The 115,343-nt window shown below is 69.8% G+C and carries 88 protein-coding genes and 4 tRNA genes; 73 read left to right on the top strand and 19 right to left on the bottom strand.

Annotation, left to right across the window (positions count from 1 at the left end; all coding sequences use genetic code 11):
- The first annotated feature begins 489 nt into the window (after positions 1–489).
- Positions 490–1,218, top strand: coding sequence for a hypothetical protein (locus FNV62_RS19635; RefSeq protein WP_164657571.1), 729 nt, complete (start codon positions 490–492; stop codon positions 1,216–1,218).
- A gap of 76 nt (positions 1,219–1,294) precedes the next feature.
- Here FNV62_RS19635 and FNV62_RS19630 read toward each other — a convergent pair whose 3' ends face one another.
- Positions 1,295–2,788: an amino acid permease gene (locus tag FNV62_RS19630; protein WP_225900301.1), complete on the bottom strand. Its 1,494-nt coding sequence runs from the start codon at positions 2,786–2,788 to the stop codon at positions 1,295–1,297.
- Positions 2,789–3,026: 238 nt separating this feature from the next.
- Between FNV62_RS19630 and FNV62_RS19625 the strand changes: the two genes are divergently transcribed.
- Together FNV62_RS19625 and FNV62_RS19620 are read left to right on the top strand one after the other, a co-directional pair.
- Positions 3,027–3,515, top strand: coding sequence for a ribose-5-phosphate isomerase (locus FNV62_RS19625; protein WP_097284726.1), 489 nt, complete (start codon positions 3,027–3,029; stop codon positions 3,513–3,515).
- Between the two features lie 669 nt (positions 3,516–4,184).
- On the top strand, positions 4,185–4,994 hold the full coding sequence (locus FNV62_RS19620) for an Fpg/Nei family DNA glycosylase (RefSeq protein ID WP_143655011.1): 810 nt from the start codon (positions 4,185–4,187) through the stop codon (positions 4,992–4,994).
- A 26-nt stretch (positions 4,995–5,020) separates the two neighbouring features.
- On the opposite strand, the gene FNV62_RS19615 is transcribed toward FNV62_RS19620, so the two are convergent.
- Entirely contained in the window at positions 5,021–6,250 is a 1,230-nt protein-coding gene (locus FNV62_RS19615; RefSeq protein ID WP_143601636.1) for a GNAT family N-acetyltransferase, read from the bottom strand.
- Between the two features lie 150 nt (positions 6,251–6,400).
- On the opposite strand from FNV62_RS19615, the gene FNV62_RS19610 reads away from it, so the two are divergent.
- Positions 6,401–7,573, top strand: coding sequence for a PP2C family protein-serine/threonine phosphatase (locus FNV62_RS19610; protein ID WP_097284723.1), 1,173 nt, complete (start codon positions 6,401–6,403; stop codon positions 7,571–7,573).
- Between the two features lie 270 nt (positions 7,574–7,843).
- A complete protein-coding gene (locus tag FNV62_RS19605) occupies positions 7,844–8,299 on the top strand; it encodes an HD domain-containing protein (RefSeq protein ID WP_225900300.1) in 456 nt (151 codons plus the stop codon).
- A gap of 26 nt (positions 8,300–8,325) precedes the next feature.
- Here FNV62_RS19605 and FNV62_RS19600 read toward each other — a convergent pair whose 3' ends face one another.
- The gene (locus FNV62_RS19600) at positions 8,326–9,540 is read right to left on the bottom strand and encodes an acyltransferase family protein (protein ID WP_143655010.1); all 1,215 of its coding nucleotides are present in this window, start codon (positions 9,538–9,540) and stop codon (positions 8,326–8,328) included.
- 652 nt (positions 9,541–10,192) lie between these two features.
- Between FNV62_RS19600 and FNV62_RS19595 the strand changes: the two genes are divergently transcribed.
- The 3 genes from FNV62_RS19595 to FNV62_RS54625 all read left to right on the top strand — a co-directional run bounded on the left by FNV62_RS19595 (position 10,193) and on the right by FNV62_RS54625 (position 11,372).
- Positions 10,193–10,387 (top strand): hypothetical protein, encoded by a 195-nt coding sequence (locus tag FNV62_RS19595; protein WP_054231893.1) that lies wholly within the window; start codon positions 10,193–10,195, stop codon positions 10,385–10,387.
- Between the two features lie 366 nt (positions 10,388–10,753).
- On the top strand, positions 10,754–11,071 hold the full coding sequence (locus tag FNV62_RS19590; protein ID WP_225900299.1) for a TMEM175 family protein: 318 nt from the start codon (positions 10,754–10,756) through the stop codon (positions 11,069–11,071).
- 127 nt (positions 11,072–11,198) lie between these two features.
- A complete protein-coding gene (locus FNV62_RS54625; protein WP_169081042.1) occupies positions 11,199–11,372 on the top strand; it encodes a hypothetical protein in 174 nt (57 codons plus the stop codon).
- A gap of 320 nt (positions 11,373–11,692) precedes the next feature.
- Here the strand turns inward: FNV62_RS54625 and FNV62_RS19585 are convergent.
- Positions 11,693–11,766: transfer RNA gene (locus FNV62_RS19585), tRNA-Gly, on the bottom strand.
- 152 nt (positions 11,767–11,918) lie between these two features.
- Here FNV62_RS19585 and FNV62_RS19580 point away from each other — a divergent pair.
- The 5 genes from FNV62_RS19580 to clpX all read left to right on the top strand — a co-directional run bounded on the left by FNV62_RS19580 (position 11,919) and on the right by clpX (position 16,973).
- Positions 11,919–11,995: transfer RNA gene (locus tag FNV62_RS19580), tRNA-Pro, on the top strand.
- Positions 11,996–12,255: 260 nt separating this feature from the next.
- Entirely contained in the window at positions 12,256–13,662 is a 1,407-nt protein-coding gene (gene tig / locus FNV62_RS19575) for a trigger factor (protein WP_060897740.1), read from the top strand.
- A gap of 429 nt (positions 13,663–14,091) precedes the next feature.
- Entirely contained in the window at positions 14,092–14,697 is a 606-nt protein-coding gene (locus FNV62_RS19570; protein ID WP_060897745.1) for an ATP-dependent Clp protease proteolytic subunit, read from the top strand.
- A 137-nt stretch (positions 14,698–14,834) separates the two neighbouring features.
- Complete coding sequence (locus tag FNV62_RS19565; protein WP_060897739.1) at positions 14,835–15,515, top strand: ATP-dependent Clp protease proteolytic subunit; 681 nt, start codon at positions 14,835–14,837, stop codon at positions 15,513–15,515.
- Between the two features lie 171 nt (positions 15,516–15,686).
- The gene (gene clpX, locus FNV62_RS19560; RefSeq protein ID WP_054231969.1) at positions 15,687–16,973 is read left to right on the top strand and encodes an ATP-dependent Clp protease ATP-binding subunit ClpX; all 1,287 of its coding nucleotides are present in this window, start codon (positions 15,687–15,689) and stop codon (positions 16,971–16,973) included.
- A gap of 93 nt (positions 16,974–17,066) precedes the next feature.
- Here clpX and FNV62_RS19555 read toward each other — a convergent pair whose 3' ends face one another.
- Entirely contained in the window at positions 17,067–18,065 is a 999-nt protein-coding gene (locus tag FNV62_RS19555) for a hypothetical protein (RefSeq protein ID WP_054231897.1), read from the bottom strand.
- Between the two features lie 136 nt (positions 18,066–18,201).
- Between FNV62_RS19555 and FNV62_RS19550 the strand changes: the two genes are divergently transcribed.
- The 14 genes from FNV62_RS19550 to FNV62_RS19485 all read left to right on the top strand — a co-directional run bounded on the left by FNV62_RS19550 (position 18,202) and on the right by FNV62_RS19485 (position 38,169).
- Positions 18,202–20,826 (top strand): valine--tRNA ligase, encoded by a 2,625-nt coding sequence (locus tag FNV62_RS19550; protein WP_060897737.1) that lies wholly within the window; start codon positions 18,202–18,204, stop codon positions 20,824–20,826.
- Positions 20,827–21,344: 518 nt separating this feature from the next.
- Positions 21,345–22,886, top strand: a complete 1,542-nt coding sequence (gene folC, locus FNV62_RS19545) for a bifunctional tetrahydrofolate synthase/dihydrofolate synthase (protein ID WP_143655009.1) — start codon at positions 21,345–21,347, stop codon at positions 22,884–22,886.
- A 5-nt stretch (positions 22,887–22,891) separates the two neighbouring features.
- Positions 22,892–23,245, top strand: coding sequence for a DUF4233 domain-containing protein (locus FNV62_RS19540; protein ID WP_054231900.1), 354 nt, complete (start codon positions 22,892–22,894; stop codon positions 23,243–23,245).
- A gap of 213 nt (positions 23,246–23,458) precedes the next feature.
- Positions 23,459–23,872, top strand: a complete 414-nt coding sequence (gene ndk / locus FNV62_RS19535) for a nucleoside-diphosphate kinase (protein ID WP_054231901.1) — start codon at positions 23,459–23,461, stop codon at positions 23,870–23,872.
- A 450-nt stretch (positions 23,873–24,322) separates the two neighbouring features.
- Positions 24,323–25,342: a rod shape-determining protein gene (locus FNV62_RS19530; RefSeq protein WP_037747701.1), complete on the top strand. Its 1,020-nt coding sequence runs from the start codon at positions 24,323–24,325 to the stop codon at positions 25,340–25,342.
- A gap of 155 nt (positions 25,343–25,497) precedes the next feature.
- Entirely contained in the window at positions 25,498–26,436 is a 939-nt protein-coding gene (gene mreC, locus FNV62_RS19525; RefSeq protein ID WP_054231902.1) for a rod shape-determining protein MreC, read from the top strand.
- Between the two features lie 13 nt (positions 26,437–26,449).
- Positions 26,450–27,115 (top strand): rod shape-determining protein MreD, encoded by a 666-nt coding sequence (mreD, locus tag FNV62_RS19520; RefSeq protein ID WP_097284717.1) that lies wholly within the window; start codon positions 26,450–26,452, stop codon positions 27,113–27,115.
- 152 nt (positions 27,116–27,267) lie between these two features.
- A complete protein-coding gene (gene mrdA / locus FNV62_RS19515) occupies positions 27,268–29,529 on the top strand; it encodes a penicillin-binding protein 2 (RefSeq protein ID WP_144315456.1) in 2,262 nt (753 codons plus the stop codon).
- On the top strand, positions 29,526–30,722 hold the full coding sequence (rodA, locus tag FNV62_RS19510; protein ID WP_060901955.1) for a rod shape-determining protein RodA: 1,197 nt from the start codon (positions 29,526–29,528) through the stop codon (positions 30,720–30,722). Before mrdA ends, rodA begins: the two co-directional genes overlap by 4 nt.
- Before the next feature lie 700 nt (positions 30,723–31,422).
- Positions 31,423–33,060, top strand: a complete 1,638-nt coding sequence (locus tag FNV62_RS19505; RefSeq protein ID WP_143601630.1) for a CYTH and CHAD domain-containing protein — start codon at positions 31,423–31,425, stop codon at positions 33,058–33,060.
- An 81-nt stretch (positions 33,061–33,141) separates the two neighbouring features.
- The gene (locus FNV62_RS19500) at positions 33,142–35,112 is read left to right on the top strand and encodes a TIGR03960 family B12-binding radical SAM protein (RefSeq protein WP_143601629.1); all 1,971 of its coding nucleotides are present in this window, start codon (positions 33,142–33,144) and stop codon (positions 35,110–35,112) included.
- Position 35,113: 1 nt separating this feature from the next.
- Complete coding sequence (locus tag FNV62_RS19495) at positions 35,114–35,299, top strand: hypothetical protein (RefSeq protein ID WP_143613374.1); 186 nt, start codon at positions 35,114–35,116, stop codon at positions 35,297–35,299.
- Positions 35,300–35,994: 695 nt separating this feature from the next.
- On the top strand, positions 35,995–37,221 hold the full coding sequence (locus FNV62_RS19490) for a PP2C family protein-serine/threonine phosphatase (RefSeq protein WP_143613373.1): 1,227 nt from the start codon (positions 35,995–35,997) through the stop codon (positions 37,219–37,221).
- 414 nt (positions 37,222–37,635) lie between these two features.
- A complete protein-coding gene (locus FNV62_RS19485; RefSeq protein ID WP_144315455.1) occupies positions 37,636–38,169 on the top strand; it encodes a hypothetical protein in 534 nt (177 codons plus the stop codon).
- 178 nt (positions 38,170–38,347) lie between these two features.
- Here the strand turns inward: FNV62_RS19485 and FNV62_RS19480 are convergent, their stop codons facing one another.
- Both FNV62_RS19480 and FNV62_RS19475 read right to left on the bottom strand, forming a co-directional pair.
- Positions 38,348–39,250: an NmrA family NAD(P)-binding protein gene (locus FNV62_RS19480; RefSeq protein WP_143601626.1), complete on the bottom strand. Its 903-nt coding sequence runs from the start codon at positions 39,248–39,250 to the stop codon at positions 38,348–38,350.
- Positions 39,251–39,444: 194 nt separating this feature from the next.
- A complete protein-coding gene (locus tag FNV62_RS19475; protein ID WP_143655004.1) occupies positions 39,445–41,091 on the bottom strand; it encodes an MFS transporter in 1,647 nt (548 codons plus the stop codon).
- Between the two features lie 191 nt (positions 41,092–41,282).
- On the opposite strand from FNV62_RS19475, the gene FNV62_RS19470 reads away from it, so the two are divergent.
- Positions 41,283–41,912 (top strand): TetR/AcrR family transcriptional regulator, encoded by a 630-nt coding sequence (locus tag FNV62_RS19470; RefSeq protein ID WP_063818417.1) that lies wholly within the window; start codon positions 41,283–41,285, stop codon positions 41,910–41,912.
- Positions 41,913–42,128: 216 nt separating this feature from the next.
- Here FNV62_RS19470 and arsM read toward each other — a convergent pair whose 3' ends face one another.
- Positions 42,129–43,022, bottom strand: coding sequence for an arsenite methyltransferase (gene arsM, locus FNV62_RS19465; protein WP_144315454.1), 894 nt, complete (start codon positions 43,020–43,022; stop codon positions 42,129–42,131).
- Positions 43,023–43,126: 104 nt separating this feature from the next.
- Between arsM and FNV62_RS19460 the strand changes: the two genes are divergently transcribed.
- From FNV62_RS19460 to FNV62_RS19440, 5 genes are all read left to right on the top strand, one after another.
- The gene (locus tag FNV62_RS19460) at positions 43,127–43,504 is read left to right on the top strand and encodes an ArsR/SmtB family transcription factor (RefSeq protein ID WP_097284706.1); all 378 of its coding nucleotides are present in this window, start codon (positions 43,127–43,129) and stop codon (positions 43,502–43,504) included.
- Positions 43,501–44,241 carry an aquaporin gene (locus FNV62_RS19455; protein WP_143655002.1) on the top strand — a complete coding sequence of 247 codons (741 nt, stop codon included), beginning with the start codon at positions 43,501–43,503 and terminating at the stop codon, positions 44,239–44,241. Before FNV62_RS19460 ends, FNV62_RS19455 begins: the two co-directional genes overlap by 4 nt.
- A 30-nt stretch (positions 44,242–44,271) precedes the next feature.
- Positions 44,272–44,682: an arsenate reductase ArsC gene (locus FNV62_RS19450; RefSeq protein ID WP_060898519.1), complete on the top strand. Its 411-nt coding sequence runs from the start codon at positions 44,272–44,274 to the stop codon at positions 44,680–44,682.
- 123 nt (positions 44,683–44,805) lie between these two features.
- Positions 44,806–46,077 (top strand): hypothetical protein, encoded by a 1,272-nt coding sequence (locus FNV62_RS19445; protein ID WP_143655001.1) that lies wholly within the window; start codon positions 44,806–44,808, stop codon positions 46,075–46,077.
- Positions 46,078–46,127: 50 nt separating this feature from the next.
- Complete coding sequence (locus tag FNV62_RS19440) at positions 46,128–46,661, top strand: GNAT family N-acetyltransferase (RefSeq protein WP_225900298.1); 534 nt, start codon at positions 46,128–46,130, stop codon at positions 46,659–46,661.
- Between the two features lie 328 nt (positions 46,662–46,989).
- Here FNV62_RS19440 and FNV62_RS19435 read toward each other — a convergent pair whose 3' ends face one another.
- Entirely contained in the window at positions 46,990–47,751 is a 762-nt protein-coding gene (locus tag FNV62_RS19435) for an SDR family NAD(P)-dependent oxidoreductase (RefSeq protein ID WP_143654999.1), read from the bottom strand.
- A 128-nt stretch (positions 47,752–47,879) separates the two neighbouring features.
- Between FNV62_RS19435 and FNV62_RS19430 the strand changes: the two genes are divergently transcribed.
- Positions 47,880–48,488, top strand: a complete 609-nt coding sequence (locus FNV62_RS19430) for a TetR/AcrR family transcriptional regulator (protein WP_143601618.1) — start codon at positions 47,880–47,882, stop codon at positions 48,486–48,488.
- Between the two features lie 433 nt (positions 48,489–48,921).
- Positions 48,922–51,558, top strand: coding sequence for an amino acid permease (locus tag FNV62_RS19425; RefSeq protein WP_164331704.1), 2,637 nt, complete (start codon positions 48,922–48,924; stop codon positions 51,556–51,558).
- 112 nt (positions 51,559–51,670) lie between these two features.
- Here FNV62_RS19425 and FNV62_RS19420 read toward each other — a convergent pair whose 3' ends face one another.
- Positions 51,671–52,255: a TerD family protein gene (locus tag FNV62_RS19420; RefSeq protein WP_054231923.1), complete on the bottom strand. Its 585-nt coding sequence runs from the start codon at positions 52,253–52,255 to the stop codon at positions 51,671–51,673.
- Positions 52,256–52,463: 208 nt separating this feature from the next.
- Here FNV62_RS19420 and FNV62_RS19415 point away from each other — a divergent pair, with 208 nt between their 5' ends.
- From FNV62_RS19415 to obgE, 7 genes are all read left to right on the top strand, one after another.
- Positions 52,464–54,626 carry a restriction endonuclease gene (locus FNV62_RS19415; RefSeq protein ID WP_205522254.1) on the top strand — a complete coding sequence of 721 codons (2,163 nt, stop codon included), beginning with the start codon at positions 52,464–52,466 and terminating at the stop codon, positions 54,624–54,626.
- A gap of 115 nt (positions 54,627–54,741) precedes the next feature.
- A complete protein-coding gene (locus tag FNV62_RS19410) occupies positions 54,742–55,938 on the top strand; it encodes a hypothetical protein (protein ID WP_143608057.1) in 1,197 nt (398 codons plus the stop codon).
- Between the two features lie 48 nt (positions 55,939–55,986).
- Positions 55,987–56,763 carry a TIGR03936 family radical SAM-associated protein gene (locus tag FNV62_RS19405; protein ID WP_143601616.1) on the top strand — a complete coding sequence of 259 codons (777 nt, stop codon included), beginning with the start codon at positions 55,987–55,989 and terminating at the stop codon, positions 56,761–56,763.
- 261 nt (positions 56,764–57,024) lie between these two features.
- Entirely contained in the window at positions 57,025–61,080 is a 4,056-nt protein-coding gene (locus tag FNV62_RS19400; RefSeq protein WP_144315453.1) for an Rne/Rng family ribonuclease, read from the top strand.
- Positions 61,081–61,339: 259 nt separating this feature from the next.
- Complete coding sequence (rplU, locus tag FNV62_RS19395; RefSeq protein ID WP_054231928.1) at positions 61,340–61,660, top strand: 50S ribosomal protein L21; 321 nt, start codon at positions 61,340–61,342, stop codon at positions 61,658–61,660.
- Between the two features lie 14 nt (positions 61,661–61,674).
- Positions 61,675–61,929 carry a 50S ribosomal protein L27 gene (gene rpmA / locus FNV62_RS19390; RefSeq protein WP_028802588.1) on the top strand — a complete coding sequence of 85 codons (255 nt, stop codon included), beginning with the start codon at positions 61,675–61,677 and terminating at the stop codon, positions 61,927–61,929.
- A 132-nt stretch (positions 61,930–62,061) separates the two neighbouring features.
- Entirely contained in the window at positions 62,062–63,498 is a 1,437-nt protein-coding gene (obgE, locus tag FNV62_RS19385) for a GTPase ObgE (RefSeq protein ID WP_054231929.1), read from the top strand.
- A 285-nt stretch (positions 63,499–63,783) separates the two neighbouring features.
- Here obgE and galE read toward each other — a convergent pair whose 3' ends face one another.
- On the bottom strand, positions 63,784–64,755 hold the full coding sequence (gene galE, locus FNV62_RS19380) for a UDP-glucose 4-epimerase GalE (protein ID WP_054231930.1): 972 nt from the start codon (positions 64,753–64,755) through the stop codon (positions 63,784–63,786).
- A 259-nt stretch (positions 64,756–65,014) separates the two neighbouring features.
- Here galE and FNV62_RS19375 point away from each other — a divergent pair, with 259 nt between their 5' ends.
- From FNV62_RS19375 to FNV62_RS19335, 8 genes are all read left to right on the top strand, one after another.
- The gene (locus FNV62_RS19375) at positions 65,015–67,273 is read left to right on the top strand and encodes a bifunctional glycosyltransferase family 2 protein/CDP-glycerol:glycerophosphate glycerophosphotransferase (RefSeq protein ID WP_097284696.1); all 2,259 of its coding nucleotides are present in this window, start codon (positions 65,015–65,017) and stop codon (positions 67,271–67,273) included.
- Positions 67,274–67,281: 8 nt separating this feature from the next.
- Positions 67,282–70,158 (top strand): CDP-glycerol glycerophosphotransferase family protein, encoded by a 2,877-nt coding sequence (locus FNV62_RS19370; RefSeq protein WP_144315452.1) that lies wholly within the window; start codon positions 67,282–67,284, stop codon positions 70,156–70,158.
- The gene (locus FNV62_RS19365; protein WP_144315451.1) at positions 70,155–71,300 is read left to right on the top strand and encodes a glycosyltransferase family 4 protein; all 1,146 of its coding nucleotides are present in this window, start codon (positions 70,155–70,157) and stop codon (positions 71,298–71,300) included. Before FNV62_RS19370 ends, FNV62_RS19365 begins: the two co-directional genes overlap by 4 nt.
- A 505-nt stretch (positions 71,301–71,805) precedes the next feature.
- Entirely contained in the window at positions 71,806–72,912 is a 1,107-nt protein-coding gene (gene proB, locus FNV62_RS19355) for a glutamate 5-kinase (protein ID WP_060898895.1), read from the top strand.
- Positions 72,913–73,081: 169 nt separating this feature from the next.
- Positions 73,082–73,606 carry a hypothetical protein gene (locus tag FNV62_RS19350; protein WP_413083863.1) on the top strand — a complete coding sequence of 175 codons (525 nt, stop codon included), beginning with the start codon at positions 73,082–73,084 and terminating at the stop codon, positions 73,604–73,606.
- Positions 73,607–73,667: 61 nt separating this feature from the next.
- Positions 73,668–74,954, top strand: coding sequence for a glutamate-5-semialdehyde dehydrogenase (locus FNV62_RS19345; RefSeq protein ID WP_060898896.1), 1,287 nt, complete (start codon positions 73,668–73,670; stop codon positions 74,952–74,954).
- Positions 74,955–75,016: 62 nt separating this feature from the next.
- The gene (locus tag FNV62_RS19340) at positions 75,017–75,667 is read left to right on the top strand and encodes a hypothetical protein (RefSeq protein ID WP_054231937.1); all 651 of its coding nucleotides are present in this window, start codon (positions 75,017–75,019) and stop codon (positions 75,665–75,667) included.
- A 144-nt stretch (positions 75,668–75,811) separates the two neighbouring features.
- The gene (locus tag FNV62_RS19335; RefSeq protein WP_144315450.1) at positions 75,812–76,879 is read left to right on the top strand and encodes a hypothetical protein; all 1,068 of its coding nucleotides are present in this window, start codon (positions 75,812–75,814) and stop codon (positions 76,877–76,879) included.
- Positions 76,880–76,976: 97 nt separating this feature from the next.
- On the opposite strand, the gene FNV62_RS19330 is transcribed toward FNV62_RS19335, so the two are convergent.
- Positions 76,977–78,125 (bottom strand): M48 family metallopeptidase, encoded by a 1,149-nt coding sequence (locus FNV62_RS19330; RefSeq protein ID WP_143605402.1) that lies wholly within the window; start codon positions 78,123–78,125, stop codon positions 76,977–76,979.
- 103 nt (positions 78,126–78,228) lie between these two features.
- On the opposite strand from FNV62_RS19330, the gene FNV62_RS54620 reads away from it, so the two are divergent.
- The 7 genes from FNV62_RS54620 to FNV62_RS19305 all read left to right on the top strand — a co-directional run bounded on the left by FNV62_RS54620 (position 78,229) and on the right by FNV62_RS19305 (position 82,916).
- Positions 78,229–78,387, top strand: a complete 159-nt coding sequence (locus tag FNV62_RS54620) for a hypothetical protein (protein ID WP_095854716.1) — start codon at positions 78,229–78,231, stop codon at positions 78,385–78,387.
- Positions 78,388–78,565: 178 nt separating this feature from the next.
- Positions 78,566–78,727, top strand: coding sequence for a hypothetical protein (locus tag FNV62_RS54615; protein WP_095854717.1), 162 nt, complete (start codon positions 78,566–78,568; stop codon positions 78,725–78,727).
- Positions 78,728–78,806: 79 nt separating this feature from the next.
- On the top strand, positions 78,807–79,532 hold the full coding sequence (gene nadD, locus FNV62_RS19325) for a nicotinate-nucleotide adenylyltransferase (RefSeq protein ID WP_144315449.1): 726 nt from the start codon (positions 78,807–78,809) through the stop codon (positions 79,530–79,532).
- Between the two features lie 25 nt (positions 79,533–79,557).
- Positions 79,558–81,387, top strand: a complete 1,830-nt coding sequence (locus FNV62_RS19320; protein ID WP_097284693.1) for an LCP family protein — start codon at positions 79,558–79,560, stop codon at positions 81,385–81,387.
- Between the two features lie 172 nt (positions 81,388–81,559).
- Positions 81,560–82,003 (top strand): ribosome silencing factor, encoded by a 444-nt coding sequence (gene rsfS / locus FNV62_RS19315; protein WP_054231941.1) that lies wholly within the window; start codon positions 81,560–81,562, stop codon positions 82,001–82,003.
- A gap of 116 nt (positions 82,004–82,119) precedes the next feature.
- Positions 82,120–82,737 carry a histidine phosphatase family protein gene (locus FNV62_RS19310; protein ID WP_097288959.1) on the top strand — a complete coding sequence of 206 codons (618 nt, stop codon included), beginning with the start codon at positions 82,120–82,122 and terminating at the stop codon, positions 82,735–82,737.
- 106 nt (positions 82,738–82,843) lie between these two features.
- Positions 82,844–82,916 (top strand) — tRNA-Ala (locus FNV62_RS19305).
- A gap of 80 nt (positions 82,917–82,996) precedes the next feature.
- Here FNV62_RS19305 and FNV62_RS19300 read toward each other — a convergent pair.
- Positions 82,997–83,914, bottom strand: coding sequence for a helix-turn-helix transcriptional regulator (locus tag FNV62_RS19300; RefSeq protein WP_144315448.1), 918 nt, complete (start codon positions 83,912–83,914; stop codon positions 82,997–82,999).
- Between the two features lie 119 nt (positions 83,915–84,033).
- On the opposite strand from FNV62_RS19300, the gene FNV62_RS19295 reads away from it, so the two are divergent.
- The 3 genes from FNV62_RS19295 to FNV62_RS19290 all read left to right on the top strand — a co-directional run bounded on the left by FNV62_RS19295 (position 84,034) and on the right by FNV62_RS19290 (position 85,983).
- A complete protein-coding gene (locus FNV62_RS19295; RefSeq protein WP_179858169.1) occupies positions 84,034–85,503 on the top strand; it encodes an MFS transporter in 1,470 nt (489 codons plus the stop codon).
- Positions 85,504–85,572: 69 nt separating this feature from the next.
- A complete protein-coding gene (locus FNV62_RS54610; protein ID WP_101405208.1) occupies positions 85,573–85,746 on the top strand; it encodes a hypothetical protein in 174 nt (57 codons plus the stop codon).
- Between the two features lie 3 nt (positions 85,747–85,749).
- A complete protein-coding gene (locus FNV62_RS19290; RefSeq protein WP_054231942.1) occupies positions 85,750–85,983 on the top strand; it encodes a hypothetical protein in 234 nt (77 codons plus the stop codon).
- On the opposite strand, the gene FNV62_RS19285 is transcribed toward FNV62_RS19290, so the two are convergent.
- On the bottom strand, positions 85,952–87,184 hold the full coding sequence (locus FNV62_RS19285; protein ID WP_225900296.1) for a glycosyltransferase 87 family protein: 1,233 nt from the start codon (positions 87,182–87,184) through the stop codon (positions 85,952–85,954). The two genes, FNV62_RS19290 and FNV62_RS19285, sit on opposite strands and share 32 nt — an antisense overlap.
- 147 nt (positions 87,185–87,331) lie before the next feature.
- Here FNV62_RS19285 and FNV62_RS19280 point away from each other — a divergent pair.
- Positions 87,332–87,404: transfer RNA gene (locus FNV62_RS19280), tRNA-Ala, on the top strand.
- Positions 87,405–87,454: 50 nt separating this feature from the next.
- On the opposite strand, the gene FNV62_RS19275 is transcribed toward FNV62_RS19280, so the two are convergent.
- Together FNV62_RS19275 and FNV62_RS19270 are read right to left on the bottom strand one after the other, a co-directional pair.
- On the bottom strand, positions 87,455–89,074 hold the full coding sequence (locus FNV62_RS19275) for an NADH-quinone oxidoreductase subunit NuoF family protein (protein ID WP_054231943.1): 1,620 nt from the start codon (positions 89,072–89,074) through the stop codon (positions 87,455–87,457).
- Positions 89,071–90,387 (bottom strand): cytochrome b/b6 domain-containing protein, encoded by a 1,317-nt coding sequence (locus FNV62_RS19270; RefSeq protein WP_205523155.1) that lies wholly within the window; start codon positions 90,385–90,387, stop codon positions 89,071–89,073. Before FNV62_RS19270 ends, FNV62_RS19275 begins: the two co-directional genes overlap by 4 nt.
- Positions 90,388–90,804: 417 nt before the next feature.
- On the opposite strand from FNV62_RS19270, the gene leuS reads away from it, so the two are divergent.
- The 8 genes from leuS (at position 90,805) to holA (ending at position 101,815) form a co-directional block, all read left to right on the top strand.
- Positions 90,805–93,693 carry a leucine--tRNA ligase gene (gene leuS, locus FNV62_RS19265; RefSeq protein ID WP_097284691.1) on the top strand — a complete coding sequence of 963 codons (2,889 nt, stop codon included), beginning with the start codon at positions 90,805–90,807 and terminating at the stop codon, positions 93,691–93,693.
- A 156-nt stretch (positions 93,694–93,849) separates the two neighbouring features.
- Complete coding sequence (locus FNV62_RS19260) at positions 93,850–94,581, top strand: hypothetical protein (RefSeq protein WP_143652054.1); 732 nt, start codon at positions 93,850–93,852, stop codon at positions 94,579–94,581.
- A gap of 69 nt (positions 94,582–94,650) precedes the next feature.
- Positions 94,651–95,496, top strand: coding sequence for a DegV family protein (locus FNV62_RS19255; protein WP_054231946.1), 846 nt, complete (start codon positions 94,651–94,653; stop codon positions 95,494–95,496).
- A 597-nt stretch (positions 95,497–96,093) separates the two neighbouring features.
- Positions 96,094–96,948, top strand: a complete 855-nt coding sequence (locus tag FNV62_RS19250; RefSeq protein ID WP_413083920.1) for a helix-hairpin-helix domain-containing protein — start codon at positions 96,094–96,096, stop codon at positions 96,946–96,948.
- A gap of 182 nt (positions 96,949–97,130) precedes the next feature.
- Positions 97,131–99,614, top strand: a complete 2,484-nt coding sequence (locus tag FNV62_RS19245; protein ID WP_205523154.1) for a ComEC/Rec2 family competence protein — start codon at positions 97,131–97,133, stop codon at positions 99,612–99,614.
- Between the two features lie 4 nt (positions 99,615–99,618).
- Entirely contained in the window at positions 99,619–100,446 is an 828-nt protein-coding gene (locus FNV62_RS19240; RefSeq protein WP_143613349.1) for an arylamine N-acetyltransferase family protein, read from the top strand.
- A 63-nt stretch (positions 100,447–100,509) separates the two neighbouring features.
- Entirely contained in the window at positions 100,510–100,755 is a 246-nt protein-coding gene (locus FNV62_RS19235) for a hypothetical protein (protein WP_060901959.1), read from the top strand.
- A gap of 73 nt (positions 100,756–100,828) precedes the next feature.
- Positions 100,829–101,815: a DNA polymerase III subunit delta gene (holA, locus tag FNV62_RS19230; RefSeq protein WP_179858166.1), complete on the top strand. Its 987-nt coding sequence runs from the start codon at positions 100,829–100,831 to the stop codon at positions 101,813–101,815.
- 382 nt (positions 101,816–102,197) lie between these two features.
- Here the strand turns inward: holA and rpsT are convergent, their stop codons facing one another.
- Complete coding sequence (rpsT, locus tag FNV62_RS19225) at positions 102,198–102,464, bottom strand: 30S ribosomal protein S20 (protein WP_054231951.1); 267 nt, start codon at positions 102,462–102,464, stop codon at positions 102,198–102,200.
- Between the two features lie 224 nt (positions 102,465–102,688).
- Between rpsT and lepA the strand changes: the two genes are divergently transcribed.
- Positions 102,689–104,557: a translation elongation factor 4 gene (gene lepA / locus FNV62_RS19220; RefSeq protein ID WP_054231952.1), complete on the top strand. Its 1,869-nt coding sequence runs from the start codon at positions 102,689–102,691 to the stop codon at positions 104,555–104,557.
- Positions 104,558–104,818: 261 nt separating this feature from the next.
- A complete protein-coding gene (locus FNV62_RS19215; RefSeq protein ID WP_097284686.1) occupies positions 104,819–106,693 on the top strand; it encodes an AMP-dependent synthetase/ligase in 1,875 nt (624 codons plus the stop codon).
- Positions 106,694–106,770: 77 nt separating this feature from the next.
- Here the strand turns inward: FNV62_RS19215 and FNV62_RS19210 are convergent, their stop codons facing one another.
- Together FNV62_RS19210 and FNV62_RS19205 are read right to left on the bottom strand one after the other, a co-directional pair.
- Entirely contained in the window at positions 106,771–107,355 is a 585-nt protein-coding gene (locus FNV62_RS19210) for a two-component system response regulator (RefSeq protein WP_143601606.1), read from the bottom strand.
- Between the two features lie 11 nt (positions 107,356–107,366).
- On the bottom strand, positions 107,367–111,443 hold the full coding sequence (locus FNV62_RS19205) for a HAMP domain-containing protein (protein WP_054231977.1): 4,077 nt from the start codon (positions 111,441–111,443) through the stop codon (positions 107,367–107,369).
- A 205-nt stretch (positions 111,444–111,648) separates the two neighbouring features.
- Between FNV62_RS19205 and FNV62_RS19200 the strand changes: the two genes are divergently transcribed.
- Together FNV62_RS19200 and hemW are read left to right on the top strand one after the other, a co-directional pair.
- Complete coding sequence (locus FNV62_RS19200; protein ID WP_144315446.1) at positions 111,649–113,958, top strand: ATP-binding SpoIIE family protein phosphatase; 2,310 nt, start codon at positions 111,649–111,651, stop codon at positions 113,956–113,958.
- 122 nt (positions 113,959–114,080) lie between these two features.
- Positions 114,081–115,313 carry a radical SAM family heme chaperone HemW gene (gene hemW / locus FNV62_RS19195; RefSeq protein WP_060901967.1) on the top strand — a complete coding sequence of 411 codons (1,233 nt, stop codon included), beginning with the start codon at positions 114,081–114,083 and terminating at the stop codon, positions 115,311–115,313.
- Positions 115,314–115,343 lie beyond the last annotated feature (30 nt).

Raw genomic sequence — 115,343 nt, 5'->3', positions numbered from 1 at the left:
AGACACGGGAACCGTCGGAACCGTCAGAGGCACGGGAGATACCGGAGGCATCGGAGGTTTCCGAGACGTCGGGGGCGTCAGAGGCGTCCGAGACGTCAGAGGTGGGCGGGACGGCCGAGGCTCCGGATGCACCGGGGATGCCGCAGACACCGGAACCCGCGCCGCCCCCCGTCCCCCCGTTCCACCAGGAGTCGCCCACGCGCGCGCTCCTGGACGTGAGCCTCATACGCGCGGCGCAACACCTCCCGCCCCAGCGGGCTCCCGAACCGACCCCCGAACCAGCCTCCGAGCCGGACCCCATACAGGACGCCATCCCGGAGCCCGCCCCCACACCCGCCCCCACACCCCGATCCAACCCCCGACCCCCCTCACCCCCCCTCGCGCCCGCCCCCGAACCCACACCCACCCCCGAACCAGCCCCCCGAGCCCAGCGCACCCCTGCCGCTTCCCGAACCCCCCTCCCTCGCCACGCACACCACGGTCTCCCGCGTGGTGGTCATGCCGCCGGGCGAACTCCCCGGCCCCGCCGTGCCGTCCGTCCCACGGCGGGGCCGGCGCCGGATGGGCCTGGCCGCCGCCGGTGGCGTGGTGATCGTGGGAACCGTCGTCGGGCTCGTCATGACGCAGACGGGCGGCTCCTCCCACGACACGACCGGCGCGTCCACTTCGACCTCGACCTCGACCTCGCCGTCGGCGTCGTCGACGTCGCCGAACTCCGCGCAGACCTCATCCACATCCACCACCGACCCCTCCTCCCCACCCCCCACCGTCGACGGCACGTCACGCCCGCCGAGCCTGCCTGCGGGCGCCCGGAAGGAGGCCGGACTGTACGCGTGGGTGCCGCCGCAGGGCTGGCAGCGGGTGGCGCAGAGCGGTTCCGAGGTGCACTACACCTCGCCCGACCGCGCGCAGGAGATCGTGGCCAACGCGACCCCGGCCCGGGGTGACCTGCTCGCGCAGTGGCAGCAGGCGGAGGTGGGCACCAGCAAGGGCCTGAACTACCACCGGATCCGCCTGGAGCGCACCACGTTCCGCGGCGCGTCCGCGGTCGTCTGGGAGTACACCGTCACGGCCCGGGGCCGGCTCTGGCACGTCCGACTGCTCGGCTTCCGCTCGGGCGGCACGTCGTACGAGATCAGCACCTGGTACCACCCCGACATCGAGGCGACCGCGCTCCCTGTCTACGACGCGGTCAAGAAGAGCTTCACGCCGCTGTGAACGGGGAGGGGCCCGGCGGCAGCTGCCGCCGGGCCCCTCCCCGTTACCGATTCCGCCGGAATCCGCGTCCGCGTGCTCAGGCCTCCGACGTGGCGTCGACCGGCTCCTTGGCGCCCGCCGGCGCGCCGACGCCCGCGGGCTCGGTCGCCGCGGAGCCGCCGAGCTTCTGCTTCACGAAGGCGATCACGAGCACGATCGCGGCGACGAGCAGCGACAGCAGTACGGTCTCGCGTCCGTCGTGTTCCGTGTCGGTCAGCATGTAGCCGAGGACGAAGACGATCAGCGCGGCCGTCGCCCAGGTCAGGTAGGGGTACAGCCACATCTTCACGACCAGCTTCTCCGGCGCCTCGCGCTGGATGATCTTCCGCATCCGCAGCTGCGAGAAGCAGATGACCAGCCAGACGAACAGGGCGACCGCGCCGGAGGAGTTGACGAGGAAGAGGAAGACCGAGTCCGGGAACTTGTAGTTGAAGAAGACGGCGACGAAGCCGAAGACGACCGAGACGACGATCGCGGCCATCGGGACACCGCGCGAGGTGGTCTTCGCGAACACCTTGGGCGCGTCGCCGCGCTCGCCGAGCGAGAACGCCATCCGGGAGGCCGTGTAGAGCCCGGAGTTCAGGCAGGACAGCACGGAGGTCAGCACGATGAAGTTCATGATCTCACCGGCGTGCGCGATGCCGAGGGAGTCGAGGGCGGCGACGTAGGAGCCCTTGTCCTTGATGGAGGGGTCGTTCCACGGCAGCAGGGACACGACGACGAGGATCGAGCCCAGGTAGAAGACGCCGATGCGCCAGATGATGCTGTTGGTGGACTTGGTGACGGCCCGCTGCGGGTCCTCGGACTCACCGGCGGCGAGGGTCGCGATCTCGCTGCCCATGAAGGAGAAGACGACCAGGAGCACACCGGTGAGGATCGCGCCGGGCCCGTGCGGCAGGAAGCCGCCGTGCTGGGTCAGATTCCCCAGGCCGGCCTTCGGGGCGTCGACACCCGGCAGCACGCCGAAGATCGCGAGGCCGCCGACGATGATGAACGCGCCGATCGCCACGACCTTGATCCCGGCGAACCAGAACTCGAACTCGCCGTACGAGCCGACGGAGACCAGGTTGGTCGCGGTGAGCACGATCATCACGATGAGCGCCCAGCCCCACTGCGGTACGCCGGGCATCCACCCTTCGAGGATCTTGGCCCCCGCGGTCGCCTCGACGGCCAGCACGACCACCCAGAAGAACCAGTACAGCCAGCCGATCGAGAAACCGGCCCAGCGTCCGAGTGCGCGGTCCGCGTGCGCGGAGAACGAACCGGAGGTCGGGTTCGCGGCGGACATCTCGCCCAGCATCCGCATCACCAGCACCACGAGCGTGCCGACGAGGGCGTAGGAGAGGAGGATTCCGGGGCCCGCGGTGGCGATACCGGAGCTGGAGCCCACGAAGAGGCCGGCTCCGATGACGCCACCAATGGCGATCATGGTCAGATGACGGTTCTTGAGTCCTGCCTGGAGGCCCGAACCGGGTTCTCCGGGGCCTCCGGGGCCGCTTGCGGCCTTTGTGGGGGTCGGCTGCGAGGTCATGAGGGGGATTCCTTTGCGCCGGGTGAGCAGATTCCCGTACGAGCGGTGTACGGACCCGAGCGGGTCCTTGTAGGGACCCTGTAACGAGCCGGTCCAGTGAATCGGAGGCAAAGGAATTCGTGAACCTTTGAATCCAGATCGTTACTTGAGGTTTCCTTGAGGTTTGTAGTGTTGCTCACAGTTTTCGCTGGCGACACCCGGCGACGCCGATCCGAAACGGCCGTGTCACACTCGGACCATGCGCGTGTATCTCGGCTCCGATCATGCCGGTTTCGAACTCAAGAACCACCTCGTCGAGTGGCTCAAGGCCGCCGGGCACGAGCCCGTCGACTGCGGGCCCCTCATCTACGACGCCCAGGACGACTACCCGCCGTTCTGCCTCCGCGCGGCGGAGCGTACGGCGGCCGATCCCGAGGCCCTCGGCATCGTGATCGGCGGCTCCGGCAACGGGGAGCAGATCGCGGCGAACAAGGTGGACGGGGTTCGTGCCGCGCTCGCCTGGAGCGAGGAGACTGCGTCGCTGGGGCGGCAGCACAACAACGCCAACGTGGTGGCGGTGGGTGCGCGGATGCACTCCGAGGAGGAGGCGACGAAGTTCGTGGAGGTCTTCCTCTCCACGCCCTTCTCCGGTGACGAGCGCCACGTTCGTCGCATCGACATGCTCTCGGCCTACGAAAAGACCGGCGACCTCCCGCCCGTCCCGCCCCACCACCCCCAGCAGGCCTGAGCCTCCGACCGCGGGTGCGCAGGGGTTGCTCGCGCACCGGATCCCCGGCCGCGCGGAGTTCTTCGGCTGCGGGTGGGTGGGGGTTGGTCGCGCAGTTCCCCGCGCCCCTAGAGGATCGGGGCTGCGCCCCGGATCCCTGGCCTGGTGTCGCTCTTTGGCCGCCGGGCCGGTGGGGGCTGATCGCGCAGTTCCCCGCGCCCCTAGAGGATCGGGGCTGCGCCCCGGATCCCCGGCCTGGCGTCGTTCTTCGGCCGCGGGCCGGTGGGGGCTGGTCGCGCAGTTCCCCGCGCCCCTAAAAGCTTCCACCCCGGCCCGCACTTTCAGCCTGTCCGGCGTTTGAGGACGAGGCCGTTCAGGCCGATGCGGGAGGTCCGGGGCGGATGCCCGCAGGGGTCCAGGGGGGCGGTAGCCCCCGGTGGGGTGCAGGGGCGAAGCCCCGCAGGGTGCAAGCACGGAGCCCGGCAGGGTTCAGGGACGGAGCCCCGCAGGGTTCAGGGACGTAGCCCCTGGTGGGGTGCAGGGGTGTAGCCCCGCGGGGTTCGGGGGCGTCGCCCCCGGTGGGGTTGAAGGGGCGGAGCCCCTGGGGATGGGACGGGTAGGGGCGGCGGGGGCGAAACAACCCCCGAGCCGTCGACGCCGTAGAAGACACTGCCGTACGAGGAGGACCCCGTGCCCGAGGGGCACACGATTCACCGGCTGGCCGAGGACTACGAGGCCAGGTTCGCAGGCGGGCCCACCCGCGTCACCAGCCCCCAGGGCAAGTTCACCGACGCCGCCGCCCTCCTCGACGGCACCCCCCTCGAACACGCCGACGCCCACGGCAAACACCTCTTCCTCGCCTTCCGCACCGCCGACTGGATCCACATCCACCTCGGCCTCTTCGGCAAAGTGACCTTCGGCGACGCCCCCGCCCCACCCCCCACCGACACGGTCCGCCTCCGCCTCGCGAACGCCACGTCGTACGTCGACCTCCGCGGCCCCACCACCTGCGCCCTGATCACGGACGACGAGAAGCAGGCGATACACGCCCGCCTCGGCCCGGACCCCCTCCGCGCCGACGCGGACCCGTCGGCGGCGTACCACCGCGTCTCCCGCAGCCGTACGACGATCGCCGCCCTCCTCATGGACCAGAAGATCATCGCGGGCGTCGGGAACGTCTACCGCGCAGAAGTCCTCTTCCGACACGGCATCGATCCGTACCGCACGGGGAAGGACATCACCCCGACGCAGTGGGGCGCGATCTGGACGGACCTGGCGGCACTCATGCGCGAGGGCGTCCGCAACAACCGCATCGACACCGTCCGCCCGGACCACACCCCCGAGGCCATGGGCCGCCCACCGCGCGTGGACGACCACGGCGGCGAGGTGTACGTGTACCGCAGGGCCAACCTGCCCTGCCACATCTGTGGCGGCGAGATCCGCACCGCCGATCTCGCCGCCCGCAACCTCTTCTGGTGCCCGACCTGCCAGAACAGCTGAACCGGGGTCGCCCCCCCCGGGGGGGGCTAGAACCCGTGCGGCAACCAGGGCGCGACCGCCGACGAGAAGCCCACCGAGGCCTCCGCGAGCGCGCCCTGCCGCAACTCCCGCACCCGCCCCGCCGCCGCGAGCGAGGCCAGGGACACCCCGCCGAGGTACGCCGCCCCCAACTCCCGTACGGACAGCGCGAGATCGGCGGCGTCCGACGTACGCACACAGGTCGCGCCCTTGGTGTCCCCGGTGAGCCGCCAACGCCCCTCGTTCCAGGGGCAGAACAGGTCCTCCACCTCGAACACCACGTCCACCGGCGCCTGATACGTCCGCGCCTCCAGCGCGGCACCGACGTCCACGAGGCGCACGTGCAGCGCGTCCCGCATCCGCACCGCGCAGCGACGGATGTCGGACACCATGTGCTGCCACGCCTCGTCGACGGGGCGACCGAGCGCGTGCAGCGTGGACGTCAGGTCGATCTCGAAGAGGAACCGCCACAGCGCCGCGTGCGTCGCCGGGTCGAGCGCCTCCAGTTGGTCGAGGCGGACGGTGAACCCGGCCCCGCGGTGGTCGCCGTCCTGCTTGATCCGGTACCGGGCGTAGCCCACGACCTCGTCGTCCCGCTCGGCGACCACGCACTGCAACGGCGACGCTCCGTCCCGCTCGCTCTCCGGGTCGAGCAGCATCGCCCGGTCCCAGCCGGGCCGCCGCGCCAGCATCCCGGGCCGGCCCGGCACCAGCCGCGCGTACACCGCCTCGCAGGCGTCGAGTACGTCGGCAGGCGCGGCGTACCGCAGACGTACGTCATCGGTGCCGGGCGGTACGGACAGACGTACCCGGGTCGTGTCGATCTCGACGTTGTACTGGTGGGTCGCGATGCCGTAGCCGAACCGGCCGTAGATCACCGGCTCCGACGCGGTCAGCACGGCCAGCGGTTCGCCCCATGAGCGGATGTCGTCCAGCTGCCGCCGCATCATCGACCTCAGCAGCCCGCGCCGCCGGTGGGTGGCCGCGACGCTCACCATCGTGATGCCCGCGGCCGGTACGGAGGTGCCGCCGGGGACGGTGACCCGGAACGAGAACGCCCCCGCGGTGCCCACACACTGGTCGCCGTCCCAGATCCCCAGGAAACGGTCGTACTCTGTGAGCGCGTTCATCACCTCGCGCTCCTCGGACGACTCCGGTACGCCCCCGAACGCGCGGACCAGGTTGTCGTACCACGTGTCCCACTCGGGCTGCCGCAACACCCGCAAGTCAGTCGTCATACGCCATGCCTACCAGGGCAATGCGGTACGAGCGAGGGAATTTCCCCCACCTCCGGGGGCGCCGTTCACTGTGATGTTGAGCGCTCGGACGGGGGACAAGTGGGACCTCCCGTGCCAAGCACCTGGTCCGATGGATAGGGTCCCGAACTAATGGCAGCAGGACGAGAGCGGCGCGCGGAAGCCGAGACGTTCACGGCCCGGTTGAAGAAGCAGTGGCACCGGGCTCGCATCGGCGTGCGCAGATCCGCAGTCGACTACTTCCGCGGCGACGGTTCGGACTGGATCGCACTGGCCGGTCTGCTGCTGACCATCCCCGTGATCGCGGCCACGACGCTGATGAACTCGGTCTGGTGCTCCCCGGCCGCGCTGGTCCTGCCGATCGTCGCGGGCGGCCTGCTGCTGCGCCCCGCCAGCCTGCTCGGCCTGTACGCGGCCGCCGCCACCGCACTGATAGTGGAGTCCGTGAAGCTGGGCCCGTACACCGAGGGCCCCTCCCGGGTCACCCCGGGCGTGGTCCTGGTGGTCGCGGCCTGCGGCTTCTTCGGCCTGCTGATCGCCCAGTTCCGCAGCCGGGTCGGCGTGCCCTGGCGGCGCGGCGGCACCATGCTCTTCGACCTGCGCGAACGCATCCGGGTGCAGAGCAAGCTGCCGGGCCTGCCGCTGGGCTGGCACCGGGAGATGGCCTTGCGCCCGGCGGGCGGTCAGTCGTTCTCGGGGGACTTCGTCGTGGCCGCACGTACGAACAGCGGCCGAACCCTCGAAGTCGTCCTGACCGATGTGTCCGGAAAAGGCATGGATGCGGGGTCACGCGCCCTGCTCCTCTCCGGAGCCTTCGGCGGCTTGCTGGGATCGCTCCCACCCCACGCCTTCCTGCCCGCCGCGAACGGCTACCTCCTGCGCCAGGACTGGGACGAGGGCTTCGCCACGTCGATCCACCTGGTCCTGGACCTGGACTCCGGCGACTACGAACTCTTCTCCGCCGGGCACCCGCCGGGCCTTCAGCTCAGCGCGGGCAGCGGGCGCTGGGAGGAGAAGGCCGCGGAGGGTCCGCTCCTCGGGGTGTACGACGGTGCCCAGTTCGACCCCGTCAAGGGTTCCCTGCGGCCCGGGGACGTCCTGATGCTGTTCACGGACGGTCTGGTGGAAACCTCCGACCGTGACATCGTCGAGGGCATCGACCGCCTCACCGGCGAGGCCGACCGCTATGTCGCGGGCGGATTCCACGGCGCCGCGTGGCACCTCATCGAGGCGGTCGCCAAGGACGTCAACGACGACCGGGCCCTCCTCCTGATCTGCCGAGACGGCACCACGGCGACCCGCTGACGACGGCGCCGGGTCCGGCCGCGCGACCCCCACCCGCCCCGACCCGCGTCATTCAGCCCGTCCGGCGTTTGAGGACGAGGCCGTTCAGGCCGATGAGAGGGTCCGGGGGCGGAGCACCCGGGGACGGGCCGGGCAGGGACCGTACTTCCCGCCCCTTTTGCACGGGTCCCTCGCCTTGTACGGGCCCTTCGCCGGGGCGGTTGTCATGCTCGGTCTGACGGCGGTCACCGTCACCGCCCGCTCGGCGCTGCGGCGGGAGACACTGGAGGGGTGACGCAGACTCTCCTGACCCTGGCCGAAATAGAGGCCCTCGCCCGTACGGCGCACGCCGCCCAGACCGACAAGGCGGGGCGACCGTACACCGAGCACCTGCAGGCCGTCGTGGACGGGGTCCGTGAGCGCGGGGGCGACGACGAGCAGATCGCGGCGGCCTGGCTGCACGACGCCGTCGAGGACGACGTGCTCTCCGAGGACTGGCTGCGCGAGGCCGCGCTGACCGAGCGGACGAAGGACATCGTGCTGGCGCTGACCAAACGCGAGGGAGAGCCCCCGGAGTCCTACGCGAAACGCATTCGTACCACTCCGGGAGCTCTCGTGGTCAAGGCCTCGGACCTGGCGCACAACGCCGACCCGGCCCGGCTCGCGGTCCTCGACGAGCACACCCGCGCGCGGCTGACGAAGAAGTACGCCGCGATGCGGGCGCTGCTGGGACTGCCGCCGGGCTGACGGTGGCCGTACCGGGCCGAACGTGGTTACGCCGGAGCCTTGGCCCATTCGCGGGCCGGCTCTGTGGCGTCCCGCTTGAAGGCCCACTCCATGCTGGGCTCCATCGCGAAGCGGAAGACCCGTCGGACCGGCGCCGTGCACAGCAGGGTGACGGCCACGCCCGCGACGAGGGTCACGAAGATCTCGCCGAGCGGCCGGTGCAGCCACTCGTGGTCGAACCAGCCCCAGTAGTCGCCGCCCTTGACCAGGAAACCGTGCAGCAGATAGCCGTACAGCGTGCCCGCGCCGAGCGCCGTGAACCACATCCTGCGGCGCGGCACCCAGGCGAAGAAGCACGCGGTGAGCAGCAGTGAGCAGCCGAGCAGGGCGAGCACCATCACGGGGCCGACCCACCAGGGGGCACCCAGCTCCTGGGCGCTGTCGCGGTGGTAGAACCAGCCGGGGTTCATCCGCGGTACCGCCCACCAGCTCACGACCAGCGCGGCGGCGAACACCGGCACCGACAGGATGCGCACCTCGCGGCGGCGCACCAGCTGGAAGTGCTCGGGCTTCATGCACAGACCCAGCACGAAGAACGGCAGGAACTGGAGCGTCCGCTGCAGATCCAGGTCGTCACCGATGGACGGCGAGGTGGTCGCGAGCATGGCCACGAGGAGCGCGAGCGGAAGCGGCCGACGGACCAGCTTCCACAGCGGCGTCGTCAGCCGCCAGATGAACAGCGCGCACAGGAACCAGGTGAGGAACCAGGGGTCGAGCAGGCTGACCGGCAGCGACGGATCGTCGTCGGCCCAGCGCTTGAAGAGGACGTACGCCACTTCGAAGACGACGTACGGCACGGCGACACCGGTGACCAGGCGCTTCAGCCGGTCGGCGCGCATGTCGAAACTGCGGGAGAAGTAGCCGGAGATGATGATGAAGGCCGGCATGTGGAAGGCGTACACGACCATGTACGCGGCTTCGAGGGCGCGGCTTTGACCCTTCAGGGGCTCCCAGGCATGGCCCACGGCCACGAGCACGATCGCCAGGTACTTGGCGTTGTCGAAGAAGGCGTCACGCGGTTTGCCGGGCCGGGTGGCCGTGGCGTCCGTGGAGGCGGTGGTGGCCGTGGCGCCGGCCGGCTTCGAAGTCCGGTCGGACGGCCGGCTCGGGGCCGAGCGCGGGGTCGGCACCCCCTCCGCCGGCCGCTCCGCAGGGGGGAGCGGCGTTCGACGGGGACCGTTCGGGTGGAGCGAGTTCGTCACGAAGCCTCCCACCAGGAACCGCGGGGAGCGGAGGGAGCGGGGGAGACGATCCAGGACCTTGCTGCTCTTGCGGGGGACGAGGCGGCGTGGAACATCCGAGGCACCCTAGCGTTGTCTGTGTGTCCTCGTAAAAATCCTGGCGTTATTCCTGCTTATCGCGTGTGAGTTCGTCCGTGAGTAACGTTTCGAGTGCCCAGAAATTGAGGATTTCCCCTTACCGCGTACGACAGTTGTGGCGTCGTTCTGTCCGCATTCGTCACGACTAATTGGTGCATAACACTCGCGGGCGACTCCGGTGAAATGTCCAATCTTCGGCGCCTTCGCTGTCTTCGGGGACGTCTTCCGGGCGTCATCGGGGGTTTCTTCGCCGCGTCCGTGACGGCAAGTGGAAATTCCTGCGAACGGGATGTGTGGACACGGCAACGATCCCTCGGAATTCCCCGTGCGGGCGCACGGTCGAATTACCGTACGGGGTCGCGCAGTTGGTCCGTCGCGGGAGGGTGGGGGAGTGCGGTTCCCGGGCGGTTCCGACCGATGATGTGTCACCTGCGGCATACGGGGGCCGCGTTGGTGGCACGATGGTTCTGGCGGGGGTGTGCGGGGCTGCACCCTCGGGCCGGGAGAGCGGACCGACCGTAGGGTGTGATCAGTTGTGGCCATTTCGCTGTCAGTGGTACTGCTGTTGGCGATCATCCTCGTGGTGCTGATCCGAGGGGGATCGATCAAGGCGGGGCCCGCCATCGTCGCGGTGCTCTTCGGCTTCTTCCTCGCATCGACCGGAATGGCTCCGTCCATCCAGCGGTTCCTGGACTCGATAGCGCAGACGATCAACTCGATCAGTTTCTGATCTCCGGTTCTGATCTCCGGGCGGGACGGGCCGGCGCCTTCACGCCCCCATTCGTGGACGCGGCCCCGACGGCCGCGCCCCGGGCCGACGGCGCTCTCCATGCCGGCTCGATCGGCGATCCGACCGACCGGGAAATTCCTCGGCGATCCGGCCGGTCGGCAGAACGACCGGCGTTCCGACCGGGCGTAGCCGGTCCGGAAGATCGCGTATGCGGATCGCGCCTGCGCCGCCCAGACGCTGGCCGACCCACCGATCGTCGTCGGTGGGACGAAAGTGGATCATTGTGCCGCATCCGCAACGCGCGAGGCTCCCGTGCCGTCGAGGGAGGGTGCGCGAAGTCCTCAACCCACCGGCGCGGGAGCCTCGTTGGTCCCCTGTCCTGCCGCACCCGCTCTGTCCGACGGCATCTACGCCATCGCGATGACACTGCTCGTCATCAACGTGGCGATCCCCGCACATCTGGACGACGCCGCATTCCACAAGGCCCTGAGCGATGCGCTTCCCCACCTCGGCGCCTTCGCCCTCAGCTTCACCCTCATCGCCGGATTCTGGCGCCACCACCGCCGCATCCTCACCGCGCTGCCCACCGAGCCGGCCGTGATCACCCGCCTGACCCTCCTCGGCCTCGGCCTGGTCGCCCTGCTGCTGTTCCCCTGGCCTTCGTCGACACGGAAGCAGCCATGACCTCGGCCGTCCTGCGGCGTGGGAGTGATCCCTGGAGGCCGCCGTCCACGATCGGCGCATCCCGCAGGGTGGTTTTGCCCCCTGCCTCAAGGGCACACGACCAGTGAGAGTGTGCGGAGGTGCCGAGATGAGCGCCGGAGAACGAGCCAAGGCAAAGGCCGAGCAGGTCGTCGGAAAGACCGTGCGGAAGGCGGCCCACGCGGTGCACAAGGAAACCCTTGCTGCGAAAGGTGCCGCACTCGAAGCACGGGGCATGATGCGGGGTGCGAAGGAACAGTCCAAGGGCTCCTTCAAGCACTGACAAGTTCATGGCATTGGCGCACCCGTGGTCGTGTGGCGCCGAACCTCCACAAGGCAGTGGCCATCCGGCGAGCCGCGGTATCAGGGGCGGTTTCGCGCGCGAGCCGACGTCGGCTCCTTCAGGCGGCTGAAACCGTCGGGTGAAATGGCCCTGACCAGGTGAATCTGTCCAGGCCGGCGGCGTGCGCCCGGCTCTGCCCGGGCCGCGCCCAAGACCGCTGCGGGCAAGTGCACGAGGGGGACACGCGGGACCGATCGGAGTCCCGGAAAGCGATCAGGGCCAGGCGGAGGAGTGAACCTCTGACCTGGCCCTGATGCGTATGGAGCGGGCGACGGGAATCGAACCCGCGTAGCTAGTTTGGAAGACTAGGGCTCTACCATTGAGCTACGCCCGCACAGAGAGCACCGCAGGTCAGTGACCCCGGCACAGGAGGCATCGTAGCGGGTCGCACCCCGTCCCCGCACACCCCGTTCCGCGACCCCGCGGACGCTCGTGAAATGCGGCAGCCGCGCTGTCTCCGGGCATGTACCCTACGTGTCGCACCGACGGGGTGTGGCGCAGCTTGGTAGCGCGTCCGCTTTGGGAGCGGAAGGCCGTGGGTTCAAATCCCGCCACCCCGACCACCAGCCGGTTCCGGCGACACGTCAGACGACGGATCAGGCGAGAGAACAGACGCCCGACGGCCGATGGCCGGGATCGCAAGATCGCCTTTTGGGGCGTGTACCGCCTGCGGTTACTATGCAGGTTGCGCGCCCGTGTGTCTGCACTGTTACGTCTCTCAAGGGCCGCGAATCCGCTGAGGCTCTGCCTGATCTCGGCAGAAACAAAACAGCAGAACCCCGCAGCAGTACCCCCAAGAAGTCAGCCACAAGGAGACCGAACCGTGAAGAGCGCCGTGGAGAACCTGAACCCGACTCGGGTTCGGCTCACTGTTGAGGTGCCCTTCGAGGAGCTCAAGGACAGCCTCGACGCGGCGTACAAGAAGATCAACCAGCAGGTCACGGTGAAGGGCTTCCGGAAGGGCAAGATCCCGGCGCGCATCATCGACCAGCGGTTCGGTCGCGGTGCCGTGCTCGAAGAGGCCGTCAACGACGCGCTCCCGAAGTTCTACACCGAAGCGGTCAACGAGGCTGAGCTGAACGTCCTCGGCCAGCCCGAGGTCGACATCACGGAGCTGAAGGACGGCGAAACGCTGAACTTCACCGCCGAGGTCGACGTCCGCCCGACCATCGAGATCCCGGACTACTCCGGCATCGAGGTCGAGGTCGACGCAGTCGAGGTCGCCGACGAGGACGTCGAGAAGGCCGTCGAGGAGCTCCGTGAGCGCTTCGCGTCCACCTCGCCGGTCGAGCGCGCCGCCCAGGACGGCGACGTCGTCACGATCGACCTGGAGGCCAAGGTCGACGGAGAGGTGCTGGAGGACGGCGTCGCTTCCGACGTCTCCTACACCATCGGCTCCGGTGAGCTGCTGGACGGCATCGACGAGGCCGTGAAGGGCCTGGAGGCCGGCGGCGAGGCCACCTTCGCCTCCGAGCTCAAGGGCGGCTCGGCGGCCGGCAAGGAGGCCGAGGTCACCGTCAAGGTCACCCAGGTCGCCGCGCGCGAACTGCCCGAGCTCGACGACGACTTCGCGCAGCTCGCCTCCGAGTTCGACACCCTCGAAGAGCTCAAGGCGGACAGCCGCAAGCGCCTCGAGAACATGAAGCAGTACGACCAGGCCACGCAGGCCCAGGAGCGTGTCCTGGAGAAGCTGCTCGAGCTGGTCGAGGTCCCGGTCCCCGAGAAGCTGCTCGAGGACGAGATCAACACCCGTAAGCACAACCTCGAGCACCACCAGCTCGGCCAGATGGGCCTCGACCTCGCGAAGTACCTGGAGATCCAGGGCAAGACCGAGGAGGAGTTCGACGCCGAGACCAAGGAAGCGGCGATCAAGGGCATCAAGACCCAGTTCGTCCTGGACGAGCTCGTCAACAAGGAGAAGCTGAACGTCAACCAGGAGGAGCTCACCGAGCACCTCATGCGGCGTGCGGCCTCCTCCGGCATGTCCCCCGACCAGTTCGCCCAGGCGGTCGTCGAAGGCGGCCAGGTCCCGATGCTGGTCGGCGAGGTCGCCCGCGGCAAGGCCCTCGCGGTCGTCGTCGAGGCCTCCACGGTCAAGGACACCAACGGCGAGGTCGTCGACCTCGACGACGAGGAGGACGAGACCGAGTCGGCCACCGAGGTCGTCGCCGAGGTCACCGACGGTGACGAGGCCTCCACCGAGGCCTCCGAGGAGAAGCCCGAGGCGTAAGCCCACGGCACTTCAGCAGCTGTACGACGGCCCCCGGGGACACTTGTGTCCCCGGGGGCCGTCGGCCTTCAGGGGCGCGAGGAACTGCGCGCTCAGCCCCCACAGAGCCGCAGACGCGTCTGCCACGGACGGTCCATCGGCGGGTGCGGCTTGTGGTGGGTCGCTCGCGCAGTTCCCCGCGCCCCACAAGGGGCGGAGCCCCGCCGAACCCCCTGTCCGACCCAGCGGAGCGCATGCGCTCACAGCGAACAGTTCCTTCTGCGGGATTCCCCGGAGGGACCCGCGCGTTAGGGTCCATGAATACGAGGGCAGGGGAGTCCCCGAAGCCGCCCCGGGCGGTTGTCGCACCGGGGTCCCACGCCCCCAGCAGAAGACGTGAGACGGCCCGGCGCCGTCGTAAGACGAGCAGGTGGATACGTGACGAATCTGATGCCCACAGCTGCCGGCGACCCTATCGGTGGTGGCCTCGGCGACCAGGTCTACAACCGGCTGCTCGGCGAGCGGATCATCTTCCTCGGCCAGGCGGTCGACGACGACATCGCCAACAAGATCACGGCGCAGCTGCTGCTCCTTGCCTCCGACCCGGACAAGGACATCTACCTCTACATCAACAGCCCCGGCGGATCGATCACGGCCGGCATGGCGATCTACGACACCATGCAGTACATCAAGAACGACGTGGTGACGATCGCCATGGGCATGGCGGCCTCGATGGGTCAGTTCCTGCTCAGCGCGGGCACCCCCGGCAAGCGCTTCGCCCTGCCGAACGCCGAGATCCTGATCCACCAGCCCTCGGCCGGCCTCGCGGGCTCCGCGTCGGACATCAAGATCCACGCCGAGCGGCTGCTGCACACCAAGAAGCGGATGGCGGAGCTGACCTCCTTCCACACCGGTCAGACGGTCGAGCAGATCACTCGTGACTCGGACCGTGACCGTTGGTTCGACCCGATCGAGGCCAAGGAGTACGGCCTCATCGACGACATCATGCCCACCGCCGCCGGTATGCCGGGCGGTGGCGGCACCGGGGCGGCGTAAGCCCCTCAGCGCCCCCAGGGCGGCGCGTGGCCCCTCTGTCGCTCTCCGGGCGCACCCAGTGCCCCGGAGCGGCGCAGACGGCCCTCCAGCGCCCCGGCCGACCGCCTCAGGCTCTTACAGGCTCTTCAGGAGACACAGTGAACGACTTCCCCGGCAGCGGCATCTACGCCCGCACGCAGGCCGAGTACACCGGTCCTCGTGCGGAGTCCCGCTACGTCATCCCGCGCTTCGTCGAGCGCACCTCGCAGGGCGTGCGTGAGTACGACCCGTACGCGAAGCTGTTCGAGGAGCGCGTGATCTTCCTCGGCGTGCAGATCGACGACGCCTCCGCCAACGACGTCATGGCGCAGCTGCTGTGCCTGGAGTCGATGGACCCCGACCGCGACATCTCGGTCTACATCAACAGCCCCGGTGGCTCGTTTACGGCCCTCACGGCCATTTACGACACGATGCAGTTCGTGAAGCCCGACATCCAGACGGTCTGCATGGGGCAGGCGGCCTCGGCCGCCGCGATCCTGCTGGCCGCCGGCACGCCGGGCAAGCGCATGGCGCTTCCGAACGCCCGCGTGCTGATCCACCAGCCCTACAGCGAGACCGGCCGCGGCCAGGTCTCGGACCTCGAAATCGCCGCGAACGAGATCCTTCGGATGCGCGCGCAGCTGGAAGACATGCTGGCCAAGCACTCGACCACGCCGATCGAGAAGATCCGCGAGGACATCGAGCGCGACAAGATCCTCACCGCTGAGGACGCGCTCGCGTACGGCCTGATCGACCAGATCATCTCCACCCGCAAGATGAACAGTTCCGCGATCGTCTGACGTATCGCTGTATCGTCTGCCGCTCGTCTGTCGCCCCTTGGCGCGGTTCACGACAAAGTGAACCGCGCCAAGGGGGGCCCGAACGGGGGGCTCGGCAAGGTACCGTCGGACATAAGGCAGCACCAGGAGCCGCTGGACCTAGGCGTCTCCCAGGCGAAGGGGAAGCACACCGTGGCACGCATCGGTGACGGCGGCGATCTGCTCAAGTGCTCGTTCTGTGGCAAGAGCCAGAAGCAGGTCAAGAAGCTCATCGCAGGCCCCGGTGTGTACATCTGCGACGAGTGCATCGATCTCTGCAACGAGATCATCGAAGAAGAACTCGCGGAAACGAGCGAGGTCCGCTGGGAGGAGCTCCCGAAGCCCCGCGAGATCTACGAGTTCCTCGAGGGGTACGTGGTCGGCCAGGAGTCGGCCAAGAAAGCCCTCTCGGTCGCGGTGTACAACCACTACAAGCGGGTCCAGGCCGGTGAGAACGGCGGCGGTCAGAACCGGGACGACGCCATCGAGTTGGCGAAGTCCAACATCCTCCTGCTGGGCCCCACGGGCTCCGGCAAGACTCTGCTCGCCCAGACGCTCGCGCGCATGCTCAACGTCCCGTTCGCCATCGCCGACGCGACGGCGCTGACGGAGGCGGGGTACGTCGGCGAGGACGTCGAGAACATCCTGCTGAAGCTCATCCAGGCGGCCGACTACGACGTCAAGAAGGCCGAGACGGGCATCATCTACATCGACGAGATCGACAAGGTGGCCCGTAAGAGCGAAAACCCGTCGATCACGCGAGACGTGTCCGGCGAGGGCGTCCAGCAGGCGCTGCTCAAGATCCTGGAGGGCACGACCGCCTCCGTTCCGCCGCAGGGCGGACGCAAGCACCCCCACCAGGAGTTCATCCAGATCGACACGACGAACGTCCTGTTCATCGTGGGCGGCGCCTTCGCGGGCCTGGAGAAGCTCATCGAGTCGAGGGCGGGTGCCAAGGGCATCGGCTTCGGCGCGACGATCCGCTCCAAGCGCGAGCTCGAGTCCAAGGACCAGTTCGAGGCCGTCATGCCCGAGGACCTGGTGAAGTTCGGCATGATCCCCGAGTTCATCGGCCGGCTGCCCGTCATCACCTCGGTCCACAACCTCGACCGGCCGGCACTCCTCCAGATCCTCGTGGAGCCGCGCAACGCGCTCGTGAAGCAGTACCAGCGCCTGTTCGAACTCGACGGCGTGGAGCTGGACTTCGAGCGCGAGGCCCTGGAAGCCATCGCGGACCAGGCGATCCTCCGCCAGACCGGCGCGCGCGGCCTGCGCGCCATCATGGAGGAGGTCCTCCAGGCGGTGATGTACGAGGTTCCCTCGCGCAAGGACGTGGCGAGGGTCGTCATCACGGCGGACGTCGTCCTGTCCAACGTCAACCCGACGCTGATCCCCCGCGACGCCCGCGGTCGCGGCCCGGGCGAGCAGAAGACGGCGTAACCGCCACCGCACGCACGGACATACGGCGAAGGGGCCCCGGTCAACCGACCGGGGCCCCTTCGCCGTTGTTGCGCTCGCGGTTGACGCGGGCGGTCAGATCTTGACGCGGACGTCGTTGCGGAGCTTGGCGGCGGTGGCGGCCGCCTCGTCCAGCGAGCCGCTCTTGCCGGTGAGGAAGGCGGCGATGTCGACCGAGGTGACGGAGGCGACCGTGCTGTGGTCGCCCCAGACGCACAGGGGCACCTTCACGGTCTTGGGAGCGCCGGCCGTCGAGGTCGACGAGTCGGTGTTCGTGATCTCGGCCGCCTGGCACTTCAGGATGCCGTTGCTGAAGCCGGAGGGCTTGAACTCCTGCGGGCTGCCGAGCAGCTTGCCCTTGGTCTTGTCCTTGCTCTGGTTCTTCTCGGACTCCGTCTTCAGCTTGGCGAACATGGCGTCGACGACGGCCTCCGGGTCGTCGATCGTGCCGTACACACCGCTGAAGGACAGGTTCTTCGCGGTCAGGCCCGTGCCGTTCACGTAGCCCGCGCCGGCGTCCTTGGCGTTCTTCACGCCCCACTTCTCGAAGTCCTTGATGTCGCTGTCGGACATCGTGGGGGTGTCACCGGAGCTGTCGGACTTCTTGTAGGTGTCGTTGATGACCGTCGCGGGCGTCGTCAGCTTGTGCGGGCCGTCGTCCGCGACCGAACCACTGCCGCTGCTGCTACCACCGAGGACGAGATACGCCCCCACGGCGATCGCGGCGACGACCGCGACCGAGCCGATGACGAGCGCCGTCTTCTTCTTGCCACCGCCGGGCGCGGGCGGCTGCGGGGCGCCGTAGGGCTGCTGGCCGTAGGGAGGCTGCTGGCCGTAAGGGGGCTGCTGGCCGTACGCGGGCTGCTGACCGTACGGGGGAGTCTGCGGCGGGACACCCTGGGGAGCCTGCTGGGGGTAGCCGTAGCCGGGCTGCGGAGGAGCCTGCTGCGGATAGCCGTAACCGGGCTGGGGTGCCTGCGGCGGCTGGCCGTAGGGGCCCTGCTGCCCCGGCTGACCGTACGGCCCGGGCTGCTGGGGCGGCCCACCGTACGGGCCCGGCTGGTTGTAGCTCATCTCTGGGTTCCCCTCCAGATGCTTATGTGTTCCTGACATCCTGGCGTAACCCCTGGGGTGCCACGGCGGTGGGGGGCGGACCGTTACGAAAGAATCGTGTTTCGGGACAGGGCGGTGGCGCCCCTAAACTGACCCCGTGACCGAGAACTCTCAGCAGCCGCAATCAGAGCCCACTCCCGAACTGCCGACCCAGTACGCGCCGGCCGACGTAGAGGGGACGCTGTACGAGCGCTGGGTAGAACGTGGTTACTTCGAGGCGGACGCGAAGAGCGACAAGCCGCCCTACACCGTCGTCATTCCGCCGCCGAACGTCACGGGCAGCCTGCACCTCGGGCACGCCTTCGAGCACACCCTCATCGACGCCCTCACCCGCCGCAAGCGCATGCAGGGCTACGAGACGCTGTGGCAGCCCGGCATGGACCACGCCGGCATCGCCACGCAGAACGTCGTCGAGCGGGAGCTGGGCAAGGAGGGCAAGTCCCGCCACGACCTGGGCCGGGAGGCCTTCGTCGAGCGCGTCTGGCAGTGGAAGGCCGAGTCCGGCGGACAGATCTCCGGCCAGATGCGCCGCCTCGGCGACGGCGTCGCCTGGTCCCGCGAGCGCTTCACCATGGACGAGGGTCTGTCCCAGGCCGTCCAGACCATCTTCAAGAAGCTCTACGACGACGAGCTGATCTACCGCGCCGAGCGCATCATCAACTGGTGCCCGCGCTGCCTCACGGCCATCTCGGACATCGAGGTCGAGTACCAGGACGACGACGGCGAGCTGGTCTCCATGAAGTACGGGGAGGGGGACGACACGATCGTCGTCGCCACCACCCGCGCCGAGACGATGCTCGGTGACACGGCCGTCGCCGTGCACCCCGACGACGAGCGCTACAAGCACCTCGTCGGCAAGAACATCCGCCTCCCGCTCACCGAGCGTTTCATCCCGGTCGTCGCGGACACCCACGTCGATCCGGAGTTCGGCACGGGCGCGGTCAAGGTCACCCCGGCCCACGACCCGAACGACTTCGAGATCGGCCAGCGCCACAACCTGCCGAACATCGCCGTGATGGACGAGCACGCGGTCATCACGGTCCCGGGTCCGTTCCAGGGCCTGGACCGGCTGGAGGCCCGCTCCGCCATCGTCGCCGCGCTGCGCGCCGACGGCCGGATCGTCGCCGAGAAGCGGCCGTACGTCCACTCGGTCGGCCACTGCTCGCGTTGCAAGACCACCATCGAGCCGCGGCTGTCCATGCAGTGGTGGGTCAAGGTCGGCCCGCTCGCCAAGGCCGCCGGTGACGCGGTCCGCGACGGCCGGGTCAAGATCCACCCGCAGGAGATGGAGAAGCGGTACTTCGACTGGGTCGACAACCTCCACGACTGGTGCATCTCGCGGCAGTTGTGGTGGGGCCACCGCATTCCGGTCTGGTACGGCCCCAACGGCGAGGTCGTCTGCGTCGGCCCCGACGACGAGGCCCCGACCGGCGAGGGCTGGCACCAGGACACCGACGTCCTCGACACCTGGTTCTCCTCCGGCCTCTGGCCCTTCTCGACCCTCGGCTGGCCCGAACAGACCGAGTCGCTCGCGAAGTTCTACCCGAACTCCGTGCTGGTCACCGGCTACGACATCCTCTTCTTCTGGGTCGCCCGGATGATGATGTTCGGCCTGTACGCGATGGACGGCACCCCGCCGTTCCACACCATCGCCCTGCACGGCATGGTCCGCGACCAGTTCGGCAAGAAGATGTCGAAGTCCTTCGGCAACGCGGTCAACCCGCTGGACTGGATGGACAAGTACGGCTCGGACGCGCTCCGGTTCACCCTCGCGCGTGGCGCGAACCCCGGCGTCGACGTCCCGATCGGCGAGGACTGGGTCCAGGGTTCGCGCAACTTCGCCAACAAGATCTGGAACGCCACGCGCTTCGCGCTGATGAACGGCGCGACGGTGGAGGGCCCGCTGCCGGACGCCTCGGAGATGTCGGCGACCGATCGCTGGATCCTCTCCCGTCTCAACGCGACGGTCGCCGAAGTCGACGCGCTCTACGACGACTTCCAGTTCGCCAAGCTCTCGGACGTCCTGTTCCACTTCGCGTGGGACGAGGTCTTCGACTGGTACGTCGAGCTGTCCAAGACGACGTTCATGGCGGGCGGCGAGCCGGCGAAGGTCTCCGGGCGTGTCCTGGGCGAGGTCCTCGACGTCACGCTGCGCCTCCTGCACCCGATCGTCCCCTTCGTCACCGAGACGCTGTGGACGACGCTGACCGGCGGCGAGTCGGTCGTCATCGCCGAGTGGCCGACCGACTCCGGTTTCCGCGACGCGGGCGCCGAGCGTGAGATCGAGACGCTTCAGCAGGTCATCACGGAGGTTCGCCGCTTCCGTGCCGACCAGGGTCTCCAGCCCGGCCAGCGTGTTCCGGCCCGCCTCACGCTGGACGGCACCGCCCTCGCCCCGCACGAGGCGGCCATCCGCCAGTTGCTGCGGCTGCAGCCGGAGGGCGAGGCCTTCGCGGCGACGGCGACGCTTCCCGTCGCCGGGGCCACGGTGGCGCTCGACCTCTCCGGCACGATCGATGTCGCGGCCGAGCGCAAGCGGCTCGCCAAGGACCTCGCCGCCGCGGAGAAGGAGAAGGCCCAGGCGAACGCCAAGCTCGGCAACGAGGCGTTCCTCGCCAAGGCGCCGGACCAGGTCGTGGACAAGATCCGTACGCGGCTCGCCAAGGCGGACGAGGACATCGCCCGCATCCAGGCCCAACTGGAACGCCTCCCGGAGGCGTAACGGCTCTGTCGTAGCTGAACGAAGGCCCCCGGGACCTCACTGGTCCCGGGGGCCTTCGACGTCCCTCGGCTCAGCCCCGATCCCCTTGGCCGCGCGGAGTTGTTCGGCCGCGGGTGGGTGGGGGCTGGTCGCGCAGTTCCCCGCGCCCCTGAGGCGGGGGCTTCGCCCCGCATTCTCCCGTCCGCGCGGATTCGTTTGGCCGCGGGCCGGTGGGGGCTTGGCGCGCAGTTCCCCGCGCCCCTGAGGCGGGGGCTTCGCCCCGCGTTTTCCGTTCGCTCGGATTCGTTTGGGTGTGGGTGGGTGGGGGCTTGGCGCGCAGATCTCCGCGGCCCTAGATGCCTGGGCGCCGGGGCGTAGCCCCGCGCCTCAGGGGCGCGGGGAACTGCGCGGCCGGCCCCCACTCGCCCGCAGCCGAAGAACCCACCCGGGGGTCCGGGGGCGGAGCCCCCGGGGACGGGACGGGTAGGGGCGGCGGGGGCGAGAGACCCGGGGCGGGCTCGGCTCCGTAGACTGGCAGCGTGAGTGAGCTCCCCCCGCACGACAGCAGCGAGCCGGACGAGCCGGACCCCAGCGACCCGCACGGCCTCTTCGACGAGATCATCGCGGCCGAGACCGACCGCGACCCCGACCTCGCGGTGATCGAGGCCGGCAGCCGCACCCTGCGCACCCAGGGCGCCGACGCGGACCGGCAGGCCGACGTACCCGCCCGCCCCGCCGACCCCGAGGTCGACAAGGCGCTGCGCGAGGTGGAGTCCGAGCTCGCCAGCCGCTGGGGCGAGACCAAACTGGAGCCCTCCGTCAGCCGGATCGCCGCGCTGATGGACGTCCTGGGCGAGCCCCAGCGCGCGTACCCCTCGATCCACATCACGGGCACGAACGGCAAGACCTCCACCGCCCGCATGATCGAGGCCCTCCTCGGCGCCTTCGACCTGCGCACCGGCCGGTACACCAGCCCCCACGTCCAGTCGATCACCGAGCGGATCAGCCTCGACGGCGCCCCGATCTCCGCCGAGCGGTTCATCGAGACGTACAACGACATCAAGCCGTACATCGAGATGGTCGACGGCCAGCAGGAGTACCGGCTGTCGTTCTTCGAGGTGCTCACCGGCATGGCGTACGCCGCCTTCGCGGACAGCCCCGTCGACGTCGCCGTCGTCGAGGTCGGCATGGGCGGCAGCTGGGACGCCACCAACGTGATCGACGGGGACGTCGCCGTCGTCACCCCCATCGACCTCGACCACACCGACCGGCTCGGCGAGACGCCCGGCGAGATCGCCACCGAGAAGGCCGGCATCATCAAGCAGGACGCGACGGTGATCCTGGCGCAGCAGCCGGTGGACGCCGCTCAGGTGCTGCTGAAGAAGGCCGTGGAAGTCGACGCGACCGTGGCCCGCGAGGGCCTGGAGTTCGGGGTCGTCGCCCGGCAGGTCGCCGTCGGCGGGCAGCTGATCACACTGCGCGGGCTCGGCGGGGAGTACGAGGAGATCTTCCTGCCGCTGCACGGCCCCTACCAGGCGCACAACGCCGCCGTGGCGCTCGCCGCGGTCGAGGCGTTCTTCGGCGTCGGCTCGGCGCACGCCCAGCGGCTCGACATCGACACCGTGCGGAAGGCGTTCGCCGCCGTCACCTCGCCGGGCCGCCTCGAGGTCGTACGGCGCTCACCGACCGTCGTCCTGGACGCCGCGCACAACCCGGCGGGCGCCCGTGCCACCGCCGAGGCCGTGGGCGAGGCCTTCGACTTCAGCCGGCTGATCGGGGTCGTCGGCGCGAGCGGCGACAAGAACGTACAGGGGCTGCTCGAGGCCTTCGAGCCGATCTTCGCCGAGGTCGTGATCACCCAGAACTCCAGCCATCGCGCGATGGACGCCGACGAGCTCGCCGGGATCGCCGTCGAGATCTTCGGCGACGAGCGGGTGCAGGTCGAGCCGCGGCTCGACGACGCGATCGAGGCCGCGATCACCCTGGCCGAGGAGGAGGGCGAGTACGCGGGCGGCGGCGTACTCGTGACCGGCTCCGTCATCACCGTCGGCGAGGCCCGACTGCTCCTGGGGAGGGGCTGACCGCTGTGCGTACGCTCTGTGCTTCCACTCTGATCGGCGAGTTCTTCGTCATCGGCTTCGCCGGGCTCGTCGCCATGAAGGATCCCGATCTGTCCATGGCCACGGTGTGGACGGTCAGCGGGATCTTCATGGCGGTGAGTGTGCTGCTCTGCGGGATGATCACCCGGCCCGGGGGCGTCCAGCTCGGCTGGGCCCTGCAGATCGCGCTGATCGCCAGCGGATTCGTCGTGGGGTCGATGTTCTTCCTGGGGGCGATCTTCGCCGCGCTGTGGTGGGCTTCGGTGCACTACGGGCGGAAGATCGACGAGGCCAAGGCACGGTTCGCTGCGCAGGCGGAGGCGGGCGGGAACCCGGCGTAGGCTGCTTCGCCCCCGCCGCCCGGGGGCTCCGCCCCCAGACCCCCGAAAGAGTGCGCAGTTCCCCGCGCCCCTGACAAGGAGCGCGGGGCCCGTAGTCGTAGAACCCCGTAGAGCCCCGAAGAACCCCGTCCACCTGACTCTGCGTGACACCCACCCAGACACGCCCTGTAGCCTCGGTCACCCGCACACTTGTGACCTGAAGGAGCCACCACCGTGAGCCAGCGCACCCTCGTCCTCCTCAAGCCCGACGCCGTCCGTCGCGGCCTGACCGGCGAGATCATCAGCCGCATCGAGCGCAAGGCCGGCTGGCAGATCACCGCGCTGGAGCTGCGCACGCTGGACCAGGACACGCTGGAGCAGCACTACGGCGAGCACAAGGGCAAGCCGTTCTACGAGCCGCTGGTGGAGTTCATGGCGTCCGGCCCGGTCGTGGCGCTGGTCGTCGAGGGCGAGCGGGTCATCGAGGGCGTGCGCGCGCTCGCCGGCCCCACCGACCCCATCGCCGCCGCCCCCGGTTCCATCCGCGGCGACTACGGTGTGATCGTCCGCGAGAACCTGATCCACGCCTCCGACTCCGAGGAGTCCGCCGAGCGCGAGCTGAAGATCTTCTTCCCCGGCCGCGTCTGACCCCTCCTCGCAGTCGCGTCCGAGCTGCGCCCAAGTCGCAGCCGAGTCGCTTCCAAGTCGCTTCCGAGCCAGGTCCAAGTCAGGTCCAGGTCGCGTCCACGTCGCGGCAGACCCGCCCAGACATCACGATTCCAAGATGTTCTTGTAACGGCTTGCAAAGGCTTGTAAAGGACTTGCGTCCCCAGCCTGATGTCCGACCGGGGACGGCCGTGGAAATTCCGGCCGTCCCGCGGCATATGCGTGCCGATCGGGGGAACGCGTGCCCCCGTTGGGTCGTCTCCACAAGCGGGGGGACGCCACGCATGCTGACAATGGCGAAGACCCTCGCGCAGTGTTCGTGCGGGCGCGTCTACGATGGAGACCTTCACGTCACTGCACCCACCTCGCCGTTCCTAAAAAGCCGTCAAAGCTCCGCTTGGGAAGGCCAGACGAATCCTGATGGGGAACTCAATGTCGTTCATCGGCCGTGACATGGCTGTCGACCTCGGGACCGCCAACACGCTGGTGTACGTCAGGGGTCGCGGGATCGTACTCAACGAGCCGTCCGTCGTCGCGATCAACACCAACACCGGTGGCATCCTCGCGGTCGGCGCGGAGGCGAAGAAGATGATCGGGCGGACCCCCGGCAACATCGTTGCCGTGCGCCCGCTGAAGGACGGTGTCATCGCCGACTTCGAGATCACCGAGCGCATGCTCCGCTATTTCATCCTGAAGATCCACAAGCGGCGCTATCTCGCCCGTCCCCGTGTCGTCGTCTGTGTGCCCTCGGGCATCACGGGTGTCGAGCGCCGTGCCGTCATCGAGGCGTCGTCCCAGGCCGGCGCCCGCCAGGTGCACATCATCGAGGAGCCCATGGCCGCGGCCATCGGCTCAGGCCTGCCGGTCCACGAGGCCACGGGCAACATGGTGGTGGACATCGGCGGCGGCACCACGGAGGTCGCGGTCATCTCGCTCGGTGGCATCGTCACCGCCCAGTCCATCCGCGTCGCGGGCGACGAGTTGGACAATGCGATCATCCAGCACATCAAGAAGGAGTACAGCCTCCTCCTCGGTGAGCGCACCGCCGAACAGATCAAGATCACGATCGGTTCGGCGTACGACCTGGACAACGACGAGCACACCGAAATCCGCGGCCGGGATCTCGTCTCCGGGCTGCCCAAGACCGTTGTCATCTCCGCGGCCGAGGTCCGCAAGGCGATCGAGGAACCGGTCAACGCGATCGTCGACGCCGTGAAGACGACGCTCGACAAGTGCCCGCCGGAGCTTTCGGGTGACGTGATGGACCGCGGAATCGTTCTGACGGGCGGCGGTGCGCTGCTGCGTGGGCTCGACGAGCGCCTGCGCCGCGAGACCGGTATGCCGATCCACATCGCCGAGGATCCGCTGGACAGCGTGGCGCTCGGGTCCGGCAAGTGTGTCGAGGAATTCGAGGCGCTCCAGCAGGTTCTGGACGCCCAGCCGCGCAGATGAGGTAACTCTTCGATTCCGCCGTAACGGGATGATCGCTTCTCGTACGGCGGATCGTTGATATCGAGGCATAAGCTCCCCCATAACACCCTTGGGCGTCAGCACTCGCTCGGGGTGCGTTCCTGTTGACACCGACGAGGAAGGCACGGCCGCCGCACGTGAGGGACACACGAGAGAGCCGGCTGCTCCTGGTGCTGCTGATCGCCATCGCGTTCGCTCTGATCACGGTGGACATCCGTGGCGGACAGGACTCACCGGTCCAGGGTGCCCGCCAAGCCGCCGCGGCGGCCTTCGGCCCGATCGAGAACGGGGTGTCCTCCGCGGTCAACCCCGTCGGCAACGCGATCGCCGCGGTCCGCGACTCGGACAACCGGCACGATCGCATCGCCCAACTCCAGCACGACAACACGGCGCTGAAGGCCAAGCTCGGCAGCGACGACCGCAATCGCAGCCGTCTGAACCAGCTCGACAAGATGCTGAAGATGGCCGGCGCCGGGCAGTACGGCATCAAGGGCGCCGAGGTCATCGCCATAGGAGCCGCCCAGGGCTTCTCCTGGACCGTGACCATCGACGTCGGCAGCAAGGACGGCATCCAGCGCGACATGACGGTCCTGAACGGCGACGGACTCGTCGGCCGCGTGACCACCGTCGGTCCGGACACCGCCACGGTGCTGCTCGCCAACGACCCCGATTTCACCGTCGGTACGCGGATGGAGTCCAGCGACGAGCTCGGCTTCGCCTCCGGTCAGGGCGACCGCCCGCTGCGGGTGGAGATGCTCAACGGCAAGGCGAAGATCAAGAAGGGGGACCGGCTGGTCACCTTCGGCTCGCAGGCCGACAAGCCCTTCGTGCCCGGCGTCCCGGTCGGCGTGGTCTCCCGTGTCGACCCGTCAGGCGGCGACCTGACCCGCACGATCTACGTCACGCCGTACGTCGCGTTCTCGAAGCTCGACATCGTCGGTGTCGTCGTGGAGGCCCCCCGCAAGGACCCGCGTGACACGGTGCTGCCGGCCAAGCCCAAACCGACGCCCACGCCGACCGTGACCGTGACGGTCACCCCCTCGGCGTCCGCGCCCGTCACCGGCCAGACGCCGTAGGAGCTGAATCCCCATGCGTTTCAATCGGATGCTGCTCTCCGCCACCCTGGTGGTGGTCGCCCTGGTGGTCCAGGTGAGCGTCCTCGCCCGTCTCCATCTCCCGGGTGCCGTCCCGGACCTCGTCCTGCTCACCGTGCTGGCCCTCGCCATGGTCTACGGCCATGTCGGCGGCGCCCTCATCGGCTTCGCCGCCGGCCTGCTCGCCGACCTCGCCCCGCCCGCCGACCACGCCGCCGGGCGCTACGCCCTCGTGCTGTGCGTCATCGGCTATCTCGCGGGGCTGGCGAAGCCGGACAACGGCCAGCTCAAGTCGGCGACCGGCCCGATGGCCGTGGTCGTCGCCGCCGCGGTCGGCTCCACCCTGCTGTACGCCGGTGTCGGCGCCCTCGTCGGTGACACCGCCGCCCGCCATGTGGGCCTGGGCAGCCTGCTGTTCACGGCCGCCCTGTACGACCTGCTGCTCGCGCCGTTCGTGGTCCCGGGGCTGATGGCCCTGGCCCGGCGCTCCGAGGGCAATGCGCTCGCCGATTCCAACAGTCCCAAGGCCGCCGACGTCTCCTCGGGCTGGCTGGCCTCCGGCACCGGCCTGCGCATCGGCAGCCAGCGCGGCCACCGGGTCAGGGCCGCCCGCGCCCGCGTCGCCCGTGCGGGGCGCATCAAGGGGGTCAAGCGCCTGTGAGCGCACGTCGGTTGACCGACCCCGGGGTCAAGTCCCCCAGGTTCGCCGTGTACTCGTATGACCTGTATGACTCGTACGCATGTGGCGCCCCGTACGCGCACGGCTCGCGCGCCCGTGTCCCGTACCCACTCTGAGAGGGGGAGGCAGCACCAGTGACCAACATTCCCGAGACCGGCAGGACCCCACGGGTACAGATCCGGCTCGTCGTCATCCAGATCCTCGTGCTCTCCCTCCTCGGCACCCTCGGCGGCCGCCTCTGGTACCTCCAGATCCGCAACGGCCAGGAGTACGCCAAGGAAGCCTCCGGCAACCACGTCCAGCAGGTCGTCCAGCCCGCCGTACGCGGCTCGATCCTCGACGCGCGCGGGGTGCCGATCGCCGACAACGAGACCCGGCTCGTGGTCTCCGCCTCGCGCACCGACCTGCTGAAGATGAAGGACGACGGCAAGGCGGTTCTGACGAAGCTGGCCGGCGTGCTGGACATGAAGCCCGAGGACGTCATCCAGAAGGTCCGGCTGTGTGACGCGAAGACGCCGCAGCCGTGCTGGAACGGCTCCCCGTACCAGCCCATCCCCATCACCGACGAGGCCACCGCCAAGCAGGCCCTACAGATCCGTGAGCGCTCCGAGGACTTCCCCGGCATCAGCGCCGAGCCCGAGGCCGTACGCCGCTACGCCGCCCCCGGCAAGGCCAACACCGCTCAGGTCCTCGGCTATCTCTCGCCCGTCACGGACGCCGAGATCACCCAGGCCAAGGACAGCAGCTCGCCCTACCTCCGCTCCGACCAGGTCGGCCGCTCCGGCCTCGAGCGCCAGTACGACAAGGAGTTGCGTGGCAAGGCCGGCGTCACCCGTTACGAGGTCGACAACCTCGGCCGCGTGATCGGCAAGGCCAAGAGCGACGCGGCCCAGTCCGGCTCCAACCTCGTCACCAGCATCGACTCCCGCGTCCAGCGGGTCGCCGAGTACGAGCTGGACACGGCGATGAAGACCGCCCGCCAGCAGTTCGACAAGATCACCGGCGAGAACTACAAGGCCGACTCGGGCGCCGTCGTGGTGATGGAGGCCAAGACCGGCCGGATCGTCGCCATGGCGTCCGCCCCGACGTACGACCCGAACGCCTGGGTCGGCGGCATCTCCGCCAAGGACTACAAGGCCCTCACCGGGAAGAACTCCGACTACCCGCTGCTCAACAGGGCCATACAGGGTCAGTCCGCGCCCGGTTCGACCTTCAAGGTGGTCTCCACGGCCGCCGCGGTCGAGGCCGGCTACGAGTGGGACGGCGGCTACCCCTGCACCAGCTCGTACTCGGTGGGCGGCCAGGTCTTCAAGAACTTCGAGGGCGAGAACTTCGGCCCCATCTCGCTCGGCCGGGCCCTCGAGGTCTCGTGCGACACCGTCTTCTACGGCCTCGCGGACAACGAGTGGAAGAAGGACGGCGGCATCAACCCCAAGAAGGGGGAGCCGAAGGACTACTTCTTCAAGGCCGCCCACCAGTTCGGCCTCGGCAAGGAGACCGGCGTCGACCTGCCCAACGAGGTCACCGGCCGCGTCCCGGACCGCCAGTGGAAGCAGAGCTACTGGAAGGCCAACAAGGACGTCTGGTGCAAGTCCGGCAAGAAGGACGGCGACTACGTCCAGAAGATCGCGTACGAGAACTGCCTCGAGGGCAACAAGATGCGCGAGGGTGACGAGATCAACTACTCCATCGGTCAGGGCGACACCCTCGTCACCCCGATCCAGGAGGCCATGATCTACGGGGCGCTCGCCAACGGCGGCACCATCCACGCGCCGACCATCGGCAAGGCGATCGTCAGCGCCGACGGCAAGACCGTCCAGGACATCAAGCCCAAGGTCAAGGGCAGGCTGCCGATCAGCGAGGCCACGCTCAAGGGCATGAACTCGGCCCTCGAAGGCGTCGTCACCCGTGGTACCGCCGCCTGGAAGTTCGGCGGCTGGCCGCAGGACAAGATCACGCTGCACGCCAAGACCGGTACCGCCGAGGTCTACGGCAAGCAGACCACGTCCTGGTTCGCCACGTACACCAAGGACTACACGGTCGTCATGACCATCGCCCAGGCCGGTACGGGTTCCGGCGCCTCCGGTGAGGCCGTGCGCAACATCTACAACGCGCTGTACGGCGTCCAGGCCGACGGTTCCATCGACAACTCGAAGGCCCTTCTCCCCACCCCCCAGAAGGGCCTCCCGAAGATCCAGACGGACGGTTCGATCGACACCCCGGAGATCTCCAAGGACCCCGTCAAGGACCTCCAGGCCAGCGAGTCGCCCTCGCCCGGAGCCACCGACCAGCAGCTGCCCGCGGGCACCACGCCGTCCCCGACGGCCAGTAACCGGAACACCCGAAGGCGTACGGACCGTCCGAAGAAGCGGCGGGGGACGAGGATCCTGACATGACCGGAGCGAACAACTTCTCCGTCTCCGGCTACGGCCCCGCCCGCGGCGGAATATCACGGCTGTTGGCCCGTGACTCCCTGGCCCGCCGCCTCGACTGGCCGATACTGCTCTCGGCCATGGCGCTCTCCCTGATCGGCTCGGCCCTCGTCTACTCGGCGACCCGCAACCGCACCGAGATCAACCAGGGCGACCCGTACTACTTCCTCATCCGCCACCTCATGAACACCGGCATCGGCTTCGGCCTGATGGTCGGCACGATCTGGCTGGGCCACCGCACCCTGCGTACGGCGGTTCCGATCCTGTACGGCCTCTCGGTCTTCATGATCCTGCTGGTGCTGACCCCGCTCGGCGCGACGATCAACGGCCAGCGCAACTGGCTCGTCGCGGGCGGTCTGTCGCTCCAGCCCGCCGAGTTCATCAAGATCACGATCATCCTGGGCATGGCGATGCTGTTGGCCACCCGGGTGGACGCGGGCGACAAGCAGTACCCCGACCACCGCACGGTGCTGCAGGCGCTGGGCCTCGCGGCCGTCCCGATGATGATCGTGATGCTCATGCCCGACCTGGGCACGATCATGGTCGCGGTCATCATCGTGCTCGGCGTGCTGCTCGCCTCCGGCGCCTCCAACCGCTGGGTGTTCGGTCTGCTCGGCGCCGGTGCGCTGGGCGCGGTGGCGATCTGGCAGCTCAAGATCCTCGACGAGTACCAGATCAACCGCTTCGCCGCCTTCGCCAACCCCGACCTCGACCCGGCGGGCGTCGGCTACAACACCAACCAGGCCCGTATCGCCATCGGCTCCGGCGGCCTCTTCGGCACGGGCCTGGGCCACGGCTCCCAGACCACGGGCCAGTTCGTCCCGGAACAGCAGACGGACTTCGTCTTCACGGTCGCGGGCGAGGAACTGGGCTTCGTGGGCGCCGGCCTGATCCTGCTCCTGCTGGGCGTCGTCCTGTGGCGGGCCTGCCGCATCGCCCGCGAGACCACCGAGCTGTACGGCACGATCGTCGCCGCCGGCATCATCGCCTGGTTCGCCTTCCAGGCCTTCGAGAACATCGGCATGACCCTGGGCATCATGCCGGTCGCGGGCCTTCCCCTGCCCTTCGTCTCCTACGGCGGTTCGTCGATGTTCGCGGTGTGGGTGGCGGTGGGGTTGTTGCAGTCGATCAGAGTCCAGCGCCCCATGTCGGCGTAGGCCTCCGGCGGTTGGGCGGGAGGGGTGCGTCTTCGGGTGCGGCCCGGTGGGGGTTGGTCGCGCAGTTCCTCGCGCCCCTGAACCGGGGCTGCGCCCCGGCCCCGGCTGGTTTTCGGGTGCGGCCCGGTGGGGGTTGGTCGCGCAGTTCCCCGCGCCCCTGAACCGGGGCTTCGCCCCTGGCTCCGGTTGGTGTTCGGGTGCGGCCCGGTGGGGGTTGGTCGCGCAGTTCCTCGCGCCCCTGAAGGCCTTGGGCGGCCGGTGTTCGAGGGGTGTGTCCGATCCGGCCCCTCCGTCAGCGCACCTCGCGCGTCCGGCGTTTGAGGACGAGGCCGTTCAGCCCGTGCCCCACCCACCCCACCCCGCCCATCCCGCCCGGCCTGCGTCCACAGGCCAGGGTGGGGGTCGGGGGCGGAGTCCCGCTGGGGTCCAAGGGCGGAGCCCTGGGGGGTGCAAGGGGCGGCGGCTCCCGGTGGGGTGTGGGGGCGGAGCTTGGCGGGGTGCAGGGGGCGTAGCCCCTGGTGGGGTGCAGGGGCGGAGCCCCGCGGGGGGTTCGGGGGCGTAGTCCCCGGCGGGGGTTGAAGGGGCGCAGCCCCTGGGGATGGGACGGGTAGGGGCGGCGGGGGCGAGATCCGGTCGTTCCCGGAGGTCCTGGAAGGGGCTGGTACTGCCATCCCGGCCCGACAGCCACTAGATTCAGTTCATGGCGGACACCAAGCGCGAAATCGAGCGAAAGTACGAGGGTCCCCCGGCCGGCGGCGACGCGCCACTCCCGGACCTGACCGACGTCCCAGGAGTCTCAGGCGTCATCGACAAGGGCGTGGCCGAACTGGACGCCACCTACTACGACACGGCCGACCAGCGGCTCGCCACCGCCTCCCTCACCCTCCGCCGCCGCACCGGCGGCGACGACGCGGGCTGGCACCTCAAACTCCCCGTTTCCGAGGGCGTCCGCGACGAAATCCGCGCCCCGCTCTCCGACACCGTCCCCGAAGACCTGACCGCCCTCGTCCGCTCCCGCATCCGCGAGGCCGAACTGGTCCCCGTCGTACGTCTCCTGTCGGCCCGAGACATCCGCCACCTCGTCGACGCCTCCGGCACCCTCCTGGCCGAGGTGAGCGTCGACCGCGTCCGCGCGGAGCGCCTCAGCGGCGGTGCGGGCAGCGCGGAATGGACCGAGATCGAGGTGGAACTCGCCGACGACGGCGATCCGGCCTTCCTCGACAAGGTCGAGAAGAAACTCCGCAAGGCCGGCATCAAACGCTCCGCCTCCGCGTCCAAACTGGCCAAGGCCCTCGACGACACGGCCCCCCGCAAGCCGGAGAAGGCAGAGAAGGCAGAGAAGGCAGGCAAGGCGGAGACGGCGGGCAAGCCGGGGAAGGCAGGCAAGGCCGGGACGACCGGCAAGGTCGCTGACGTGTCGAAGGCGACGACGAAGGCCGCGAAGCCCGAACCCCCCGATTCGACCCCGCGCACCGCAGGCGACCACATCCTCACCTACGCTCGCGCCCAACGCGACGCGATCGTCGAGCTCGACCCCGCCGTCCGCCGCGACGTGCCCGACTCCGTGCACCGTATGCGCGTCGCCACCCGCCGCCTCCGCAGCACCTTCCGCTCGTACGGCAAGATCCTCGACCGCACCGTCACCGACCCGATCGGCGTCGAGCTGAAGTGGCTCGCCGCCGAGCTGGGCGTCGACCGCGACCAGGAGGTCCTCACCGAGCACCTGACGACGGCGCTCGACGACCTCCCGTCCGACCTGGTCACGGGCCCCGTCCAGGCCCGTCTGAGCACCTGGTCGGGGGCCCGCCGCTCCGGCTCCCGGCAGCACCTGATCGCCGTACTGGACGGCAAGCGCTACCTGGACCTGCTGACGACCCTGGACACCCTGGTGGCCGGCCCGCCCCTGCGGGAGGCGGCCTCGAAGAAGCCCGAGAAGGTGATCGCCAAGGCCGTACGGAAGGACTTCGAGAAGGTCGCCGACCTGGTCGGCGAGGCCCTGGAACTGCCGTCCGGCTCCGAGCGCGACCTCGCGATGCACGACGCCCGCAAGAAGGCCAAGCGCACGCGCTACGCGGCCGAGGCGGCCACCCCCGCCCTCGGCGATCCCGCCGCCGACCTGGTCAAGTCGATGAAGTCCCTGCAGACGCTGCTGGGCGACCACCAGGACAGCGTGATGGTCCGCGGGGCCCTGCGGGAGCTGGCGACGGAGGCGCACGAGGCGGGCGAGAACGCGTTCACGTACGGGGTGCTGTACGGCCGCGCGGAGCAGCGTGCGGCGGCCGTGGAGGCGGAGCTGCCGGGGGAGTGGGAGGCGATCGAGGACAAGGGCGCCGTCTGAGGCGTACGGGGGCCGGCCGCGGCCGCGTTAGGCTGGATGGTCAACCCTGTCTGTACCTCCCAGCTCACGAAGGTTCGCGAGATGCCTGCCGAAGCCGCTGTATCGGTGTTTCCACAGCTCGAAGCTCTGCTCCCGCATGTGCAGAAGCCGATCCAGTACGTCGGCGGCGAGCTCAACTCCACGGTCAAGGCCTGGGACGCCTGTGACGTCCGCTGGGCGCTGATGTACCCGGACGCGTACGAGGTCGGGCTGCCCAACCAGGGCGTCATGATCCTTTACGAGGTGCTGAACGAGCGCGAGGGCGTCCTCGCCGAGCGCACCTACAGCGTCTGGCCGGACCTGGAGGAGCTGATGCGCGAGCACCGGGTCCCCCAGTTCACGGTGGACAGTCACCGCCCGGTGAAGGCCTTCGACGTCTTCGGTCTGTCCTTCTCCACGGAGCTGGGCTACACGAACATGCTGACGGCCCTGGACCTGGCCGGAATCCCGCTGGAGTCCAAGGACCGTACGCTCGACGACCCGATCGTCCTGGCCGGCGGCCACGCGGCGTTCAACCCCGAGCCGATCGCCGACTTCATCGACGCGGCGATCATCGGTGACGGCGAGCAGGCCGTGCTCGACATGACGGAGATCATCCGGGCCTGGAAGGCGGAGGGCCGCCCAGGCGGCCGCGAGGAGGTCCTCTTCCGCCTGGCGAAGACGGGCAACGTCTACATCCCGGCGTTCTACGACGTCGAGTACCTCTCCGACGGCCGTATCGCCCGTGTCGTGCCCAACAAGTCGGGTGTCCCGTGGCGTGTGTCCAAGCACACGGTCATGGACCTCGACGAGTGGCCGTACCCCAAGCAGCCGCTGGTCCCGCTGGCCGAGACGGTCCACGAGCGGATGTCGGTGGAGATCTTCCGCGGCTGTACGCGCGGCTGCCGCTTCTGCCAGGCGGGCATGATCACCCGTCCGGTGCGCGAGCGCTCGATCACGGGCATCGGCGAGATGGTGGAGAAGGGCCTGAAGGCGACGGGCTTCGAGGAGGTCGGCCTGCTGTCCCTCTCCTCCGCCGACCACTCGGAGATCGGTGACATCGCCAAGGGCCTGGCGGACCGCTACGAGGAGGACAAGATCGGCCTGTCCCTCCCCTCGACCCGTGTGGACGCCTTCAACGTCGACCTGGCGAACGAGCTGACGAGGAACGGCCGTCGCTCCGGTCTGACCTTCGCGCCGGAGGGCGGCTCCGAGCGCATGCGCAAGGTCATCAACAAGATGGTCTCGGAGGAGGACCTCATCCGGACCGTCTCCACGGCGTACGGCAACGGCTGGCGGCAGGTGAAGCTGTACTTCATGTGCGGCCTGCCGACGGAGACGGACGAGGACGTCCTGCAGATCGCCGACATGGCGATGAACGTGATCGCCGAGGGCCGCAAGGTCTCCGGCCAGAACGACATCCGCTGCACGGTGTCGATCGGCGGCTTCGTCCCCAAGCCGCACACCCCCTTCCAGTGGGCGCCCCAGCTCTCCGCCGAGGAGACGGACGCCCGCCTGGAGAAGCTCCGCGACAAGATCCGCGGCGACAAGAAGTACGGCCGCTCCATCGGCTTCCGCTACCACGACGGCAAGCCCGGCATCGTCGAGGGCCTGCTCTCCCGCGGTGACCGCCGCATCGGCGCCGTGATCCGCGCGGTCTACGAGGACGGCGGCCGCTTCGACGGCTGGCGCGAGCACTTCTCGTACGACCGCTGGATGGCCTGCGCCGAGAAGACCCTCCCGGCCTTCGGCGTGGACGTCGACTGGTACACGACCCGCGAGAAGACCTACGAGGAGGTCCTTCCCTGGGACCACCTCGACTCCGGCCTCGACAAGGACTGGCTCTGGGAGGACTGGCAGGACGCCCTCGACGAGACGGAGGTCGAGGACTGCCGCTGGACCCCGTGCTTCGACTGCGGCGTCTGCCCGCAGATGGACACCAGCATCCAGATCGGCCCGACGGGCAAGAAGCTGCTGCCGCTGACGGTCAAGAACGCAGGTCCCACGCCGGCATCGAGCGGTCACTCTCACTGACGTGAGCGGGGCACTCGATCGGGTGATTGAGGCGCTGGCGGGGATGAGCGAGGACGAGGTGGCGGCTGCGCTGGCTGCGGCCGGTGTTTCGGTCCCTCGTCCGACGGCGTCGTCGGCGCCCTTTCGGACGCCGCTGCCGGGCCCTGAGGTTTCGCTGCACATCGTTTCCGAGGTGGAGTGGGTCTGAGGTCCGTAGCGCCTTGTCCGCCACTGTGTGGCAGTGAGCCCCCTTTCCTGACTGGGAAGGGGGCTCACTGGCTTTCGTCGGCGCGGGAGTCCATGGGCTTGGCGCTGTGGGGTGCCTTACGTGGCTGAGTTACGAGTTGCTCTACGTCGTCAAGGCTCCTCGCTCCGCTCGTCACGCGCTCCCCGGCTCACCGCCGGGGCCCTGCGCTCCTGTCTTCGCCCCGCTCTGGGCCCCGGCTACGCCGGTCGCGCAACTAGAGCGAGAGATCCTGGACGAAGGGAAACGGAAGGCACAAGACATGCCTCCGGCGGGGGCGCTCAGACTCCGGGATGGTCGGGGTGCCGTTCGTGAGTGCCGGCCGAATGGTGGTGAGCGTTGTGGGCGCCCATCCCGTCCACCTTCGACCCAGGCAGAGCCGAGCAGTCGCGGCCCAGGGCGTCAAGGTCGTTCGTACGGTGGCGCGCTCCACCTTGACGCCCTGGACCACGCCCGCTCCACGGAGTGTGGGTCGAAGGCGGACGGGATGGGCGCTGGGGTGAGTGGTGGGCTGGAGGCGGCGGGCCAGTCTCTTAGTCCCTGGTGACGTGGGCCGACATGCCGCGCTTGGCGTAATGAGCCGATCGGGGGGCGTTCCCGGTCACGTTGTACGCAGGCGGTGACCGGGGCGGTGGCAGGAAGGCGGTGGCATACCGGCCATGGGCGAGGAGAGCGTGGATCGGTCGGAGGGTTTTGGCGAGCGGCTGCTCGGTGTGCTCCTGGACAGGGCACGGCTGCTGCCGCCGCAGCTGATCGCCCCGCTGGTCGCGGAGGAGGTGGGCAGGATCGGAGGTCATGACGTCTCCATCCTGCTCCAGGACTACGCGCAGGAGCTGCTGGTGCCGCTGCCGGGCAAGAAACTGCACGTCAGCCAGCCCGAGCCGATCGTTGATTCCCTTGCCGGCCGGGCCTTCCTGCGCGGGCAAGTCGTCGAGGTGCCGCAGACCCCCTCGGGCGTCCGGATGTACCTGCCGCTGCTGGACGGCAGCGACACGGTGGGCGTGATGGCCCTCACCCTGGACGCCGTCGATTACGACGTCCGGCGGCTGCTGAGTCGGCTCTCCGGCTTGGTGGCCGACATGCTGGTCACCAAGGGCGCCTACACCGACCAGTTCTTCCAGGCCCGGCGCCGTGAGCCGATGAGCGTGTCCGCGGAGATCCAGTGGAGCCTGCTGCCGCCGACGGCGATGTCCGTGCCGCAGGTCGAGGTGGCAGGCATCCTGGAGCCCGCCTACCGCGCCGCCGGTGACAGCTTCGACTACGCCCTCAACGACAACATCCTGCACGCGGCCGTGATCGACGCGATGGGCCACGGACTGGACGCCGCCGTGATGGCGACCGTGGCCATCGGCGCCTACCGTCATGCCCGGCGCGTCTTCGTCAGCCTGGCCGAGAAGTACGCGGTCATGGACGATGCCATCTCGCGGCAGTTCGGGTCCGACCACTTCGTCACGGCGCAGCTGATGCATGTGAACATCGCCACCGGTGAGCTGGAACTGGTCAACGCGGGCCACCCCGCGCCGCTGCTGATCCGCGACGGCCGGGTTGTGCGGCAACTGGAGACCGCGACGACGCTGCCCGTCGGCTTCGGCGGTGAGATGCCCCAGGTCAGAGAGCACACGCTCCAGCAAGGCGACCGGGTGCTGTGCTACACCGACGGCATCATCGAGGAAATCGTCAACGGCGGGGAGCAGTTCGGCGAGGGACGCCTCATCCGGTGCGTGAACCGCCTGGGGAAGGAGCCGTCGCACGGGCTGCGGGCGGATCTGCGCCGGCTCTCCCACACGCTGAAGAGGGAACGGAGCGGGCGCACCAGCGACGACGCCACCCTCTTCATGATCGAGTGGCACGGAGGCGCCGCCGACCACCTCGCGGTCCTTGACTGAGCGCCCGCGCGTCAGACCCGATCCCGTACCTACTGGCCGTCCTTTCTCATCGAGTTCTGACATCCACGGCTGACATCAACGACGCCGGACGGAGGCGTACACCAACAACCCTGTCAGGCCGTCGCACCAGTCGACTACAGCAGCCGAAGCGAGCTCGGATCGAACTTACAAGGCGGTTGTCCTCCCCCGTGGCCTATGCGTGGACAAGTAGCCGTTGAGCGGGTAGCGCAGCCCCGTGACCAGCACGTTGCGTATGAGGCGAAGGGGCCTCCGAAGCCGTGTGCGCAGGGCTGTTGGATCGGTGCAGGGTTCTTTCTGGCGCCGTAGTTGAGGGTCGTACGATCTGCTCACGCTCGTGATGGCACGGCGTGAAGCGGAGGATTCATGAGGCTTTTCAGGTGGGGACTCACAGCCGTGGCCGCAGGGGTCAGCGTGCTGACCATGCCTCCCGGCACAGTCCAGACAGCAGCGGCGGCTTCCGTCAGTTCCAAACCGACCTGCGCATACGGCGAGATCACCGGTTCCGGCAACCTGTCGAAGATGCCAACCTCCACGAAGGCCGGACAGAACCTGGTCACCTACACCACCGTGCGCAACGCCAAATCGGCACCGCTTTCCGGGGTGTTCTTCGATTACCAGATGGTGCCGCCGAGTAACCGCAAGGGCACGGCGCCCACCGTCTGGTGGAAGTTCAATGGTGGGTCGTGGCATCACTTGATCATGACTTGGCACCCGGCGACCCAGTCGTCCACCGCCCAGTGGGTCAGCGGTGACGCTGTCCTCGGGAATCTCCCCGGCTTTACCACCCACACGTTGGAGATGACCGTCGACTACCCCTCCGGCGCGACGCATGGGTTCTACGCCGGCACCCTCCTGGCGGGAGCGAAGACGTGCGGATACCAGCTCCTAGGAGCGATCACGGTAAGCACGGACTACCTGCCGCGGTAGACCACTTGCTGGTGCCCGATACAGCAGAGAAGTACAGCAACCTCCCCGACTGCAGCCGGGCCGCCAGAGAAGTCCGAGGTACGGAGGGAGGTTGCCCCATGCAGCGCGGCCGGCGGAGTCCCCTTAGGCGAGGCAGGTCAGCTGCACATCGCGCTCTCCCTCAGCTGTCGGACGCGGCTCAGCCCAGGTAGAAGTCCCTGCGTGCGGCCACGAACGCCTCGATCGACTGGGCGGGGATGCCCGTCACGCGCTGGACGCCGTCGGTCGTGCGGTCATAACGGTTGTCCCGGTGCAGCTGGGCCATGGTGGCGACGTGCTGTTCGAGGTGGGGCGGCATCCCCAGCTTCGGGAGCTGTGCCTCCCACCTCTCCGGCGGCACGTCCACGTAGGACACGGGACGGCCCAGCGCCCGAGAGAATTCCGCGGCCAGCTCCGTCATGTCGACCGAGCGCGGCCCGGTCAGCTCGTAGACCTGCCCGATGTGCTGAGCCGGATCGCGGAGCACGGTGGCAACGGCCCGGGCGACGTCGTCCACGGCGACCGGCGAGGTGCGTCCGGTGCCGAAGGGCAGCGCGATCGTGCCGTTCTCCTGAATCGACCGCGCCGCCATCGCGGTGAACAGCGGAGTGTCCAGGAACGCCGTGGGTCGGATGTGCACCACGGGCAGGCCGGACCAGTTCAGTACCTCCTCCGCCAGCCAGTGCAGCCGCTGCTGGTGCGACTCCTCGGTGCTGGTGGCGGTCATCTCGGACACCGTCATCTGCGACAGGCCGACCAGGGCCTCCAGCTTCCCGTACTCCCTCGCGACGGAGGCCACCACCGTCGCCGCCAGCAGGTGGTCCGGCGACACGCGCATCGCGAAGTACATCCGCGCCACGCCTTGCAGTGCGGCCGCCACCGTCTCGGGCCGGGTCAGGTCACCGATGACGACCTCCGCGCCGAGCGCCCGCAGCTCAGCCGCACGCTCGTCCTCGCGACGGACCATGAAACGCACCGGCACATCCTGAGCACGCAGGTGCTCGAAGACGGTGCGGCCCACGCCACCGGCACCGGGGATAAGAACAAGGTTGTTGGCAATCATCAGTCGATCTCCTTCGGAGTAAGGGAATATCTGAGGTGAGGCGTGTTCAGGGCGCCAGTGGAGCTGTCAGCAATGCGTTGGCATGGCGGTGTCACCGCTGATCCGGGTGGCGATTTCACAGGGGTCTCCAGGGCTCTCGGTGGGGCGTCCCCGCCAGGCGGTCGCCTCCGGTGTCTCGCGGAGATGTGTCGTGATCACCCTTGGGCCCCTACGGTCTGGCGTTCGGGCTCAACACCGCCGGCGACCACGGCGGCGGCCTTGCGCGGCAGGAAGAGAAGCACGACGACCGCGCCGACCAGGGCGACGGCAGCCGACCCTATTGCGGTGATGTGCATGGCATGGATGAAGGCGTCGTGCGCGGGCTGCACCAGCGCCTTGCCGGCCGGTCCCAGCTTCTCGGCAACGGACAGGGTCGCCTCGACAGATTCACCTGCGGCCTGCCGGTCGGAGGCGGGCAGCACGCCCAGGTGGTCGTCGATGCCGCTGCGGTAGGTGGCGGACAGCAACGCCCCCAGAACGGCGACCCCCAAGGCCCCACCGACCTGCCGGAAGGTGTTGTTGACCGCGGATCCAGAGCCGGCCTTCTCACGCGGCAACGACGACATGATCATGACGGTGGCGGGCGGCATCACATGCGCCATCCCCGTACCCATCAGGAAGAACAGCACCTCCAGCACCCAGATGGGAGTGTCCTGGCCGAGCAGCAGGAAGCCGGCGAAGGCCACGGCGGTCAGGACGAGGCCGGTGGCGCACACGGCTCGGGCACCGAAGCGGTTGACGACCAGCCGGGCCCGCGGGGCGAAGAACATCTGGGAGGCGGCCAGCGGCAGCACGAGCAGACCGGACTGCAGGACGCTGTAGCCCCGAACGCTCTGGTTGTAGAAGACGCTGAAGAACGTAACGCCGGTGAGAGCGAAGAAGACCAGGCCGATGGCGGCGACGGACGCGGAGAACCGCCGATTGCGGAACCATGTGACGTCGAGGGCCGGATGGTCGCTGCTGCGCTCGTAGACGACGAAGACCCCGAGGACCGCCAGGCCGGCAACGATCGGGCCCCAGGACTGGGCCCCGGTGAAGCCGCCCTCCTGGCCGCCCTTGATGATGCCGTAGATCAGCGAGACCAGTGCCAGGATCGAGAGCACGACGCCGACCGGGTCGAGCTTGCCGGGCTTGGGGTTCTTCGAGTCGGGGACGATCGCCACCATCGCGAGCGCCGCGACGACCACGATGGGCACGTTGACCAGGAAGACCGAGCCCCACCAGAAGTGCTGCAGCAGGATGCCGCCGGTAATGGGGCCGAGGGCGATGGCGAAACCGACCACACTGGTCCAGATGCCGATGGCCTTGGGCTGCTCATCGCGCTCGAAGACGTTCATGATGATCGCGAGGGTGGCGGGCAGGATGAAGGCGCCGCCGAAGCCCATCACAGCGCGGAAGGTGATGAGCTGCCCGGAGGAGTCCGACAGCGCCGACAGCGCGGATCCCGCACCGAACACCAGCATGCCGAAAAGCAGCACCTTCTTCCGGCCGAGCCGGTCACCGAGCAGACCCGCAGTGAAGAGCAGTCCGGCGAAGACCAGCGTGTAGGAGTTGATCGCCCACTCCAGCTGGCTCTGGGTGGAGCCGAGTCCGGTGGGAGCGGGCTGGGCGATGGTCTTGGTGGCCACGTTGAGGATCGAGTTGTCCAGCATCACCACCAAGAGGCTGAAACAGAGCACGGTCAGGATGGCCCAGCGCCGGCGGTGGACCGCCTCGGAAACGGTTCGTCGCCGGGCGGGCGGCACGGGTGGCGTGGACTCCGCGGGCGTCGAGGACTCGGTGGGCGTGGGTGGTGATGCCACAGTGGGGCTCCAGTGCTGTCGGTGGTACGGCGAATGCGGGGGCGGAGGCTGTCGGCCTCAGACGGTGGGAGCGGCACAAGACCCTGCTTGACCAGCCGGGTGCTCTCGTCGACCCCAAATAGATGTCGCACTCTAACTAAACACACGTTAGGATAGATGACAAGTGACATCCATCTGAGGAGAGTGATTCCGTGGGCCGCGTGTCCAAGGCGCAAGCGCAGGAGAACCGGCAACACGTCGTGGCCACCGCCTCCCGGATGTTCCGCGAGAAGGGCACTGTGGTCAGCATCGCCGACCTGATGAAAGCCGTTGGGCTCACCCATGGCGCGTTCTACAAGCAGTTCGCCTCCAAGGAGGACTTGGTCGACAAGGCCATCGCCCACGCCTTCGAGAACCCGACGGCGCACTCGCCGGTGACGCTTGATGAACACACCGGGGAGCACGAGGCCGCCCGCCGGACGCTGATCGAGAACTACCTCTCGATCTGGCACCGCGATCACGCCGGGGACGGCTGCCCCGTGTCCGGATTCGCCGCCGACCTGGGGCGCGACCCCGACCAGGCCGCCCGCTCCCAGCAGGTCTACATCAACGGGGTACGCAACCGCGCCGCTCGACTGGCCACCGGCGACGACGACGGCATGGCCCAGCTCTGCACCATGGTCGGTGCCCTCGTCCTCGCCCGCGCCACCCGGGGCAACCCGCTCTCCGAAGAACTGCTGCAGGCCGCGCGCACGGCTCTCACCGAGAACGGCACCGGCCAGTCCGACCGCAGCAACGCACGGATTGACCGGGAGCCGGCGGGTCCTGACGGCAGAAGGTGACGGCAACGGAGCCGTACACATGGAGACCTCGGCGGTAGCAGGGGGACTGCCTGGACGCCCCTGCCGAGCGTTGAGGGCTCCTCACGCATCCACTGAGAGGTTGAGTGGGCCTGACCCTGACCCTGTCGAGCCTTCAGAAGTGGCCCGTACCTTCAGAAGTGGCCCGTACGAGCTTGAGGCCCCTCTCGATCGGGAGGGGCCTCAAGGCTGTCCGGGTCAGTTCTGGCAGCCGCAGCCGGATGCCGTCTTGGCCTCTGTGACGGTGACGTCGGGGTCCGCGGAGGTCTCGGCGGGTGTGCAGCAGGCGTTGACGCCGCAGCACGCATCGGCCGGTTCGGTCGTCCGGGATGCCCGCGGCTCGGTCCGGGGCTTGGTGGCGCGGATGATGGCGGAGTGCATGCCGTCGGCCACGGGGTGCGTGGGGGTGATCTCGATGTTCACGAACCCTGCCGCCTCAAGGCCTTCGCGGTACTCGGTGAACGACAGGGCGCCCGCGATGCAACCGACGTAGTCGCCGCGCTCGGCGCGCTGGGCGGGGGAGAGGGCGTCGTCGGCGACCACGTCCGAGACGCCGATGCGGCCGTTGGGCGTCAGGACGCGGAACGTCTCGGCGAAGACCGCCGCCTTGTCGGTCGACAGGTTGATCACACAGTTGGAGATCACCACGTCGATGGTGCCCGCGGGGAGCGGGATCGCCTCGATGGTGCCCTTGAGGAACTCGACGTTCGTCGCGCCCGCCTTCTTCGCGTTGGTGAGGGCCAGGGCGAGCATCTCGTCGGTCATGTCGAGGCCGTACGCCCTGCCCGTGGGGCCGACGCGGCGGGCGGAGAGCAGGACGTCGATGCCGCCGCCGGAGCCGAGGTCCAGGACGCGTTCGCCCTCGTGGAGATCGGCCACGGCGGTCGGGTTGCCGCAGCCCAGAGAGGCGGCGACGGCTTCGGCGGGCAGGGCGTCGCGCTCGGCGACGGCGTAGAGGGTGGAGCCGAAGTTCTCGTCGACCTCGACCGGCTGCGGCCCGCAACACGCGGTGCCACCCTCGGTCACCTTCACGGCCGCGGCGGCGTACCGCTGTCGGACGGTCTCGCGCAGTTCGGTGGACTGCTCGCTCATGGCTGACTCCTGGATGACGGGGCATGGCAGGACCCGGAACGGCTTGTATTGACGTTCATTGATGCAACCTTGCGTCTTGTATCGAAGAACGTCAACATAGAGGCATGTCGAAACAAGAGCTTGAGGTGCTCGGCCAGGACGCGGACGGCGCCTGCTGCCAGGGACTGGTCTCCGCCCCGCTGGCCGAGGACCAGGCCGTCGAACTGGCGAAGGCGTTCAAGGCGCTGGGTGACCCGGTCCGGCTGCGGCTGCTCTCGATGATCGCTTCGCGGGAGGGCGGCGAGGTGTGCGTGTGCGAGCTGACGCCCGCGTTCGAGCTGTCGCAACCGACGATCTCCCACCATCTCAAGCTGCTCCGGCAGGCCGGACTCATCGACTGCGAGCGTCGTGGGACCTGGGTCTACTACTGGGTGCTGCCCGGCGTGCTGGACCGGCTGGGCGCGTTCCTGGCCACTCCTGAGCCCGTTGGGGTGACCGCGTGAGCGCTTCGCTCGGCCGGCGTGCGGTGGCCGAGCTGGTCGGGACGGCCGCGCTGGTCGCGGTGGTGGTCGGCTCGGGCATCCAGGCGACGGAGCTGTCACGGGACGTCGGCGTGCAGTTGCTCGCGAACTCGCTCGCCACCGTCTTCGGCCTGGCCGTGCTGATCACGTTGTTCGGGCCGGTGTCGGGGGCCCACTTCAATCCGGCCGTCACCCTGGCCGCCTGGTTCACGGGGCGCAGGAGCGGCGACGGAATGACCGCACGCGAAGCAGCCGTGTACGTCCCCGCCCAGACCCTGGGTGCGATCGGCGGTGCGGTGCTGGCCGATGCGATGTTCGCCGAACCGTTGGTGAAGTGGTCCACGCACGACCGCACCGCCGGCCATCTGTGGCTGGGCGAGATCGTGGCAACCGCCGGGCTCGTCCTGCTGATCTTCGGCCTGACCCGGACGGATCGCGCCCACCTCGCCTCAGCTGGGGTGGCGTCCTACATCGGGGCCGCGTACTGGTTCACGTCCTCCACGTCGTTCGCGAACCCGGCGGTGACGGTCGGCCGGGCCTTCACCGACACGTTCGCGGGGATCGCCCCGGCTTCCGTCGCCCCGTTCATCGCCGCGCAACTGGTCGGTGCCGCCGTCGGCCTGGGCCTGCTGGCGGTGGTGTTCGGCCGACCGGCGCCCGCCGAGACAGACGTCGTCGTCCCTCACGGTGAGCCCGAACTCGCCCCGTCCGCTTCCTGAGCCCACCTCCTCCCCAGAAAGACGGCTGCCATGAGCACTGCCACCCCGCGCCCGTCCGTGCTGTTCGTCTGTGTCCACAACGCCGGGCGTTCCCAGATGGCCGCCGCGTTCCTCACGCACTTCGCGGGCGATCGGGTCGAAGTCCGCTCGGCGGGCTCCACCCCTGCCGACACGGTCAACCCGGCGGTCGTCGACGCGATGAAGGAAGTCGGCATCGACATCTCCGCCGAGACTCCGAAGGTGCTGACTGTCGAAGCGGTGCAGGCGTCCGACGTCGTGATCACCATGGGGTGCGGCGACACGTGCCCGGTCTTCCCCGGGAAGCGGTACCTGGATTGGCGGCTCGACGATCCGGCCGGGCAGGGAGTCGACGCGGTCCGCCCGATCCGAGACGAGATCGAGCGGCGCATCCGCGGCCTGGTGGCCGAACTGGCCGGCTGATCGAGAGGGGAGCGACTCGCGGTCGGCGGCAAGGGCCGTCGTGCCCATGCCCAAGGCCTCTTCCATCTCCCCGGTGCGTGCGGCGACGACTCGTGGTTCTCATCGGGAAGGCAGGATTCCACCATGCGCTGCGACGTCTGCGATCACGAGATGGTGAAGTGGGATCGTCCGCCGTCGCGGTGGCGTCGCGAGCTCTGGGTCTGCACATGGTGCTATGCGGTGACCCAGATCGGGACTCCGGACCATGAGATCAGCCGCCCCGGACACTGCCCCTGGGGAATCCGGTGGGAAGCGGCGTGGACGGACATGCTGCCGGATGCCGGCCGGCACGCGTATGGCTACTTCCACAAGACGCTCTGCGGGATCGAGAAGCCGGACATGACGGGCTCCCAGTTCGGCATGTGGGGCGGTGGTCACCGCGATGAATGCCCTGACTGCACGGCCGCGGCCCTTGCCATCGACGCGCGGTGGCCCGAGGAACGACGTGACGGCTTCCGAGTGGACGTCCCAGCGGCACCTCGGCCCCGGCCCGAGGACGATCCCGGTTACGTCCGGCCGGTGGACGAACTCGGCCGGCCGGACATCCGGCTACCGCAGACGCTGACGAGCCCGAAGACGCGCGTCCTTGCGGCTCGTCCCCCCGCGGATGCACACCCCGAGGACGGATTCCGTCGGATCGGCGAAGGCCCTGCTGCGGTGCGCCTTCCGGCCTTCTGGGCCGGGCACGGAATCGGCCCCTACCGGCCGTACGACGAGCAAGGGCGCACTTTCGCATGGTTTCAGGCCTATCCCCTTGAGATGGTTCCGCCCTTGGACGAAGAGTCCTTCGTCGGCGACTTCGCCTGGTTCGGCGACATCGGTGATCCGCTTGACCACCGCACGGCCGTGACGGATCCGATCGCGTCTGATCTGGCGAGAGACGGCCTCTCGCTCCCCGCGGACTTCTTGGCATTGATCACCCGAGCCAACCTGCACCGATGCCTCGACCGCGAGGGCGGCGGTGCCTGGACCGATGTGACCGGCCCGCTCCCCAGCCCCGTCGACCCGGCCGATCGCATGGTGCTGTTCTTTCGCGATCAGCAGAGCTGCATCATGTGGTACCTCTACCTGCACCACAGCGGGCAGGCCGCTGTCGTCTGCTCCGACCGGGATTTCACCGTGGAGCCAGGCCTCAGGTACGGACCCGACGGCGAGATCGTCCTGCCGCGCCGAGAGATCTTCTGGACCGCGCCGAGCGTCGAGATTTTCGCGTACCGGTTCCTGGCCGAGGCGAGACTCACACTCGCGATCCACGAGAAGCAGCGGGCCGGCGAGCTCGATCCGGAGCTCCTCGCCTATCTCGCGCACTACGTGCCCAGTTCCTCGTCCGAGGGCTGTGGCAGGATGCCTCGATGATCTCCGGCTCACGCATACCAGCAGTCGTTCCGGCGGGGCAGATGGCCCGGATGGACCAGCCGGTGCTCGGCCTTCCAAGCGGCCTGGAGCTGCGTCCCTGGCGTCTCTCCGACGCCGACGTCTTGGTGGCCGCCAGTCGGGATCCCGGGGTTCGCCAGTGGAATCGCCTGCTGGTGGAGACGCCAGAAGACGCCCGCCGCAGGATTGAACGCATGCACGAGCGGTGGCGGGCCGAGCTGAGTGCGATCTGGGCCATCGCGCGACCGGAGGGCGAGGCCGTGGGACTGATCGGGTGGGGCGACATCGACCTCGGCGCCGGCAGCGCCGAGATCGTCTACTGGATCCTCCCCGCGGCGCGCGGGGGCGGTGTGGTGGTCGAGGCCACGAAGCGCGTCAGCGAGTGGGCCCTGAACGACCTTGGCCTGCATCGCCTGCGGCTGTGTCACTCGGTGTCCAACCCGGCATCCTGCCGTGTGGCGGACAAGGCCGGATACTCCCTCGAAGGCACCATGCGCAGCGCGCTGCTCCACGCGGACGGATGGCATGACGAGCATCTGCATGCCCTCGTCCAGGGCGATGTCTGATCGTCCGGCAAGACGGTCAGGCAGCGGCGGTGAGGGGGTGTCCACCCCCAGATGGACACCAGCATCCAGATCGGCCCGACGGGCAGGAAGCTTCTGCCGCTGACGGTCGAGAACGCTGGTCCGACGCCGGCTTCGAGTAGTCACGCGCACTGATGTGAGGGAGGAGGTGGCTGCCGCGCCGGCTGCGGTCGGAGCTTCGCGTCCTCGTCCGTCGGCACCGGCAGTGTCCTCCCGGACACCGTTGCCCGGGTTGGTCACCACGGCGAGGATCCGCCTCATCGCCATCGCGACTCCTTGTGTGCTGCGGAGTTGGCCACGGGCTCGGTGTTCAGGCCTGCTCGGTGGGGCGTACGAGCAGCTCGGCGACGGCCACGTGCCGGGGGCGGGTGACGATGTAGCCGACGGTGTCGGCGATGTCCTGGCTCTGCAGCCGCTCGATGTCGCCCAGGGCGGCGACGATGTGCTGCTGGATGACGTCGGGGTTGTGCGTACGCAGTTCGGTGTCGACGCTGCCCGGCTCGATGACGGACACGCGGACGTGCTGGCGTGCCAGTTCCTGACGCAGTGCCTCGCTGAAGGCACCGACGCCGAACTTGGTGGCGCTGTACACGGCGGACATGGCGTAGGCGTTGCGGCCGGCGAGCGAGCCGATGTTGACGATGTCGGCGACCTGACGCGGCTCCTCGGCGGCGGCCTTGACCAGGTGGGGGACGGCTGCGTGGGCGGTGTACATCAGGCCCATGAGGTTGATGTCGATCATGCGCTGCCAGTCGTTCAGGTCCGCGCTGGGGGCGGGGCCGAGCAGCATGAGGCCGGCGTTGTTGACCAGCGTGTCCAGACGGCCCAGGCCCTCGACGGTCCGCTCGACCGCTTCCGCGGCGGCCTGCGCGGTGGTGATGTCGGCGGGCACGACCAGGGCCTTGCCGCCGGCGCCGGTGATTTCCGCGGCGAGGTCGGTGAGCCGGTCCTCGCGCCGACCGACCAGGGCCACGGAGGCGCCCTCGCGAGCAAGCTCCAACGCGGTGGCGTGGCCGATGCCGCTGGACGCTCCGGTGACCAGGGCGACGGTTCCTTCAAGACGACGATTCATGGGTTCAAGCCTTTCGATGAACGGCCACGCCGCTGCGGGCCGTGCGGGACAGAAGGAGGACGGCCGTGTGGGTGGGGCCGTACGGGGGCAGAGGCCGCTCGCAGCAGGGCCGAGGGCACAATGGGGAAGTGAGCAGCACTGGGCAGAAGACCACCGACAGCACGAGTCGAGAGACCAGGACCGAGGGAGAACTACCGCCTCGCGAACGCCTGGTCCGGGCCGCGTCGCGGCTGTTCTACTACGAGGGTGTCCGTGCGATCGGCGTCGAGCGGCTGATCGCCGAGGCCGGGGTGACGAAGGCGACCTTCTACCGCCACTTCGCCTCCAAGGACGACCTGGTCGTGGCCTACCTGCTGACCAAGGACGCCTATTACAAGGAGGTGGCCGAACCACTGGCCGCCGGGCACCCGCCCGCCGAGGCGATCGACCTGATCTTCGAGGCCGTCGCCGAGCACGCCCGCGAGCGCGGATTTCGCGGCTCGCCGTTCATGAACGCGGCCGCCGAGTACCCGGACGCAGGCCATCCGGTACGCGGCCTGGTGACGTCCCACCGGAACTGGATCCGCACCCTCTTCCAGGATCTGCTCACCCGGCTCGGCCACGCCGACCCGGAGTCGGCCGCCGGTGCGCTGCTGATGCTGTACGACGGCGCGATGGCCGCCGGCTACCTGGACGACTCGACGGCGGCCCACAAGACCCTGCTGAACGCGGTCCGGCTCATCCGATCGGACGGCTGATCCCAGTGGGGCCGCACGAAGCAGTGGCCCTCTGCGGGGCCCCGGCCAGGCCGGGGCACGGGTTGCTTTCATGGAACTCTTTGATCTCTCTTCGACGTGCACCAGAGCCCACCGGCAGTTCTCCGCATGGAGGCAGCCCTGCCGGGAAGGCCGAGAGGCCATCCCCCCGGGGGGGTAGGAAGACCGGTCGTTCTCCCTGTCGACGGTAGCCCCCTCGGCGTTCGCGCGCCACTGGTCGGCCCCATTTGTGGCGTCCCTCACCGGTCCGCAACAGCGGTGCCCAAGGTGCCTCGGACATGGGCTCAGTGGTGCCTCGGACTTCCGCTCAGCGCTGGACTTCCACTCACTGGTGGAGTGGGTCCGAGTCCGGTACGGGCCTTTCTGCTGGCCCTGCGCTGTTGCGGAGGGGAGCGGCCCGGCGTTGGAATCAAGTGTGAGGCACTTTGGCGGCGCCGAGTCCGCCGGCCGCCCCGCTCCCGGGACGGGGTCCGGCCGGAAAGGGCTCAAGAACGACGCCCTGGGCATGTTCTCCTCGGTGGCCATGGGCCTGGCCTCGACCGGTCCGGCGTTCAGCATGGCCGCCACGCTGGGCCTCATCGTGGCCGGGGTCGGACTGCAGGCCCCGATCGTCACCATGCTGGCGTTCATCCCGATGCTGCTGGTCGCGTACGCCTTCCGGGAGCTGAACGCGAGCAACGCCGACTGCGGGACCACCTTCACTTGGGCCACCCGCACCTTCGGACCGCGCACCGGCTGGATGGGCGGCTGGGGCCTCATCGTCGCCAACATCATCGTCATGGCGAGCCTCGCCGAGGTCGCCGCCGCCTACGGCTTCCGGCTGGTGGGCCTGGACGGACTGGCGGAGAACCGGCTGTGGACCACCGTGGCGGGCATCGCCTGGATCGTCGTGCTGACCGCGATCTGCTACGTCGGCATCGAGTTCTCGGCGGCTGTCCAGCGCTGGCTGCTGTGCCTGGAAGTGGTGATGCTGGTCCTGTTCGCCGTCGCCGCGCTGGTCAAGGTCTACACCGACCCTCCCCCGACGGCGATCCACGTTTCCGCCTCCTGGTTCAACCCGTTCGAGGTGCCCTCGGCAACGGCGCTGACCTCGGGCATCCTCGCGGGGGTCTTCATCTACTGGGGGTGGGACACCGCGTTCGCGGTCAACGAGGAAACCGTCGACAGCAGGTGTGTCCCCGGGCGCGCCGCGGTCATGTCCACCGTGCTGCTCGTGATCATGTACGGGCTGGTGTCCACTTCGGCGCAGGCGTTCGCGGGAGTCGGCACCTCGGGCATCGGGCTCGGCAACACGCGCAACGAGAACGACGTGTTCTCCGGACTGGGCGCGGCCGTGTTCGGGAGCGACGAGACGGGGCTGTTCCTGTCGAGACTGCTGATCCTGATGGTGCTGACCTCGGCGTTGGCCTCCGCGGAGACCACCATCCTGCCCCTGGCCAGGACCGTCTTCTCCATGGCGGTCCACAAGGCCGTCCCCGCCCGGTTCGCCCGGGTCCACCGCAGGTTCCTCACCCCGACCTGGGGAACCGTCGGCATGGGCGTGGTGTCGATCGCCGTGCTGGTCCTGCTGGCGTCGTTCAGCCATAACGTCCTGGCCGACTCGATCGACGCAGTCGGTCTCGCGATCGCGTTCCAGTACGGTCTGACCGGCTTCGCCTGCGTCTGGTACCACCGCAAGGTCCTCACCCGCAGCGCCAGAGACCTGCTCTTCAAGGGTGTGTTCCCTGGGCTCGGCGGGCTGATCATGCTCCTGTTGTTCCTCTACGCCGCCTTCGTCGTCTACGCGGACCCCGGATACGGCATGACCAGCGTCGACCTGCCGCTGATCGGGAGGACGGGCGGGGTCACCGTCCTGGGCCTGGGCGCCCTGCTGCTCGGTCTCCTGCTGATGCCGCTGGTCACCCGTGGCCATGCCGTGGCCCTCAAGCTCCAGCGGAGCCTGCTCCCGGGCCGCCTGCCGCCGCACGCCGCCGTGGACGCGGCGAGCCGTTACCTGCCCGCCGACAGCGGGTCCGGGGTGGGCGGCGACTGGTACGACCTCATCCCCCTGTCGGGCACCCGGGTCGGCCTGGTCGTCGGGGACGTGCTCGGTCACGGCCTGCGCGCCGCGGCCACCATGGGCCGCTTGCGCACGGGGGTGCGCGTGCTGGCCCGGCTGGACCTGAGCCCGGACGAGCTCCTGTCCCGTCTGGACGACCTGGTCGAGCAGACCGCGCACGAGCGCGGGGCCGGCCAGGGACCGGGCCACCTGAGGCCGCAGGCCGACGAGGCCCTGGGCGTGACCTGCCTGTACGCGGTGTACGACCCCGTCTCGGGGAAGTGCAGTCTGGCGCGGGCCGGGGAGTCGGTACTGGTGGTCGTCGAGCCGCACACGGGTGTTGTCGACCATCCGGAGCTGCCCCCCGGACCGCCGCTGGGAATCGGTGGCCTGCCCTACCAGAGCACGGATCTGGAGCTTCCGCCGGGCAGTCTCGTCGCCCTCTTCACGGGTGGCCTCCTCCAGGCGGCCGACAGCCGTGCCGCAGGACTCGCGCAGCTGTCCCAGGTCCTCGCCGACTGCGGAGCGTCTCTGGAAGAGCTGTGCGACCGGGCGGTGACCACCCTGCTGCCCGGGGCCGTGGACGAGGACGCGACGCTGCTGGTCGCCCGCACACGCCTGCTCGACCGGAACCAGTTCACCCAGTGGGAGCTGCCCCCGGACCCGGCGGCGGTGGCCACCATCCGCACCGCCGTCGGCAAGCAGCTCCGCGACTGGGGGCTGGACGACCTGACGTTCGCCAGCGAGCTCATCGTCAGCGAACTGGTCACCAACGCCATCCGCTACGTCGGCGGCCCGATCCAGGTACGCCTGATCCGCGACCGGACCCTGATCTGCGAAGTCTCCGACACCGGCCACACCACGCCCAATCTGCGGCACGCCGCGAACGACGACGAGGGAGGCCGGGGGCTGTTCATCATCGCGCAGATGACCCACCACTGGGGCACGCGCTACACACCCACCGGCAAGACGATCTGGACCGAGCAGGACCTGCCGCCGGCGGACGGCCCGTAGCACTCGACCGCATGTAGTACCCGGGGTCCTACAGGACCCCGGGTACCTCGTCCCACGTGCTGATGGCGGACTACGTGGTGATGCTGACGGCGGACTACGTACTGATGGCCGACTACTTGCTGACGGCGAAGCGCATCAGGGCGTGCTCGTCACCCTGCTTGATCTTCCCGGTCACGTTGATGACCTCGAGCTTCCAGTTGCCGTCGACCCGAACGGCCTTGGCCACGGCGCACCCGTTGTCCTGGGTGAGCAGGCTCGGCCAGATGTCGGCGACCTGCTGAGTGGTGCCGCCGGTCGCGTCGTACACCTTGAAGCTGATGTTGCGGGCCTTCTGGAAGGAGCTGCCCTTCTTGAAGGCCGCGGCGATGAACACGATCGACGTGATGTTGGGCGGTATGCGGGCGAACTCGACCGTCAACGTCTCGTCGTCGCCCTCCCCGCGCCCGGTCTGGTTGTCACCGCTGTGGACCAGGGAGCCGTTGCCCATGGGGTCGAGCGAGTCGAGGCCCGCCAGGCGCACCGGGTCCATGCCCTGCAGCGCGATGGCGATCAGGTCCAGGTCGGTGCCGGTTTTGCGGCGGAGTACGCCCATCACTCCACCGCTGCTGCCCGCGGTGGGATCCCAGGACACTCCGATGGACAGATGGGTGACTCCGTCCAGATCCGCCGGGCCGTCTTCTTTGGTGAGCGTAATCATGCGTGGATCATCCTCTTGGAGGCGGGACTGCGACAGGCAAAGTGTGCATGGAGCTTGCGGTGGTTCCTCGGCAGGGGTCCCTTCATAAGCGGACAAGGGGATACATGAGGCACTGATCGCCGACTAGAGTCGTGTGATCACTGCTGGTTGTGGGGCCGGGGCGGTGCGGTGGCAGGGCGCCGAAGTTCCGGGGGAGGGCCTGTAGAGCATGAGTCGTCGCTCCAGTGGGTTGGTCGGTATCTGGGCTGAGGCACAGCGTCAGCAGCAGCGCCAGTTGGCGGCGCAGTCCAGACAGCAGCGGGATCAGGAGCGACAAGAGCGCGCCTTCCAGAGGGAGTTGGCGCGCGGCCGACAGGAACAGCGGGCGGCCTACCGACAGCAGCGGGAGGCCGAGGCGCGGCGGCGTACCGAGGAGTTGGAGTCCCGGGTCGCCTCCTTGCAGGGCCTGCTGGCCGCCGGATGCCGGGCGCCCGCGTTCCGGGCCGCCATGCTCACCCGTTCCCAGCGGGTCGAGCCCTTCGCTCCGGGGCCGCTGGCGCATCCGACGCCCATGCCTGATCCGAACCACTACCAGGCCCAGGGCGGTTGGGGGCTCGGCGCCGGCCGGCGTGCCCAGGCGCAGGCGGACGCGCGGGCCCGCTTCGAGCGTGACCGGGAGGCCGCGCAGGCGGCGGAAGCCCGTCGGCAGCAGCAACTGGCCGCCTACCAGCGGGAGTACCAGCGGCGGGCCGAGGCCCAGCAGGCGGAGGTCGGCCGGCACAACGCCGCCGTGTCCGAGATGACGGCGGGGCTGCGCGACGGCGACCCCGACGCCACGGTGGAGTACTTCTCCGCGGCCCTCTACGCCTCCTCCGCATGGCCCGAGGACCTGCCCCGGCAGGTTTCCGCGGCCTACGACCCGGCCGCGCGCCAGCTGGTGCTGAACTGGGAGCTGCCCAGGTACGGCGTCGTCCCCGAGGTGAAGTCGGTGCGGTACATGCCCACCGCGGACCAGGACAAGGAGACGCCGCGGTCGGCGGCGCAGAGCCGTGCCCTGTACAGGGACGTACTGGCGCAGTGCGTTCTCCTGGTGCTGCACGCGCTCTTCGCGGCGGACGAGTTCGGGGTGCTGGAGTCGGTGGCGCTGAACGGGTTCGTGGACGATCACGATCCGGCGACCGGCAGGGAGGCGCGGATCTTCCTCGCCACCGTCATGGCTCCGCGTTCCGTCTTCGCGCGACTGCGGCTGGAGCAGGTCAACGCCGTCGACTGTCTGGTGGACGGGCTCCGGGGGCAGTTGTCGGCACGCCCCGACCAGCGCGCGGCGGTACGTCCGGGCCGCCACCCCGAGGACATCGGCAACGGCGTCGTCACCCACGGGGGTGCGCGGGGGGCGAACCCGGACGGGGCGGACCTGAACGCGCCGGACCTGGACGAGCCGGATCTGTACGAGATGGATCCGATCGCCTTCGAGGCGCTGGTCGCGGAGCTGTTCCGCGCGATGGGCATGCGGGCGGTGACGACCCAGCGTTCGAACGACGGCGGTGTGGACGTCGACGCGATGGATCCGACCCCGATCCGCGGCGGCAAGATCGTCGTCCAGGTGAAGCGCTACCGCAACACCGTGCCTCCGACCGCCGTCCGGGACCTGTTCGGCACGGTCCAGGACGCGGGCGCCAACAAGGGGGTTCTCGTCACGACCTCCGGCTTCGGTCCTGGATCGCACGCCTTCGCCAGCGGCAAGCCCCTGGAACTCGTGGCGGGCGGCGAACTCGTCGACCTGCTGCACCGCCACGGGCTGCGCGGGCGGCTCGGAAACGCCGGCCGCCCGCTTCCCGCTTCCCGCACGCCGGACGCGGTGGACGAGAGGGAAGGCGGGGACGAGGGGGACCAGAGGGACGGCGGGGACGACTGGAACAGGCTCGGCATGTTCTGGACCGGCCAGGTCGCCCTGGACGTGTGCGCGCTCGTCTGCCACGGCAACCGGGCCCTGAGCGACGACCACTTCGTCTTCTTCAACAATCCCCGGACCCCCGACGGCACGGTCCGCGCGCTCGCCGCCACCGCACCGGACAAGGCGGCCATCCGGGTGTCGTTCGACGCCCTGCCGGAGCGGGCCGACCGACTCGTGCTCGTCGCGGCGGTCGACCCGGAGGCCAACCCCGGAGCCGATCTGTCCGGCTTCACCGAGGCGGGCATCCGGCTGCTGGACCGATCGGGGACCGAGCTCGGCCGACTCGACGTGTCCGACGGCCGCGCCCACGAGACCGCGCTGGTCCTCGGGTCCTTCCGCCGTCGTACGGGCGGCGACTGGGACTTCGTGGTCGGCGGCAAGGGGTATACGGGCGGCCTGGAAGAGCTCATCAGGGAGTACGGCATCGAAGTGGACTGACCCCCCGACTGTTTCCGGACCGGGCACGACGGCGCGACCGCCAGGAGTTTCGACGGGAGCGCAACCGGCCTCAGGAGCGTGCATCCAGATGGTGCCCTGAGGCGTCTACGTCGGTATGGATCTGGAAAAGTCGCCTGCTGAGCGACCCGCAGTACCGGCCGAGGGGTGCCTCACGGTCGCGATCCGCCTGCCCGTGCGGATCGTCGTCCTCGTGCTCGTCGTGCCGGTGCGCATGCTGTGGGACGCCCTGGTGGTCGGCGGAAGGTTTCTGCGGGACACCGTGCTGCGCCCCGTGGGGCGGGTGCTCCAGTGGGTGGCGTGGGCGGTGTTCGTCTGGCCGTGGGTGACGCTGTGGCGGTACGCCGTGGTGCCGGTCGGCAAGGCGCTGGCGTGGCTCGGGTACGTGTCGCTCGTGGTGCCCGCCGTGTGGATGTACGAGACGGTGCTCACGCCGGTCGGACACGCGATCGCCTGGGTGGCGCGGGGCGTCGGCGCCGGGTTCGCCTGGGTCCTACGAGGTCTCGGCGCCGGGTTCGCCTGGGTGCTCCGCGGCATCGGCGCCGTACTCGCCTGGGTGTACGCCCGCGTGCTGACCCCCGTCGGGCGGGCCGTCGCCTGGCTGCTCAGGGGCCTGGGGATCGGGTTCGGGGCGGTCGCGCTCGGGGTGTACCGGGTCGTGGCCTGGCTGGTCCGCCATCTGATCGTCGTACCGGCGCTGTGGTTGTACGAGTGGATCCTCGCGCCCGTCGGACGGGCGATCGCGTGGGCGGCGCGCGGACTCGGGTGGCTCGTACGGATGATCTTCACCGGGATCGGCGCCGCGCTCTACTGGACCCTGCGCGTCCTGCTCGTGCTGCCCGCGCTCGCCCTGTGGCGCTGGGTGCTCGTGCCGGTCGGGCGGGTCCTCGCCGTCGTCGCGCGGGAGGTCGGGGACGCGCTCGGACACGCCTGGCGGGTGGCCGGACACCTTTCGCTCGCCGTCGGCCGGTTCCTCGGACGACTCTTCCGGTGGATCTTCGTGGAGCCCGTGCGCTGGGTGTACCGCAGCGTGCTGACGCCGGTCGGACACCTCGTCCGGGACACGGTCCTGCGGCCCGCCGCCGAGGCCGCGCGTGGCGTGGGCCGTGTGACACGGCAGGCCCTGGCCGCCGCCCGCGAGTCGGCGCGGCAGACCCGCGCGGACATCCGCCGCATGCTCTTCGGTACGCCCCGGGAGCCCGAGCGGGTGCCCCTGGCGAAGGACCGGCGGGAACCTGGAGCCGTCGGGACACGTACTCTAGGTAGCAGTACGACCGCTCTCACGAAGGACTGAACGACACTGGGCAAGCGACAGCCCGAAGGCCCGCCGCCCGCACCCGCGGTGCAGCGCATCCGACTGCGCTACACCAAGCGCGGCCGCCTCCGGTTCACCAGCCACCGTGACTTCCAGCGCGCCTTCGAGCGTGCGTTGCGCCGTGCCGAGGTGCCGATGGCGTACTCGGCGGGGTTCACACCGCATCCGAAGGTGTCGTACGCCAATGCCGCACCCACCGGCACAGGCAGCGAGGCGGAGTACCTGGAGATCGCGCTCACCCAGACGCGTGACCCACAAAAGCTGCGTGAGCTCCTCGACGAGTCGATGCCCGTGGGGCTCGACATCATCGAGGCGGTCGAGGCCCGCACCTCGGGTCTCGCCGACCGGCTCACCGCGTCCGTGTGGGAGCTGCGCCTCGACGGCGTGGCGCCCGAGGACGCGGAGCGCGCGGTCGACGCCTTCAAGTCGGCCGACACGGTGGAAGTCCAGCGCAGGACCAAGAACGGGATGCGCACCTTCGACGCCCGCGGTGCCGTGGCGAGCCTCGAGGCGCACAGTCCGCAGGCTGATAGGCCGACCGACCAGCCCTGTGCGATACTGCGCCTGGTTGTTCGGCACGTGACGCCTGCCGTACGACCCGACGACGTCCTGTCCGGTCTTCGCGCCGTGGCCGACCTGGCGCCGCCGGTCGCCGCAGCGGTGACCAGGCTGGCGCAGGGGCTGTTCGATGAAGAGACCGGCACGGTGACCGACCCGCTCGCGCCCGACCGCGAGGCAGTCATGGCCGCCCCAGCCGATCGCACAGGGGCCACCGAAACTGCCGCCGCGAAGGCGTCGGCGTAAGGAAGGTCCCGCGTAAGGACGGACGTCGTAGCGCCGCCCTCGGATCCGGGAGCCACCTGGGTCGGGCAGCGCACCGACCAGAAGACTTTCGCCAGGCCGTACGCACACATGGCGTACGGAACCGGCGAGACAGGACACAGAGAGCTCCCGTGCGGCGCCCGCGCCCCGGACGGCGGCACCGCGCATCGCGCGAGCCGCGGACGTCACCGGCACTGCCGGACCAGGCGCGGCGCCCGGGAGCCTGACGGGAGATCCACCCGCATGCTCGAGCCGACCGAACCCACTGAGGGTTCCGACAACAACAACACTCCGAGCGACACCCTGCCGCCGCGGCGCCGCCGCCGTGCGGCGTCGCGTCCGGCCGGCCCGCCCACGGGCGCGGCCGAGTCCCAGTCCGTGGCCGAGACCACGGCTCCGGCCATACCGCCGGTGGCATCCGCCGAGGCCATGGCCGCCGCCGAGGTCGTCGAGGCCCCCGAGGCTCTCGAGACCGAAGAAACCCAAGAGACGGTGGAGGAAGCGGTGGCCCAGGCCGCTGCCGCCGAGCCGGTCGAGCCCGCCGAGGACGCCGCTCCGCGCCGTACGCGTCGCCGCGCCACCCGCCGGGCGTCCGCGCCCGCCGGTGCACCGGTGACGGCCGAGGCGGCCCGGGCCACGGAGTCCGTGGTGTCCGCGCCCGCCGAGGCCGAGGCCCAGGTCGAAGAGGCGCCCGCTGCCGAAGCGGCCCCCGCCGTCGAGGAGGAGGCGGCGCCCGCCGCCCGTCCGCGTCGTCGTGCGACCCGTCGTGCCTCCGCGCCGACCGGTGCGCCCAAGGCGGCCGAGACCGCTCAGACCCCCGAGGCCCCTGAGGTCACTGAGACCCCCGAGGTCGTCAGGGAGCCCGTCGAGGCGCAGGCCGAAGAGGCCCCCGCCACCGAGGACGCCGCACCCCGCCGCACCACCCGTCGTCGCGCCACCCGGCGCGTCTCCGCGCCCGCCGGTGCGCCCGAGGGCGACGCCGCCGACGAGCGTGTGGAGGCGCCCGTGACCAGCGAGACCAGCCCCAGCGAGAGCAAGCCCGAGGCCGAGACCAGGCCCGCCGCGGAGGCCGAGACCAAGCCCGCGGCCGAGGCCGAGACCGCCGAGGACGGCGCCCCGCGCCGGACCCGCCGCCGCGCCACGCGCAAGGCCGCTGTCGGTTTCTCCGCCCCCGCGCCGAAGGAGGCCGAGTCCGCGCGACGGCCCGCGCGTCCGGCCGTCGCCGTGTTCCAGGCCCCCGTGTTCACCGAGCCGATGTTCCAGACGCCGGAGCGGGCCGCCGCCGCGGCTGCCGCCGAGGCGGCGGAAGTGGCCGCCGAGACCGCCGAGGCCCCCCAGGCCGAAGAGGTCGTCGAGGCACCCGTGGCCGTCGAGGAGGAGACCGGCGGACGCCGTCGCCGTCGCCGCCGGGCCGTCGAGGAGGCGCCCGCGGCCCCGGTCGCGGAGCCCGTCGACGAGGTGGAGGAGCCCGACGAGTCCGCCGAGGACGTCGAGGACGGCGCCGAGGACGACGAGTCCGAGGAGGAGTCCGCGGGCTCGCGCCGCCGTCGCCGTCGTGGTGGCCGTCGCCGTCGCCGCGGCGAGTCCGCCGAGGCGGACGGTGAGGCCGGCGACGACGAGTACGCCGCCGAGCAGGCCGCGCAGGACGCCGAGGACACCGCCGAGCAGGCCGAGGAGGACGCCGAGGAGGCGGACGAGCGCGACGAGCCGGGCGGTTCCGGCTCCAGCAGCAGCCGTCGCCGCCGTCGGCGCCGTCGTCGCGCCGGTGACTCCGGCCCCGAGGCCGAGCCCGGCGAGAACGACCCCGAGCGCACGGTCGTCAAGGTCCGCGAGCCGCGCGGCAAGAAGGACGAGCACCCGTCCGACGAGGTGCAATCCATCAAGGGCTCGACCCGCCTGGAGGCCAAGAAGCAGCGCCGCCGGGAAGGGCGCGAGCAGGGCCGCCGTCGTGTTCCGATCATCACCGAGGCCGAGTTCCTGGCCCGCCGTGAGGCCGTCGAGCGCGTGATGGTCGTCCGCCAGAGCGGCGAGCGCACCCAGATCGGCGTCCTCGAGGACAACGTGCTCGTCGAGCACTACGTCAACAAGGAGCAGTCGACCTCGTACGTCGGCAACGTCTACCTGGGCAAGGTCCAGAACGTGCTGCCGTCGATGGAGGCCGCCTTCATCGACATCGGCAAGGGCCGCAACGCCGTGCTCTACGCCGGTGAGGTCAACTTCGAGGCGCTCGGCATGGCCAACGGGCCGCGCCGCATCGAGAGCGCGCTGAAGTCCGGCCAGTCGGTCCTCGTGCAGGTCACCAAGGACCCGATCGGCCACAAGGGCGCCCGCCTCACCAGCCAGGTCTCCCTGCCCGGCCGCTACCTGGTCTACGTGCCCGAGGGCTCGATGACCGGCATCAGCCGCAAGCTGCCCGACACCGAGCGCGCGCGCCTGAAGACCATCCTCAAGAAGATCGTCCCCGAGGACGCGGGCGTCATCGTGCGCACCGCCGCCGAGGGAGCGAGCGAGGACGAGCTGAGCCGCGATGTCGAGCGCCTGCAGGCGCAGTGGGAGGACATCCAGAAGAAGGCGAAGAGCGGCGGCAGCTCGAACGCGCCGTCCCTGCTGTACGGCGAGCCGGACATGACCGTCCGTGTCGTCCGCGACATCTTCAACGAGGACTTCACCAAGGTCATCGTCAGCGGCGACGAGGCGTGGGAGACCATCCACGGGTACGTGTCCCACGTCGCGCCCGACCTGGCCGACCGCCTGTCGAAGTGGACCTCCGAGGTCGACGTCTTCGCGACGTACCGCATCGACGAGCAGCTGATGAAGGCCCTGGACCGCAAGGTCTGGCTGCCCAGCGGCGGTTCGCTGGTGATCGACAAGACCGAGGCCATGGTCGTGGTCGACGTCAACACCGGCAAGTTCACCGGTCAGGGCGGCAACCTCGAAGAGACCGTGACCAGGAACAACCTGGAGGCGGCCGAGGAGATCGTGCGCCAGCTGCGGCTGCGCGACCTGGGCGGCATCGTCGTCATCGACTTCATCGACATGGTCCTGGAGTCCAACCGGGACCTGGTGCTGCGGCGCCTCCTGGAGTGCCTGGGACGCGACCGTACGAAGCACCAGGTCGCCGAGGTGACCTCGCTGGGCCTGGTGCAGATGACGCGCAAGCGTGTCGGCCAGGGTCTGCTGGAGTCCTTCTCGGAGACCTGCGTCCACTGCAACGGCCGTGGCGTGATCGTGCACATGGAGCAGCCGACCTCGGTCGGAGGCGGCGGCAAGCGCAAGAAGCGCGGCCGTGGTGCCGAGCAGCCCGACCACGAGCTCGAGCACACGCACGAGATCGCGGAGGAGCCGGAGACGGTCGAGAGCGAGGCCGAGGTGGCCGCCGAGGTCGCCGCGCCCGTCGCTCTGGTCGAGCAGGAGTTCCAGCCGGACGAGGAGCTGTACAGCAGCGCCGCCGAGGCGGAGGCCGCGGCTTCCCGTGGCGGCCGTTCGCGGCGCCGGGCGACCCGGCGCGTGTCGGCTCCCGCGGGTGCGCCGAAGGCCGAGGAGCGTGCTCCCCGGGGCCGCCGTGAGGAGCGGGCCGAGCGGACCGAGCGGGCTCTGACGTCCCACGAGGCTGCCGAGTCCGAGCCGGTCGCGGTCGAGGACCCGGTCGTCGCGGCGCCGGTCGCCGAGGCTCCCGAGGTCGCGCCGGCCGCTGCGGCCCCCGTGGTCGCCGTACCGGAGGACGAGGCCGCTCCCAAGGGCCGTACGCGTCGTCGCGCCACCCGCAAGGTGTCGGCTCCGGCCGGTTCCCCGAAGGCGGCGGAAGAGGCCGTGGTGACGGTCACGGAGCCGGTCGCGGCTCCCGTGCCGGAGGCCGCCGCCGAGGTCGTCGAGCCGCAGCCCGAGCCGGTCGCCGAGGTGCCCGCCGAGAGCGCCGCGCCGGCCCGCCCGCGTCGTCGCGCCGTCCGCAAGGCCACCGCGCCCACCGCGTCCGAGGAGGCGGCCGTCGTGGTCGTCCCGTCGGCCTCGGCGGAGCCGGTCGAGGCCCCTGAGGCGGTCGAGACGGCGGCCGAGACCGCGGTCGAGACGGACACCGAGGCCCCGGCCCCGGCCAAGAAGACGGCCGCCCGTAAGACGGCCAAGAAGGCGACGGCGAAGAAGGCCGCCACCAAGAAGACCGCTGCCAAGAAGACGGTCGCCAAGAAGGCCACGGCCAAGAAGGCGACCGCGAAGAAGACGGCCGCCAAGACCACCGCGAAGAAGACCGCGGCGGCCGAGCAGCAGGACCGTTCGACAGTCTCGGCGACCACCGAGGACTGACGCGGAACCGGCGGAGGGCTGACGGAAGTCGGTCCCTCCGCGGCTCCGACCGCATGACGGTGGCCCGGTTTGACCCCTCAAGCCGGGCCCCGTAACCTAGACCGTCGGCGTGTCCCCTGACGCGCCGCACCCCGTAAACCTCTTCCTCCCGGAATTCTGCGTGTCGTGCGTGTTCGCATGCCGTGCGCTTCGGGAGAGGCCGCTCGCGCAGCGCGTGGCTGGACTGCGGGGTTCCGTTCCGAGCGAGAGAGAGATCCGCGTGTACGCCATCGTGCGCAGCGGTGGTCGCCAGCACAAGGTTGCTGTCGGCGACATCGTTGAGGTTGACAAGATTCCCACTGCCAAGGTTGGCGACACGGTCGAGCTCTCGACCCTGCTCGTTGTCGACGGCGACGCCGTGACCAGCGACCCGTGGGTCCTTGCCGGCATCAAGGTCCAGGCCGAGATCGTGGACCACCACAAGGGCGTCAAGATCGACATCCTTCGCTACAAGAACAAGACCGGTTACCGCCGTCGTCAGGGCCACCGCCAGCAGTACACGGCGATCAAGGTCACTGAGATCCCCGCGGCTGCGAAGTAAGGGACTGAGGAGAGATGGCACACAAGAAGGGCGCATCGTCCACTCGGAACGGTCGCGACTCCAATGCTCAGCGGCTCGGCGTGAAGCGCTTCGGCGGTCAGGTCGTCAACGCCGGTGAGATCCTGGTCCGCCAGCGCGGCACCCACTTCCACCCGGGCAACGGCGTCGGCCGTGGCAAGGACGACACGCTGTTCGCCCTTGACGCCGGTGCGGTGGAGTTCGGTACCCACCGTGGCCGCAAGGTCGTGAACATCGTTCCGGTCGCCTGACCGGTTCTTTCGCGAGGCGGACCTCACTTCCCGTACGGGAAGCGGGTCCGCCTTTCGCGTGTTTTGAATAGAAGCGGCTCTGTGGCATACAGGGCTGCGCAGGACTTTCGTACGTAACTGGAGGCACATCCCATGACCACCTTCGTGGACCGCGTCGAGCTGAACGTCGCCGCGGGTAGCGGAGGCCACGGCTGTGCCTCCGTACACCGGGAGAAGTTCAAGCCGCTCGGCGGCCCGGACGGCGGCAATGGCGGCCGGGGCGGTGACGTGATGCTGGTCGTCGACCAGTCCGTGACCACGCTGCTCGACTACCACCACAAGCCGCACCGCAGCGCCACCAACGGCAAGCCCGGTGAGGGCGGCAACCGCTCCGGCAAGGACGGCCAGGACCTGATCCTGCCGGTGCCGGACGGCACGGTCGTCCTCGACAAGGCGGGCAACGTCCTCGCGGACCTCGTCGGCCACGGCACGTCGTACGTCGCCGCACAGGGCGGTCGCGGTGGCCTCGGCAACGCGGCGCTGGCCTCGGCCCGCCGCAAGGCGCCCGGCTTCGCGCTGCTCGGTGTCCCCGGTGACTTCCAGGACATCGTCCTGGAGCTGAAGACCGTCGCGGACGTGGCCCTCGTCGGCTACCCGAGCGCCGGCAAGTCGTCCCTCATCTCCGTCCTGTCGGCCGCCAAGCCGAAGATCGCGGACTACCCCTTCACGACCCTCGTCCCCAACCTGGGCGTGGTGACGGCGGGCGAGACGGTCTACACGATCGCGGACGTGCCCGGCCTCATCCCCGGCGCGAGCCAGGGCAAGGGCCTCGGTCTCGAGTTCCTCCGTCACGTCGAGCGCTGCAGCGTGCTGGTCCACGTGCTGGACACGGCGACCCTGGAGTCCGAGCGCGACCCGGTCACCGACCTCGACATCATCGAGGAAGAGCTGAAGCAGTACGGCGGCCTCGGCAACCGTCCGCGCATCGTCGTCCTCAACAAGATCGACGTGCCGGACGGCAAGGATCTCGCCGAGATGGTCCGCCCCGACCTGGAGGCCCGCGGCTACCGCGTCTTCGAGGTGTCGGCGGTTGCGCACATGGGCCTGAAGGAGCTGTCCTTCGCGCTCGCCGAGCTGGTCGGCACGGCGCGTGCCGCGAGGCCCAAGGAGGAGGCGACCCGGATCGTCATCCGCCCGAAGGCGGTCGACGACGCCGGCTTCACCGTGGTCCAGGAGGAGGACGGCCTCTACCGCGTGCGCGGCGAGAAGCCCGAACGCTGGGTCCGCCAGACCGACTTCAACAACGACGAGGCCGTCGGCTACCTCGCCGACCGTCTCAACCGTCTCGGCGTCGAGGCGGAGCTGATGAAGGCGGGTGCCCGCTCGGGCGACGGCGTCGCCATCGGCCCCGAGGAGAACGCGGTCGTCTTCGACTGGGAGCCCACCGTCATGGCCGGCGCGGAGATGCTCGGCCGCCGTGGTGAGGACCACCGCCTCGACGTCCCGCGGCCCGCCGCGCAGCGCCGCCGCGACAAGCAGGCGGAGCGGGACGACGCGGACAAGGAGTACGACGACTTCGAGCCGTTCTAAGGGGCGCCGGATGCCTGGACGGGCCTAGGCCCTGTCGTCACATTCCCGTCTGCCCCGCGACGCCATGCGCGCGCCCCCAAGTTCTCGGCTTCGCTCGAACAGGGAGGGACCCCCTTCGCCGCACCGGGCACAGACCCAAGTACATCCAGTACGAGGGCCTGTGCCCGGCACGCCGAGAGGACGCACCTGACGCCGCAGGGCCCGCCCTCCGGGCGGACGACGGGAATGTGACGACAGGACCAAGGGCGCCGGGCTCGCCGCCGGCACCCTGGCCCGTCCGTCGGCTCACGGGTGCCGGTGCTGCCACCCCTGCCACGCGGACTCGATCATCTCGTCCAAGCCGTGGCGGGCCGACCATCCGAGTTCCTGGTGAATACGGTCGGCGGAGGCCACGACCCGGGCGGGGTCGCCGGGGCGGCGTTCCGTGACCTCGGGGACCGCGTCGTCATGGCCGGTGAGCTTGAGGATGCGGTCCACCATCTCGCGGACGGAACTGCCCTCGCCCCGGCCGATGTTGAGGACGAGTGAGGTTGCCGCGGGAGCGTCCTGAAGACGGCGGGCCGCCGCGAGGTGGGCGGAGGCGATGTCCTGGACGTGGATGTAGTCACGCACGCAGGTGCCGTCAGGCGTGTTGTAGTCGGCGCCGAAGATCCGCGGGGCCTCACCGGCCTGCAGGCGTTCGAAGACCATGGGGATGAGGTTGAAGACGCCGGTGTCGGCGAGTTCGGGACCGGCTGCCCCGGCGACGTTGAAGTAGCGCAGCGAGGCGGCCCGGATCCCGTGGGCGCGTGCGGCGGCGCCGATCAGCCACTCGCCGATCAACTTGCTCTCCCCGTACGGGCTCATGGGCACGCAGGGAGTGTCCTCGGTGACGAGGTCCACGTCCGGCATGCCGTAGACCGCGGCGGACGAGGAGAAGACGAGCCGGGCGACACCGGTGGCGGTCATGGCCTCCAGCAGGGTCTGGAGTCCGGTGACGTTCTCGCGGTAGTAGTGAAGCGGTCGTTCCACGGATTCGCCGACCTGCTTCTTGGCCGCGATGTGCACCACACCGGTCACAGCATGGTCACGAATCGTCTTCTCGAGCCGGGTGGCGTCCAGCACACTGCCGACGACCAGCGGAACGCCGGCGGGCACGCGGTCGGCATTGCCGGTCGACAGATCGTCGTACACCACGACGCGCTCACCGCCCTCGATCAGGGCGCGTGTGACGTGCGCGCCGATGTATCCGGCGCCACCTGTTACCAGCCAGCTCATCGTCACATCTCCTTTGCTGCGGTCAGTGTGTTCAGACTGGTCTCTGGGGCCGGGAAAATCGAGTCAGGCAAATGGGGCGCCCATGCAGAAGGGCGGACAAGACGGTTAAGGCGAGGGAGCGCTACGCGACTACCGTCTTCACGGAAACATCTCGTGAATCCTTTACTCTATTGGGCGGTGCGTCCCACGGCCGGTAACGGCCGTGCGTGCCGGCCCGCACGCGCTCTCGAGGTTCGCCCCGGAAACAGGTTGCAAAAGGATGCCAAGACTCTCCCTCGTCGTCCCCGTCTACAAGGTGCAGGGGTATCTCTCCGAGTGTCTTGAATCCGTCCTGGGGCAGGACTACGCGGACTTCGAAATAGTCGCGGTCGACGACTGCTCTCCGGACGGGTCGGGCGCCATCCTCGACGAGTACGCCGCACAGGACGACCGAATTCGTGTGATTCACCTCACCGAGAACGTCGGGCTCGGGCGTGCGCGGAATGCCGCGCTGGAAAAGGCCCGGGGCGATTACGTGTTGTTCCTCGACAGTGACGACACGTTGTCCCCGGGGGCGCTCGCGGCGATAGCCGGGCGGCTGGAGGCCACCGGGGACCCCGAGATACTCATCTACGACTACGTCCGCACCTACTGGAACGGCGAGGTCCGCCCGAACCAGCGGAGGGACCTGCTCACGAGCGCCGGCCCGGACGTGTTCTCCCTCGCCGACCGGCCGCAGCTGCTCGACCTGCTGCAGATCGTCTGCAACAAGGCCTACCGCCGGGACTTCATCGCCCGCCAGGGCCTCGCCTTCCCGCCGGGCTACTACGAGGACGCCCCCTGGACGTTCTGCTCCCTGATCAGCGCCGATCGCATCGCCGTACTGGACCGCGTCTGCCTGCTGTACAGGCAGCGGCGCGAGGGCGGCAACATTCTCGGGACCGTCAGCCGCAAGCACTTCGACGTCTTCGACCAGTACCGCCGCATCTTCGACTTCGTCGACGCCCGTGAGGACCGCGCGCAGTGGCGCGCACCGCTGTTCCGCAAGATGGTCAACCAGTACCTGACCATCCTGGAGCGCCCGGGCCGCCTGCCGCAGGACGCCCGGGCGGAGTTCTTCCACCGTGCCGCCGCCGACTACCGCGCCCGCCTTCCCGAGGGCTTCAGGCGGCCGGCCGGCGACCGCGGCCACAAGTTCGCGATGCTCGAGCGCGACGCGTACGCCCAGATGGTGAGCGCCATGGCCGCGGTGAAGATCCGCAACACGGTCAAGGGGCGGGCACGCACCGCGCTCCACCGCTCCAAGCGCGGCGCGATGAGCCTCTTCTACCAGTCCCAGCTGAGGCTGCCGCGCGACGAGAACCTCGCGGTGTTCTCCGCGTTCTGGAGCCGCGGTGTCTCCTGCAACCCCGCGGCCATCGACGCCGAACTCGCCCGCCGCACCCCAGACATACGCCGCGTGTGGGCCGTCCACCCGGACGCGATGGACACGGTGCCGGAGGGTGTCGAGCATGTGCGGGTGGGGTCGCGCGAGTACTGGGCGGCGCTCGCCCGTGCCACCTACCTGGTCAACAACGTGAACTTCGCGAACGCCGTGGTGAAGCGGGAGGGCCAGATCCATGTGCAGACGCACCACGGCACCCCGCTGAAGACCATGGGCCTGGACCAGCAGAAGTACCCGGCCTCGACGAGCATGGACTTCGCCGAACTTCTCGAGCGCTGCGATCGCTGGGACTTCAGCCTCGTCTCCAACCGGTTCTCGAGCGCCGTGTGGGAGCGGGCGTACCCCTGCGCGTACACCTCCCTGGAGACCGGCTACCCACGCAACGACGTCCTGCTCAACTCCACGGCTCAGGACGTCCGCGAGGCCCGCCGCGACCTCGGGCTGGACGACGGCACGACGGCCTTCCTCTACATGCCGACGCACCGCGAGTACCAGCCCGGCTTCGTACCCCGTCTCGACCTCGAGAAGCTCGCCGAGCGGCTGGGGCCGGAGGCCACGCTGCTCGTGCGCGGGCACTACTTCCACAACCGGTCCGACCGGCTCGCCGAGCTGCGGTCCGAGGGCCGGATCCTCGACGTGTCCGCCCACCCCGCGGTCGAGCGCCTCTATCTCGCTGCCGACTGTCTGATCACGGACTACTCGTCAGCGATGTTCGACTACGCCAACCTGGACCGCCCGATCGTGATCTTCGCCGACGACTGGGACACGTACTCCGTCGTCCGTGGCACGTACTTCGATGTGGTAGCCCAGGCCCCGGGCGCGGTCGCCACCACTGAGGAGGAGCTGGCCGAGGTACTCTGCTCCGACGGTTGGCGCGGCGAGCGGGCCGCCCGGGCCCGGGACGGTTTCCGGCGCCGCTTCTGCGACTTCGACGACGGTCGCGCGGCGGAGCGTGTCGTGCGCCACATCTTCCTCGGCGAGCCCCTCGAGGCCATGCCACCCGTCGTGCCGCTGGACGAACGGATCCCCGCTCCGCCACCCGGAACGGCCCACGAAGCATCGGCCCCGATATCCACCTACTCGAGCCAGAGGTAGCTGCTGCAGTGTCCGAGCACCCCGACACAACGCCCGACATCAGCGTCGTCGTCATCGTCTTCAATGACGCGGAACGCCTTCCGACAGCCGTGCAGTCAGTCCTCGACCAGACCCTGCAGAGCGTCGAGGTGATCATCGCCGACGACCACTCCACCGACGGCTCGTACGAGGTCGCGCAGCAATTGGCCGCCCGGTCCGACCGCGTGCGGGCGATCCAGTTGGCCGAGAACAGCGGTGGCTGCGGCGAGCCGCGCAACCAGGGCGTGGCCGTTGCCCGTGGTCGCTACGTGATGTTCCTCGACAGCGACGACACCCTCGAGCTCAACGCCTGCCGCAACATGCTGGACGCGGCGGAGAGCACCGGGGCCGACCTTGTCTCCGGGCTGTGCGTGCGCGTCCACACGGACAACAGGCACGGCAAGACGGTCAAGTGGTACCCGTGGCTGTACCGGGAGACCCGTACCTTCGACTCCATCGCGGAGATACCGGACCTGCTGGTCTTCGACACCCTGTCGACGAACAAGTGCTACCGGCGCGAGTTCCTGCTCGAGAACGGGCTGACCTTCCCCCGAGGCATCCACTACGAGGACCTGCTCTTCTCGGCGCAGGCCTACCTGGCCGCGACTCGGATCACCCTCATCCCGAACACGGTCTACTACTGGAACGTGGTCGAGAAGGCCGTCGAGAAGTCGATCAGCAACCGGCGTCACGAGATCAGCAACTTCGCCGACCGAGTGGAGATCCACCGCCGGATCGACCGCATCCTCGCCGAGCTGGGCCACGACGAGCTGAAGCTCCACAAGGACCGCAAGTTCCTCAAGAACGACCTCGTGCTGTACCTGCGGGACCTGCCCTTCCTGGACGACGACTACCGGCACCGCTTCGCCGAGATGACCCGGGGCTACATCCGGGACTTCCCCCAGGCTGCCTACGACGAGCTGTCCCCGATCCACCGGATCTGCGCCTACCTTCTGCTGCAGGAGGACTGGGCCAACCTCTCCCCGGCGATCGACACGCTCATCAACACCAACAAGGTGTCCAGCCCGCTGCTGGAGCGCGACGGCCGGGTCTACTGGTGCACGGAACACCTCGACGACCCGCTGGGCCGCGAGGTCCTCGATGTGACCGACCTCGGCTACCACGCCAAGCCGGTGCAGCGCCTCAGCCTGCGCAACGAGGTGACCGACTACGCGGAGAGCCCCTCGGGCATCACGCTGGCCGGAGCACTCGTGAACCCGCTCGGTGTGATCCCGCCGGACGCCAAGCTCAAGGCCGAACTGGAGTTCCGCGCCCGCCGCAGGAGCCTGCAGACGTTCCGGTTCCCGGTGGAGAGCCTGAAGCACGAGGGCGAGTCCGTGACCTGGCGGGCCGCCCTGCCGCTGGCCGCCGCGCTCCGTCCCGTCGGCATCGTCGACGACGTGTGGGACGTGCGCCTGCACCTGACCGTCAACGGCGAGCGGACGACCAGCCGCCTGACGGTCAGCCAGATCTCGCTGGAGGATTCGGGAGCCGTCCGCATCCGTCCCCGGCTCGGCCGGATGATGGCCGACCGCCTCCAGCCGCACGCCTCAGCCAAGGGCCACCTCGCCTTCCGCCTCACCCAGCACGGCAGGCTCGCCCGGCGCACCTCGATGCTGGTGCAGCGCAACATGCAGAGCCCGCCCGCCGAGCTGGCGAAGAAGATGGCGCGCAAGGTCGTCTCGGTGCGCAAGGACCTGCAGTCGGGCCCCCGGAAGATCGAGGCGTACCACCGGATGATCCGGCTCCTGCCCGTCCGCAAGGGCACGGTCGTCTTCGAGAGCCACCTCGGCAAGCAGTACAGCGACAGCCCACGGGCGATCTACGAGGAGATGTGCCGCCGCGGCGTGCCCTTCAAGGCCATCTGGTCGTACGCCGGTGAGCGTCCCACGGGCTTCCCGAAGGACGTCGAGCTGGTCCGGCGCTGGTCCTGGTCCTACCTCAAGGCGCTGGCGCAGGCCGAGTTCTGGATCGACAACCAGGGCTTCCCGCTCAAGCTGAGCAAGCGCCCCGAGACCACGTACATCCAGACCTGGCACGGCTCCGCCCTCAAGCGCATGGGATTCGACGAGCCGAAGTACCGCATCCAGTCGGAGCACGAGCAGCGCTCCTACCAGGAGGCGATCGACCGGTTCGACCACTTCGTGGTGCGCGGCCGGCACGACGAGGAGACCCTGGCCCCCGCCTACCGGATTCCGGAGGAGAAGCTCCTGCGCACGGGCTACCCGCGCAACGACGCCCTGGTGCGGGCCAAGGACGCCGAGGCTCTCGACCCGACGGCGCGGGAACTCGCCGAGCGGCTCGGCATCCGCCGGGATCGTCCGGTCGTCCTGTACGCGCCGACGTTCCGGGAGCAGGCCAACGGTGGCGTGCGGAAGTTCGAGTTCCCGTTCGACGTCGATGCGTTCGCGGACCGTTTCGGTGACCGCTTCACCCTGCTGATCCGGACCCACTACCTCAACAACGTGACGCTCCCGCCGTCCGTGGCCGGCCGCGTGGTCAACGTCAGCGAGGAGCCGGACATCACCCCCGTCCTCCTGCTCGCGGACGCGATGATCACTGACTACTCCTCGGTGATGTTCGACTACGCGCTGCTGCAGCGCCCGATGGTCTTCTTCACCTACGACTGGGAGGAGTACGTCAACAACAGCCGTGGCACGTACTTCGACCTGTCCGAACAGGCCCCCGGCCCCGTCGTGCGGACCGCCGAGGAGCTCTTCGACGTCCTGACGGATCTGGATGCCCTCGCGTCCGACCAGGAGGGACGCCTCAAGGAATTCGTGACCCAGTACGGCGAGTACGACCGCGGCGACGCCGCCGCGCAGATTGTCGACCGCTTCTTCGGAAACCGGGGAGACGCCCGATGACACAGCGTGACATCATCTTTGTGGCCAACGAGGTCAACGAACTCGGTGGCGTGGCACGCTGGCAGGCGCTGATGGCCACGCTGTTCGCCGAGCGCGGTCACCGGGTGACCATCGTGGGCATCGCGCCGCCCGAAGTGCCCATGGACCTCGGCGACAACCCGCCGTTCGCCACGGTGACGCTCTACGACGAGCGCCCGCCGGGGCGTTGGCAGGCGCGCACCCTGCGGAGCCGTGCCAACCTCGCGGCGCGGCGGCGTGAGGCCGCCCGCGAGACGGGCATGCGGGAGGCCACCGAGCGGCTGTCGCGCATCTTCCGCGCCGCCGAGCCCGGTGCGTTGATCATCGTGACCCAGGTGTGGGCCATGGAGTGGGTGGCCATCGCGGACACGGCCGGGCACCCGGTCATCGGCATGAGCCACGAGTCCTACGAGTACTCGCGCGGCTCCTCCCGATTCCAGCGCGTCGAGCGGTACTACAAGGACGTCGACCGCCTGCTGCTGCTGACCCGCGAGGACGCCGACCTGTGGATAGGCCGCGGCCTCAACAACGTCGGGTACATGCCGAACCCGCTGCCGATGATGCCGGAGGCCGCCTCTCAGCGCACTGAGAAGGTCGTCGCGAGCATCGGCCGGCTGGGGCACCAGAAGGGCATCGACATGCTCCTGGACGCCTGGGCCGAGGCGGCGCCGAAGCACCCCGGCTGGCTCCTGCGCGTCTACGGCTCAGGCCCCGACGAGCAGGCGCTGCGGCAGCAGTGCACCCGGCTGGGCCTGGACGGATCGGTGGAGTGGGCCGGCCAGACCGACGACGTCGCCGCCGCGCTGCGCGGGGCATCCGTGTTCGTGCAGTCGTCCCGAGGCGAGGGCTTTCCACTGGCACTGCTGGAGGCGATGGCCTGCGCCGTGCCGTGTGCCGCCTTCGACTGCGCCCCCGGCGTGCACGAGATCATCCGGCACGAGGAGGACGGACTCCTCGCCCACCCCGGCAACACCACCGAACTCGCCCACCAGCTGGGCCGGTTGATGGAGGACGCCGACCTCCGCGACACGATGGGGGAGCGGGCACGGAAGAACGTCCAGCGCTACTCGCCCGCCGCCATCACCGACCGGTGGGAGGAACTGTTCGCGTTCCTGGAGCGCTGAACATCGCTGCGTCCCGCGGGTTGCGGAGCTGAAAGGGGGGCTTCCCCGGCTGAGTGCCGGGGAAGCCCCTCCTTCGTATTCTGGTGCTTACCGCGGCCGGATCAGCGGACCCCCTGGCCGGGCTGGTAGGTGGTGATCGCCGCGTTCGAGCCGCCGGCGGTCACATTGGACAGCGGCAGGGCGTAGGCCGTGCCGTAGCTGCCCGGACCGTACGGCACGCCGAGGTACAGCTTGGTGCCGGTGTAGTGGATGCTCTGAGCGAGGTGCTGGTTGGCGCCCGCGGGACCCGGGACGCCGAAGGCGTCAACGGACCCCTGCCGCCCCTCTTGCTGACGTCCGGAGACTGACTGACTCCTTCAGTGTTGCGGCTCTCTGCCGCTCGTCCGCGTACTGGACGACCGCGCGGCGACCGCCCCGCCTCGCGTAGATTCTGCACGTGGACACGGGCGTGCAGCGGGATCGGCGTGAGGAGACGGACAGCAAGGTGGCAAAGGCAAGGCAGGCCGTGCACGAGGCCCACAGAATCGTCGTCAAGGTGGGTTCCTCGTCGCTGACCACGGCCACCGGCGGACTCGACGCCGACCGTGTCGACGCGCTCGTCGACGTCCTCGCCAAGCACCGCAGCGGCGGCGAGAAGGAGATCGTCCTCGTCTCGTCCGGCGCCATCGCGGCCGGCCTCGCCCCGCTCGGGCTGCGTCGCCGCCCCAAGGACCTGGCCCGGCAGCAGGCCGCCGCCAGCGTCGGCCAGGGCCTCCTGGTCGCCCGCTACACCGCCTCCTGCGCCCGCCACGGCGTCCGTGTCGGCCAGGTGCTCCTCACCTCCGACGACACCAGTCGGCGCGCCCACCACCGCAACGCGGCCCGCACCCTCGACAAGCTCCTCGCCATGGGCGCCCTGCCGGTCGTCAACGAGAACGACACCGTCGCCACGGACGAGATCCGCTTCGGCGACAACGACCGGCTTGCCGCGCTCGTCGCCCACCTCGTCCGGGCCGACCTGCTGGTCCTGCTCTCCGACGTGGACGGCGTGTACGACGGCGACCCCAGCAAGCCCGGCACCTCGCGCATAGCGGAGGTCCGCGGACCCGGGGACCTCGCGCACGTCGACATCGGCACCGCGGGCAAGGCGGGCGTCGGCACCGGCGGCATGGTCACCAAGGTCGAGGCGGCCCGGATCGCGGCGGCCGCGGGCATCCCCGTGGTGCTCACCTCCGCCGTGCACGCCGCCGAGGCCCTCGCGGGCGGCGACACCGGCACGTACTTCCACCCCACCGGCAAGCGCTCCGCCGACCGGCTGCTGTGGCTGCAGCACGCATCGACCCCGCAGGGCGCGCTCGTCCTGGACGACGGGGCCGTGCGCGCGGTCGTCGACCGGCGCACCTCGCTGCTGCCGGCGGGTATCGCGGCCGTCGAGGGCGACTTCACCGCGGGCGACCCCGTCGAGCTCCGCGACAGCACGGGACGTGCGGTCGCACGGGGTCTGGTGAACTTCGACGCCAAGGAGATTCCCCAGCTCATCGGGCGCTCGACCCGCGAGCTGGCCCGCGAACTGGGCCCGGAGTACGAACGCGAGGTCGTACACAGGGACGACCTCGTGCTCCTGCATCCGTAAGACGCCTGTTCCGCGCCACCTCTGAAACAGCTGTCCAGTACACCCGTAAAAGGCCGATTCCGAGGCCCCCGCCGGGGGACGTTGTGTAAAAGCGCCACACGGCGGCTCCCCACCTGCTCAACTTTGTTGCGGGGAGACCCCGGTGCAGCCCGGTGCAGCCCGATGCAGTATGACCATTGCGGACCAGTGCGAAAAGGAGGCCGTCGTGAGACGAGTGCGCCCTGGGGCGGCGGCGTCCCGCGGCGGTGCCGCCTCCCGGGCGGGTGGTCCGGCCTCCCGCGCGGCGGGCGAGGAACGGGCCCTGACGAGCGTCGCGGCCGGTGACACCTACCAGCGCGGGAAGCCGGCCGACCAGCCGCGGCTGTGGCACGTCACGCTGAGCGTCTCGGGCGGCGAGGCCCCGCTGAAGGAGGTCAGGCGTGCCCTCGAACAGCTGGCCCACGACCACCCGTTCCTGCTGACCAGCCGCTACGCCAATGATCATGCGGAGATCCGCTACTGGGAAGAGGCCCGCGACCTGCACGACGCGGCGGCCGTCGCCCTGCGCCTGTGGGGCGAACACCGCCAGACCGCCAAGCTCCCGCCCTGGGAGATCGTCGGCCTGGAGGTCATCGACCGCGAGACGTACCACCAGCGGATCGCGGAGGGGTATGGACCACTTCCGGCCACTCCGGTCGGAGTCCATCCCTTTTGACCCTGTCTCGGGGTGTGGGACAGCCGCTGGACGGGTCCGTCCGGCGCACTACCCTTCCGATATGACCACGCTCTCGCCGTACGACTCGATGTCCCCGGTCACCCAGGCCGCCTACCGCGCCAAGGCCGCCGCCGCCGATCTCGCACCCCTGCCGCGGGCCGAGAAGGACGACGCGCTGCTCGCGATCGCGGACGCGCTGGAGGTCCGTACGAGCGAGATCGTCGCGGCCAACGCCAAGGACATCGCGCGCGCCCGCGAGGCCGGCACCAGCGAGACCGTCATCGACCGGCTCACGCTCACGCCCGAGCGCGTGCGCGCCATCGCCTCGGACGTGCGGGACGTCGTCGCGCTGCCCGACCCGGTCGGCGAGGTCGTACGCGGCTCGACCCTCCCGAACGGCATCGACCTGCGCCAGGTCCGTGTCCCGCTCGGCGTCGTCGGGATCATCTACGAGGCCCGCCCGAACGTCACGGTCGACGCCGCCGCCCTCTGCCTGAAGTCCGGCAACGCCGTCCTGCTGCGCGGCTCCTCCTCGGCCTTCGAGTCGAACACCGCGCTGGTCCGGGTGCTGCGCGACGCCGTGGGCGGCGCCGGACTGCCCGCCGACGCCATCCAGCTGGTGCCCGGCGAGGGCCGCGAGTCGGTGCGCGAGCTGATGCGTGCCCGCGGTCTGGTCGACGTGCTCATCCCGCGCGGCGGCGCCTCGCTGATCCGCACGGTGGTCCAGGAATCCACCGTCCCCGTCATCGAGACCGGCACGGGCAACTGCCACGTGTACGTCGACGCCAACGCCGACCTCGACATGGCGATCGACATCCTGATCAACTCCAAGGCGCAGCGGCCCAGCGTCTGCAACTCCGCCGAGACGCTCCTCGTGCACCAGGACATCGCCCCGGAGTTCCTGCCGCGCGCCCTGGACGCCCTCGCGGACGCCGGGGTCACCGTGCACGCCGACGAGCGCGTCCTCGCCTACGCCAAGGACTCCAAGGCCACCGTCGTCGAGGCCACGCCCGAGGACTGGGAGACCGAGTACCTCTCGTACGACATCGCCGCCGCCGTCGTCGACTCGCTCGACCGGGCCGTCGAACACATCCGGCTGTGGACCTCCGGCCACACCGAGGCCATCGTCACCACCTCGCAGCAGGCCGCCCGCCGCTTCACCCAGCTGGTGGACTCCACCACGGTCGCCGTGAACGCCTCGACCCGCTTCACCGACGGCGGCCAGTTCGGCTTCGGCGCCGAGATCGGCATCTCCACGCAGAAGCTGCACGCGCGAGGGCCGATGGGACTGCCGGAGCTGACGAGCACCAAGTACATCGTCACGGGCGACGGACACATCCGGCGCTGAGCCCGCGCTCCGCGTGAGCCGCGTCTCGTCAGGCGGATGAATTTCCATACCGTCTGCCCAAAATGACCCCCCAGGTCTACTCTGGATCCGTGCCGGAGGACGTGGGGGGCACGCCGTTCCCTGACGGCTGGGAGCCCGACGACGACCGCGACCGCGGGGGTGCGGACGAAGAGTTCGCCTCCGTGGTCTTCGACGAGGACTTCGTACGTGCGGCGGTGCTTCATGAGCCGACCGCCGTCGAACGCCTCCTAGCAGCCGCGCAGGCCCGCGCGGAGGCCTCAGAGGCCGAGGCGCGCCGGGCGCACTCCCGGGGTGCCCGCGGCGACGACGAGCGCTACGAGGACGGGTTCGGGCCCGACGGCCCTGGCGATTTCGGCCATGACCCGGACCTGGACGACCTCGACGACACCGAGATCCTCGAAGGCCGCTACGGAGCGCCGGGCTCGTACGGCAGATACGGCAGGGCCTACGGAAAACAGGCCCGCTGGCACCGCCCCGTCGCCTGGGTGCTCGCCCTCGTGATGGGCGTGGGCATGGTCGCCCTGGCCTTCACGGCGGTCTACCGGGGGGCCTCCTCGGGCCGCCAGGACCAGGTCCCGCCACCCGCCTCCACGGGCCTTGAACAAGGCCAGGACAAGGTCACCGGCCCCGGCCCCTCCGCTTCGGCCGAGTACTCCCATTCGGCCGTGTCAGCGGTCCCCAAAACGCCCTGACACCCATGGCGCCCGCGCCACCTCTGACGGCCATTCGAACATTCTGACGATCGCGGCGGTCCTTGGCGATCCTGGTGAGAACCTGTCAGAAGTTGTCGTGTACCACGGCGTTTACCTGAGCCCCCGGAGACCTACCCTGAAGGTATGGGCGGGCCTGGAGACCCACCTGAGGGGACACCCGAGGGCGCTCCCGCTGGTGGAGAGGACGAATACCGATCCGTCGTCTTCGACGAGTCGTTCGTCCGTGCTGCCCGGCTTCAGGAGTTCTCCGCGCAGGAGCGGATGGCCGACCACGCCCCGGCCGTACGCCGCCGCCCCACCCTTCAGCGCGGTCTGCCCCGGCAGGCGCTGATCCTGGTCCTGCTGATCGCCGTCGCCTTCGGCACCGCGATCTACATGGGTGTACGGCACCCGTACCAGACCCCGGCCGCCCAGCCCCCCGAACCGCTGCGGATGACCGTCATACCCCTCGCGCCCCAGACCGCCGTACCGGGGGCCACGAGCGCCGAGCAGCTGTACGCGCACAGCCCGGCCGCCCAGTTCGCCGTCGGCGCCGACGGCATCGCACTGCCCGCCTACCGGCGCACCGCGCACTTCTCCGACAGCCAGGTCGTGGCCGCCCTGACCACAGCCAAGGACTACCTCGTGAAGTCCTCGCTCGACCCGGAGGTGCTCACGGGCGTCACCAACCGGCCCGTGCGGATCCTGCTCGCCCCCCAGCAGCTCGACCAGTTCGACCAGAGCTTCGACCACCCGGCCGCCGACGGCCGGCACGCACCCACCGGCTGGCTGGTCCGCTTCGATCCCACCCGCGCCCAGCTCGCCGACTCCAGGGTCAGGGTGCAGGGCACCCTTCAGGCCGCCGAGTTCGACTCCAGCACCCTTGAGGTCATCGCCGACCACACCTTCGTGTACGCCCTGAAGCCGGCCGGCTCGGACGTCAACGCGAAGGCCTCGCTGTTCACCGTCCGGCGCGAGCTGCAGTTCCGCTTCGACCGCGACGACCTGCGCATGCACCAGGCCCAGGTGGTCGTCTCCTACGTCCAGGCCGGACCGCTCGCCTGCTCCGAGGACTCGGTGACCCATCTGCACCCGCTGCTCGCGGGCCAGACGGCGAAAGCGGGCGGCCCGGCCGGCACCGACCCGTACGCGACGGGCAGCGCGACGGCACTGTGCGGCTCACTGGCGACGAGCTCGCAGCCGAGGGTCTGACGGCCGAGGGTCTGGCGGCCGCTGGATGGTCCGACAGCCGCAGGTCCGACGCCCACGGTTCCGACCGTGACCGTCGTGTCCCCGGCTCCCTTGCGTGTCAGTCGTCGTCCTCGGGGGTGCTGTCCCGGGGCGGCTGGTCCTTCGGCGAGGTCCGGTCCTCGGAGGTGGTCTGGTCGTTCGGGGCGGTCTGGTCCTTCGGGGTGCCGCCGGCGAAGCCTCCGAACCCGCGCCGCACCCGCCCGCCGAGGTCGCCCGCGCCCCCCGCGATGTCGCTGACCAGCTTCATCAGCGGGTCCTTGGAGTTCTTGACGTCCGTGGCGTAGCTCGCCGCCGACTGCCGGAAGGAGTCCGAGACCGAGGTCTCCTTGTCCTCGGTGCGCCGCGGATAGTGACCGTCCATGATCCGCTGGTAGTCGCGGGACTCGGCCCACTTCTTCAGCTCGGCGGCGCGCACGGTGGTGAAGGGGTGTGTGCGGGGGAGGGTGTTGAGGATCTTGAGCACGGAGTCGCGCAGGTCGCCCCCGGCCTCGTACTCCTCGGCCTGTTCGAGGAACGCGTCCACGTTCATCTCGTGCAGGTGATTTCCTCCCGCGAGCTTCATCAGGCCGCGCATCGAGGCCTTCAGGTCCTGCCCGACGAGGAGCCCCGCCCGGTCGGCCGACAGCTCCGACTTGCGGAACCACTCGCGCAGCGCGGTCACGATCGCCATGATCGCGATGTTGCCCAGCGGGATCCAGGCCACCCGGAGCGCCAGATTGGTCAGGAAGAGCAGGATCGTGCGGTAGACGGCGTGCCCGGAGAGCGCGTGGCCGACCTCGTGCCCGACGACGGCCCGCATCTCCTCCTCGTCCAGCAGCTCGACGAGCCCGGTCGTCACGACGATGATCGGCTCGTCCAGGCCGATGCACATCGCGTTCGGCTGCGGGTCCTGGGCGACGTACATCGGCGGGACCTTCTCCAGGTCCAGGATGTGGCAGGCGTCCCGCAGCATCGTGTTGAGGTGCGCGAACTGGGCGTCCGAGACGCGCACCGAGTCGGACAGGAACAGCAGCCGCAGGCTGCGCTCGGGCAGCAGGCCGCTCAGGGCCTTGAAGACCGTGTCGAAGCCGCTGAGCTTGCGCAGGGCCACCAGGGCCGAGCGGTCCGCCGGGTGTTCGTAGGTGCGTGAGGAGATCCCCTCGAAGCGCCTGCGCTGCCTGCTCGGCACGTTCTCGTGCCCGTTCTGCTGGTGGCCGTTGTCGGACATGTGTTCCCCCATGTGCGTCAGAGTGCCTTTTGTGCCCCCAAGGCACGGACCAGCCTAGGCGGAGATAACGTGGACGGGCAGTACAGAGAAGGAGTCCATCACCATGGAGCACATCCCCGCAGCCGCCTGGCTCACCGAGGCCGCGAACGCGGCAGACAAGCAAGGCCCGGGCAATCTGCTCCGTGTCGTGCTGATCGTGATGATCGTCGGGGTCGGTCTGACCGCCTGGTTCCTGCTGCGTGGGTACAAGCGGGACGACTGACACCGGGACAGGCGGCACGGCCGCGGCGGGGACAAGCCGCACGACCGAGGCTGTGTCGGCCGGGGAGGCCGGAGCAACCGGCGTCCCCAACGGCGGAGTCGGCGTGATCGCGACCGAGGCCCCCGCATACGATGGGCCGACGTCTTTATCCCGCCCACACCGGATAGGTCCTGCCGAGATGAGCTTCCACAGCACCGCTGCACAGTTGGTCACCGTTGCCGCCGAGGGCGAGCAGGGGGGCAACCATGAGAGCCTCAACCCGTTTCTGACCGGCGGTGGCGCGCTGTTCGTGCTGCTCCTGCTGCTGTGGATCACCACGCGTTTCAACCGCGACCGCTGAGCCTTTTCGGCCGTTCGGAGCCGTCCCGGGGACCCCTGTCGGGCGGAGCCCGTCGACCGGGCCGGTAGGGTCTGCACGCATGGGAGAGCAGGACATGCCTACCGGTCCGGCGAGTGACACGGAGAGCGGCGGCGCCGCGGGTGACGCGCTCGGCGGCCCAGTGAGAGGCGGGGCGAGTCGGTTGACGACCGGCCCCGGGAACGGCCCCTCGAATCCGGGCAAGCGCCGCCTCGGCGTCATGGGCGGAACCTTCGACCCGATCCACCACGGGCACCTCGTGGCGGCCAGCGAGGTCGCCGCGCAGTTCCACCTCGACGAGGTGGTGTTCGTGCCGACCGGGCAGCCGTGGCAGAAGTCGGACCGGAAGGTCTCACCGGCCGAGGACCGCTATCTGATGACGGTCATCGCCACCGCCGAGAACCCGCAGTTCTCGGTGAGCCGCATCGACATCGACCGCGGCGGCCCGACCTACACCACGGACACCCTGCGGGATCTGCGTGCCCTCAACCCCGACACCGATCTGTTCTTCATCACCGGTGCCGACGCGCTCGGTCAGATCCTCACCTGGCGGTACGCGGAGGAGCTGTTCTCCCTCGCGCACTTCATCGGAGTCACCCGGCCCGGTCACACCCTGACCGATCCGGGCCTGCCGGAGGGCGGCGTCTCGCTGGTCGAGGTTCCCGCGCTGGCCATCTCCTCCACAGACTGCCGTGCGAGAGTCGCCAAGGGCGACCCCGTCTGGTACCTGGTACCGGACGGTGTGGTGCGCTACATCGACAAGCGTGAGCTGTACCGCGGCGAGTGAGGCGAGTGAGCCGAGAGGGGCACCGGTGAACGACCGATACGACGGATACGCGGGCGGCGACCAGTACGAGCTCGTCGGCTACGACGAGTTCGGGCAGCCTGTGTACCGACAGGTGCCGCCCCAAGGGTCCCAACAGGGCTACGACCCGTACGCGCAGCGGCAGCCGCAGCAGCCCCAACAGCACCAGGGCTACGGCTACGACCCGTACGCGACCGGCGCGGGGGGCTATGACACCGGTCAGCAGCAGCCCGTGTCCTCGTACGACACCGGTCAGCAGACCGCGGTCCCCGCCTACGACCCCTACGACCCGTACGGAGCCGGCGCGTCCGGTGCCACCGGGACGACGCCGTCGTACGACCCCTACGGGCAGACGGCGCACACGGGGCAGGCTGGTCAGGCCGGGCAGACGGGGCGAGGCGGGCAGGCGGAGCGGGCCGGGCAGGCGGGTCAGTCCCGGAGCGGGACCGGCGCCGCGGGCACGAGCACCGGGCAGCAGCCCCGGGTCGCCGAGCAGACCGCGTACATTCCGCAGCAGGCGCGCCCCGCGGAGGAGAACGAGCCCCGGGCCGACCGGGACTACCGCACCGAGCAGTTCGCCTTCGTCGAGGAGCAGGAAGCCGAGCCCGAAGACGTCATCGACTGGCTCAACTTCACCGAGAACCGTACCGAGCGCCGCGAGGAGGCCAAGCGCCGCGCCCGCAGCAGGGTCGTCGCCCTGGTCGTGGTGCTCGCCCTGGTCGTGGTCGGCGGCGTCGGCTACCTCTGGTACGCGGGGAAGCTGCCCGGCACCTCCTCCGGCGGCAAGCCCGCCGCGACGACGGCCACGGGTGCCCAGAACCGTGACGTGATCGTCGTCCACCTGCACAACACGAAGGGCGGCGGCACCTCCACGGCCCTGCTCGTCGACAACACCACCACCAAGCAGGGCACCACCGTCCTGCTGCCCAACTCCCTTGCCCTGACGGACGACAGCGGCTCGACGACCACGCTCGCCAAGTCCGTCGGCGACGACGGCTCCTCCGGGACCCGGGACGCGATCGACACGGTGCTCGGGACCAACATCCAGGGCACCTGGCGCCTCGACACCCCCTACCTCAACAACCTCGTCGACCTCGTCGGCAACATCGACCTGACCACCAACGCCGATGTGCCGGACCCCGATGCGAAGAAGAAGGGCGAGGCGCCCCTCGTGAAGAAGGGCGAGAACCAGACCCTCAGCGGCAAGATGGCCGTCGCCTACGCCACCTACCGGGCCTCCGGCGAAGCCCAGAACGCTCAGTTGGAGCGGTTCGGACAGGTCATGCAGGGTGTGCTGCGCAAGCTGTCCTCGGACAAGCAGGCCGCGACCACCACCGTGCAGACCCTGGCGCAGATCCTCGACCCCTCCCTGACCGACCAGGACCTCGGCGCCTTCCTCGCCAAGCTCGCCGACCTCGCCAAGGGCGGCGACTACAAGACGGCGCTGCTGCCCGTGCAGCCGGACGGCACCCTGAGCGAGAGCGCCACCAACAGCGTGGTCAAGGACGTCCTCGGCGGCACCGCCAAGAGTCCCGACGCCGGCGCCGCCGTCCGTGTCGGCATCAAGAACGCCACCGGGAACAAGGACGCCACCGAGAAGGCCCGCGTCGTCCTGGTCAACGGCGGCTACACCTTCCTGGACTCCGGCACCGCCGCCACCGCCCAGAGCGTGTCCCAGATCACGTACACCGATGCCGCCAGGAAGAACGACGCCATCGAGGTCGCGAAGACCCTCGGTCTGCCCACCAGCACCGTGAAGAAGGGCAGTGGCTCGTCCAACGCGGACGTCTCGGTGGTCCTCGGCCAGGACTACAAGGTGACCACCTCCACCGGGTGATCGCGGTGACCACTCCACTGGGTGATCACGAGGAGTGGTCACGGGTGACCCTCCGGAGTGGTCGGCGCCACGTCTCGGGGCCCCCGGGACGTGGCCACGTAAACGCGTGGGGTGCCGTCGGCGGTCCGTGAGACCCTTGAGTCATTACTGACCGCCGACGGAAAGCCGCGTAGTGACCGCCACGGACCGCTCCATCGAGCTCATCACCACCGCCGCGCAGGCGGCCGCAGACAAGCTCGCGCACGACATCATCGCTTACGACGTCAGCGACGTTCTCTCGATCACCGACGCCTTCCTGCTGGCGTCCGCCCCCAACGACCGCCAGGTCAAGTCGATCGTCGACGAGATCGAGGAGCGGCTGAACAAGGAGCTCGGCGTCAAGCCGGTGCGCCGCGAGGGCGACCGCGAGGCCCGCTGGGTACTGCTCGACTACGTCGACATCGTGGTGCACGTGCAGCACAGCGAGGAGCGTGTCTTCTACGCTCTGGAGCGGCTGTGGAAGGACTGCCCGGAGCTTGACCTGCCCGCCGACGCCAAGGCCACCCGCGGCAAGGCCGCCGAGCACGCCAAGCTGCAGGCCGAGGAGGACTCCGTCGAATTCGGGGAGCTGCGGTGACCGCGGCGGGCGCCGAGGCGGCCGCGACATCCGCCACGGGTGACGCCCAGGCGGGGCGGCAGCCGACCGTCGCGGGCGTCGAGGCCGGGGAGAAGCCGGGCCGCGGTCGCCGCGTCATCCTGTGGCGGCACGGCCAGACCTCCTGGAACGTGGATCGCCGCTTCCAGGGCACCACGGACGTCGAGCTCACCGAGACGGGCATCGGCCAGGCCCGCCGCGCCGCCCGGCTGCTCGCCTCGCTGAAGCCTGACGTGATCGTCGCCTCGGACCTCCAGCGCGCCGCGAACACGGCCGCCGAACTGTCCACGCTCACCGGCATCGACGTCATCCACGACGAAGGCCTGCGCGAGACCTACGCGGGCGTCTGGCAGGGGCTGACGCACGAGGAGATCATCGCCCAGTACGGCAACGAGTACGCCGCCTGGAAGCGTGGTGAGCCGGTGCGCCGCGGTGGCGGCGAACTGGAGACCGAGGTCGCCGACCGTGCCGCCCCCGTGGTGCTGCGCCACGCCGACAAGCTCCCCGAGGACGGCACCCTCGTGGTCGTCAGCCACGGCGGCACCATCCGCACCACCATCGGGCGCCTGCTCGGCCTGGAGTCCCGGCACTGGGAGAGCCTGGGCGGCCTCTCCAACTGCTGCTGGTCCGTCCTCGGAGAGGGCGCGCGGGGCTGGCGGCTGCTCGAGCACAATGCCGGCACACTGCCGGAGCCGGTGCTCGGCGACGACGACTGAGCGGCCCCTGTCCGGTCCCGGGGGCCGGGCGGGACCGGATTTCACTTTCTGGCAGGTCGCAGGCTAAAGTTCTTCTTGTTCGCCCCGCCGGGCGGGAAGAACGCAAGGGGCTATAGCTCAGTTGGTAGAGCGCCTGCATGGCATGCAGGAGGTCAGGAGTTCAATTCTCCTTAGCTCCACAGATCAGCTCTCTTGAGTTGTCAAAGATCAGCACAGATCAGTGATGAGAATCCCGTTCCCTTCGAGGGGCGGGATTTCTTCATGTCCCCCAGGTTGTCGGTGACATGGGCGACTTCGACCCCAGGGACGCCGTGGCGGCCGGGAGTGACGGTGGCCACAACCGCTCCCGCCGCTCGCGCAGAACCGCCAGCCCCTTGCGCGCCTTCTGGTCGTCCGGGGTGTAGGCGACGATCCGGCACTCCGGCATCCCGTCGATGGACAGCGACACCGAGGTCATCCGCAGTTCGCCCACCGCCTCATGGCGGAACGTCTTCACACGCGGTCCCGGCGGGAGGACGTCCCCGCCCGCCCACAACTCGGCGAAGCGCGGGCTGGCGGCCGACAACCCGCGTATGTAGTCCTCCCAGGCGGGCTCGCCGACGTGTCTGCCGTACGCGGAGCGCAGCGTCGCCACCATCAACGGCAGTTCGCTGTCCCGGAACACCACGGGGCAGCCGGGCTCGGGCACGGTGAACAGGGTCCACAGCACGTTGGGAACGCCGATGTCGAGCGTCTGCGGCACGAAGAACAGGTCGCGGTAAGGGGGGTTGGCGGCCAGGATGTCGTACCGCGAGTTGTAGACCGCCGCCGGGCGCGGATCGAGGGCGTCGATGATGCCCTGGATCTCCGCGCTCACGGTCTGCGCGGGGAGCTCCGGCTCGGACTCGTAGGGCACTTCGGCCAAGTGGTACAGATGCTCCCGCTCGGTCTGGTCCAGGCGCAGGGTGCGCGCCACCGCGTCCAGCACCTGAGGAGAGGCGTTGATGGGGCGGCCCTGCTCCAGCCAGGTGTACCAGGTCACACCGACCCCGGAGAGCTGTGCGACCTCTTCGCGGCGCAGACCCGGCGTGCGGCGCCGTAAGCCCGGGGGCATCCCGACGTCGGCGGGTGTCACCCGCGCCCGCCGACCGCGCAGAAAGCCGGCCAGCTCCGGCCTGCGACGTTGTGTCGTGTTCATCGGCTTCACTTCCCCCGTCTTCCATCGTCCGCGCCGAACCCGCCCGCTGCCAGGTGCTGTCAGTACCAGCATCGGCGGGCTCTCGGCACCCGTATCCGGCCGCCGCCAGGCTCGGAGCCATGACGACGACAACCCCCGCGGGCCCAGGTCCCGCAGCGGATTCAAGTCCTGCGGCCAGTAAAGCCCCCGGCACTGACAATCGCCCCGGACGGCTGCTCGCGGTCGTGCTCACAGCCCAGTTCATGGCACTGCTGGACGTTTTCATCGTGAACGTCGCCGTGCCCACGATCGGTTCCGAACTCCACGCGTCCGGCGCCGGAATGCAGTTGGTGGTCGCCGGATACTCCATCGCGTACGCCGTACTGCTGATCACCGGCGCGCGCCTCGGCGACCTGCTCGGCCACCGCCGCGTCCACCTCGCCGGGCTCGCGCTGTTCACCGCGGCCTCGCTGGCGTGCGGACTCGCCCGGGGAACGGGGGAGTTGATCGCCTTCCGGCTGGTGCAGGGAGCCGGTGCGGCCGTGATGATCCCGCAGGTGCTCAGCCTGATCCAGCGCCACTTCACCGGCGAGGCCCGGGCCCGTGCCCTCGGCGCCTACTCCGCCGTCGTCGCGACGGGAGCCGCGGCCGGACAGGTGCTGGGCGGCGTCCTGGTCAGCGCCGACCTGTTCGGCACCGGCTGGCGGCCGGTGTTCCTGGTCAACGTGCCCGTGGGCCTCGTACTCCTGGCCGTCGGCCACCGCGTCCTGCCCCGGGACGCCCCGGGAGCCGTGGAGCGCTCACGCGGCCTCGACCTGCCGGGCCTCGTCCTGCTCGGCGCCGCCGTGACGCTGCTCACCGTGCCGCTCGTGCTCGGACAGGAAGAGGGCTGGCCGCTGTGGTCCTGGCTGTCGCTCGGCGCGGCCGTGGTCTTCTTCACCCTTTTCTGTCTGTACGAGTCCCGGCTCGCCCGGCGGGGTGGAGCGCCGCTGATTTCACCCCGGGTGCTGCGCCACCCCGGCATGGGCCTCGCGGTCTTCCGCCTGCTCGCGGTGATGGCGGTCAACGCGGGTTTCCTGTTCGCTCTGACCCTGCATGTTCAGGGCGGCCTCGGGTACAGCGCGCTGCGCGCCGGACTCACCTTCGCGCCGACCGCGGTGGTCTTCGGCCTGGTCGGTCTGACCTGGCGCGACTGGCCGGCCGCTCTGCAAGGTGTCCTGATCCCGGTCGGCTTCGCCATCGCCGCCGTTTCCGTGGCCTGTGTCGGAGCCGTGCTGAAGGGCGGGGGCGACGGCGGATTCTGGCTGTACGTGGCGTTCGCGGGCATGGGGACAGGTCTCGCGCTGGGCTTCAGCCCCACGCTGACCAGGGCTCTGGCCACGGTGCGGCCCGAGGACGCGGCGGACGCCAGTGGACTGCTCGCGACGGTCGCGCAGCTCGGTCAGCTGATCGGTGTCGCGGCCTTCGGCACACTCTTCTTGAACCGACTTGAGTCACTTGGGGCTCCGGGGGCGTATACCTCTGCGGACGCGCTCCTCATGTGCACGTATGCGCTGGCCGCGACGGCCACGTCGGGTGCTGTGTCCGGACTGGTACGAAGGCGTCGCTGACCGTATTGCTCCGGCCGTGGCAGAATCAAACGGCCGGAAGGGGGCGCGGCCCGACGGGAGGGAGAAGCGATGCCTGCGAGCATCCTCGAGGAGGTCGACGATCTCCTCGATGTGGCACAGACACGTAGAAGAGCCACCCTCCTCGACTGTCCTTCCTGCGGATCGGTCCACGTCGCCCAGGTCCTCGGCGACAACGGCGGGATCTCCTACGTGTGCACGGCCTGCGGCCACAGCTGGAGCTGATCGATGGGTGCACACAGGCGGAAGTGCGATTGGTGCGGCAGTGGTACGCCGATCGTCCGCGACATGGAGCCGGTCAACCACGACTACCAGTACTGGTGCGAGGAGTGCGCGCGGGCGCTGATCATAAAAGGCGACCCGATCGAGACCTACCGCGAGCTGGAGGGCGAGCCGATCTACGGCCGGCTCCTCGACGAGCACTGCACGCTCAAACGGTTCTATACGTTCGCCACAGCCTGACCCCGATCAGGGTCAGGAAGACGAGACCGGCTCCTTCGTAGAGGGCCGACAACGTCAACTGGGCGCCCGTCTGACGCAGTTCGAGCCGTCCCGGACCATGTGGCACCCACCACAGCGCGTACGAGCAGAAGACCAGCGACGTACCGGCGGCGGTCACCAGTGCCGTACGGGCGGCGGTCACCTGTGCTGCGCCGACGGCGGCCGCCCGGCCGCGCGTGCCCAGGATCAGCACCATCGGCACGCACCACACCCAGTGGTGCGACCACGACACCGGACTGATCAGCAGCGCCGTGACCGCGCAGGCGGCCACCGCCCAGGCGCGCCGCCCGCGCAGCTCCGCCGCCACGGCGACCCCGAGGCCCAGGGAGCCCGCCACGGCCGCCGTGGCGACCCACCAGAGGCCCGGCTGAGTGGTGTGCAGCAGTCGGGCCAGTACCCCGCGCAGCGACTGGTTCGCGGTGTCCTCCACGAGCCCGACCCGACCCGTTTCGAAGACCATGCGGCTCCAGAAGCGCCATGAGTCGTAGGGCAGGGCGCAGGCTGCCAGCAGGGTTGCCCCGGCGAACGCGACGGCCGACCCGCGCACATGCCGCAACCAGGGGTCTCCGGGGCCCCGCCGTGCGTACGCCACGACGCCGGTGACCAGCAGGAACACCGCGAAGAGCGCCGGTGTCAGCTTGATCGCCGCCGCGAGCCCGATACCCACTCCGGCCCACCGGTGCCCGGGCCGCCGCGTCAGGTCCCACAGCACCAACACGCCGAGCAGCAGATTGATCTGCCCGTACCGCACGGTCGTCCACACCGGCTCGCACCACACGGCCGCCGCGGACGCCCACCAGACGCCCTCCACGCGCGCGTGGTCGACGAGCCGTAGCGACAGGGCCACGAACACCACAAGAAGGGCCAGATTTCCGGCCGTCGCCAGAGTCCGCATGGTCGACGTGTCCAGCAGCGTCAGCGGCGTGAACAGCAACGCCGCGAACGGCGGGTAGGTGGTCGGCAGATGGGCCTCGGTCGTACGCAGCGCGTAGAGGTCGCCGCCCGCGCGGACGGTCTCGCCCTCCGCCCGGTACACCATCAGGTCGATCATCGACACGTGCGCGGCCCGCTGTGCCCACCAGAAGGCGGCGAAGGACAACAGGCACGCCCCCAGGGCGACAGGCGCACGGCGGCGGACACGGGGGAGCGCGATCACGGTCACGAAGGCCGACACTATCCCTCATGTCCGCATTGTCCGCACGGCGCGGAATCGATTTGGTGGTCCATGGGGAGGACCGTGTAATGTTGGCGTCGCCGCCGGGGAAACCGGGCGACACGGTCGATATGCGGCTTCGCCGCATGACCACAAGGGGCTATAGCTCAGTTGGTAGAGCGCCTGCATGGCATGCAGGAGGTCAGGAGTTCAATTCTCCTTAGCTCCACACATATTGAAGGCGGGTCACCCGGTCGGGGTGACCCGCCTTCGTCGTGTTCAGCGGCCGCTGCCGAGCGCCCGACGACCACGGCGCTGGGAGAGGACCGGAAGGTTGTTGCGGGCCGGGGCGGAGGAGCGGCTGTCCTCCTCGATGCGCAGGGCGAGCGCCGGGCAGCGGCGTACGGCCCGCAGCGCCTTCGCCTCCGCGTACCGGGGCACCTGGGCCTGCGCGACGGTGGGGAAGCCGTCGGCGCCCAGTTCGAAGACCTCGGGAAGGATGTCCGCGCACAGGCCGTGACCGCGGCACAGTGTCCAGTCGACGTAGATCTTCTGGCGGCTGGGGCCGGCCTCCTCGACCGCCTGGCCGCCGGGGATGCCGGTGGGCAGCTGACCGCCCTCGAAGAGCGGCAGAACGCCCTCCACGGGCCTTCCGCAGCCATTGCCGAGGACATGGGCGGCCAGGTCGTCCGTGAACGCCTTGATCGTCGACTCGATGAACATCGCCGAGCCGTCGGGATGCGAGCAGGCGCCGCGTCTTTTCACGGCCTTGGCGACCTGCTTCACGGCCTCCAGGGCGGCCGGTCCGCCGCCGTTGAGGATGTCCTCCAGGCCGCGTGCCGCGGCGGGCAGGCCGAGGTAGCAGGGACCGCACTGTCCCGCGCTCTCCTCCGCCAGCCACTGGGCCACCCGGAGAGACTCGCCCAGCGGGCACGTCTCCTGGGTGATCGGGAGGATCGCGCCGGCGCCGAGCGCGCCGCCCACCGCGTCCAGGGAGTTGCGCGAGACGATCGCCTCGTTGACCGTCGCCGCGTCCAGCCACTTGCCGTGGTAGCCGCCGGTCAGCACGCCCTGCGGCATCGGCGGGGCGCCGGCCAGCTGGAGCACGTAACGCAGCGGCACGCCGGTGGGGACCTCGATCACCATGGGGCGGGCGACCGCCCCGGAGATGGTGAGCATGACGGTGCCGGGCTCGTCGTACAGACCGGTGTTGCGGTAGCGGTCGGGGCCGATACGGGCGGCGATGGCCAGCTGCGCGTACGTCTCGGCGTTCGACAGCAGGGTGGGCGCGCCACCGACGCCGCTCTGCGACGCGCTGATCTTGCGACCCGGCGGGATGGCCGGGCCGCCGTCGATGGAGCGGATGAGCGAAGCGGCCGCTCCGGTCACCATCCGCACCGGATTGCGCTGCACGCGCGCGCGGAGCGGCGATCCGCGCCGGTCGCTGAGGCCGCGCTCGGCCAGCGCGGCCTCCATGGACCGCTGGGTCGACTCGCGGGTCACCCCGATGACCAGGGTGCGGGCACCCATGGCCTCCGCGGCCAGCAGGGCGCCGTCCAGGATGAGGTGCGGGGCACGGTTGATGAGCACCGTGTCCTTGCGGCAGGCGGGTTCGTCCTCACTTCCGTTGACGACCACGACGGGTCGGATGCCCTTGCTGATGGCCGACTCGGCGACCGAGCGCAGTTTCTTGGCGAAGGGGAAGCCCGCACCGCCGCGGCCCTTCAGGCCGATCGCCTCGGCGAGGCCCGCGAGCTGTTCACCGCCCATCGGCTCGAGCGGCCCGTGCACCTTGAGGTGCATGGGCAGATCGAGCCGTTCAACCAGGTCGAAGCCCGACGTGAGCTGCGGAAGCCCGACGACGCGGACCTCCGGGACGTCGGGCAGGGCCTCGTTCACTTAAAGCCTCCGGAAGGGGCGTTCCATGGTTCACCGGAGCCAGGAGCGTCGAAGGCGCCCGGCAGTACGTCAGTCGTGGGACCGCTGTCGTACGTGTCGTTGGTGTTGTACGTACCGAAGGCGGGGTTCGTCTCACCGTTGTTGTACACATCACTCGTGCCGTACCCACCGGTGGCCGAATTGTCATAGACGGGGATGTTGTATCCCGTGTCGGCGAGCGGGTCGTACGCGGAGCGCGGCGCCTCGCCGACCGGCGGCGGCGAGGGGATGGGCCAACTGCCCGACGTGCTGCCACCGGCGTCGGCGCGGGGGAACGTCTCCGTCGGCTGCATGTTCATGGGCATCTGGATGCGCTCGGTCGGGGCCGCGCCCGCGGGGTTCGCGCCGGGCGTGCCCGAGACGGCCCGGTAGGCGGCCGCGAAACCGGACGTGGCGTCCGCGGCGGCGGGGTCGGCCGGGGTCTGGTACAGCGACTGCTCGGGGGACGGCATGCGCTGCGGGGGTACGAAGGGGGCGCCCGAGGACTGCTGCGCGGGGCGCGGGGCGAAGCCCGGCAGGGAGTTCTCCGACAGAGCGGCACGGGATGCCGTCAGGTCCTCGCGGGCCATGCGGCCACCGGCGCCGCCGCCCTCGCCGAGGATCGCCAGGATCCGGTCGGCGACCTTGCGCTTGAAGGGGTGCGGAGCCGCACGCAGGGCGAGGGCCCCGCCGACCGCGACCAGGCACAGCTCGTACGACACCATGAAGAACGGCTTTGCCGCCCGTCCCGCGAAGAGACCGTGGATCAGCGCCGCGCACAGGGCCGGGTACGCCAGCATGTGCATCGCGCGCCAGCGTGCCGCGACCGGTGCCGGGGCCGCGAACTGGTTGCGCAGTGCGCCGGTGATGCCTACGAAGATCATGAGCAGCCCGGCCAGGGAGCCGAGGCCGATGAGTCCGGCGCTTCCCTTGACGCCCAGGCTGAAGGGGATCAGCGCGGCGATCAGGACGGTGTGGTCCAGCGCCAGTTTGATGGTGATGTGCACCAGGAGGAACGCGATCGAGCCGACGGCCGTCACCCGGTGGATGCCCTGTGCCACGATCCGCTGACGCGTGTTGAGGATGAGCCGGTCCTGGGCGATGAGGCCCCAGATGACGGAACACGTCAGGGAGACGAGCGACAGGACGCCCGCACCGAAGTTGAGGAAGTCCTGGACTCGGTTGCCTCCGGTCAGCACGACCACGGGTATGAGCAGCAGGACGGCAGCCGTCGCCACCCCGTAGGCCGAGCGGCCCGGTCGGGGAAGCGTGCTGCCACTGCGACGAGGGTTCATAGGGGGTTACTCCCAACGGTTCGGGGAAGCGGTCCCGAAGCCGAACTCTAAGTCGAGCCATACCGATGGGTACGAGGTTTGAGTTATTGCGTTGTTATCAAAGTGCGACCAGGTCCTTGTGTTGTCCCGTAGCGTCCCCTTACGCGAAGTAATATTTGAATATTGTTCAGTTTTTTTGGCGTGATTGTGACGAGCGGCACGGCGTGTCCGACCCCGTCCCAAGCTCGTCGCGGCGCGCGCGGGGGCTGCGGTACCCTGACGCCATGCGTGCCGTACGCCTTCTGCTTAGCGAGCCGCGCTGATCAGTCCCGACCACTGACGACCCGTGGTCGGCATCGGCGCGGCGTCCCCTCCTGTGCGAGGGGATTTTTCATTTCTAAGCCGCTGGCAGAGACGATCGATGGAGCTTTGAGGATCATGAGCGAGACGAACCCCGCTGCCGCCTCCGAGGTGGCAGCGCCGCACCGCTACACGGCCGCGATGGCCGCTGAGATCGAGGCACGCTGGCAGGACTTCTGGGACGCCGAGGGCACGTACGAGGCGCCGAACCCCAGCGGTGACCTGGCGGGCGACCCCGAGCTGGCCGCCAAGCCCAAGAAGTTCATCATGGACATGTTCCCGTACCCCTCGGGAGCGGGTCTGCACGTCGGCCACCCCCTGGGCTACATCGCCACCGATGTATTCGCCCGGTTCCAGCGCATGACGGGCCACAACGTCCTGCACACCCTGGGCTTCGACGCCTTCGGACTGCCCGCCGAGCAGTACGCCGTGCAGACGGGCACCCACCCGCGCGTGTCCACCGAGGCCAACATCGAGAACATGAAGGCCCAGCTGCGCGCGCTGGGCCTGGGCCACGACAAGCGCCGGTCGTTCGCCACGATCGACCCGGAGTACTACAAGTGGACCCAGTGGATCTTCCTGCAGATCTTCAACTCCTGGTACGACGACGAGGCGGACAAGGCCCGTCCGATCTCCGTGCTGATCGCCCAGTTCGAGAGCGGCGAGCGCGCCGTACCGAGCATTGACGGCGCCACGCGCGCGTGGAACGAGCTGACCGCCACCGAGCGCGCCGACATCCTGAGCGAGTACCGGCTGGCGTACGCCTCCGACGCGCCCGTCAACTGGTCCCCGGGTCTGGGCACGGTGCTGGCCAACGAGGAGGTCACCGCCGACGGCCGCTCCGAGCGCGGGAACTTCCCCGTCTTCAAGGCCAAGCTGCGCCAGTGGAACATGCGCATCACGGCGTACGCCGACCGGCTGCTGGACGACCTGGAGGCGCTGGACTGGCCCGAGGCGATCAAGCTGCAGCAGCGCAACTGGATCGGCCGCTCCGAGGGTGCCCGCGTCGACTTCCCGATCGACGGCGAAGCCATCACGGTCTTCACCACGCGCCCGGACACCCTGTTCGGCGCCACCTACATGGTGCTGGCGCCCGAGCACCCGCTGGTCGACAAGTTCGTGCCCGAAGCCTGGCCCGAGGGCAGCCACGAGGTGTGGACCGGCGGTCACGCCACGCCCGCCGAGGCCGTCGCCGCCTACCGAGCGCAGGCCGCCTCGAAGTCCGACGTCGAACGGCAGGCCGAGGCCAAGGACAAGACCGGTGTCTTCACCGGCGCCTACGCGACCAACCCGGTCAACGGCGAGCAGGTCCCGGTCTTCATCGCCGACTACGTCCTGATGGGCTACGGCACCGGCGCGATCATGGCCGTCCCCGCCGGTGACCAGCGCGACTTCGAGTTCGCGCGCGCCTTCGAGCTGCCGATCCGCTGCATCGTCGAGCCGGTCGACGGCCGCGGCACCGACACGTCGACGTGGGAGAACGCCTTCGGGTCGTACGACGCGAAGATCATCAACTCCTCCAACGACGACATCTCGCTGGACGGCCTGGCGGTGGCCGAGGCGAAGGAGCGCATCACCGAGTGGCTGGCACGCAAGGGCATCGGTGAGGGCACCGTCAACTTCCGTCTGCGCGACTGGCTGTTCAGCCGCCAGCGCTACTGGGGCGAGCCCTTCCCGATCGTCTACGACGAGGACGGCGTCGCGCACGCGCTGCCCGAGTCGATGCTGCCCCTGGAGCTGCCGGAGGTCGAGGACTACTCGCCGCGCACCTTCGACCCGGACGACGCGAACACCTCTCCCGAGACGCCGCTGTCCCGCAACGAGGACTGGGTCAACGTCACCCTGGACCTGGGTGACGGCCGCGGCCCGCAGAAGTACCGCCGCGAGACCAACACCATGCCCAACTGGGCCGGTTCCTGCTGGTACGAGCTGCGCTACCTGGACCCGCACAACGACCAGAAGCTGGTCGACCCGGCCATCGAGCAGTACTGGATGGGTCCGCGCGAGGGCCAGCCGCACGGTGGCGTCGACCTGTACGTCGGCGGCGCCGAGCACGCCGTGCTGCACCTGCTGTACGCGCGTTTCTGGTCGAAGGTGCTGTACGACCTGGGGTATGTCTCCTCGGTCGAGCCGTTCCACAAGCTGTTCAACCAGGGCATGATCCAGGCCTTCGTGTACCGCGACAGCCGTGGCATCGCGGTGCCGGCCGCCGAGGTGGAGGAGCGCGACGGCGCGTACTACTACCAGGGCGAGAAGGTCTCCCGACTGCTGGGCAAGATGGGCAAGTCCCTGAAGAACGCGGTCACTCCGGACGAGATCTGCGCCGAGTACGGCGCGGACACCCTGCGCCTGTACGAGATGGCGATGGGTCCCCTGGACGTGTCGCGGCCGTGGGACACGCGCGCGGTGGTGGGCCAGTACCGGCTGCTGCAGCGGCTGTGGCGCAACGTCGTCGACGAGACCACGGGCGAGGTCACGGTCGTCGACACCCCGGCCGACGAGGACACCCTGCGGGCGCTGCACAAGGCGATCGACGGCGTGCGCCAGGACCTGGAGGGCCTGCGCTTCAACACCGCCATCGCCAAGGTCACCGAGCTGAACAACCACCTGACCAAGGTCGGCGGCCCCGTGGCGCGCACGGTCGCCGAGTCCCTGGTGCTGCTGGTCGCACCGCTGGCCCCGCACATCGCCGAGGAGCTGTGGCGCAAGCTGGGCCACACCGACTCGGTCGTCCACCAGGACTTCCCGGTCGCCGACCCGGCGTACGTCGTGGACGAGGCCGTGACCTGCGTCGTGCAGATCAAGGGCAAGGTCAAGGCCCGCCTGGAGGTCTCCCCGTCGATCTCCGACGCGGACCTGGAGAAGATCGCGCTGGCCGACGAGAAGGTCGTCGCCGCGCTGGACGGCGCGGGCATCCGCAAGGTGATCGTCCGGGCGCCGAAGCTGGTGAACATCGTCACGGCGTAGGCGATTGCCCCGGTCCGGCACGGATGGGTGGCTTGGCTAGGGGTAGTCCCCTACGGGCAGGTTCGGGGTTCTTCTGGAACTCCGGATCTGCCCGTTGCGTTTACCGTTGAAGAGCGACGCGGCGGCTGCCGCGACCGTCCGAGGAGGAGGAGCGTGGTGGAAGCCGTGATCACAGTGATCGCCCTGCTCTTCCTGCTGTTCGTGGTGCTGGGCGCATACGCCACCGTGAAGGTGATCGGCGCCGCCAAGCGCGGTGTGGACCGCACGATCTCCCAGGCCCGCCGCACGGTCGAGGACACCACCCTGCGTGCCAAGACCTTCACTCAGCCGGGCCCGGCGGGGGAGATCGCCCAGCTGAGGCTGGCGCTGCGCACCTCGATGCGGGCCACGCAGGACGCGCTGCACTCGGGCGTGGTCGAGGACGAGTCCCTGAAGGAGTCCCTGGGGCTGTTCGAGCGGCTCAGTGTGCACGGGCGTGAGCTGGACGACGAGCTGAGGCGCCTGGAGAGCGAACCGGACAAGAGGACGCTCTCCACGCGGCTGCCCGAGCTGCGCGAGCGCACCGAACGGATCACGCAGTCCGCGGACTCGCTGCGCTGGGCCGCGCGCGACCGGGCCCGCCGGTTCGCCGCCGACGACCTGGATTCGCTGAGTGAGCAGATCGACGTGGAGGCGGGCGCCCTGCGGCACTGGACGACCGAGCCGGGACCCACTGCCTCCTGGCCCGAGGCGCCGGCACCGGACACGGCCACTTCCAGCGGCCAGACCTGGCCGGAGCCTCCGCGCTCCCGCTCGGCCGACGAGCCGCCGCCCTCCGCGATCACCCCGCCGGTACAGCGGCCCACTTACCCTTGGCAGAAGAAACCCCGTCCCGAGAGCACGACTTGACCTGACCTAGACCGCAGGTGAAAGGGGCCGGGCTGCCGTCCGCGCTCCCCGGCAGGTAACCTCCAGCTCATGTCCCGCCATGTCGCGATCGTCACCGATTCCACGGCCTACTTGCCGCCCCGGACGATGGAGCGCCACGGCATCACCGCGGTGCCCCTGACCGTGGTTCTCGGTGATCAGGCGCTCGAAGAGGGCACCGAGATCTCGGCCCGCTCCCTGGCACAGGCACTCCAGAAGCGGCGCCCCGTCACCACGTCCCGGCCCAGCCCCGAGGTCTTCGCCGCGGCCTACCGCAGGGTCGCCGAGTCGGGCGCGACCGACATCGTCTCGCTCCACCTGTCCGCCGAGCTCTCCGGCACCTACGACGCCGCCGTCATCGCGGCCCGTGAGGCCCCGGTCCCCGTGCGGGTGGTGGACACCGGGATGATCGCGATGGCCCTCGGGTTCTGCGCACTGGCCGCGGCCGAGTCCGCGGAGGCGGGGGGCACCGTCGACGAGGCGGTCACGGCCGCGGAGAAGCGGGCCGCCGGCACCTACGCGTACTTCTACGTCGACACACTCGACTATCTGCGCCGTGGCGGCCGGATCGGCGCCGCGCAGGCGCTGTTGGGCTCCGCGCTCGCGGTGAAACCGCTGCTCCAGCTCGACGGGGGGCGGATCGAGCCTCTGGAGAAGGTACGGACGGCTTCCAAGGCGATCGCCCGGCTCGAGGAGATCGTGGCCGAACGCGCGGGCAGTGCCCAGGTCGACATCGCCGTCCACCATCTCGCCGCCCCCGAGAGGGCGTCCGCTCTCGCGGACCGGTTGCGGGCGCGGGTGCCGGGCGTGGTCGATCTGCATGTGAGCGAGGTCGGTGCGGTGATCGGCGCGCACACGGGCCCCGGGCTGCTGGGAGCGGTCGTCTCGCCTCGATGAGGCTGCAGGAATCCGGTGGGGGCGGGGTGGGGGCGCCTGCGTCTGGTGGGACTGCTGCGTGTGCTGCGTGCGCTGTGTGTTCTGCGTCTACCGTGCCTGCTGGGCCTGGTGTGACTCGTGTGGGTGACGGAGTTATCCACAACTGGGTAGTTTTCCCCGGGATTTGAGCAAGATCATCGCGAGGGGCGCGAGTTGCCCGATCCTCGACGCATGGCACTTCGATCACGCTCACGCACCGCCACACCGACCAGCGGCCCGGGCCGCGGCCCCGTCTCCGACGGCCGCACCCGCCATCGCCGCCCTCGCTCGCCAAGCCGCGCAGGCGCAGGTGTAGGCACAAACGCAGGTACAGGTACAGGTACAGGTACAGGCACGGGTACGGATACAGGCGCCCGCGCCCGACGCCGCGATGCCTCGGCCGAGGCGCTCCGTCTGCGCGCACAGGCACTCTTCTCCGAAAGGCCCGGCACCCGAGGGGAGTTGGGGGACGGGCCGCCGGGCGTGGACCGGGATGTGGGAGGCCCAAGGGGGAGCACCTCGGCGGGGGTCGGCGTCGCCGTGGTTCGGGGAAGTGGCGGCTCTTCGCCCACCGGGGTCCTGGACCATGACGAACCGAGCCGAAGCTCAGGTGCGCGTGCGAGTGCGGGCGACCATACCGAGCATGGCGCTCCCGTCCCCGGGGCAACGGCGGCATGGCGAGAGCGGGCCGGGCTTGCCGTGCGGGAGCGGATGCCGCTGTGGCTGCAGTCGAGGTGCGGTCTGGAGCGCAGGAGTGTGACCGCACTCGGAGTGCTGCTCGTTGTCGCCGTGGTCTTCGCCGTGCAGCAGTTCTGGGGTGGCCGGACGCAGTCGGTGCGGGCCCCCGAGGTGGTGCGGGCAGTGGCGCCGTACGGCGGGCAGAGCGGCGCGGTGGAGCGGAAGCCGGCGGAGCCGGGAGGCGCGGCCGGGGCGCCGCCGAGCCCGGGCGGTTCGACCGCTTCGGCCGGTTCGACCGTGACCGCGATCGTGGTGGACGTCAGCGGCAAGGTGCGCAGTCCCGGGCTGCGACGACTGCCGGCCGGGTCGCGGGTCGAGGACGCGCTACGGGCCGCGGGTGGGGTGCGACCGGGTGCGAACACCGAGGGGCTCAACCGGGCCCGCCTCCTGGTGGACGGCGAACAGGTTCTGGTGGGCGTCCCCGTTGGCGTGACCGGACCGGTCATGGGTGGCGGCTCCAGTGCCACGGGGATCGGCGGATCCGTTTCAGGAGCGGCTCCTTCGGCTCCCGTCTCCCTCAACACGGCCACCGTGGACCAGCTCGACACCCTGCCGGGCGTCGGCCCCGTTCTCGCGCAACACATCATCGACTATCGCACCCGGCACGGCGGATTCCGTTCGGTCGACGAGCTCCGCGAGGTCAATGGCATCGGCGACCGCCGGTTCTCCGATCTGCAGAAACTCGTACGGCCGTGAGCGGGCCCACCGGGCCCTCGACGGCTTCCGCGACCTCCTCGCCCTCTGTGCCCCCTTCACCTCCTTCACCTCCTTCACCTCCTTCGCCCCACGCGGCCTCACCACCGGCGGATGCCACGCGGAGCACCCGGCACTCCCGAAGCCGCCGAGCCGTGCACGCCGCCTCGGGAAAGCGGCTCGGTATGGCCCACCCCCGCGAGGAAGGGCCGACGGATCTGCGGCTCGTCCCGCCCGCGCTCGCGGTCTGGGTGACGGCGGCGGTGACGGTGGGCGCACCGCCCGGACGGGTCACGGCCGTGGTGGTGGGCTGCCTGGTCCTGGCCGGCGCGTTGTTGGCGTTGGGGCGGACCAAGGCGCGCAGGGTGACGGGGTACGGCGCAAGACCATCCCGTGCGTGGCCGCGGGTCTCCGTCGCTGCCTCGCTGCTCTGTGTCGCGGCGGCCGCCGCCTCCGCGGGGCTGCACGGGGCGGATGCGCGCCGCGGCCCGATCCCGGCCCTGGCACGGCAGTACGCCCATGTGACCGCCGAGGTGGAGATCACCTCCGATCCACGGCTCACCCGGCCTCGGATCAAGGGGGATCACGCGGCTCCCACGGCTGTGCTGCTCGACGCGGAGGTCCGGCGAGTGACGCGGGCGGGCGGAGACGGGACCGTGGTGGTGACGCGTACGCCGGTGCTGGTGATCGTCGACGCGAGTTCGCCGAGGGGCTCGCCCCGGCTGCCCGGCGGGCGCTCGCCCTGGCTGTCACTGCTGCCGTCCACACGGTTGCGGGTGGCCGCGCGGCTCGCCCCCGCGCTGTCGGGCGGGGACCGGATCGCGGCCGTGCTGCGCGTGCGGGGGAGCGGGCCGCCGGAGGTGGTGGGGCAGCCGTCCGGGCCGCAGCGGTTCGCCGGCCGGTTGCGCGAGGGCCTGCGGCAGGCGACCGACGGGCTGGAGGCGGACGCGCGGGCGCTGCTGCCGGGGCTGGTCGTGGGGGACACCTCACGGGTCACACCGGAGCTGGACGAGGCGTTCAAGGCGACGGATCTCACACATTTGCTGGCGGTCAGCGGCGGCAACTTCACGATCTTGCTCGCCCTGTTCGTCGGACCACCGGGTCTCGCCCCGCGCGCCGAGCGGCGTGGCCTCGCACCGCGGCTCGGTATCCCGCTGCGGGCCACCGCCCTGCTCGGTGGCGCGGTCACGCTCGGCTTCGTGATCGTGTGTCGGCCGGACCCGAGCGTGCTGCGGGCCGCGGCCTGCGGATCGATCGCGCTGCTCGCCCTCGCGACCGGCCGCCGCAGATCGCTGATCCCCGCCCTGGCCACGGCCGTACTGCTGCTGGTGCTGTACGACCCGTGGCTGTCACGGAGTTACGGCTTCCTGCTCTCCGTGCTGGCGACCGGCGCCCTGCTCACGCTCGCCCCGCGGTGGAGCGCGGCGCTCCAGAGACGCCGGATGCCGCCGCGCCTGGCCGAGGCACTGGCCGCCGCGGGCGCCGCACAGGCCCTGTGCGCGCCGGTCGTCGCGGTTCTGTCGGCCCGGGTGAGCCTGGTGGCGGTGCCGTGCAATCTGCTCGCGGAGTTCGCCGTCGCGCCGGCCACGGTGCTGGGGTTCGCGACGCTGGCGACGGCGCCGGTGGTGCTGCCCGTGGCCAAGGGGCTCGCATGGTGCGCGAGTTGGCCGGCCCGGTGGATCGCCGACATCGCACGGACCGGAGCCGCGCTGCCCGGCGGGGGAGTGGACTGGCCCGCGAGTTGGCCGGGGGCGCTGCTGCTCGCCCTGGTCACGGCGGTCGTCGTGCTCGCCGGGCGACGGCTCCTGAAGCACCCTTGGCTGAGCGGTGCCTGTGTCGTGGTGTTCCTGCTGGTCGTGGTGCAGCCGGCGCCGCTCACCAGGGTGATCACGGGATGGCCGCCGCCCGGCTGGCGGTTCGCGATGTGCGACGTGGGACAGGGCGACGCGACGGTGCTCGCGGCGGGCGACGGCACCGCGGTGGTGGTGGACGCGGGCCCCGATCCGGCGCTGGTCGACCACTGTCTGACCACGCTCGGCATCACCCGGATCCCGCTCGTCGTGCTGACGCATTTCCACGCCGACCATGTGGCGGGGCTGCCGGGGGTGCTGCGCGGGCGTGCGGTGGGGGCGATCGAGACGACGGGCTTCGCGGAGCCGCCCGACCAGGCCGAGTTCGTTCGGAGACAGGCGGCCGCTCGCCACATCTCGGTGACGTCGGCCGTGGCGGGTGAACGGCGGCGCATCGACGGTCTCGACTGGCAGGTGCTGTGGCCGCCACCGAGCCCGGCGCCCACCCCGGACGGGCCGAACGACGCCAGCGTCGCCCTCGTCGTACGGTCGGCGGGGCTGCGGCTGCTGTTGCTCGGCGACCTCGAACCGCCGGCGCAGCAGGCGCTGCTGCGATCACCGGCGGCCGGGGAGCTGACGGCCGTGGACGTGCTCAAGGTCGCCCACCACGGCTCGGCCTACCAGGACCCGGAGCTCATACGGAGGGTGGCCCCGCGGCTGGCCCTGATCTCGTGCGGCAGGGACAACCCGTACGGGCATCCCGCGCCCAGCACGGTCGCGGCGCTGCGTGCCGGGGGTGCCGTGGTGCTGCGGACGGACAAGGACGGGGCGCTGGCCGTAGCCGGTGCGGGCGGAGGGTTGAGCGTGGCGAGAGACTGAGGGCATGAATTCCGCACAGGCCGATGCCTACCTCCGCCGGATCGGCGCCCATCACCCCGCGTGGCCCACTTCAGGTGTGCTGCGTGACCTGCACCTGCGTCATCTGAAGGCGGTGCCGTTCGAGAACCTGTCGATCCATCTGGGTGAGGAGATCGTGCTGGAGGAGAAGCGACTGCTGGACAAGGTGGTGGGCGGGCGCAGGGGTGGCTTCTGCTACGAACTGAACGGGGCGTTCGGGGCGTTGCTCGGGGCGCTGGGCTTCGACGTCACGCTGCTCGCGGGGCGGGCGTACGGGGAGGAGGGGCGGCTCGGGATCCCGTACGACCATCTCGCGCTGCGGGTGCGGACGGTGGACGGGGGCGACTGGCTGGCGGACGTCGGGTTCGGGGCGCACAGTCACTATCCGCTGGCCTTCGGGGCGCGGACCGAACAGGTGGACCCGGGCGGCACGTTCAGGGTGCTCGAGGCGGGGCCGGACGCGGCGGGAGTGCGGGGCGTCGGCGGACGGCGGGAGGCCGAGGACCTGGACGTCATCCGGGACGGCAACCCGCAGTACCGCCTGGAGGTGCGACCGCGGGTGCTGGGGGACTTCGTCGCCGGGGCCTGGTGGCACAGCACTTCGCCGAAGTCGCATTTCACGCGGTCGCTGGTCTGTTCGCGGGTGACGGAGGACGGAGGGCGGATCACGCTCAGCGGTCGGAACCTGACGGCGACGGCGCCGGACGGGACGAAGGAGGTGTCGGAACTGGCAACGGACGAGGAGGTGCTGGCGCTCTACCGGGAGCGCTTCGGGATCGAGCTGGACCGGGTGCCGGAGGTGCGGAAGGGCTGATCCCTGCGTTCAGAAGCGCCGACCCCGGCGTCGGTCGTGTCCGGCGTGGCGGAAAATGTTCTCGTGAGCGATGTGAGACATGTGCTGGTGCTGCCCGACCGCGATGCCGCGGAAGAGGCGGCGGAGGTGATCGGTGACCGGTTCGGGCTCGACGAGGAGCCGCAGCTCGTCAGGGACGCGCTGGCCGGTGAGGACGATGCCGAGGACGCGCAGTGGCTACTGGTCCTGACGGATCCCGGGGAGCGGCTCGATTCGAAGGAGCTGGACGAGTTCGCGGGGGAGTGGGACGGCTGGCGCGAGGAGCCGTAGGGCTCCGCCGGGGCTGGGCGTGCGGGTTCCCGTGCGGGGCGCGTTGTCAGTGGCGCGTGGGATGCTTTCGGTGATGGCCAAGAAGACCGCTCAAGACGACCCTCTCGCCCCCGTCACACTTGCCGTGGGCCAGGAGGACCTCCTGCTCGACCGTGCCGTGCAGGAGGTGGTGGCCGCCGCCAGGGCCGCCGACGCCGACACGGACGTACGGGACCTCACTCCGGACCAGCTGCAGCCCGGCACGCTGGCCGAGCTGACGAGTCCCTCGCTCTTCTCCGAGCGCAAGGTCGTGGTCGTGCGCAATGCGCAGGATCTGTCGGCCGACACGGTCAAGGACGTGAAGGCGTACCTGGACGCGCCGGCCGAGGAGATCACCCTCGTGCTGCTGCACGCCGGTGGGGCCAAGGGCAAGGGGCTCCTCGACGCCGCGCGCAAGGTGGGGGCGCGGGAGGTCGCGTGCCCCAAGATGACGAAGCCCGCGGACCGGCTGGCGTTCGTGCGGAGCGAGTTCCGGGCGCTCGGGAGATCGGCCACGCCCGAGGCGTGCCAGGCGCTGGTCGACTCGATCGGGAGTGATCTGCGGGAGCTGGCGTCCGCGGTGTCGCAGCTGACCGCGGATGTCGAGGGGACGATCGACGAGGCCATTGTCGGGCGGTACTACACCGGGCGGGCCGAGGCGTCGAGCTTCACCGTGGCCGACCGGGCCGTGGAGGGGCGGGCCGCGGAGGCGTTGGAGGCGTTGCGGTGGTCTTTGTCGACCGGGGTCGCGCCCGTCTTGATCACCAGTGCGTTGGCTCAGGGGGTGCGGGCGATCGGGAAGCTGTCCTCCGCGCGCGGGGGTCGGCCGGCCGATCTTGCCCGTGAGCTGGGGATGCCGCCGTGGAAGATCGATCGGGTGCGGCAGCAGATGCGGGGGTGGACGCCGGACGGGGTCGCGGTTGCCCTGCGGGCGGTCGCCGATGCCGATGCCGGGGTCAAGGGCGGGGGAGATGATCCCGAGTACGCGCTGGAGAAGGCGGTCGTGGCGATTGCTCGGGCGGCTCGGTCTCGACGGGGGTAACGCCCGGCTGGGCTGAGCCCGAGTTCTCTCGCCCCCGCCGTCCCTGCCCGTCCCATCTCAGGGGGCTCCGCCCCCCCGACCCCCGGGTGGGGTTGTCGGGTGCGGGTGGGTGGGGGTTGCTCGCGCGGTTCCCCGCGCCCCTGAGGCGGGGCTTCGCCCTGATTTGCCGGCTGCCCCTGGCGGGACCCATGCCAAAGGCCCCGTCCGTCTCCTGGGGAAGGAGGGGAACGGGGCCTTCGGATCACGATGGTGGATCCACGCCCGCGTGGCGAACGCAGGCCGCGCGTGGGTCCGGGGGTGCCGGTCAGGAGCGGAAGAGAGGGCCCGCTGGGTCCTTTCCGGCGGTCAAGTCAGGGGTTGAGCCCGATGGGGCCCAGCCGACTCAGCCCTTGAGGGAAGAGACCTTCGAAGCAAGCGCCGACTTCTTGTTGGCGGCCTGGTTCTTGTGGATGACGCCCTTCGAGACGGCCTTGTCGAGCTGGCGCGACGCAGCGCGCGTGTACTCGGTGGCCTTCTCGACGTCACCCGCGGCAGCAGCCTCGCGGGCCTTGCGGATCGCGGTCTTCAGGGAGGACTTGACCGACTTGTTGCGCAGTCGAGCCTTCTCGTTGGTCTTGATCCGCTTGATCTGGGACTTGATGTTCGCCACGAATGAGCCTTTACAGGTTCAGGCGCGCGAGACAGCACGTCTCACTCGCCGTTTGATTTCCTTGGGGTGTGCCTCCTGCAGAGAGGGCACGAGACACAGCCACCCAGGCTACCAGTAGCCGCACGACCGGCCCAAACCGGTCGCAGCTCCCCACCCGTGGGACCATGGAGCCTACGTATCGATCCGACCCGAGGCGACAGGCGCCTCAAGAGACAGGACCCTGCGTGCCCGCGACCCCTAACAATGTGCCCGAGCCGAGCCGTACCGCCCCGGCTCTGATCCGCAATTTCTGCATCATCGCGCACATCGACCACGGCAAGTCCACGCTCGCCGACCGCATGCTCCAGCTGACCGGGGTGGTCGAGCAGCGGCAGATGCGTGCTCAGTACCTCGACCGCATGGACATCGAGCGCGAGCGCGGCATCACGATCAAGTCCCAGGCGGTCCGGCTGCCCTGGGCCCCGACGGAGGATCCGGGCAACACCCACATCCTCAACATGATCGACACCCCCGGGCACGTGGACTTCACGTACGAGGTGTCCCGGTCGCTGGCCGCTTGCGAGGGGACCGTCCTCCTCGTCGACGCCGCCCAGGGCATCGAGGCGCAGACCCTCGCCAACCTCTACCTGGCGATGGAGAACGACCTCAAGATCATCCCCGTACTCAACAAGATCGACCTGCCGGCCGCCCAGCCGGAGAAGTTCTCGGAGGAGCTCGCCAACCTCATCGGCTGTGACCCCGATGACGTGCTGAAGGTCTCCGCCAAGACGGGGCTGGGTGTCGAGGCCCTGCTCGACAAGGTGGTCGCCGAGATCCCCGCCCCGATCGGCGTCCAGGACGCCCCCGCTCGCGCGATGATCTTCGACTCCGTCTACGACTCCTACCGCGGCGTCGTGACGTATGTGCGTGTCATCGACGGGCAGCTCAACAAGCGTGAGCGGATCCGGATGATGTCCACCGGAGCGACCCATGAGCTGTTGGAGATCGGCGTCTCGTCCCCCGAGATGACGCCGGCCGACGGGCTGGGCGTCGGTGAGGTGGGCTACATCATCACCGGTGTGAAGGACGTCCGGCAGTCCAAGGTCGGTGACACCATCACCACCCTCAACAAGGGGGCGACCGAGGCGCTCGGCGGGTACAAGGACCCCAAGCCCATGGTCTTCTCCGGGCTCTATCCGCTGGACGGGTCCGACTACCCCGAGCTGCGCGACGCGCTCGACAAGCTGCAGCTCAACGATGCCGCGCTCGTCTACGAGCCGGAGACCTCCGCCGCGCTCGGCTTCGGTTTCCGCGTCGGTTTCCTCGGGCTGCTGCACCTCGACGTGATCCGTGAGCGGCTCGAGCGCGAGTTCGGGCTCGACCTGATCGCGACCGCGCCGAACGTGGTCTACCGGGTCGTCATGGAGGACCGCAGCGAGCACATCGTCACCAACCCGAGCGAGTTCCCCGAGGGCAAGATCGACGAGGTGTACGAGCCCGTCGTGCGCGCCACGATCCTCGCGCCCTCCGAGTTCATCGGCTCGATCATGGAGCTCTGTCAGACCCGGCGCGGCACCCTGCTCGGCATGGACTACCTGTCCGAGGACCGGGTCGAGATCCGGTACACGCTGCCGCTCGCCGAGATCGTCTTCGACTTCTTCGACCAGTTGAAGTCGAAGACCCGGGGTTACGCCTCGCTCGACTACGAGCCCACCGGTGAGCAGACCTCCAGCCTGGTCAAGGTCGACATCCTGCTGCACGGCGACAAGGTGGACGCCTTCTCGGCGATCACCCACAAGGATGCGGCGTACGCGTACGGGGTGCGGCTCGTCGCGAAGCTGCGCGAGCTGATCCCGAGGCAGGCCTTCGAGGTGCCCATCCAGGCCGCCATCGGGTCGCGCGTCATCGCGCGCGAGACCATCCGCGCCATCCGCAAGGACGTCCTCGCCAAGTGCTACGGCGGTGACATCTCCCGTAAGCGGAAGCTGCTGGAGAAGCAGAAGGAAGGCAAGAAGCGGATGAAGATGGTGGGCTCTGTGGAGGTTCCGCAAGAGGCCTTCATCGCCGTGCTGTCCAGCGACGACAGCGGCGGTTCGGCGAAGGGCAAGAAGTAGCCACCTGTTACCCCCGGAAACTCGGGCACAATGCGGGCTCGTCGCGCCTCGGCGCGGCGAGCCCGTACGCGTGCGTAGGGTCGCTCTCTGTAGGAAGTGACAGGCCGCCGCCCCTTACGCACTGGCCGGACGCGCCTTACTCTGATCTCTGCTCGATGGTTACTCGCGAGTTAAACAACAGCCGAACCAGCCAGCCGCACAGCAACAGTCAGCAGTCGGTCGAGCCAGACGCACGCACTGTCGCGGGCCCCGGAGGATGTCGTGAGCGACACACAGACCCTGATCGAGAACCGTCCGCCGTCCGTGGCGGCCCTCTTCCTGGAGCGCGTGGCAGCCACGCCCAACGCCGAGGCCTACCGCTATCCGGTCCCCCCTGCTTCAGGTGAGGGCCCGGACGAGTGGAAGTCGCTGAGCTGGGCGCAGGCCGCCGAGCGGGTCTACGCCATCGCGGCCGGACTGATCGAACTGGGCGTACGGCCGGAGCAGCGCGTCGCGCTCGCCTCCTCCACCCGGGTCGAGTGGATCCTCGTCGACCTCGGCATCCTGTGCGCGGGCGCGGCCACGACGACGATCTACCCGCAGACGAATGCAGAAGAGTCGGCGTTCATCCTCTCCGACTCCGACAGCAAGGTCCTGATCGCGGAGAACGCGGCCCAGCTCACCAAGGCCCGGGAGAAGCGCGCCGAGCTGCCCGAACTCGGCCACATCGTCGTCATCGACCCGGCGGGCGTCGAGACCGGCGACGGGGTGCTCACCCTCGCCGAACTGGAGACGCGCGGTGCCGCGTACCTGGAGAAGAACCCCGAGCTGATCAAGGAGCGCGTCGGCGCGATCACCGCCGACCAGCTTGCCACCCTCATCTACACCTCCGGTACCACCGGCCGCCCCAAGGGCGTGCGCCTCCCGCACGACAACTGGTCGTACATGGCGAAGGCCATCGCCTCGACCGGGCTGCTCGGTCCCGACGACGTGCAGTACCTGTGGCTGCCGCTCGCCCACGTCTTCGGCAAGGTGCTCACCTCCGGCCAGATCGAGGTCGGGCACGTCACCGCCGTCGACGGCCGCGTCGACAAGATCATCGAGAATCTGCCGATCGTGCAGCCGACGTACATGGCGGCCGTCCCGCGCATCTTCGAGAAGGTCTACAACGGGGTCGCGGCCAAGGCGCGGGCCGGCGGCGGCGCCAAGTACAAGATCTTCCAGTGGGCCGCCGGGGTCTCCCGCGAGTACGCGAAGGCCAGCCAGGACAGCTTCCGCCGCACCGGCACCGCCGCCGTGCCCTTCGGGCTGGGCGCCAAGCACAAGGTCGCGGACGCGCTCGTCTTCGCCAAGATCCGCGAGGCCTTCGGCGGCCGGCTGCGCGCCTGCGTCTCCGGCTCCGCCGCGCTCGCCCCCGAGATCGGCTACTTCTTCGCGGGCGCCGGCATCCACATCCTCGAGGGGTACGGCCTCACGGAGTCCTCCGCCGCCTCCTTCGTGAACCCCGGCGAGGCGTACCGCACCGGCACGGTCGGCAAGCCGCTGCCCGGCACGGAGGTGCGCATCGCGGACGACGGCGAGATCCTGCTGCGCAGCCCCGGCATCATGGAGGGCTACCACGGGCTGCCCGAGAAGACCGCCGAGGTCCTCGAGTCCGACGGCTGGTTCCACACCGGCGACATCGGCGAGCTGTCGCCCGACGGGTACCTCCGGATCACCGACCGCAAGAAGGACCTCATCAAGACCTCGGGCGGCAAGTACATCGCGCCCGCCGAGGTCGAGGGCCAGTTCAAGGCCGTCTGTCCGTACGTCTCCAACATCCTCGTGCACGGCGCCGACCGGAACTTCTGCACCGCCCTCATCGCCCTGGACGAACCGTCCATCCTGGAGTGGGCGAAGGAGAACGGACTGGAGGGCAAGTCGTACGCCGAGGTCGTCGCGGCCCCGGCCACGGTCGCCCTCGTCGAGGGGTACGTCAAGGAACTCAACGAGGGGCTCCAGCGGTGGCAGACCATCAAGAAGTTCCGGTTGCTGCCGCGGGATCTTGATGTGGAGCACGGGGAGATCACGCCGAGTCTGAAGTTGAAGCGGCCGGTGGTGGAGCGGGAGTACAAGGGACTCATTGAGGAGATGTACGCGGGCTCCAGGGAAGCGTGAGGTTGTCTTTCGGCTGCGGAGGGTGGGGGCTGGTCGCGCCCACGCGGCGGAGCCGCATATGTCGCGGCCCCGCGCCCCTAAAGGGCGCGGTTGCCGCTCAGCCCCGCTACCAGGCTCTGCAGTTCTCGGACCTGCCTCCGTAGGTCGGAAAGGTCCGGGGGGTCCTCGGACGACAAGTGCTTCTCCAAGGCCGCGAGCCGCGTGCTGATCTGGGCCGCGTGGGTGTGTTCCTGGGTCAGCAGGCGTTCCAGCTGCTGGTTCTTGCGGTGGAGGTCCAGGAAGACCGTGACCTTGGCGCGCAGGACCCAGGGGTCGAAGGGCTTGGTCAGGTAGTCGGCGGCGCCGGTCGCGTAGCCGCGGAAGGCGTAGCCGGCGTCGGCGTCGGTGCCGGTCAGGAAGATGATCGGGACGTCCTTGGTCTGGTCGAGCCGCTTGATGTTGGCGGCTGTCTCGAAGCCGTCCATGCCGGGCATGCGGATGTCGAGGAGGACGACGGCGAAGCGTTGCCTGAGCAGCGCCTTCATCGCCTCCTCGCCCGAACGCGCACGTACGAGCGGCTCGTTGAGGGACCCCAGGACGGCCTCCAGCGCGATCAGGTTGTCCTCCATGTCGTCGACCAGGAGGATGCTGGCGCGCTCGTAGGTCGTTTCCTCAGCGCTCATGGTGACTGTCCTCATTCGGTCGTCGGCGGGGCCGCGGCCTCCTCGGACGATGTGCTCGGCCCCGGAACAACGGATTCTTCGGAGTCGTCCTGCTCCGCGTCGTGCGCGCTCTCCGGGTCGAGGAGGGCGCAGACGACCGTGAGCAGCTGATCGACGTCCACCGGTTTGGGTACGTAGTCGTTGGCACCGCGCGCGATGGACTTCTCGCGGTCTCCCGGCATCGCCTTCGCGGTGAGCGCGACGATCGGCAGGCCCGTCCAGCGGGGGGTGCGGCGGATGGCGGAGATCGTCTCGTAGCCGTCCATCTCCGGCATCATGATGTCCATCAGGACGAGTTCCACGTCGGGGTTGCGCTCCAGGGTCTCGATGCCCTCGCGGCCGTTCTCCGCGTACAGGACGGGCATGCCGACGCGGCCCAGGACATGGGTGAGCGCGAAGACGTTGCGGATGTCGTCGTCCACGATCAGCACCCGTCGCCCCGGCAGGACCTGACCCGCCCGGCCGGCCTTCCACGCCTCCAGCTTGGTGGGGGTGGGCCAGGAGTCGTCGGTGTCGTGGGAGGTGTACGGCTCGGTGGACAGCTGCTCGGGCACGAGCGGCCGGAGGTCTTCCGGGGCGGCGCCGGTCGCCGTGTGGCCGGGGCTGATGACAGGGACGTACAGCGTGAAGGTGGAGCCCTTGCCGGGGGCGCTCTCCGCGATGATGCGGCCGCCGAGCAGTCCGGCGATCTCCCGGCTGATGGACAGGCCGAGGCCGGTGCCGCCGTACTTGCGGTTGGTGGTGCCGTCGGCCTGCTGGAACGCCTCGAAGATCACCGGGAGCTTCTCCGCGGCGATCCCGATGCCGGTGTCGGAGACGGCGAAGGCGATCACGTCGTCGCTGTTCTCCCGGGTGAAGGCGTGGTCGGGGTCCTTGAGGCGGTTGACGCGCAGTTCGACCCGGCCGGTCGCGGTGAACTTGATCGCGTTGGAGAGCAGGTTGCGCAGGATCTGCTGGAGCCGCTGCTCGTCCGAGTACATCTCCCGCGGTACGTCCTCCCCGACCGTCACCTCGAAGGCGAGACCCCGGTCGAGGGTGAGCGGCCGGAACGTGGCGTGGACGTAGTCGAGGAGTTTGATCAGGGGGAGCTTCTTCGGGCGTACGTCCATACGGCCCGCCTCGATCTTCGACAGGTCGAGGATGTCGTTGATGAGCTGGAGGAGGTCCGATCCCGAGCGGTGGATCGTCGTCGCGAACTGCACCTCCTGGTCGGAGAGATGGCCGTCCGGGTTGTCCGACAGCAGCCGGGCCAGGATGAGCAGCGAGTTCAGCGGGGTGCGCAGCTCGTGCGACATGTTCGCCAGGAACTCCGACTTGTACTGCGAACTCGTCGCCAAGAGCGCCGCCTTCTCCTCCAGTTCGGCGTTCGAGCGTTGCAGCTCCGCCTGCTGCGACTGGAGTTCGTCCGAGCGGTCCTGGAGCTGGATGGCGAGGCGCTGGGACTCGCCGAGCAGGGACTCCGTACGGGAGTTGGCGATGATCGTGTTGATGGCCACGCCGATGGTGTTCACGAACTGGTCGAAGAAGGCCAGATGGACGTCGGAGAAGCGGGAGAAGGAGGCGAGCTCGATCACACCGAGGAGTTTGTCCTCGAAGAGGATCGGGATGATGACGACGCTGGCGGGGGCGGCTTCCCCCAGACCGCTGTTGATCTTGATGTAGTCCGGCGGGGCCTCCTCGACGAGGATCCGCTTCTTCTCGCGGGCCGCCTGCCGGACCAGGCCGTGCACCGGCATGCCGCCCGTGTCGACCGTGGCGCCCTGCGCCGAGCCGTATCCGGCGATGAAGGCGAGTCCCTTGGCGGGGACGGCGGTGTGGAGGGAGGCCCCGTCCTCCTCCGGGTCGGCCAGGAAGAAGGCGCCGTACTGCGCGTTCACCAGCGGGGTCAGCTCGCGCAGGATCAGGTCGGCGACCTCCATCAGGTCGCGGTGGCCCTGCATCAGCGCGGCGAGGCGGGCGAGGTTCGACTCCAGCCAGTCCTTCGCGCGGGTCGTCTCGCGGAGGTTGGCCACCATCAGGTTGATGTTGTCCTTCAGCTCGGCGACCTCCCCCTGCGTCTCCACGGTGATGGAGCGGGACATGTCGCCCTGTGCCACCGCGGAGGCCACCTCGGCGATCGCGCGGACCTGGGTGGTGAGGTTGGAGGCGAGTTCGTTGACGTTGGTCGTGAGGCGCTTCCAGGTGCCGTACACGCCCTCGACCCGTGCCTGACCGCCGAGTTGACCCTCCGAACCCACCTCGCGGGCCACCCGGGTCACCTCGGAGGAGAAGGAGGAGAGCGTATCGACCATCGTGTTGATGGTCGTCTTCAGTTCGAGGATCTCGCCGCGGGCGTCCACGTCGATCTTCTTCGACAGGTCGCCCTGCGCCACGGCCGTCGCGACCTGCGCGATGTTCCGCACCTGCGAAGTGAGGTTGTCGGCCATGTAGTTGACGTTGTCGGTCAGATCCCGCCAGACGCCGGAGACGCCGAGAACCTGGGCCCGTCCGCCGAGTCGCCCGTCGGTGCCGACCTCGCGGGCCACCCGGGTCACCTCGTCGGCGAAGGCGCGCAGCTGCTCCACCATCGTGTTGACGGTGTCCTTCAGTTCGAGGATCTCGCCACGGGCGTCGACGGTGATCTTCTTCGACAGGTCGCCGTTCGCGACGGCCGTCGTCACCTGGGCGATGTTGCGGACCTGGGAGGTCAGGTTCAGGGCCATGAAGTTGACGTTGTCCGTCAGGTCCTTCCAGACGCCGGAGACGCCCCTGACCTGGGCCTGGCCGCCGAGGTTGCCTTCGGTGCCGACCTCGCGGGCGACGCGCGTGACCTCGTCGGCGAAGGCGGAGAGCTGGTCGACCATGGTGTTGATGGTCGACTTGAGTTCGAGGATCTCGCCCTTCGCCTCGACCGTGATCTTCTTGCCGAGGTCGCCCTGCGCGACGGCCGTGGAGACGAGGGCGATGTTGCGGACCTGCGAGGTCAGGTTGTCCGCCATGAAGTTGACGTTGTCGGTGAGGTCCTTCCAGACACCGGAGACGCCTCTGACCTGGGCCCGCCCGCCGAGGTTGCCTTCGGTGCCGACCTCGCGGGCGACGCGCGTGACCTCGTCGGCGAAGGCGGACAGCTGGTCGACCATGGTGTTGATGGTCGACTTGAGTTCGAGGATCTCGCCCTTCGCGTCCACCGTGATCTTCTGGCTGAGGTCGCCGTTGGCCACGGCCGTCGTGACCTGGGCGATGTTGCGGACCTGGGACGTCAGGTTCGAGGCCATGAAGTTGACGTTGTCGGTGAGGTCCTTCCAGACCCCCGAGACGCCTCTGACCTGGGCGCGTCCACCCAGTTGCCCTTCGGTGCCGACCTCGCGGGCGACGCGCGTGACCTCGTCGGCGAAGGCGGACAGCTGGTCGACCATCGTGTTCACGGTGAGCTTCAGTTCGAGCAGCTCACCGGTCGCCTCGACGGTCACCGTACGCGTCAGGTCGCCGCGCGCCACCGCCGTGGTCACCAGGGCGATGTCACGGACCTGGGCCGTCAGCCGGGACGCCATCGTGTTGACCGCCTCGGTCACATCGCGCCAACTGCCCGACAGTCCCTGCACCTTGGCCCGCCCACCGAGACGGCCTTCGGTGCCGACCTCGCGCGCGACCCGGGTCACCTCGCCCGTGAAGAGGGAGAGTTGATCGACCATCTTGTTGACGGCACGCCCCAACCTCCGGAGATCACCCCTGAGTTGACGGTTGCCGTCGTGCAGGTCCACCCGCTGCGTGAGGTCGCCGCCGGCCACCGCGTCCAGGACGCGCGTCGCGTTCGCGGCGGGCGCCACCAGGGCGTCGAGCAACTGGTTCACGTCATTGACGCGGGTCGTCCAACTGCCCTGGCCCGGGCTCGCCGACAGCCGCTCGTCGAGCCGTCCGTGCCGGACCAGCTCCCGTCGTACCCGCTGCACTTCCGTGTTGAAGTGGGTGCTGCGGTCGATGATCTGGTTGAACGCCGCGCTCAGGTCGGCCACCAGGCCGTACCCCGTCTCCGGCACCTTGGAGAAGTCACCGTCCCGCGCGGCGGTCATCGCGGCGAGCAGCGGACGCAGATCGGAGGCCGGGATCCGGCCGTCGTCGAATGCCCGAATCTGTCCGTCTTCGAGCACACGCGTAGCACTGTTCTCACTCATGGCGGCCCACTTCGGTAACTCGGTGCTTATGGGCGTGGCCAGTCTGTCACTCTGTCCGTGTCGCCTGAGGCGTATTCGTCCGAACTGCTCAGGGAGCCGCACAGTGGGGGCCATTCCGACGCAACGGGAGTCGCAACCGGACTCCATGGCGCTCGCCCCTGGTACGCCCGCGCACTACCGCGTGGGTCAGGAAGCCATGGCGCGCGCCGCGCTGCCGGGCACCCCGCTCGCGCCCGGCGCCGCCCGCCGCATGGTGCGCGAGACGCTCGCCGACTGGGGGGAACTGGCCCTGCCCGGCGCCGAGATCGTCCGCGAGCGCCTCGCCGAGGACGCCGTCCTGGTCGTCAGCGAACTCGTCACCAACGCCGTCGTGCACGCGGGCACCGACGTCGAGCTGCTGTGCCGGCTGGAGATCACCGACGGCGGCGCGGTGGGCGCGGTGGTCGTCGAGGTCTCCGACCACCATCCCTCGCGGGCGGTACGCGAGGAGTCGGCCGAACGGGCTTACGGCACACCGGAGTACGGGCGGGGGCTGCGGTTGGTCGCCTCCCTGTCGGAGGCGTGGGGGATCACGTATCGGACCGGGGTCAAGACCGTGTGGGCGCGGCTGCCTGTGGACGGCGGGCTGGGTGTCGAGGAGGGGCTGGGTCCTCAGGGTGGGTTGGGTGTCGAGGGTGAGTTGGGTGTTGAAGGTGGGCTGAGTGTTGAAGGTGGGTTGGGTGTTGGTGGCGGGTTGGGCGTTGAGCGTGGGCTGAGCGTGGGTGGTGGGTTCGGTGCCGATGGGGGATTGGGTGTCGGGCCGGGAATGACGGACGCCATGGGACTGTCCGCCGGTTCGGGGTTGGTCGACGGAATCGGACTGCCGGGCGGAACGGGACTGCCGGGGGGAATCGGACTGCCGGGCGGGACGGGACTGCCTGGGGGAATCGGACTGCCGGGCGGGACGGGAGTGGCTGGAGAGACGGGACTGGTCGGAGAGGCGGGGCCGGTCGGCGGGACGTTCGCTGCCGGACCGCGGCAAGGCCCGCGACAGGACGGCGACTGGCTCAACCGCGGCGCTCTCTCCTTCCTCGCCGAGGCCTCCGACCTGCTCGCCGGGCAGCTCGACGAGGACCTCGTCGCAGCGCTCGCCGGGCAGCTCCTCGTGCCGCGGCTCGCCGACTGGTGTGCCGTATGGCTGGAGGACGAGGCCACCGACCGGGCGGGTGGGCTCGGGCTGGCCCTGGGACCCCGGCTCGCCCGCGTCTGGCACGGCAGTGAGAACCGGATCGAGGAGCTGCGGCGGGCCCTGGAGAAGGATCCGCCGCGGTTGCCGGACTCGGTGCGGTCCCGGGCGGTGTCGGTGCCCTGGCCGGGGGAGGCGTTGGGGCCGGGGGAGGCGTTAGATACAGGGCAGGGGCACGGACAGGGGCAGGGTCAGGCGGGTGGCGTGGGCGGGGTGAGCGGGGCGGCGCTCGCGTACCGGCTGATCGCCGGCGGCCGGCCGCTCGGCACCCTCGTCATCGGCCGGGCCGGACTGACCGCCTTCCCCGACGAGATCACCGGGCTCGTCGAGGACCTCAGCCGGCGGATCGCCCTCGCCATCGGCGCGGCCCGCCAGTACGCGCGCCAGGCCACCATCAGCCGGGTCCTCCAGCGCGGCCTGCTGCCCGGAGCGGTCGCCGAGATCCCCGGGGTGCGCAGCGCCCTCGTGTACGAGCCGCTCGACAAGGGCGGACCCAGCGGTGACTTCTACGACCTGTTCCCCGCGGGCGACGGACGCTGGTGCTTCGTCCTCGGCGACGTCCAGGGCAAGGGCCCCGAGGCCGCCGTCGTGATCGGCCTCGCCCGGCCCTGGGTGCGACTGCTGGCCCGCGAGGGGTACCACGTCGCGGACGTCCTCGACCGCCTCAACCAGCTCCTCCTCGACGACGCGACGGAGGCGGCGGACGCGGCGGCCCGTGCGCTGGTGGCGGCGGGCGGGCCGGGTCTCGGCCCCGACGAGGGTCCGCAGACCCGTTTCCTCTCCATGCTGTACGGCGAGCTGGTGCCCTTCGAGGGCGGCGTACGCTGCACCCTCGCCTCCGCCGGGCATCCGCTGCCGCTGATCCTCGGCCCGGACGGCGACGTACGGGAAGTGGCCGAGCCGCAGACCCTCCTCGGGGTCTTCGAGGACGCGACCTACGTCTCCGAGACCTTCGACCTGTACCCCGGTGACACCGTCCTGTGTGTCACCGACGGGGTGACGGAGCGCCGTAGCGGGCCCCGTCAGTTCGATGACGACGAAGGGCTCGCGGAGGCCCTCGCGGGCTGTACGGGGCTGAGCGCGGAGCTCGTCGCGGAACGGATCCGGCGGCTCGTGCACGAGTTCGGCAGCAAGCCGCCGGAGGACGACCTGGCGTTGTTGGTGCTGCAGGCGGAGTGGACGGAGTAGGGCGGAGTCGGGGGAGCGGGGAGAGCGGGGAGAGCGGGAGGAGCGGGAGGAGCGGGGGAGAGAGAAACCGCAGGTGAGTGGCTGGAAAGGGGTATGCGGCCGGGTACGGGACAATGGAAGGCATGCCTTCCGCACTTCCCGACGGTGAGCCCGTCCCCGACGACGGGGCGCTGCCCGCGCACGCCCTGGCCGGAGCCGCCGAGCGACCTCTCGGTTTCTACCTCCACGTGCCGTACTGCGCGACCCGCTGCGGCTACTGCGACTTCAACACCTACACGGCGACCGAGCTGCGGGGCACCGGAGGCGTGCTCGCCTCCCGCGACAACTACGCGGACACGCTGATCGACGAGGTCCGGCTCGCCCGCAAGGTCCTCGGCGACGACCCGCGACCCGTCCGTACGGTGTTCGTCGGCGGGGGTACGCCCACGCTGCTGGCCGCCGACGACCTCGTACGGATGCTGGGGGCGATCCGGGACGAGTTCGGGCTCGCGGACGACGCGGAGATCACGACCGAGGCGAACCCGGAGTCGGTCGATCCGCGGTATCTGGAGACGCTCAGGGCCGGAGGGTTCAACCGGATCTCCTTCGGCATGCAGAGTGCCCGGCAGCACGTCCTCAAGGTGCTCGACCGTACGCACACCCCCGGCCGGCCCGAGGCGTGTGTCGCGGAGGCGCGAGCGGTCGGGTTCGAGCATGTGAACCTCGACCTGATCTACGGCACGCCCGGTGAGTCCGACGACGACTGGCGGGCCTCGCTCGACGCCGCGCTCGGTGCCGGGCCCGACCATGTCTCCGCGTACGCGCTGATCGTCGAGGAGGGGACGCAGCTCGCCCGTCGTATCCGGCGGGGCGAGGTGCCGATGACGGACGACGATGTGCATGCGGACCGGTATCTGATCGCCGACGAGGTGCTCTCCGGGGCGGGGTTCGACTGGTACGAGGTGTCCAACTGGGCCACTTCCGCCGCCGGGCGGTGCCTTCACAACGAGCTGTACTGGCGGGGTGCCGACTGGTGGGGGGCCGGGCCCGGGGCCCACAGCCATGTGGGCGGGGTGCGGTGGTGGAACGTGAAGCATCCCGGGGCGTATGCGGGGGCGTTGGCCGCGGGGCGGTCTCCTGGGGCGGGGCGTGAGCTGCTCTCGGAGGAGGACCGGCGGGTGGAGCGGATTCTGCTGGAGCTGCGGCTTCGGGAGGGGTGTCCGTTGTCGTTGCTGCGGGTGGAGGGGCTTGCGGCGGCGGGGCGGGCGTTGTCGGAGGGGTTGCTCGAATCAGGGGCGTATGGCGAGGGGCGGGCGGTTCTTACGTTGCGGGGGCGGTTGCTGGCGGACGCGGTCGTACGAGACCTGGTGGACTGAGGGGGCTGCGCCCCCACTCCCCGCTGTGTT

It is taken from the genome of Streptomyces sp. RLB3-17, assembly GCF_007113425.2.
GTDB lineage: Bacteria > Actinomycetota > Actinomycetes > Streptomycetales > Streptomycetaceae > Streptomyces > Streptomyces mirabilis_D.
The sequence above is the reverse complement of the archived record's forward strand: the minus strand, read 5'-3'. Positions and strand labels throughout refer to the sequence as shown.

Coding starts and splice junctions, on each gene's coding strand:
- FNV62_RS19630 (WP_225900301.1), bottom strand. CDS start 2,788: ATGACCTCGCAGCCGACCCCCACAAAGGCCGCAAGCGGCCCCGGAGGC.
- FNV62_RS19625 (WP_097284726.1), top strand. CDS start 3,027: ATGCGCGTGTATCTCGGCTCCGATCATGCCGGTTTCGAACTCAAGAAC.
- FNV62_RS19615 (WP_143601636.1), bottom strand. CDS start 6,250: ATGACGACTGACTTGCGGGTGTTGCGGCAGCCCGAGTGGGACACGTGG.
- FNV62_RS19610 (WP_097284723.1), top strand. CDS start 6,401: ATGGCAGCAGGACGAGAGCGGCGCGCGGAAGCCGAGACGTTCACGGCC.
- FNV62_RS54625 (WP_169081042.1), top strand. CDS start 11,199: ATGAGCGCCGGAGAACGAGCCAAGGCAAAGGCCGAGCAGGTCGTCGGA.
- FNV62_RS19570 (WP_060897745.1), top strand. CDS start 14,092: ATGCCCACAGCTGCCGGCGACCCTATCGGTGGTGGCCTCGGCGACCAG.
- FNV62_RS19555 (WP_054231897.1), bottom strand. CDS start 18,065: ATGAGCTACAACCAGCCGGGCCCGTACGGTGGGCCGCCCCAGCAGCCC.
- FNV62_RS19530 (WP_037747701.1), top strand. CDS start 24,323: ATGTCGTTCATCGGCCGTGACATGGCTGTCGACCTCGGGACCGCCAAC.
- mreD (WP_097284717.1), top strand. CDS start 26,450: ATGCGTTTCAATCGGATGCTGCTCTCCGCCACCCTGGTGGTGGTCGCC.
- rodA (WP_060901955.1), top strand. CDS start 29,526: ATGACCGGAGCGAACAACTTCTCCGTCTCCGGCTACGGCCCCGCCCGC.
- FNV62_RS19505 (WP_143601630.1), top strand. CDS start 31,423: ATGGCGGACACCAAGCGCGAAATCGAGCGAAAGTACGAGGGTCCCCCG.
- FNV62_RS19500 (WP_143601629.1), top strand. CDS start 33,142: ATGCCTGCCGAAGCCGCTGTATCGGTGTTTCCACAGCTCGAAGCTCTG.
- FNV62_RS19490 (WP_143613373.1), top strand. CDS start 35,995: ATGGGCGAGGAGAGCGTGGATCGGTCGGAGGGTTTTGGCGAGCGGCTG.
- FNV62_RS19480 (WP_143601626.1), bottom strand. CDS start 39,250: ATGATTGCCAACAACCTTGTTCTTATCCCCGGTGCCGGTGGCGTGGGC.
- arsM (WP_144315454.1), bottom strand. CDS start 43,022: ATGAGCGAGCAGTCCACCGAACTGCGCGAGACCGTCCGACAGCGGTAC.
- FNV62_RS19460 (WP_097284706.1), top strand. CDS start 43,127: ATGTCGAAACAAGAGCTTGAGGTGCTCGGCCAGGACGCGGACGGCGCC.
- FNV62_RS19450 (WP_060898519.1), top strand. CDS start 44,272: ATGAGCACTGCCACCCCGCGCCCGTCCGTGCTGTTCGTCTGTGTCCAC.
- FNV62_RS19445 (WP_143655001.1), top strand. CDS start 44,806: ATGCGCTGCGACGTCTGCGATCACGAGATGGTGAAGTGGGATCGTCCG.
- FNV62_RS19440 (WP_225900298.1), top strand. CDS start 46,128: ATGGACCAGCCGGTGCTCGGCCTTCCAAGCGGCCTGGAGCTGCGTCCC.
- FNV62_RS19435 (WP_143654999.1), bottom strand. CDS start 47,751: ATGAATCGTCGTCTTGAAGGAACCGTCGCCCTGGTCACCGGAGCGTCC.
- FNV62_RS19420 (WP_054231923.1), bottom strand. CDS start 52,255: ATGATTACGCTCACCAAAGAAGACGGCCCGGCGGATCTGGACGGAGTC.
- FNV62_RS19415 (WP_205522254.1), top strand. CDS start 52,464: ATGAGTCGTCGCTCCAGTGGGTTGGTCGGTATCTGGGCTGAGGCACAG.
- FNV62_RS19410 (WP_143608057.1), top strand. CDS start 54,742: ATGGATCTGGAAAAGTCGCCTGCTGAGCGACCCGCAGTACCGGCCGAG.
- FNV62_RS19400 (WP_144315453.1), top strand. CDS start 57,025: ATGCTCGAGCCGACCGAACCCACTGAGGGTTCCGACAACAACAACACT.
- rpmA (WP_028802588.1), top strand. CDS start 61,675: ATGGCACACAAGAAGGGCGCATCGTCCACTCGGAACGGTCGCGACTCC.
- obgE (WP_054231929.1), top strand. CDS start 62,062: ATGACCACCTTCGTGGACCGCGTCGAGCTGAACGTCGCCGCGGGTAGC.
- galE (WP_054231930.1), bottom strand. CDS start 64,755: ATGAGCTGGCTGGTAACAGGTGGCGCCGGATACATCGGCGCGCACGTC.
- FNV62_RS19375 (WP_097284696.1), top strand. CDS start 65,015: ATGCCAAGACTCTCCCTCGTCGTCCCCGTCTACAAGGTGCAGGGGTAT.
- FNV62_RS19365 (WP_144315451.1), top strand. CDS start 70,155: ATGACACAGCGTGACATCATCTTTGTGGCCAACGAGGTCAACGAACTC.
- FNV62_RS19350 (WP_413083863.1), top strand. CDS start 73,082: ATGACCATTGCGGACCAGTGCGAAAAGGAGGCCGTCGTGAGACGAGTG.
- FNV62_RS19345 (WP_060898896.1), top strand. CDS start 73,668: ATGACCACGCTCTCGCCGTACGACTCGATGTCCCCGGTCACCCAGGCC.
- FNV62_RS19340 (WP_054231937.1), top strand. CDS start 75,017: ATGACCCCCCAGGTCTACTCTGGATCCGTGCCGGAGGACGTGGGGGGC.
- FNV62_RS19335 (WP_144315450.1), top strand. CDS start 75,812: ATGGGCGGGCCTGGAGACCCACCTGAGGGGACACCCGAGGGCGCTCCC.
- FNV62_RS19330 (WP_143605402.1), bottom strand. CDS start 78,125: ATGTCCGACAACGGCCACCAGCAGAACGGGCACGAGAACGTGCCGAGC.
- FNV62_RS54620 (WP_095854716.1), top strand. CDS start 78,229: ATGGAGCACATCCCCGCAGCCGCCTGGCTCACCGAGGCCGCGAACGCG.
- FNV62_RS54615 (WP_095854717.1), top strand. CDS start 78,566: ATGAGCTTCCACAGCACCGCTGCACAGTTGGTCACCGTTGCCGCCGAG.
- nadD (WP_144315449.1), top strand. CDS start 78,807: ATGGGAGAGCAGGACATGCCTACCGGTCCGGCGAGTGACACGGAGAGC.
- FNV62_RS19300 (WP_144315448.1), bottom strand. CDS start 83,914: ATGAACACGACACAACGTCGCAGGCCGGAGCTGGCCGGCTTTCTGCGC.
- FNV62_RS19295 (WP_179858169.1), top strand. CDS start 84,034: ATGACGACGACAACCCCCGCGGGCCCAGGTCCCGCAGCGGATTCAAGT.
- FNV62_RS54610 (WP_101405208.1), top strand. CDS start 85,573: ATGCCTGCGAGCATCCTCGAGGAGGTCGACGATCTCCTCGATGTGGCA.
- FNV62_RS19290 (WP_054231942.1), top strand. CDS start 85,750: ATGGGTGCACACAGGCGGAAGTGCGATTGGTGCGGCAGTGGTACGCCG.
- FNV62_RS19270 (WP_205523155.1), bottom strand. CDS start 90,387: ATGAACCCTCGTCGCAGTGGCAGCACGCTTCCCCGACCGGGCCGCTCG.
- leuS (WP_097284691.1), top strand. CDS start 90,805: ATGAGCGAGACGAACCCCGCTGCCGCCTCCGAGGTGGCAGCGCCGCAC.
- FNV62_RS19255 (WP_054231946.1), top strand. CDS start 94,651: ATGTCCCGCCATGTCGCGATCGTCACCGATTCCACGGCCTACTTGCCG.
- FNV62_RS19245 (WP_205523154.1), top strand. CDS start 97,131: ATGGCCCACCCCCGCGAGGAAGGGCCGACGGATCTGCGGCTCGTCCCG.
- FNV62_RS19240 (WP_143613349.1), top strand. CDS start 99,619: ATGAATTCCGCACAGGCCGATGCCTACCTCCGCCGGATCGGCGCCCAT.
- holA (WP_179858166.1), top strand. CDS start 100,829: ATGGCCAAGAAGACCGCTCAAGACGACCCTCTCGCCCCCGTCACACTT.
- FNV62_RS19210 (WP_143601606.1), bottom strand. CDS start 107,355: ATGAGCGCTGAGGAAACGACCTACGAGCGCGCCAGCATCCTCCTGGTC.
- FNV62_RS19205 (WP_054231977.1), bottom strand. CDS start 111,443: ATGACCGCCGCGCGGGACGGTGACTTCTCCAAGGTGCCGGAGACGGGG.
- hemW (WP_060901967.1), top strand. CDS start 114,081: ATGCCTTCCGCACTTCCCGACGGTGAGCCCGTCCCCGACGACGGGGCG.